The following is a 107604-nucleotide window of genomic DNA, read 5'->3' as shown; positions in this document are numbered from 1 at the left end:
GTGCGCTGGTTCGCCGAGAACCAGCCCGTCACGTCCATCGTCAACACGATCCGCGACCTGCTCGCCCAGCAGCCGGTCGGCACCGACATCTGGGTCGCGCTGGGCTGGTGCGTCGGCATCCTCGCCGTCGCTTTTGTCCTCGCCACCGCCGCCTACCGCCGCAAGATCTCCTGACGGCGTAGACACGGGCTCGACCACGGTCCCCGACCGCACGCCGGATGGTGTGCGGTCGGGGACTGTTCTCGTTGCGGCACGTGGGGGCGCCTATCCAGGAGATCGGTCGATGGCCCTTGGCCCAGAGGGCTCGCGGAACTGCTGTCGGGCATAGCGGTGGCAGCGTGAAGAGTTATCCACAGATTTGAAATCCGCCCAGCAGGCCGCACGAATGTTCGAGATAATAGACGCACCGAGGAAGTGAGAACTAGAGGCGAGCAGCGAGACGGGCGGGGGTGGGCATGGTGGAGCAGACGACGGACAGTGGCACCGCCGCCGACCTGCCCGCTGCGGCCTCGATCGAGGACGTGCTGGCCCTGATCGAGGCCGCGACCGCGCAACTGACTACCCTGACCGACCCCGAGACCCTGACCGGCTGGGACGCACCGAACGTCAGCCGCCTGGCCGACGCGCACACCCGGATCCGTCGGCTGACCGGCCGGTTGGACGGGGTGCGCTACACCTTGCTGCCTCGGATCGAGGACGAGGGTTCGTGGCGCTCGGGTGGCACGGCCCGGACGTTCACGACCTGGCTGCGTCTGCGTGAAGGGATCTCCGCGTCCACGGCGGGTAAGGACATGACGATCGCGCGCCGCCTCACCACCGCCCTCCCGGTCACCCGGGAACGTCTCGTCGCGGGAACCCTGGGTGTGGACCACGCCCGCGTGATGACCGAGGTCGCACCCACGAGCGAGACCCGTACCGATGCGCTGGCGTGGTTGATCGATACTCGCACGGGTCACACCACCACACCGGAACAGTTCGTCCAGACGGTGCCGGTCGACTTCCCCGACCCGTCCGAGGACCCGGACGGCACCGCCACCCGTGACCTGGTCACGCAGGTGCTGGAAGGTGCGGTCGCGGACGGCACTCTGGTCACGGGTGAGGGCCTGGTTCTCCGCGAAGCGAATGTGTTGAACGCGGACCAGTTCCGCAAGGTGGCGCGCCGGTTCGCGACCCTCACCGACCCGGACACCGACGACCTCGATGACGACAAGGCCGCCCAGGGCGAGTTCCTGGACCTGTCCAAGACGTTCGGCGGGTATCACGTGGCCGGGTTCCTCACCGACGAGCACGGCCTGCAGCTCACCACCGCGATCAACGCCGTCATGGGGTCCCCGTCCGCCGAAGACACTCGCACGACGACGCAGCGTCGCGCGCAGGGTCTCGCGGATGTGGCGCGGGTGGTGCTGGACACCAACCAGGCCTCCCCAGGGGCAGCGATCGCACCCCACCTGAACGTGACCGTGTCCTGGAACGAGCTGGTCGCTCAGGTCACCCGCACCCGCGACGGGCTGTGCCTGTCCTGCGGACAGGCCACACCCACCCGCGGCAACCGGCCGGGTGCTGGTGCGAAGGCCCCAGGCACAGGCACCGGTGCAGGTGCAGGCACAGGTGCAGGTGCGGGCGCAGGCATCGGCACCAGCCCTGGCGCTGGTGCTGGCACCAGCTCGGCTGCGGATGCCGATGCAGGCGCGGTGAACACAGGCCCTGCGGCCGGTAGCCCGACCGGCAGCCCGACCGGCAGCCCGACCGGCAGTTCGACCGGTAGTTCGACCGGTAGTCCGAGTCCGGGTGGAGGTCCGGGTGGAGGTCCGGGTCGCTGGAATACAATTGATCCGACACTATCCACGCTGCTGTCGCCCGGCGGTCCGGTGTTCACCGAGACCGGCGGCCGCGCCCCACGCGCCCTGGTCCGCCGCCTGGCGTGTCACAGTGCGATCACCCGGATCGTGTTCGGACCCGACGGAGCCGTCCTGGACGTGGGTCGTGCACAGCGGACGGTGTCGGGGCAGATGCGACGCGCCGTCATCGCCCGAGACCAGCACTGCGTCTACCCCGGATGCGACCAACCGCCGTCACGGTGCGAGGTCCATCACGCCATCACCCACTGGGCCCACGGCGGAAACACCTCCATCACCAACAGTGCGTTGCTGTGCTGGTACCACCACCAGCTCGTCGACACCAAAGGCATCACCATGCACTGGACCGGCAAGGCCCCGGCCGACACCACTGCCGGTGCCCTGCTGGAGACCGGGTGGGCGTTCACCGACGCCCGTGGGCACCGCATCCACCTACCCGAACCCATCGAAGCGCCACACTCGTCCAGCACGGGCCCGACCCCAGATCCGCCGACCGCTGAGGTCGCCTGACCGGCAACTCCGTAGGCCCAGGAGCCCAGACTCGGGCAAGCCGGCAAGCCGGCAAGGCGGCAAGCCGGCAAGGCGGCAAGGCGACAGGCCGGACAGCCACGCAACCCACCGAAGACGTGCGCACCGACCTCACGGGCTGTCACCCATGCCGCACAACCGCACGGATCCTGGCAGACGCGGCAGCTCCCCTCGCCGAACCCGAGCGGACGCCAACTACTCCCAGACGGCGATGCTGCGGCGCACCGGGACGGACCCGTCGTCCGCGGCGAAGAGCTCCGGTGAGCGCTGCCTGGTCTTCTCGATGTCGTCGAACACAGCGCGGAGGTGGCCCCGGAGGCTGTCGCGGGCGCTGGAGATGTCGCCGGCGACCACCGCGTCGAGGATGGAGTGGTGCTCGTCGACGAAGCGGCCCATGCCGTTCGTCTCCTGCAGGCCGAGGCGGCGCGCGCGGTCCAGGTGGCCCTTGGCGGCGACGACCGTCGACCATGCCCTGCCGTGCCCGCTGAGGCGCAGGAGCCCGTGGTGGAACGCCTCGTCCAGCTCGAAGAACTTCTCGAGGTCGTGCCGCGCCTCCCGCTGCTGCTCGAGGTTGGCGCGCAGCTCGGCGACCAGGTCCGGGTCGAGGGTCTCCGGGATGTCGTCGAACGCGGCCAGCTCGACCGCCTCGCGGAGGAACTGCGCGTCGGCCACGCGTTCGGCGTCCACCCGGGACACGAAGGACCCGACCTTGGGGAACACCCTGACCAGGCCCTCCTCGCCGAGGAGGATCAGGCTCTCACGCACGGGCGTCCGGCTGACGCCGAGGGACGCCGCGAGCTCGTTCTCCGACAGCGAGGCGCCAGGCGGCAGCTCGAGGGTGAGCACCTTGCGGCGCAGCGTCTCGTAGACGACGCGCCTGTTGGACCGGTTCGAGGCTTCCCCCATGCCCGCGAGTCTAGGCGAGAGGCGGCGCGCTTCCACACCGCGGACAGTTGACACCTCCTTGTCGGCGCTGCTTACATACAAGAACTGCCACACATCAGTGAACCGGTATTCCAGACAGCGACGTCAGCCACGAAGGCAAGTCAAAGAAGGCAAGGAGCACACTTTCCAATGGCGGAAACAGCTATGACCCCACCAGGTACCCCGTCGGGCACTCCCTCGGACAAGAAGGTCACCCGGTCGACCAAGGACCTCACCAAGGCCGCCGTCTCCGGCTGGCTCGGCACGGCCATGGAGTTCATGGACTTCCAGCTGTACTCGCTGGCGGCGGCGATCGTGTTCAACCAGATCTTCTTCCCCGACGTCAGCCCCGCGATCGGCCTGATCGCCGCGATGGCCACCTACGGCGTCGGCTACGTGGCGCGGCTCGCGGGCGCCATCTACTTCGGCCGGATGGGTGACCGGCTCGGCCGCCGCAAGGTCCTGTTCATCACGGTCGCGCTCATGGGTGTGTCCACGACCCTGATCGGCGTCCTGCCCACGTACCAGATGGTCGGCATCCTGGCGCCGATCCTGCTCGTCGTGCTGCGCCTGGTCCAGGGCTTCGGCGCGGGCGCGGAGATCGCCGGCGCCACGGTGCTGCTCGCCGAGTACGCGCCCGTCCGACGCCGCGGCCTCGTCGCCTCGCTGGTCTCGCTCGGCACCAACTCCGGCACCCTGGCGGCGTCGGCCCTGTGGGCGCTGCTGCTCGCGGTGCTCAGCGAGCAGCAGCTGCTCAGCTGGGGCTGGCGGCTCCCCTTCTTGCTCAGCTTCGTGCTCATGATCTTCGCCGTCTGGATCCGCACCAACGTCAAGGAGAGCCCGGTCTTCGAGGCCCGCGCCGACGTCGTGGACGGCGTCGCACTCTCCCGCGACGAGCTCTCCCGCAATGACGAGCGCTCCGCCGACGCCGCCAGGACCGCCACCGCGGAGCCGGTGCTCCAGGCAGCCCTCAAGCAGCGCAAGGGCAAGGCGTTCTTCCTGGCGCTGGCCCTGCGGTTCGGCCAGGCGGGCAACTCCGGGCTCGTGCAGACGTTCCTGGTCGGCTACGTCGCCACCACGCTCGCGATGGACCGCGCCCTGGCCACCGAGGCCATCATGTGGGGCTCCATCATCGGCTTCGCGACGGTGCCCCTGATCGGCATGCTCGGCGACCGGTTCGGCCGGCGCTCGATGTACACCGCGCTGTCCCTGATCACCATCGTGCTCGCCTTCCCGATGATGCTGCTGATCACCAGCGGCACCACCACGGGGCTGATGCTCGGCATGATCGCCGGCCTGAACCTCGGCGTCCTCGGCCTGTTCGCACTGGAGAGCGTGACCATGGCCGAGCTGTTCGGCGCCCGGACCCGGTTCACGCAGCTGGCCCTCTCCAAGGAGATCGGCGGCATCCTCGCCACCGCCATCGGCCCGGTCATCGCAGCCTCGCTGACCGCGGCGACCGGCAGCTGGTGGCCGATCGCCGCGATGCTCATCGTCTACTCCACCATCACGCTCGTCGCCGCCCGGCTCGCCCCTGAGACCCGTGGCCGCGACCTGGTCCGGCTGGAGGACGCCGTATGAGGGCGGTCGTCGTGCACGGCGCCGGCGACCTGCGGGTCGAGGAGCGCCCCGACCCCGTCGCCGGGCCCGGCGAGGTGGTCGTCGCCATGGAGTGGGGCGGGGTCTGCGGGTCGGACGTGTCCTACTGGAAGAACGGCGCCTCCGGCACCGCCGTCCTGCGCGACCCGCTCGTCCTCGGCCACGAGGTGGCCGGCCGCGTGGTCACGAGCGGGCCCGACGTCGTCGGCTGGGAGCCCGGCACGCCGGTCACCGTGCACCCGGCGCAGGCCGCCGACGGTTCGGTCCTGCCGCAGCGGCTGGCAGGGCGGACCAACCTGCACTCGCAGGTGCGGTACTTCGGTTCGGCGGCCTTCCACCCCCACACCGACGGCGGGTTCAGCGAGCTGCGGGCGGTCCGGGCCCAGCAGCTCCGGCGGCTGCCCGACGGCGTGAGCACCGAGCAGGGCGCCCTCGCCGAGCCGCTGGCCGTGGCGATGCACGCGGTGAACCGCGCGGGCCAGATCGGCGCGGGTGTCCGCGGGCGCGACGTGCTGGTCAACGGCGCGGGCCCCATCGGCTGCCTCGTCGTCGCCGCCGCGAAGCACGCGGGCGCCGCGTCGGTCACCGCGGCCGACCTCTCCGCGTCGTCGCTGGCCGTGGCCAAGGAGCTCGGCGCCGACCGGGTCCTCGACATCGGCTCGGGCGACCGGCTGCCCGAGGACTGCGAGCTCGTGTTCGAGGCCTCCGGTGCGCCGGCAGCCCTGGGCGGGGTGCTGCGGGCCACCGCGCGCGGCGGCACCCTCGTCCAGGTCGGCAACCTGCCCGGAACGGCTGCGCCAGCTGCCCTCGGCGACCTCGTCACCCGCGAGATCACGTGGGTCGGTGCCTACCGGTTCGTCGAGGAGATCGGCGACGCCCTCGACGCGCTGGGCGACGGGCTCGACGTGTCCGCGGTGGTCACGCACCGCTTCGGCATCGGGCAGGCGGGCGAGGCGCTGGCCGCTGCCGCCGGCCCGGGCAGCAGCAAGGTGCTGATCCGGCTGTCCGGCGGCTGAGCCCCCCGACGTATCGTCGAGGCATGACCTCTCCCCTGCTGAGCTACGTGCGGGCGGACGTGCCGCAGCAGCTTCGCGGCTACGTCACCGCCGTGGTGGCGTACGACGTGGAGGTCGGGGCGCCCGGCTCCCACGTCGGCATGCCGTCGACGGCGCTGACCCTGCAGCTCGCGAGCGGGCGTCCGCTCCGTGCGGGCTGGGCAGCCGACGAGGACGCAGACCCCGTCGGTGTGCCCGCACTCTGGGGGATGCTCTCCGGGCTGCACGACAGACCCGCGCGGATAGTACACGACGGGCGGATGACCGGCGTCGAGGTGTCCCTCACGCCGCTGGGCGTCCGGGCGGTGCTCGGCACGTGCGCGTCCGACCTCGCCGGACACATCGTCGCCCTCGGCGAGGTCGACCGCTCCCTCGAGGCACTGGTCGAGCAGGTGGCGCTCTCGACGACGCCGCGGCAGCGGATCGAGCACACGGTGCGCGGCCTGCTCGCCGTCGCACGGCCCGACGCCACCGAGCCGACCCGGCCAGAGGTCGGGTTCGCGCTGGCGCGGCTCACCCGCGGCGCGCGGGTCGACGACGTCGCCGCCGAGACCGGCCTCAGCAGGCGACACCTGACCACGCTGGTCAAGGCCGAGACCGGGCTCGCCCCGAAGACCTATCACCGCGTGGCGCGGCTGCAGCGCAGCTGCTCCGACCTCAAGCGCAGCGCACGCCACGGCCGCCCGTCGCTGGCCGCCGTGGCGGTGCGGGCCGGCTACACCGACCAGGCGCACATGACCCGCGACTGGACCGAGCTGGCCGGCGTCACGCCCTCGAGGTGGCTGCGGCACGAGTTCCCATTCGTACAAGACGGCGCCGGTGCCTGATCCCAGACTGGATCTCGTCCTCGCAGGAGAACACCGGAGGGCACGCAGGAGAGACCCACGAGAGGGAGTACGAGATGAGCGACACCATGACCCGGCTCTGGCCGGCCCTGTCCTTCGAGAACGCCGACCGGATGACCGACTGGCTCCTCGCGATCGGCTTCACCACGCACCAGATCTACCGGACCGACGACGACAAGCCCGGCCAGGTCGGCTCGGTCACCCACGCCGAGCTGGTCTGGCCCGGTGGCGGGGGCATCATGTTCGGCACGCACGACCCCGGCAACGAGCTGGCGGGCCGCCCGGGACAGGCCTCGATCTACCTGGTGACCGACGACGTGCCCGCCGCGCTCCGGCGTGCGGTGGACGCCGGAGCGACCGTCGTGCGTGACGTCGTCGAGGAACCCTACGGAGGTCAGGCCGCGACGGTCCGCGACCCCGAGGGCAACACCTGGACGTTCGGGCAGTACCAGCCGGCCTGACCTGCGCTCGGGCCGTCTTTCGCCGTCGTTCACATGGGTGTGAGGACCTGGCCATCTCGGCTACCTACCGTGGCACGCGTCCCGGCCGCTCAGCGGTCCGCGCCCCCAAGGTTGGAGCCCTTCGTGAACGCCGACATGTCCCGTCCGCCGTCGATCTCCGAGCTCGCCGAGCTCCGCCTGTCCCGCCGGACCGCGATGGCCGGCGGCCTGGCCGCCGCTGCCGCCGCGTTCTTCGGGGCGCCAGCGCCGGACGCTGCGGCCGGCGTCCCGGCGAGCACGGGCCACGGCGCCGGGCGGCCGCTGCTCGGCTTCCCCGCCATCGCGCCCAGCACCGCCGACGCCGTCGTGCTGCCGCCCGGCTACCGCTACCAGGTGCTCTACCCGTGGGGCCACCCGATCGTCCCGTCCGGACCGGCCTTCGCCGAGGACGCGAGCAACACTGCCGCCGACCAGGCCCGGCAGGCGGGCGACCACCACGACGGCATGTGGTTCTTCCCGCTCCGGGACCGCCGCTCCGGCCTGCTCTGCGTGAACCACGAGGCCACCACCGAGAACCTGTTGCACACGGACGGGCGGGCGGCCTGGTCACCCGAGAAGACCGCCAAGTCGATGGCGGCGCACGGCGTCTCGGTCATCCAGGTCGAGGAGGACCGCGACGGCGGCTGGCAGGTCGCCGAGTCGAGGTTCGCCCGCCGGATCACCATGACCACGCCGATCGAGATCACCGGTCCCGCGGCCAAGCACTCCCTGATGCGCACGAGCGCGGACCCCGAAGGCGTGCGGGTGCTCGGCACCCTGAACAACTGCGCCAGCGGCCCCACCCCGTGGGACACGTACCTGACGTGCGAGGAGACGATCAACAAGTACTTCTACTACGGCGAGCAGCCGCCGCCCGCCGGGTCCGTCGAGGAGCGCTACGGCATCGGCTCGGAGAGCCCGTACCCCTGGCACACCACCGAGAGCCGGTTCGACATGCGGACCGAACCGAACGAGTTCAACCGGTTCGGCTGGGTGGTGGAGGTCGACCCGTTCGACCCGGAGTCGACGCCGAAGAAGCGCACGGCGCTGGGCCGCATGGAGCACGAGAACGCCGTCGTCGTGCGGGGGCGCCGCGGCGAGGCCGTCGTCTACATGGGCGACGACACGCAGTTCGACTACTTCTACAAGTTCGTCGGCGCGGAGCCCATCGCCAAGGCGCGCCGGGCCGGGCGCAGCCCGCTCGACGAGGGCACGCTGTACGTCGCCAGGTTCGACGAGGACGGCTCCGGCCGGTGGCTCCCCCTGGTGCACGGTGAGCCCGGCCTGACCGCGGCGGACGGCTTCGCGGACCAGGCCGAGGTGCTGATCCACACGCGCCTCGCGGCCGACGCCGTCGGCGCGACGCCGATGGACCGGCCGGAGTGGTGCACGGTGCAGCCTGGCACCGGCGCGGTGTACTTCACCTGCACCAACAACACCGCCCGCACCGAGACCGTGGACGCGGCGAACCCCCGGCTGAACAACCGGTTCGGGCACATCATGAAGATCGACGAGAACGGCAACCCGAGCGCCGTGCGGTTCGACTGGGACATCTTCCTGCTCGCCGGCGACGAGGCCAGCGGCGCCACGGTCCCGCCGGACCAGGCGTTCGGCTCCCCCGACGGCCTGTGGTTCGACGCCGTGGGCCGGCTCTGGATCCTGACCGACGGCACCCAGCCGCAGGTGGACGGCGCCAACCAGAACAACCAGATGCTGGTGGCCGACACCCGCCGGGGCGACATCCGCCGGTTCCTGGTCGGTCCCCCGCGCTGCGAGATCACGGGCATCACCGCCACCCCGGACGGCCGCTCCCTGTTCGTCAACATCCAGCACCCCGGCGACACGGGCACCCCGGAGAACCCGCGCGCCAGCTCGAGCTGGCCCGACTACAGCCCCACCGGCCGCCCCAGGTCCGCCACCATCGTCATCACCCGGGAGGACGGCGGGGTGGTGGGCGCATAGCCCTCTCTGCGCGAGCCCCGCGGCGCCGTGGCATCGTGGCTGGTGAGGCCACGGCACGAAAGGGGATGATCGGCATGCGGGGTACTGATCTGCTCGTGGACGCGTTCGGCAGGATCCGGCAGTCCGTGCACCACGCGGTCAAGGGGCTGTCAGCGGACGAGCTCGCGTTCCGCGTCGACGACGGCGCGAACTCGGTGGCGTGGCTCGTCTGGCACCTGACCAGGATCCAGGACGACCACGTCACCGACGCGGCGGGCACCAGCCAGGTCTGGTCGGACGACGGGTGGGACCGCCGGTTCGGGCTGCCGTTCCCGGCCGAGGACACGGGCTACGGGCACGACGCAGACGAGGTCTCGGTCGTCCGCGTCCCGTCCGGCGACCTGCTCACGAGCTACCACGACGCCGTCCACGACCGAACCGTCCGCTACCTGGGCACCCTGTCCGACGCCGACCTCGATCAGGTGATCGACGAGTCGTGGAACCCGCCGGTCACCCTCGGCGTCCGGCTCGTCAGCGTGATCAACGACGACATGCAGCACGCCGGCCAGGCAGGCTTCCTCCGGGGTGTCATGCTGCGTCGCCGCGCAGGATGACCGGAGGGCAGGAAACGGCGCGTACCGGCCAATCAGTGCGTTGACGCACATCATGTGATTCGTCGTGCGTCCTCCCGATCGCGGTGGAATTATCGCGGATCGGAAGGGGGCATCCGAGATGACGGCGGCGCGCGCACTGCAGATCGACGACTGGGTGGTGCATCGGCCCAACGTCGTACGCTCGGTCGCCGCGCGCGTGCCCGGCATCGACGCCGAAGAAGCCGCCAGCCGCGCCCTGGAAAAGATGGTCCGCCTCGTCTCCACCGGCACCACCATCGAGGACCCCGCACCGTACTGGCGACGCGCAGCGGTCAACGAAGCCATCAGCATGACCCGCGAAGCCGGACGCGCCCACCCCGTCGAGGACGACACCCTCGACCGCCTCACACCACCCATCGCGGGAGCGGAGCTCGACGCCGAACGCCACGCCGACGTCACCATGCTCCGCACCGCACTGTCCGACCTCGCCGACGACGACCGGCAGATCCTGCTGGAACGCCACGTCCACGACCGCGCGGTCGCCGACATCGCCACGAACCTCGGCGTACGGCCCCACGCCGTGACCATGCGGCTACGCCGCGCCGAAGAACGCCTCGCCGGCGCCTTCGCCGCAGCCCACGCCCAGGGCGTCAACGAACCCGAGTGCCGGACTACCCGCGCCGCCATGCACGACTACCTCAAGGACCGGCTGCTCCCCCGCCGGCGCAACCGGTTCGAGGCGCACATGGACGGGTGCGCCGAGTGCACGCGGGCGTTCGTCGATGTCCGCGAGGTGTCCTGGATGCTCCGCGACCTCGGACAGCACGTCATCGCTGGAGCAATCGCCACCGGAGCCCTCGGCGCTGCGGTCGGCGGAGCGGCGGCCGGGGCGGCCGGCGGAGCGGCGGGGGCGGCGGGGGCGGGTGCACCACGCCCGTTCGGCAAGAAGGAGGCGGCGATCGCCGCGGGTGTCCTCGCGGCGCTCGCCCTCGGAGGTGGCGCCGCCGCGCTCGTTGCCAACCAGGCCGCTGATCCGCCTGCGGCCGAGTCTGCTCCGATCCCGGGTGGGGGTGAGGGCGCCGGTGGTGCAGGTGGTGGTGCAGGCGCCGGTGGTGGTGATGGCGCTGGCGATGGCGCTGGTGCTGGTGGTGGCGCTGGTGCCGGTGGGGGTTCCAGCGAGAGCGATGCTTCCAATGGGGGCGGCGAACCCGGCAACGGTGAAGGCGAGAGCAGCGGCGGCGGCAACTCCGGCACCGGTGGCGGCACAGAGGGCAGCACCGGCGACGGTGGCGCGGTCGACGGCACAGGCGACGCAGGTTCAGGTGCGGGTCCAGGCGACGGTGGCGGCGGTGCAGGGGACGGAACAGGTGGTTCCGGCGGCACGGGCAGTGGCGGCAGCGGCTCAGCGAACGGTACGAACAGCCCGTCTGACGACGGAGCCGGGTCGGACTCCCCACCCGGGACCAACCGCTCCGAGGGCGACGGTGCAGGGGGCGACGGCGTAGGGGGCGACGGCGCTGAGGGCGGCACCGGTTCAGGCACCGCCGACGACACGCTCCCCGATATCGGCGCTACGGTGACCGACTGGCTCGCCGGGCTCGGCATCGGCGGAGAGCCGTCCGACGAGCAGAACGGCGGATCGGGCAACCACGGAACCGGATCCGCCTACGGAAGCGAGGCGGGCAGGATCGACACAGGCGGCAACGACGCGGGCAACGATGACGCGGACGGCCGGCCCCCTGCGGGCGACGATCCGAACACCGGCGGTCGAGACGGCTCTGGCGACAGCACCGGCGACGACACCGGCACTACTACCGCCGGCGGCGCGGAGATCGGCATCGGGGCCGAGGTGACGAACTGGCTCGGCAAGCTCGGTGCCATCGGGATACCCGGCTTTCTGCTGATCGTCCTGATCCTGTGGCTCTGGGAGCGGTGGACCCGCGCCGAGGAGGGCTAGGGACCCGGCCCACAACGGCGACGACCGGCGCGAAGGCAGCCTCGACAGCCGTCCGCTCCCGGCCTCTCTGGGCGAGGTGCACTGTTTCGAAAGGTGCCGGGTGGGCCGGAATATGTTCGGCTGGGGACCGGTTTTGCGGGCTGTGCTGAATCGTTCAGCCTGGGTGAACTGGAACGGGCGAGGCTGAACCAAATTCAACAGGTCCGGCACCTGCTCCACGGGTCCACCTCACCGACCGAGCCACGCGCAGGACAGCAACACGACAGCAAGGAGACAGCATGCGCATCGATCTGACCGGCAAGACCGCCCTCGTGACCGGCTCGACCCAGGGCATCGGACGCGCGATCGCCGCCACGCTCGCCGACGCGGGCGCCCGGGTGGCGATCAACGGGCGGCGTGCGGAGGGCGTGGCGGAGACGATCGACGAGCTCCGGACGGAGTCCGCGGACCGTGACCTGGTCGCCGCGGCCGGCGACGTCACCACTGCGCCGGGAGCCGAGGAGGTGCTCGCCGCCACCGGCGACGTCGACATCCTGGTCAACAACCTGGGCATCTTCGGCAGCATGCCGCCGCTCGAGATCGACGACGACGAGTGGCGCCGGTACTTCGACGTCAACGTGCTCGCCGCCGTCCGCCTGATCCGCTCCAGCCTGCCGGGCATGACGGCGCGCGGCTGGGGGCGCGTGCTCAACATCGCGAGCGACTCCGCAATAGTCATCCCCGCCGAGATGATCCACTACGGCGTCTCCAAGACGGCGCTGCTGGGTGTCTCCCGCGGCTTCGCGAAGGAGGCCGCGGGCACCGGCGTCACGGTCAACTCCGTCATCGCCGGTCCCACGCACACCGGCGGGGTCGAGAAGTTCGTCTACGAGCTGGTCGACCCGGCCCTGCCCTGGGACGAGGCGCAGCGTGAGTTCATGCGGCTGCACCGCCCCCAGTCGCTGCTCCAGCGGCTCATCGAGCCGGAGGAGATCGCGAACATGGTCGCCTACCTCAGCTCACCGCTCGCCTCGGCGACGACGGGCGCCGCCGTCCGGGTCGACGGCGGATACGTGGACTCGATCCTCCCCTGACGTCTTCCTCGTAGCCGGCCGTCGAAATATTTCGCTGACGCTACCCCGCCACTCGGCCCCTCCAATGACCGTGTTTTCTTCGTCGAAAACGTTGCCCATCGGCCCGCGTCTGGGCTAGATTCGAAGGCGTGCCAGCGAAATATTTCGAAAGAACTGCGGGCAAGCGTCCCACCCTCGCGGACGTCGCCGGGTCCGCCGCCGTCTCGATGCCGACGGTGTCCAAGGTGCTCAACGGACACTCCGACGTTGCCGTGGAGACCCGCGCACGGGTCAAGGCAGCGATCGAGGAGCTCGGCTACGTGCGCCGCGGCACGCGCGGACCGCTGGCGCAGCGCAGCATCGAGGTGATGGCGGACCAGCTCACCACCCCGTACGCGATGGAGGTGCTGCGCGGGGTGACCGACGCCGCCGAGACGGCCGACGCCGACATCGTGGTCAGCCGCTTCCACCGGGCGGCGCCCGACACCGGCTGGCTGGCGCCGGGCGACTGGGCACGCCGCCTGTCAGGTGCCGGCCGTACCGGGGCGATCATCCTCACGGCGGAGCTCAGCCCCGAGCACGTCTCCGGGCTGAGCAAGGCGCACCTGCCCGTCGTGGTCATCGACCCGCTCGACCTGACGAACCCGGACGTCCCGAGCGTCGGCTCGACGAACTTCACCGGCGGCATGTCGGCCACGGAGCACCTGCTCGGCCTCGGTCACCGGCGGATCGCCGCGCTCGGCGGTCGCCCGCAGTCGGTCGCGGCGACCGCCCGCGTCCACGGGTTCCGGGCCGCGCTCGCCTCGGCGAACGTACCCGTCGACGAGGAGCTCGTGGAGTTCACGGGCTTCGACTACGACTCCGGTTTCGCGGTCGCCGACCGCTGGTTCCGGTCCGGCCAGCGGCCGACCGCGATCTTCGCGGCCAGCGACACCCAGGCCATGGGGGTGCTGGCCGCGGCCCGCCAGCACGGGCTCGACGTGCCGCGCGACCTGAGCGTCGTCGGCTACGACGACACCTACCTCGCGGCGTGGTCCACACCACCGCTCACCGCCGTCCGGCAGCCGCTGTGGGAGATGGGGCGCGTCGCGCTGGACAGCGTCCTGGCCCTGGCGGCCGGACGGGAGCCGGTCTCGCGCCACATCGAGCTCGCGACCGAGCTGGTGGTCCGCGGGTCCACCAGCCCGCCCGCCGACATCCCGCCCGCCGAAAAGTAACCACTTCACCAACGAGGGCACGGCCCGGCTCAACGGAGACCGGCGTGCCCAGGACGGAGGTCAGAGTTGACCACGGAACAGACCACCACGCGTGACCGGACGGCGTCCGGCGGCACCGGGAAGCCAGGCGGCATCGAGGCGTCGGACGGGCGCCTCCTCGCGGCGGACTGGCCGATCGCGGCCAGCACCCTGCCGTTCCCCACCGTCACACCAGACGGCCGGTCCGCGCAGGACGACCCCACGGTGTGGCACGAGGTCCTGACCGACATCGCCGACGCCGGGTTCGACCACGTCGACCTCACGGACTCCTGGCTGCGGCCGGGCGACCTGGACGGACCGGCACTGGACCGGCTCGCCGGCACGGCACGGGAGCTCGGCCTCGGTCTGGCCTCGGTGTCGGCGATCCGCCGCAGCGTGATCGACGCGAAGGACGGCGAAGCCAACCTCGCCTACAGCCACCGCACGATCGACGCGGCGGCCGCGCTCGGTATCGGCGTGGTCTCGGTCGGCCTGCACCAGGCACTGACCGCGCAGCAGAAGGAACAGCTGTGGTTCTGGACCGCTCCCGGGCACCACGACGACCCGGACGACTGGCCCCTGGCCGTGTCCCGCTTCCAGGAGCTGGGCCGGCACGCCGCCGAGGTGGGTGTGCTGCTGTCCCTGGAGATGTACGAGGACACGTTCCTTGGCACCGCCGACTCCGCCGTCCGCCTGGTCGAGGACATCGGCCTGCCCGAGGTGGGCCTCAACCCGGACATCGCCAACCTGGTGCGCCTGCACCGGCCGGTCGAGCCGTGGCAGGAGCTGGTCGAGAAGACGCTGCCGTACACGAACTTCTGGCACGTCAAGAACTACTCGCGCGACGAGGACCTGGAGCGCGACGCCTACTTCTCCGTGCCCGCCCCGATGCAGTTCGGCCTGATCGACTACCGGGCCGCGTTCCGCACGGCGCTCGCCAACGGGTTCCAGGGCGTGATCTGCACCGAGAACTACGGCGGTGACGGGCTCAGCGTCTGCGCGGCCAACCGCGACTACCTCCGCCGGCACGTGCTGCCCAAGCGGCACGGCTACGCGCTCGGCACCAGCCGGGTGCGCCAGCCCGACCTGACCGGAGCTTCCCGATGACGCGGGTGCTCGACACGGCGGAGGGCTTTGTCCAGGACGCCCTGGCCGGGTTCGCCGCCGTGCACGGCGACCTGGTCCGCAGGGTCGACGGCGGTGTGGTGCGCGCCGACCCGCTGGCGGACGGCCACGTGGCGGTCGTGGTGGGCGGCGGGTCCGGGCACTACCCGGCGTTCGCCGGAGTGGTCGGCGCCGGGCTGGCCGCGGGCGCCGTCTGCGGCAACGTCTTCACGTCGCCCTCGGCGGGCCAGGCCTACCGGGTGGCCCGCGCGGCACACGCCGGAGGCGGCGTGCTGTTCAGCTACGGCAACTACGCGGGGGACGTCCTGCACTTCGGAGCGGCGCAGGAAAGGCTGCGCGCCGAGGGGATCGACACGCGCACGGTGCTCTGCACCGACGACATCGCGAGCGCCCCGGCCGACCGGATCGACGAGCGGCGCGGCATCGCGGGTGACTTCGTGGTGTTCAAGGTGGCCGGCGCGGCCGCCGAGCGGGGCGACTCGCTCGACGAGGTGGAGCGGCTCGCCATCGCGGCGAACGATCGGACACGGACCCTGGGGGTGGCGTTCGGCGGGTGCACCTTTCCCGGGGCCGACGGCCCGCTGTTCACGGTCCCCGACGGCATGATGTCGGTGGGTCTGGGTATCCATGGCGAGCCCGGGATCCGGGACGTGCCGATGGGCTCGGCCGACGAGATCGCCGAGATCCTGGTCTCCGAGCTGCTGGCGGACGTGCCGGAGGACCGTGGCGACCGTGTCGCCGTCCTGGTCAACGGGCTGGGTACCGTCAAGTACGAGGAGCTCTTCGTGCTCTACGGCCAGGTGGCCGCGCGGCTCGGCCACGCGAGCCTGACCGTCGTCGAACCGGAGTGCGGCGAGCTGGTGACGAGCCTGGACATGGCCGGGGTCTCGGTGACGCTGTTCTGGCTCACCGAGGAGCTCGAGGAGCTCTGGCGGGCTCCCGCGTACACGCCCGCGTACCGCAAGGGGCTGGTCGAGCGACACGCCTCCCCCGGCGGGTCCGACGACGCTCCTGCGGCCGCGCGCCCCGACCCGGCGTCTTCCGTCTCCGAACCGGTCGAGACCGCCTCGCCCGCGTCGGTCGCGCGGGCCGACCGCGCGCTCGTCCTGCTGGCGGCGATGCAGGCGACCCTCCACGAGCACGAGGACGAGCTGGGCCGGATCGACGCGATAGCGGGCGACGGCGACCACGGCGTCGGCATGCGCCGCGGGATCGACGCCGCGCTCGCCGCGGCGAGCGCCGCCAGGGACTCCGGCCTGAGCGCCGCGCTGCGGACGGCGGGCGAGGGCTGGAGCGAGATCGCCGGCGGCACGTCGGGCGCCCTGTGGGGTGCCGCGCTGACATCGCTCGCGCCCGCGCTCGACCGGGACGACGTGACGGCGACGCACGTGGCGGCCGCCGCGCGCGCCGCCCTGGACACGGTGGTGCGGCTGGGCCGGGCGAAGGTCGGCGACAAGACCATGGTCGACGCGCTGGTGCCGTACGTCGAACGCCTGGAGGCCGCTGCCGCCGTCGGCCGGCCGCTGGCCGAGTCGCTCGCGGCTGCCGCTGCGGACGCCACGGCGGCGGCCGAGGCGACGTCGGCCCTGCGGCCCGCGCTCGGCCGGGCCCGGCCGCTCGCAGAACGGAGCCTCGGCCATCCCGACGCCGGCGCCACCTCGTTGGCGCTCGTGCTGACCGCCATCACCCAGACCAGCATCGCCCGGACCAGCAATACCCAGACCAGCATCGCCCGGACAGAAGGACGAACCTCATGACCGACCGGTTGCGCCTCGTCGTCGGAAGCGACGACGCAGGCTTCGAGTACAAGGACGCGCTGAAGGCGCAGCTCCTTGCCGACCCGCGGGTCGAGTCGGTGACCGACGTCGGGGTGAGCGGCGAGGAGCACACGGACTACCCGCACGTCGCCGTCGACGCCGCCCGCCGGGTCGCCGCGGGCGAGGCCGACCGGGCCCTGCTGTTCTGCGGCACCGGCCTCGGCGTCGCCATCGCGGCGAACAAGGTGCCGGGCATCCGCGCGGTCACCGCGCACGACAGCTACTCGGTGGAACGAGCCGTCCTGAGCAACAACGCCCAGGTGCTGACCATGGGCCAGCGGGTCATCGGGCTGGAGCTCGCCAAGCGGCTCGTCGCCGAGTGGCTCGGCTACCACTTCGACGAGACCTCGCCGTCGGCCCGGAAGGTGGCGTCCATCGGAACGTACGAGGAGGAGAACGCATGAGCGAGCACATCGCGATCGTCGGGTCGGGGTACATGGGGGGCGGGATCGGGCAGGTGCTCGCGCTGGCGGGCAACGAGGTGCGGATCGCCGACGTGTCGGCGGAGGTAGCGGCCGGCAACCTGGAGCGGATCCTGCGGGAGACCGCGGAGTTCGAGGCGGAAGGGCTGTTCCCCGAGGGCGCCATGGAGACCGTCCGGGCCCGGCTGAGCGCCGCGGCGTCCGTCGAGGAGGCGGTCGAGGGCGCCCGGTTCGTCGAGGAGGCGGTGCCGGAGATCCTGGAGCTCAAGCACGCGACGCTCGCCCGGATCAGCGCGGCCAACCCCACGGCGATCATCGGCAGCAACACGTCGACCATCTCGATCACGCAGCTCGCCGAGCAGGTCAGCGCGCCCGAGCGGTTCCTGGGCGTGCACTTCAGCAACCCGGCGCCGTTCATCCCCGGCGTCGAGCTGATCCCGCACGCCGGGACCTCCCCTGCCGTGCTCGAACCCGTCGAGGCCCTGCTGGCGCAGGTCGGCAAGCGCAGCGCGCGGCTGACGGACGCCACCGGGTTCGTGCTCAACCGCCTGCAGTACGCCCTGTTCCACGAGGCGACCAAGCTCGTGGACGAGGGCGTCGCCTCGGTCGAGGACATCGACATGATCGCCCGGACCACCTTCGGGTTCCGGCTCCCGTTCTTCGGGCCGTTCGCGATCGCCGACATGGCAGGGCTCGACGTGTACGCGTTCTGCTACCGCTCGCTGCAGACGACGTTCCCCGAGCGGTTCGCGACGCCGCCGATCCTCCAGGAGCGGATCGACTCGGGGCACCTGGGCACCAAGAGCGGCGGCGGCTTCCGGAAGATCGACCCGGAGCGGACGGCGGAGCTCGTCGCCTACCGCAACAAGGCCTACGCGCGCATGCAGGGCTTGCTGGACGACCTGGGCCCGTCCCCCCTGGACGACTGACCCGGCGTTGAGTGCTGGATATCTGTTGGTCCGAGACGGTGAGGCCAACAGATATCCAGCACTCAAAGAATCAGGCCAGCGCAGACCTGAGGATCGCCGTCGCCTGAGCGATCGCGGCCTGGGCCGCATGCGTGCCGTGCAGCGCGTTCAGCATGACGAAGTCGTGGATGACGCCGCCGTACCGCGCGCTCGTCACCGCCACCCCGGCGCGCCGGAGCTTGGCCGCGTAGGCCTCGCCCTCGTCGCGCAGGACGTCGGCCTCTGCGGTGATCACCAGGGCCGGCGGCAGCCCGGCGAGCTGCTCCTCGGTGGCCCGCAGCGGGGACACCGTGATGAGCTCGCGCTCCCGCGGGTCGGTCGTGTACTGGTCCCAGAACCAGCGCATGCCCTCCAGCGTGAGGAAGTAGCCGGTGGCGAACTCGCGGTAGGACGCCGTGTCCATCGCCGCGTCGGTCACCGGGTAGAAGAGCACCTGCTGCCGGAAGGTGACGTCGCCGCGCTCCTTGGCGAGCAGGGTCAGCGCCGCGGACATGTTGCCGCCGACGGAGTCACCCGCCACCGCAAGGCGGCTGCCGTCCAGGCCCTGGTCTGAACCGTTCTTCGTCACCCACTGCGCCACCGCGTACGCCTGCTCGATCGCCACGGGGTACCGCACCTCGGGCGACCGGTCGTACTCGGGGAAGACGACGGCGGCGTCCGCGCCGATCGCCAGGTCGCGCACCAGCCGGTCGTGCGTGTGCGCGTCGCCGAAGACCCAGCCGGCGCCGTGCACGTAGAGCACAACGGGTAGCGGTCCCTGGGCCCCGGCCGGCTTGACGATCCGCACGGGTACGGATCCGGTGGGGCCGCCGTCGACGGTGATCCACACGTCGTCGACCTCGGGCTTGGCGATCTCGCTCGACTGCACGTCATCGACGGCCTTGCGGCCCTCCTCGGGCGTCAGCTCGTACAGGTACGGCGGGTTGTCGGTGGCCTCGGCGAACGCCTGGGCGGCGGGCTCCAGGGCGATGCCGTGCGGGTTGGCGGTCATGATGCGTCCTTCGATCTGGGGCTGGGGCTGAGGCTCGGGCTGGGGAGGGGGACGGCCCGGGTCACGCGGTCTGGCCCGCGGCCCGCGCGATGAGGTCGGCGACCTCGGCGGGGTGGGTCAGCATCACCAGGTGCGGCGCGTCGAGCTCGACGCTCTCGCGCACACCGGCGCGCTGATAGCCGAAGCGCTCCACGTCGGGGTTGATCGTGTGGTCGGCGGCGGAGACGATGCCCCAGGACGGCTTGGTCCGCCACGCGGCGACCGGCGCCTCCTCACCGAAGGCCACTGCCGACAGCGGTCGCTGCGAGACGGCGAGCACCGAGGCGACCTCGGCGGGCACGCCCGCCGCGAACACCGCGGGGAACGCGTCGACCTCGACGGACACGTCGGTACCCGGCTCCCCGCCGTCGACCGGGTACGGCGTGTAGACGAGGTGGGCGGCGAGGTCGGAGTCCGGGAAGCCGCCCTGCAGCGCACCCAGGCTCTCCCCCTCGGCGAGCGCGTAACCCGCGACGAAGACCAGGCCGACGACGTTCTCCGCCACGCCGGCGACCGTGATCACGGCACCGCCGTAGGAGTGCCCCGCGAGCAGCACCGGCCCGTCGATCGACTCGACGACGGACCGCACGTACGCGGCGTCGCCGGTCAGCGAACGGTTCAGCACCGGCGGGACGACGACGCGGAACCCCTGGTCGAGGAGCGCACGCGTGACGGGGGCCCAGCTCCCGGCGTCGGCGAAGGCGCCGTGCACCAGGACGATGGTGGGGGTGGATGGCATGTGGTTCCTTTCCGCGGGACGACCGCCGGTCGACGGCCGTCACGATGAGACACTTCGATCCAAGGCCGTCACCGGGGACTGCGTCCATGAAGGAAGCACGCAGGAATGGGGAGAGATGACCGAGTCGCTGGGCCCGCTGCTCCGTCGGCTCCGGCACGAGGCCGACCTCACGCTCGAGCGGCTGTCCGAGCTCTCCGGGGTGAGCGACCGCACGATCAGCGACATCGAGCGCGGGGCGAGCCTGGGGCCGCAGCGGCGGACCGTCGACCTTCTGGCGGACGCCCTCAGGCTCCGGCCCGATGCGCGCGAGGCGCTCCTCACCGCCGCCCGCGCGGGCCGGCACCGCCCGGCGGAGGGTCCCCGGTCACCGCTGCCGCTCCCCCGTGCCGTCGCCGACCTGGTCGGGCGCGACGCCGAGCTGTCGGCCGTCGCCGAGCACGTGATCTCCGGCGAAGACGTGTCGCCCTCGCCGCTGGTCGTGCTCTCCGGGCCGGCGGTGCTCGGCAAGACGGCGCTCGCCGTACGGGTGGCCGGCGACGTGCGCGACCGGTTCGACGCCGTGCGCTTCATCGACCTCGGCGGGTTCAGCGGGCGCCCGCTCGAACCGCTCCTGGTGCTCCGCCGCCTGATCCAGGCGTGCGATCCCGCCGTCCGGTCCATCCCGCACGACCTGGACGAGGCCGCCGCACTCTGGCGCGGCGTCCTGGACGAGCGCCGGGTCCTGGTGGTCCTCGACAACGCCGCGGGCGAGGAGCAGGTGCGGCCCGCCCTGCCCGCCACCGGCCCGTCCGCGATGATCGTCACGGCCCGCCGTCCGCTGGCCGGGCTGGACGCGTCGCTGCGGGTCTCGCTCCACCGGCTCACGCACGACGACGCCGTGACGCTGCTGCGCCGCATCATCCCCACAGACCAGGCAGCGGAACCTGACCTGCACCGGCTCGCGGACCTCTGCGACGGCTGCCCACTGGCCCTGCGTATCGCCGGCAACCGGGTGGCCAGCCGGAGCGCCTGGACCGCGGGGGCGCTCGCCGACCGGCTGGCCTCCGAGGAGCACCGCCTCGACGGGTTCCGGGCGGGCGACCTCGAGCTGCGCAAGGCCTTCGGAATGTCCTACGACGACCTTTCCGACGCCGCACGCACGCTCTTCCGCCGTCTGGGCACCGTGACCGGGCAGACCTTCACCGCCGAGTTCGGCGCCACGCTCGTCGAGAGCGACCGGTACACCGCAGAGGACCTGCTCGACGCGCTGGTCGACCTCGGCCTGCTCGAGGCCGCGACACACGACCGCTACCACCTGCACGACCTGCTGCGCATCTTCGCGAAGGAACGCCTCCTCACGGACGAGGGGGCCGACAGCGAGGCCGGGCACGCGGCACGGCTGCGACGCTGGGTGCTGCGCACCACCATCGACGCCGGGAACTGGTTCGAGCCCGGCCACGGGCACGGGCCCGCGCAGCCGGGCCTGGTCGACCTGTCGACCCGCGCGGCCGCGAGCGCCTGGCTGCGCGACGAGGCCGACCACTGGTTCAACGCCCTGCGCGCGGCCGCCGCCGACAAGGACGACACCACGGTGGTCCAGGTGGCCGAGTCCCTGCACTGGTTCTCCGACCTGTGGGTGCAGTGGGGCCAGTGGCACCAGGTGTTCGCCGTGGGGGTGGAGTCCGCGGAGCGCCTCGCCGACGACGACGCGCTCGCGACCCAGCTCGGCTACCTGAGCTGGGCCGAGCTCTACACCCGCGACGACCCGGCCCGCGGGCTGGAGCACGCGCGGCGCGCCCGGGACGTCGCGCGACGCGCCGGCAACCGCGACCAGGAAGGCTGGGCGCACTACTACATCGCCTGGTGCGAGCTGCTTCTCGGCTCCCCCGACGACGCCGTGCGCAACGCCCAGGAGGCACGCCGGTGCTTCGAGGAGGTAGACGACGCGGCAGGGCTCCTGCAGACGCATCGCATGCTCGCCGAGGCCCTCACCCTGCTCGACCGGCGCGACGACGCCATCGAGGCCGACCGGGACGCCGTCGACCTCATCGAGCAGCACCCCGACCGGTTCCCGCGCGACATGGCGCTCACGACACGGCTCGCGGCGGCGTCCGCCATCGTCAAGAACCTCGTGGTGCTCGGTGACGGCGAGGCGGCGCTCGCCACCGCCGACGACGCCGCGTCCACCGTCGACGAGCTGGACGTACCGGCCCACCGCGCCATGTACCTGCGGGCCCGCGCCCTGGCGCTCGCGGCGACGGGCCGGACCGCCGAGGCCGCAGCCGACCTGCAGCGCGTGGTGGACATCCGCGAGGCCATCGGCGACAGCAAGCGCGCCGACGTCGCCAGGCGGCAGCTCGAGGAACTCACAGGTACCGAGCGTGCAGCGGGCCGCACGCCGCGTCGACAGTGACACCGAGCCGGCGACGTCGTATCGCGTGAGTCCTGGGCCAGGTCCCGGCTCGGAGGGCTGTCCGTGGAGCGTGCCGCGCGCGATACTGGCCAGATCGCTGCAGAGAGGACCGCACGTCCGGAGACCGCGGGCGAGGTGCTGACCCTCGCGGTCGGGGACCTCGTGCGCGAGATCCAGGAGCGCGTCCCGGCGGCGCTCGCCGACGAGCCTGACGCCGCGCACCGGCTGCGCACCTCGGTGCGGAGCCTGCGCAACGTCCTCGCCGCGTTCCGCAGGTATCTGGACAAGGACGCGACGGCCGAGCTGCGGTCCCGGCTCAAGGAGTGGGGCGACGCGCTGGGGCGGGCGCGCGACCTCGAGGTCCGCGCCGCGCAGGCCGGCGCCGCGGCCGACACAGCCGGTCTCGACGCGACGACGCGCTCCGCCCTGCTCGAGCCGCTGCGGACGGACCACGAGCGCGCCCACGCCGAGGCTGTGCGCTGGACCAGGTCGGGCCGCGGCCGCGACCTCGCGCGGTCGCTGGAGGCGTGGGCCGTCGAGCCCCGGCTGGGCGTACGTGCGTCGCGACGAGCCAAGGAGGCCGTCCGCCGCACCGTCCGGCATCAGGCTGAACGCACCCTCGATGCGGCAAGCGAGCTCGCCGACCTCGAGAGCACCCACGAGCTGCGGAAGGCGGCGCGCCGGCTGCGGCACACCTGCGACGCGATCACCCGCGCGCCCGTCGGGCTGCTCGGCCGCCGCACCAAGCGCCTCGGCTCCGCCGGGCACCGGCTCCAGTCCGTGCTCGGTGATCACCGCGACGCCCTGCTCCTCGCCGAGCACGTCCGCACCCACGCGGCGGGTTCGGCGGAGTACGACGCCGTCGTCGGCGTGTGCCAGGAGCGGGCACTGACCGCCCTGGCGGACCTGCCGGCCGCGCTCGGCGAGCTGGAGGCCCGAGCGCGATGGCTGTGCTGACCCGCCGGGCTCGCCGACCGTGCGTTGGCCGGGCGTCCCCGCTGGTGCCGTTCCTGACCTCACGACACCCGAAAGAAAAGTGAAAGCGGCGGTGAACTTCTCGGCGCAAATCTGCGGATCGCGTGATGGACGCGGGTCGGAGGCCGCGGCACCCAGGTTCAGCGCTTACCGTCGTCTAGTCCTGCCAGCCGTTGCCCGCCCAGCCGCTGTCCGCCGCCCACGAAGGAGCCTCCGTGCAACTGTTCGACCTGGTGCTTCTCGTGGTGCTGTTCATGGCCCTCATGGCGGGTCTGAGCCGTGGCCTCCTGGCCACGCTCGGCGGCCTGATCGGGCTCGTCGTCGGCGGCGTCGCCGCCTTCTGGGCGGTCCCCGCCGTCAACGACCTGCTGCCCACCTCCGAGTGGCGCGGGCCGGTATCCGTCGCGGTGGCCATCCTGCTGCCGGTGTTCTGCGCGTCCGTCGGGGCGGGGATGGGCCGGAGCCTGCGCCAGGGCGTTGACCGCACCTCGCTCCGCCCGCTCGAACGGCTGCTGGGCGGGGTGGCGAACGTGGGCGTCGTCGCCCTCGCGCTCTCGTTCGTCGGCAACGCGGTGAGCGCCACGGGCGCGCCCGGCGTCGCCTCGGCGGTCTCGTCGTCCACCGTCCTGCGCACCATCGACGAGCTGACGCCGCCCGCCGTGGGCCGGCCGCTCGCCGAGATGCGTTCCATCGTGCTCGACGACGGCCTGCCGCGGCTGAACATCCTGATGGTGCCGCGCGACACGCCGGTGGTGCCCGCCGTCGACCTCGACAACGCCGAGCTGGAGGCCTCCGCACAGTCGGTGGCCCGGATCTCGGGCATCGCGTACGCGTGCGGGAAGAGCTCGACCGGGTCGGGCTTCGTCGTGGCGCCCGACCGCCTGGTGACCAACGCGCACGTCGTCGCGGGTGTGGATCTTCCGGTGGTCGAGCTGCCCGGCGGCGAGGTCCGGGAGGGTCGGGTCGTCTACTACGACCCCGTCGACGACCTCGCGGTGATCGCCGTCAACGGGCTGGCCGCCGACCCGCTCGACATCGCGCCGACCCTGTCGGTCGGCGACCGCGCCGTCGTCCAGGGCTATCCCTACGGTGGCCCGTTCACCTCGGGCAGCGCCGGGGTGCTCAGCGTCAGCACCACCCGCGTGCCGGACTCGTACGGGCGCGGCGCGAACGACCGCGAGGTCTACTCGCTGGCCGCCGAGGTACGTCCCGGCAACTCGGGAGGCCCGCTCCTGACCACCGGCGGCGACGTGGCCGGCGTCATCTTCGCCCGCGACGTCTCCGAGGAGAACGTCGGCTACGCGATGACGAGCGCCGAGCTGCTCCCGGTGGCCGACCGGGCCACGGAGCTGGACACCGCGGTGTCGACGGGGCAGTGCGCGAGCTGACCGCCTGCCGCCTGACCGCCCGACCGCATGGAGCGGCTGGGACGGCTGCCGGCGAGGAGAGTGTGACCGCGCCGGGTCAGGCCGTCGCCCGGTAGACGAAGCCGGCGAGCGGCGCGTGCACCTTCCAGCCCAGCGCCTCGTACAGGGCGCGGCCCTCGGCGCTCGCGCCGAGCACACCCGTCGAGGCGCCCCGTACGACGGCGTCGTTCGCGAGCGTGCGCATCACCAGGCTGCCCAGGCCGCGGCGCTGGTGAGCGGGATCCGTCTCCACCTGGTCGACGACGGCGCTCTCACCGGTCACCGCGATCTGTCCGCGGGCGGCGACCGCGCCGTCGGTGGAGAGCACACGGACGAAGGTCACGCCCGCCCTGGTCTCGGAGGTGACCGCATACCCGTCCGGGGCGCGCACCTCCGACGGACGCAGCTGGGTGGCCATGAGAAAGGTCGGCGGCCCGGACGTCCAGCCGGGCGGGAGCCAGGACGCGACGCGCTCCGGCGCGACGAACGCCTTGAGCCACGTGTTCGGCACCGTGACCGACCCGGCGACCCTGCGGACGGCGGGCTCGACGGCGGCCTCGTCGGCGTCGAGCAGCACGTACCGCGCCACGTGGTGCGGCAGGCCGACCTCGATCCGGAAACCCTCCGCCTGCTCGACGGGCGGTTCGGTCCCCCGCGAGACCGCCCAGCCGAGCACCCATTGGCGTGCGAGCCGCGTCACCATCGTTCCCCTTGCGTCCAGTTTCGTCCGGTGCCGATCTGTCTCGTGGCAGCCTGATGCTATCGAGCGGTCTCCAGGTCGGTCGCTGCCGACCGGCCGCTCAGCATCTCCTCGAGCCGCCCGGCATCGACGTTCGCCCCGAACACCGGCGTGCCGGGCTCCATGCGAATCCCCTCGGCGAGCTTTCCGACGACCACCGGGTCGAAGCCGAGCGCGTCCACGAGAGCGGCCACCGCCGCGACGTCGGCCGGGTCGTCGCCGGCGATCCCGATCGCCTTACGGCCGGTTGCGTCGCGGCCGGGCGTACCGGCCGTCCGGGATCCGTCCTCGAGGTCGTGATAGCCCATGTGGTTGAACGCCTTGACCACGCGCGCACCCGGAAGCGCGGCCTGGACGAGCTCGCTCGTCGACTCCCCCGGCGGCAGGATCCCGTCGCGCGGCCCGTCGATCTCCCACCAGTGATTCATCGAGTCGACGACGAGCTTGCCCTCCAGCGCACCGGCCGGGATCGAGCGGTACTTGCCGAGCGGCAGGGCGAGGACGACGGCGTCCGCCTCGCGGGCCGCCGTCTCCCCGTCGACCGTGCGGGCCCCCGGAGCGAGGACCTCCACGGTGAGCGCGATCCGGGCCGGGTCGCCGGAGCCCGCCACGAGCACGCGGTATCCGGCCGCGACGGCGAGGCGGGCCAGGACGGTGCCGACCTTGCCGGCACCGAGGATGCCGAGGGTGCGCACAGGAGCGACCGCCATCACGCGACCTCGACCTTCGCCGGCTGCTCGGCGAGCAGCTCGCGGACCATCGGGATGACCTGCGTGCCGTAGAGCTCCACGGCGCGCAGCCGGTCGCTCGCGCCCACGGCGCCCGCCGAGGAGTAGATGAGGTCGAACCGGCCGACGTCGAGGGCACCGATGGCGCGGGCCATCTTGCGGGCGACCGTCTCGGGCGAGCCCACGTAGAGGGAGCCCTCTGCGACGTCCGCCTCGAACTCCTCGCGGCGCACGGGCGGCCAGCCGCGCAGGGCGCCGATGCGGTCCCGGATCACCTTGTACCCCGGGTAGAACAGCTCCATCGCCTTCTCGTCCGTCTCGGCGACGAAGCCCGGCGAGTGCATGCCCACCGGGTACGCGGTGGTGCCGAGCTCCCTGGCCGCCCGGCGGTAGAGGTCGACGTACGGCACGAACCGCTCGGGCGCGCCGCCGATGATCGCGAGCATCAGCCGCAGCCCGTACTGGGCGGTGCGGATCACCGACTGCGGGGAACCGCCCACGCCGACCCAGGTGGTCAGGCGGCCCGAGTCCGTCTTGGGGAAGACGTCGGCGTTCTCCAGCGACGGCCGCAGCGTGCCCTCCCAGGTGACCGGCTTCTCGTCGAGGAGCTTTACGAACAGGTCGATCTTCTCCTCGAACAGCTGGTCGTAGTCGCGCAGGTCGTAGCCGAACAGCGGGAACGACTCGGTGAACGAGCCGCGCCCGAGGATGACCTCGGCCCGGCCGTTGGACAGCGCGTCGACGGTCGCGAACCGCTGGAAGACCCGCACCGGGTCGTCGGAGCTCAGGACGGTCACGCCCGAGGCGAGCTTGATGTTCGAGGTGGTGGTCGCGATGCCGGCCAGCACGGTCTCCGGCGTGGAGATCGCGAACTCGGGCCGGTGGTGCTCGCCGACGGCGATCACGTCGATCCCGATCTGGTCCGCGAGCACCGCCTCCTCGACGGTGCTGCGGATCGCCGCGCCGTGGGACATGACCTCGCCGCGGTCGTTCCGCGGCAGGTCGCCGAAAGTGTCGATGCCGAACTCGATGTCGCCCATGGGGACTCCTCCACGACTGCCCTGCACATTTGATTGACGTGTCAATCATGTACCCGATATGGTTGACACGTCAATCACTGGAGGTCACCGTGACGAACACCACGCAGCGCCGGTCCCGGCAGTCGCCGACGGCGGACGAGCTGCGCATCTGGCGCGGGTTCATCGAGACCGCACGCGAGCTCGACGCACGGCTCAGCAGCCGCCTGCACGACGAGTCGGCCCTCTCGTCGGGCGACTACACCGTGCTCCTGGCGCTGAGCGAGGCACCCGGGCGCCGGCTCCGTTCCTCAGCGCTCGCCAAGGCGGTGGACTGGGAGCGCAGCCGCCTCTCCCACCACATCCGGCGGATGGAGGGACGTGGCCTGATCCGCCGCGACGACTGCGCCGTCGACTACCGCGGCGCCGAGGTGGTCATGACCGACCAGGGGGCGCAGGCCTTCCGCAGCGCCTCGGTCCCGCACCTGCGAGCCGTGCGCGAGCTGTTCGTCGACGCCCTCACCCCGGAGCAGCTCGACCAGGTCGAGGACCTGACGGCCGCCCTTCGGACGAGCCTGGACGCGAGCGCCCCGGCGTGACGCGGCGGCGATGAGTCCGACACGCGTGCGTTCGCTCCGGGGCTATCGCCCGGCCGCCAGAGCGACCGCCAGCTCCTCCAGGAGGTCGTAGCCCTCCTGCATGCCGCCCTCCATGCCCGAGCCGATGATCAGGTCCCGCAGCTCCTTGCTCGAGGTGACCGTGCGGACCGTGAGCGTGGTGCGCCCTTCCCGCTCGGTGAGCGTGTAGTGGTTCAGGGTGGGCTCCGAGTCGCCGTCGGGCGCCCCCTCGTAGACCTCCGTCTGCACCATGCTCGCCGGCGCGTCGATCTCGCGGAACTCGCCGTGGAAGCCCACCTCGAACCCGCCGTCCGCCGTCATGACGTACCGCCACGCGCCGCCGACGCGGAGGTCGACGGACGCGCTCGTCACCGTCCCGCGCTGCCCGGCCCACCAGCGCTTGATCAGGTCGGGCTCGGTGAGCACCTTCCACACGAGGTGGCGCGGTGCGTTGAACTCCCGGGTGACCAGGATCTCGGTGTCGCTGGGCAGCGTCAGGACCGCGCTGCCCTTGGTGGTGGTAGCCATGTCAGTCTCCTCTTCCTGTTTCCTCTGTGGTTGCCGTTGACGACCCGGATGCCTCGGATGCCTCGGACGTCGTTCGGGTGAGCTCGTCGAGGACGTCGTCGATCAGGTCGAACCGCTCGTTCCAGAGCCGTTCGTACCGGACGACCCAGTCGTGGACCGCGCGCAGCGGCGCGCCGTTCACGCGGTACAGGCGGCGGCGCCCGTCGTCGCGCACGTCCACCAGGCCCACCTCCCTCAGGACCCGCAGGTGCTTGGACACCTGCGGCTGGGCGAGCCCGAGCAGCTCGGTCAGGTCGCCCACCGCGAGCTCGCCGCCGGCCAGGGCGTCGAGGATCTCGCGACGGCGCGGCTCGGCCACCGCGTTGAACGCGTCGGTCGTGGTCGCTGCTCGTGCCATGCCTCAAACATATACCCATATGGGTATGTGTCAAGAGGCGGAGTGTCCCTGACCCCGGGTAGCGTGAGGGGCATGACGACGACCTCGGAGAATTCGCAGTACCTGCGCCTGCTGGGCGAGCAGGTGGGCCACGAGCTGGCCGCGCACCTGCAGTACGTGGCGATCGCTGTCTGGTTCGACAGCCACGACCTGCCGCAGCTGGCCGCGCACTTCTACCGGCAGGCGCTCGAGGAGCGCAACCACGGGATGATGATCGTGCAGTACCACCTGGACCGGGGTCTGCCCGTGCAGATCCCCGGGACCCCCGCGGTGCGCAACGACTTCGGCGACGTGATCGAGCCGCTGCAGCTCGCGCTGGACCAGGAGCAGCAGGTCACGCGACAGATCGAGGCGATCTTCCGCGCGGCGCGCGAGGAGGGCGACGCCCTGGGCGAGCAGTTCCTCATGTGGTTCCTCGAGGAGCAGGTCGAGGAGGTCGCCGCGGCGACCACTCTCGTCACCGTCGCCAAGCGGGCCGGCGACAACCTGTTCGACCTGGAGAACTACGTGGCGCGCGAGACCATCGGCGACGCGGGCGAGTCCACCACCGCCCCGAGGGCCGCAGGCGGATCCCTCTGACCCACCTCACCCGTTGAGTACCGGGTATCTGCTCCTTTCCTGGCTCGGGAAGGGTAGATACCCAGCACTCAACGGTCTGGGGTCGAGCGGGCGTAGCGCGCGGTCAGACGGCGGAGGTGGGCGACGAGCTCCGGCGGGCCGGTGACGTCGAAGTCGGCGTCGAGCAGCCCCAGGTGCGCACCGAGCGTCTCCACGGTGTCGGCACCGGTGTCCAGCACGCACGTGTGCTCGTCGACGCGTTCGACGACGCCGACCGCCGGGCTGATCCGTTCGCCCACCACCTCGGCAGGGGCGTGCACGGTGACGCGCGCCCGGTAGCGCCAGGCCGCGGCGGAGACCCTGCTCGACACGTACGCCGCGACGTCGTCGGGCAGCTCGCGCGGAGCGAACCGCGGACCGTTAGGGATGCGCGGCCGCATCCGGTCGACGCGGAAGGTCCGCCAGTCGTCCCGGTCCAGGTCCCACGCGAAGAGGTACCAGCGGCGGCCCCAGCTGACCAGCCGGTACGGCTCGACGGCGCGCACGGTGGCCGCGCCGGAGTGGTCCGCGTAGTCGAACCGGAGCCGCTCACGGTCGCGGCAGACGGCGGCGAGCGCCGTCAGGATCTCTGTGTCGACGGACGGCCCCGCGTCGTCACGGGGCACCGGCACCGTATAGGTCTGCAGCGCGCTGACCCGGCGACGCAGCCGGGACGGCAGCACCTGCTCCAGCTTGGCCAGCGCCCGGAGCGACGCCTCCTCGATCCCCGCGATGGCGCCGCCCGTCGCCGTGCGGAGCCCGACGGTGACCGCTACCGCCTCGTCGTCGTCGAGCAGCAGCGGCGGCAGGTCCGCGCCGGCGCCGAGGCGGTAGCCGCCGACGTTCCCGCGGGTGGCCGTCACCGGATAGCCGAGGTCGCGCAGGCGCTGGACGTCGGTCCGTACGGTCCGCCCGCTCACCCCGAGCCGCTGGGCCAGCTCGGTACCGGTCCAGTCGCGCGGAAGCTGAAGGAGTGAGAGGAGGCGCAGGAGCCGCGCCGAGGTTTCCAACATGGCTCAAGAGTCCCATGCCATGAGGAAGCAAGTCTTCCTAATGGGCCGTCAGAGTTGAGACATGGACATCAACGAGTTCCACATCGACATCCCCCAGGCCGACCTCGACGACCTCGACCAGCGCCTCTCCCGCGTGCGCTGGACCAACGAGCTGCCCGACGCCGGCGGCGACTACGGCGTCCCGCTCGAGTACCTGCAGGGCCTCGTCCGGCGCTGGCGCGAGGAGTACGACTGGCGCGCCTGGGAGGCGCGGCTCAACCAGTACCCGCAGTTCACCACGACCATCGACGGGCAGAACGTGCACTTCATGCACGTCCGCTCCCCTGAGCCGGACGCGACTCCCCTGCTGCTCACGCACGGCTGGCCGACGACGGTCGTCGAGTACCTGGACGTGATCGACCGCCTGAGCGACCCGCGGGCACACGGCGGCGACCCGGCCGACGCGTTCCACCTGGTGATCCCGTCGGTGCCGGGCTTCGGCTTCTCGGGCCACACCACCGGCAAGGGCTGGAGCCGGTACCGGATCGCGAAGGCGTGGGCCGAGCTGATGCACCGCCTCGGGTACGAGAAGTACGGCGCGCACGGCAACGACGGCGGCTCCCTCATCTCGCCGGAGGTCGGGCGCTGCGACCCCGAGCACGTGCTCGGGGTGCACGTGACCCAGATCTTCTCGTTCCCGTCCGGCGATCCCGCCGAGCTGGAGGGCCTGTCGCCGGAGGACCAGAAGAACGTCGAGTTCCTGGCGTGGTGGCTGGAGAACGGCGGCGCGTACGACAAGCTGCAGTCGACCGCCCCGCAGACCCTCTCCCACGCGCTGGCGGACTCGCCGGTGGGACAGCTCGGCTGGAACGCGCAGCTGCTCGGCCCGAACCTCGACCCCGACTACGTGCTCACGAACACGATGATCTACTGGCTCACCAACACGGCGGCGTCGTCGGCGCGTCTCTACTACGAGGACTTCCACGCCACGGACAAGCCGACAGAGCCGACCACCGTGCCGATCGGGCTGGCCAACTTCGCCTGGGACTTCCACTCGATCCGCGCGTTCGCCGAGCGGGACCACAAGAATATCGTGTCGTGGAACGTCTACGACACGGGCTCCCACTTCGCTGCGCACGACGCACCGGACCTGCTGATCGACGACATCCGCGGGTTCTTCCGCCGGCTGCGCTGAGCGCGGGCAGTCACTTCCGAACCAAGAGCTTCCGCATGGCGGCCACCTCACCAGGGATCGGCCGGCGGCGGCGGAGCGCCGTCGGCGCTTCCCGCAGGGCTCGGACCACGCCGGACCGGTGGTCCGGGCCCTGCGCCGCGACGTGACGAATCTGGCCGACGGCGTCGCGCCACGGCAGCCGCATGAGCGCGGTGAGCGTTGCAGCACGGGCCATCCCGTGCTGCCGCTTGCCCGGCGGCTGCCGGCTCGGGGAGGGATGGTGGTGCACCACCACGTCCCCGAGGTAGGACATCGCCCAGCCCCCTGCCGCGAGGTCGAGCGCGAGCCGCTCCTCCTCACCGGGGAACCGGACGATCGTGTCGAACCCGCCCGAGGAGAGGAACGCGCTGCGGCGCACCATCGCGGCACAGGCGACGAAGCCGAGCAGCGGCCGGCCGGGCGTGTCACCGTCGGGCGGCAGGGGCGACGCCGCCATCAGCTCGCTCACCGGGTCGACGCGTTCCTCCGGGCCCACGAGGATCCTCGCGCAGACGAGGCCGAGCCGTGGATGCCCGGCGAGCACGTCCGCCGCCGCCCGGAGCGCGCCGGGCGCCCACCACGAGTCGTCGTCGGCGAACGCCACGAACTGCGTACCCGCGGCTCGCACCCCGACGGTCCGAGCCGCGGCCCCGAGGTTCTGGGGCAGCCGGATCACCGTGACGCCCGGGTGCGCGATGGTGACGGCGTCGGCGCTGCCGTCCGCGGAGCCGTTGTCCACCAGGATCACCGGCGCACGGTGGAGCGGTAGGGACGCGAGCAGGTCGCCGCGCCGGTTCCGGCTCGCGACCACGACGGTGACACGATCGTCCTCGGCTTCCACCGTGGTCCTCTCAGCGATTCGACTCGTCGGGCACTTCCAGCCTGGGCGCGGGTCCACCCAGCCGCATCTGGGGCGACGGCGGGGTGCCGGCCGGGTGGCGGGCGGGCATCGGCGGCGCATCGGCATGGCGTGCGCCGGGCGCGGGCCTGCAGAGATAGCGTCGGGCATCGCGCCCGAGTTGCGGGACACCCGACTCGTGGAACTCTGGCCCAGCGGGTCGGGATACCAGGCAGCCGGCACACCAGGTCGAATCACCAGGTCGGAACACCAGGCATCGAGAGGGACGGGTTCGCATGACGACCACGGGCGATCCTCGGGTCGACCGGCCGCGCCCGGAGCCGGGCGCCGCACCGGTCGATATGCCGCTAGATGTGCCGGTCACCAAGCCGGCCGCCGCCCAGCCGACCGCCGTCGCCCAGCTCCGCTCCGCGCTCGCCGACCTGGCCGACGCTGCCGACCGTGCCGAGGCTCCTGGACGGACCGCCGCCACCCGCACCCGTGACGTACGCCGGCCCGAGTGCCGCGTCGCCCGTGCCGCCCTGCACGACTACCTCCACGGACGCCTGGCACCCAGCAGGCGTCACCGTGTCGAGGTCCACCTGGACGGCTGCGCCGGGTGCACGCGCGCGTTCATCGACGTCCGCGAGGTGTCCTGGACGCTCCGCGGCCTCGGGCGACGGCTGGTTGCCGACGGCCACCGGGGCGGACGGCACCGCGCGCCGGAGCCCCGGCCGACCCGCTGAGTCAACGTGCCGGGTTGGTCCGTCACATCCGGCGGACGTGGGGCGTCAGGTCATCGTCATGGATCCACCGGACCGAAGGGACTGCTGACGATGACCACGGGAAGCGAAGTCGGGGACAACGTAGGTGGCACGACGATGGCGCGTGAGGCGCAGGTGCGGCAGCGGGTAGACGCGCTGGTCGAGCGGATCGAGGCCAAGGATCTCGACGGGCTGGGCCGGCTCTACGCGGGCGACGTCGTGTCCTTCGACGTCGAGCCGCCGCTGCAGCACCTCGGCCGGGACGCCAAGCTGCGGAACTGGACGAGCGTCTTCACGTTCTTCCGCGACGTGCGCTACGAGCTGCGCGACCTGGCCTTCACGGTCGACGAGAACATCGCCTTCGCGCACGGCTTCGGCAGGCTCGGCGGCACGCTGGCGAGCGGCACGAGGACAGGCACGGAGACAGGCACGGAGACGAGCGGCATGTGGGTCCGGGTCACACTCTGCTTCCGCAGAGTCGACGGCGACTGGCTGATCGCGCACGACCAGGTCTCCGTACCGTTCGACATCCGCAGCGGCAGAGGCGTGGCGGACCTGGAGCCCTGACCGGTCCCGCAGGGCTCACCCGGCGTTCTTGCCCTCTGCCGGGATGAGCCGCCACGCGACCAGGGCGGCGACCGCGGTCAGCACGGCCGCCACCACGCATGCGACCTGCAGGGAGGCGACGAACGCCTCCCTGGCCGCGTCCAGGACGTCCGCCCGTTCGCCGGCGACCGCCACCGCCGAGGCGAGCGAGTCGCCCGCCTGCGCCCGGTCGCCGGCGCTCAGGTCGGCGGGCAGCGCGACGCGCGCCTGGTAGCCGAGCGTGACGAGCGAGCCGAGCACCGCGACGCCGAGGGCGACCCCGAGCTCGTAGGCGGTCTCGGAGATCGCCGAGGCCCCGCCCGCCTTGGCGGGCGGCACCGCGGAGACGACGGCGTCGGTGGTCAGGGTCATCGCCAGCCCGACCCCCAGTCCGGCGGGCACGAGGGCGAGCGCGAGCCACGCGTAGTGGTCGGCACCCTCGGCCACCGCGATCGCGACCATGCCGAGCGCCGTGACCCCGAGGCCGAGGGCGATAGCGGGGCCGCGGCCGAACCGCGTGATGGACCAGCCCACCACCACGACCACGACGATGGACGCGATGGTGGCCGGCAGCTCGGCGATACCGGCGACCAGCGGCGAGTACCCCCGCACGAGCTGCAGGTACTGCGAGAAGAAGAACAGCATGCCGGTGAGCGCGAAGATCGCTATCAGGTTCGCCGCAACGGCTCCGCTGAACGCGGGGATCTTGAAGAGCCCGACGTCGAGCAGCGGACCGCGCCCGTCGGCGACCAGCCGGGCCTGACGCCGCACGAAGCCGAGGCCGGAGAGCACAGCGAGCGCCAGCACCCCGACCGCCAGTGCGTCCACGCCCTCGGAAGCCGCGTGCTTGATCGACCACACCAGAGGCATCACCGCCGCGAACGACAGCACCACCGACAGGCCGTCGAGGCGTCCGGGCTCAGGGTCCTTCGCCTCGGGCAGCAGCACCGCGCCTGCGATGACCAGCACGATGACCACGGGCACGTTCACGAGGAAGACCGAGCCCCACCAGAAGTGCTCGAGCAGTGCGCCGCCCACCAGCGGCCCGATCGCGGCGCCACCACCGGCCGCCGCCGACCATACGGCGATGGCCCGGCTGCGCTCGCGGGCCTCGGGGAACAGCGTGCGGATGAGCGAGAGCGTCGAGGGCATGATCGTCGCGCCCGCCACGCCGAGCAGGAGGCGGGCGAGGATGAGGATCTCTGCGCTGGGCGCGAAGGCCGCGAGCGCCGAGGCCGCGCCGAACGCCGTCGACCCGATGAGCAGGAGGCGCTTGCGGCCGACCCGGTCGGCCAGCGTGCCCATCGCGACGAGGAGCCCGGCGATGGCCAGCGAGTAGATGTCGCCGATCCAGAGCACCTGGGTCGCGGTCGGTGCGAGGTCGCGGGTCAGTGACGGGACCGCCAGGTAGAGGACGGTTCCGTCGATGGCGAGCAGACCGACCGCGAGCACGAGGACGGCGAGCGCGGCCCACCGGCGGCGCGTGGAGAGGGCAGGAGAAGAGGCGGTCACCTGACTACTGTACCGTCCAGCCGGTACAGTTCCTCTCGGCGGGGTCTGGTTGGAGAGCTCTGGTCGGCGGGGTCTGGCGGCGGGATCTGGTCGGAGGGCTCTGGTCGGTGGGCCCTATAGTCCATGCCGAGCAGTGCGTGTCGAGAGCAGAGGGTGAGGTGCTGGTCAGTGGGTCGGACGGCGGGCAGGGACCCGGAGCAGACGCGCGCCGCGTTGCTGGACGCGGCGAGCCGCCTGGTCCGCGAGCGCGGGATCTCGACGACCCTCGACGACGTCGCACGCCGCGCCGGGGTCTCCAAGGGCGGGCTGCTCTACCACTTCGCGAGCAAGCAGGAGCTTCTGCTGGCGATGGCCGCCGACTGGCTCGAGCGGTTCAGGGTCGCGGTGCTGGCCGCCGTCCCCCCGGACGACGAAGCTCCCGGACGCCTGGTGCGCGCCTACGTGCGGGTGTCGATCGAGGGTGCGCTCGACCCGGCGGCGTCGCGCGACGCGCTGGTGGTGATCGCGCACCTGTCGACGGTGGACGCGGTCACCGAGCTCGCGCGCGCCGACGCACAGCGCTGGCAGGAGGACCTGCGGGCCGACGGCCTCCCCGAGGATGTGCTCTCGCTCGTCCTGGCGGCCGCCGACGGTGTCAGCGCCCAGCCGGTCTGGGGCATGGAGCCCGCGCCGGAGGAGCTGACGCGGCTCCGCGAACACCTGCTCGCGCTGACGCTCGTCGACCGCTAGCGGACACCGCCGGCCGTGCCGGGTCTGCCGGTCCGCCGGGTCTGCCGGGTCTGCCGGTCCGCCGGCTGTGCCGGGTCTGCCGGTCCGCCGGCTGTGGCAGCCCCCGCCAACTGTGCCGGCTGTGCAGGCCCTGCCGTCACGGGCTCATTCAGGGATGCCGAACCGCAAGTTGCGCGTCAGCAGCGTGATGCCCAACCGCAAGTTGGCCGCCACGCGACCCGCCCAACCGCAAGTTAGTACCCACGTGAGGTGCCCAACCGCGAGTTGCGGGTCGATATGGGGCCTGGATGACGTGTCTGCTGCGGTTCGACGCACCAATCCCCGATCAGCTTGCGGTTCGACGCCGTCCGGGCACCCCATAGACCAGCACGTTGCGGTTCGGCACCGACCCGCCGGGCCTCGGACACACAACTTGCGGCTCGGCACCAACCTGCCGAACGCCGGACACACAACTTGCGGCTCGGCACCAACCTGCCGGACGTCGGACACGCAACTTGCGGCTCGGCACCGACCTGTCGGACCTCTGCCGCGCAGGTTGCGGCTCCGCACCGGCCGCTCTCCCGCGCCCTGCGGCCCGACCAGTCCTCATGGGCGCGGGAGCTGAGTCCCGAGATCGGCTGCCGGCCCCCCTCAGGTGAGCGCGTCGGAGCGACCGGCTTCGATACGGGACCACTGGGCGATGGGCCGTCCGTTCATCACCCAGTGGTGCCGGCCCGGTTCTTCGCTCCAGGGCTGAGGCCAGCCCTCGGGCGAGTCCTCCCAGGTCTCCTGGCGCCCGTAGACGGTCATGTCCAGCAGTCCGTGGGTGGGGGTCATGACCTCGACACCACGACCACCGGTGTAGTAGGTCTCGAACACCCGATCACCGTCGCGGACGTAGCAGACCAGGTGGTGGACCTGCCAGTCGCGACCCTCCAGGAGCTGTGCCGCAGTCTTCTCGGCCGAGTACCACGGCATGTCCAGACCCATGAAGTCGCGGTAGCGGACGCTCTCCTCGTACGGGCCCTTGCAGAGGGTGGCGTACGTGATGTCGCGGGAGTGGAGGTAGGACAGCTCGCGTACCTGACAGTTGAAGAACGTGCAGCCCTCGCACTGCTCCGCGGCGGGTCGGCCGGGCCACCAGGCGTGGAAGTACGCGATGAGCTGCTTGCGGCCCTCGAACACGTCGAGGATCGTGATCGGCCCCTCCGGACCGATCACCTCGATGCCGGCGTCGACCTCCACCATCGGCAGCCGACGCCGCGCCGCTGCGATCGCGTCCCCTTCGCGGGTGTGCGCCTTCTCCCGCGCGAACAGTGCGTCCCGCGCCTCCTGCCAGGTCCTTCTGTCGACCACGGGCGGAAGAGCAGGGTCGGGCGTCTGGTCGTTCATGATCGGCCTCCGAACAGGTCAGCCAGTGAGATCCACTGGTCACGGGTACCTACGGCGCGTTGCGTCAACATCGTCCCCCGTCGCCCCCAGGGCGCGTCTCCCGAACGTCGCACACCAGCGCACGGCCACACATCCGCCCGGTGACGTACCCCCGCCTACGCCCCTCGCCGTACACACCCGCCGTAGCGAGCAGGCCCAGCGGCCAGTGCCCGGCGATCACGTGAACCTCCCGGAATCACCAGGTGCGGCTACTCCCCCGCGTGCGCCTCGTCGTCGCTGCTGCTGATCCAGGTGTCCGCCAGGGCTTCCGAACCGCGAGCCAGCAGCGCGACGTCGGCCCCGACCAGCACGAAGGACGCCCCCGCCTCCAGGTACGACCGAGCCACCGCGGGGTCGAAAGCGTTGACGCCGACGGGCTTGCCCGCGGCGCGCACTGCCTCGAAGGTCGCCCGGACGGCTGCCGTGACGTCCAGGTGCGTCTGCTGTCCGAGCACGCCCATGGAGGCCGCCAGGTCGGAGGGGCCCACGAAGACGCCGTCGACACCGTCGACGGCCGCGATCGCCGCCGCGTTCTCGACGCCGGTGACGGACTCGACCTGCACGAACAGCGAGACGTGCTGGTCGGCGTCTGCCATGTAGCCCTCGACGCGGTTCCAGCGTGCGCCCCGGGACAGCGCGCTGCCCACGCCGCGGATGCCCCGCGGCGGGTAACGCACCGCTCGAACGACGGCGGCCGCCTGCTCGGCGGTGTCGACCATGGGCACCAGCAGGTTCTGGGCGCCGAGGTCGAGCAGCTGCTTGAGCACCACCGCGTCGTCGGACGGCGCCCGCACCACCGGCGTGACCCGGTACGGCGCCACCGCCTGGAGCAGCGCCGACGTGGTCTCCAGGCCGATCGGCGAGTGCTCGCCGTCGATCAGCAGCCAGTCCAGGCCGGCGCCCGCGCAGATCTCCGCGACGAGCGGGCTGCCGGTGCACACCCACATGCCGACCTGCGGCCGGGTCGAGCCGGCGATGCGGTCGCGGAACGTGGGCGGGAGGGTCAGACGAATCGGCACGAGACGGTCCCCAGCTCTCGGTAGTCGGCGAGCACGGTGTCGCCAGGCTCGATCCACACGGGCCGTGTGAAGGAGCCGGCCAGGACGATCTCCCCGGGTTCCAGCGCGTCGTCGTGCTGGGCGAGCTTGTTCGCCAGCCAGGCGACGCCGGTGGCCGGGTGGTTGAGGACCGCGGCGGCCACACCGGACTCCTCGATGGTCTCGTTGCGGTACAGGAGCGCCGATACCCAGCGCAGATCGGTATCGCCCACCCGTACCGGGTTGCCGCCGTAGACCATGCCGCCCATCGCCGCGTTGTCGCTGATCGTGTCGACGATGGTGCGTCCGGACATCTCGATCCGCGACGACAGGATCTCCAGGGCCGGCACCACGTACTCGGTCGCGCGCAGCACGTCGAACACCGTGACGTCCGGCCCCTTGAGCCCTTCGCGCAGCACGAAGGCCAGCTCGACCTCGATCCGCACGTTCGAGAACCGCGAGTGCTCGATGACCGAGCCGTTGTCGAAGACCATGTCGGCGAAGATCGCGCCGTAGTCCGGCTCGGTGATGCCGGTGGCGGCCTGCATGACCTTGGACGTCAGCCCGATCTTGCGGCCCACGGGGCGGCGTCCGGCCTCGATGCCGCGCCGGCGCCACGTGTTCTGCACCGCGTAGGAGTCCTCGACGGTCATGCCGGGGTACCGCGCCGTCAGGAGCGGCACGGTGGTGCGGTCGGCCTCGGCGCGGGCCAGCTCGTCGGCGATGGTGGTGATCGTCGCGTCGTCCAGCGTGCGCTCCCCCGCCCCCGTCACAGCTGGTGTCCCAGCTTGTACTCGCCCTGCTTCCACGAGGGCAGCACGTCCTCATCACCTGCGCGGGCGGAGTCCTCCGGCCGCGTGTAGGAGAACCCGTCGGCACCGATGGTCACGGCCATCTCGGAGGTGTCGGTCCGCGCGACGACCGGCTGGGGCTTGCCGTCCAGGTCGAGGACGAGCGATGCCTCGGTGTACCAGGACGGCACCACCGGGTTGCCCCACCAGTCGCGACGCTGGTTGTCGTGCACGTCCCAGGTCACCACCGGGTTGTCGGGGTCGCCGGTGTAGTAGTCCTGCGTGTAGATCTCCACGCGGTGTCCGTCCGGGTCGCGCAGGTACAGGTAGAAGGCGTTGGACACGCCGTGCCGGCCGGGGCCGCGCTCGATGCGGTCGGACAGCCGCAGCGCTCCGAGCTTGTCGCAGATCGCGATGATGTTGTGCTTCTCGTGCGTCGCGAACGCGACGTGGTGCATGCGCGGGCCGTCGCCGCCCGTCATCGCCGTGTCGTGGACCGTCGGCTTGCGACGCATCCATGCGGCGTACGTCGTGCCCTCGGCGTCCTGGATGTCCTCGGTGACGCGGAAGCCGAGGTCCTCCATGAACTTCACGGCGCGCGGCACGTCCGGCGTCACCTGGTTGAAGTGGTCCAGGCGCACCAGCGCGCCGGGGGTGTGCAGGTCGTACCGCCACGCGAGGCGTTCGACGTGGTCGACGTCGTAGAAGAACTCGTACGGGAAGCCGAGCGGGTCGATCACCCGCACCGAGTCCCCGATGCCCCTCGTGAAGCCCTCGGCGCGACGCTCGACGCGGCAGCCGAGCTCGGTGTAGAACGCGACCGCGCGATCCAGCTCCTCGGGGCTGCGCACCCGGTACGAGAAAGCGGCGACGGCGGCCACCGGCCCCTTGCGCAGGACCAGGTTGTGGTGGATGAACTCCTCGAGGCTGCGCAGGTAGACCGCGTCGTCGTCCTCCTCGGTGACGACCAGGCCGAGCACGTCGACGTAGAAGCTCCGCGAGGCGGCAAGGTCGGTGACCACGAGCTCCATGTAGGCGCAGCGCAGGATGTCCGGCGCCGGTGCCTGGGGTGTGGGGATCGTGTCGGTCATCTTCAGGCTCCCTTGCCGAAGGTTGGCTTGCCGAAAGTCGGGTTGTGCACCTTGCCGAGCGTGATGTGCACGGCCTGCTGGTCGGTGTAGAAGTCGATGGAGCGGTAGCCGCCCTCGTGCCCGAGACCGGAGGCCTTGACCCCGCCGAACGGCGTGCGCAGGTCGCGCACGTTGTTCGAGTTGAGCCACACCATGCCCGCCTCGATGGCCTGCGAGAAGTTGTGCGCGCGCTTCAGGTCGTTGGTCCACACATAGGCGGCCAGCCCGTACCTCACACCGTTGGCCAGCGCGAGCGCCTCCTCCTCGGTGTCGAACGGGGTGATCGCCACGACCGGGCCGAAGATCTCCTCCTGGAAGATCCGGGCCGACGGCGGCACGTCGGCGAAGACCGTCGGCGCCACGTAGTTGCCTCCTCCGAAGCCCTCCGGACGCCCGCCGCCCGCCACGAGCCGGCCCTCGGTCTTGCCGATCTCGATGTAGGAGACGACCTTGTCGTAGTGCTCGGGGTGCACCAGCGCGCCCACCTCGGTCCGCGGGTCCTGCGGGTCACCCACCACGACCCGCTTCGCCTGCTCGGCGTAGCGCTCGACGAACTCGTCGTAGACCGCCCGCTCCACGAGGATGCGGCTGCCGGCGGTGCAACGCTCGCCGTTGAGCGAGAAGACGCCGAAGATCGTCGCGTCGATCGCGGCGTCCAGGTCGGCGTCGGCGAACACGATGGCCGGCGACTTGCCGCCCAGCTCCATCGACAGGCCCTTCAGGTACGGGGCGGCGTTCGCGAAGATGAGCCGGCCGGTGCTGCTCTCCCCCGTGAACGAGATCAGCGGTACGTCCGGATGCTTGACCAGGGCGTCACCAGCCTCCTCACCGAGGCCGTTGACCAGGTTGAACACACCGGCCGGGAGCCCCGCCTCCTCGAAGATGCCCGCCCACAGCGACGCCGACAGCGGCGTGAACTCCGCGGGCTTGAGCACGACGGTGTTGCCCGTCGCGAGCGCCGGGCCGAGCTTCCAGGACTCGAGCATGAACGGCGTGTTCCAGGGCGTGATGAGACCTGCGACGCCGATCGGCTTGCGGTTGACGTAGTTGATCTGCCGGCCGGGGACCTTGAAGGTGTCGTCCGCCTGCGCCACGACGAGGTCGGCGAAGAACCGGAAGTTCTCGGCGGCGCGGCGGGCCTGGCCCAGCGCCTGGGTGATCGGCAGGCCCGAGTCGAAGCTCTCCAGCTCGGCGAGCCGGGCGTCGCGGGACTCGACGATGTCCGCGACCCGGTGCAGGATCCGCGAGCGCTCGCGCGGGAGCATCCTGGGCCAGGGACCGTTCAGGAAGGCGTCGCGTGCCGCGGCGACGGCCAGGTCGACGTCGGCCTGCTTGCCCGCCGCCGCCTGCAGGTAGACGTCGTTGGTCACCGGTTCGAGCACGTCGAACGTGCCACCGTCGACCGAGTCGACGAACTTTCCGCCGATGTAGTGCTGGATGCGGCCGGGCAGGTCGGCCGGCACGTGGCGGGTCGGCTGGTTGGTCGGCTCGTCGGTCACGGTGTCTCCCTGAGTGATGTCGGGCGGGGCACTGCTCTGTCGGCCTTGTCTGCCCTGTCGGCGCGGGCGTCCAGGAAGGCCTGCATGGTCGCCCAGCGGTGGTTGCGTGCGGCGATCTCGACCTCGAGCGGGTCGGCGCCGCCGGCAATCAGGTCGAGGATGTGGGCGTGCTCGGCCACGGAGTCCCTGGCCCGGCCGGGTACGAACGCGAACGTGGAGTCCCGCAGGCCGGACAGCTGGGCCCAGCCGCGATGGACCATGTCGAGCAGCAGCTTGTTGGGGCACGACTCGAACAGCACCGAGTGGAACTGCCGGTTCAGTGCGGTGAACGCGTGGGGGTCGAAGTGGTCGAGCACCGCACGCAGGTGGTCGTTCACCTCGGTCGCGCGCTGGAGGTCCGCGGCGGAGATGGCCCGTGCGGAGAGGCCGGTGGCGGCCCCCTCGACGACGCCGAGGGCCTGCATGGCGTCGACGTAACCGTGCTCGTCGACCATCGCGACCCGCGCGCCGACGTTGCGCTCGTAGGTGACCAGACCCTCGGCCTCCAACCGCCGGATCGCCTCGCGCACCGGCACGACGCTCATCGCCAGCTCGTCGGCGATGCTCTGCAGCACGAGGCGGTAGCCGGGGCTCAGCTCGTGCAGCGCTATGCGGTCACGCAGGTAGTCGTACGCGAGCTGGGACTTGCTGAGCGCGCCGGCGAGCGCAGTCTCGACGGCCGACGCCGTCCCGTCGCCGCCGGTCATCGCGACTCCCCCTGCCCGTCGGGGGTGGGCGCCTGGGCCCGCGACGCCTCGTACCGCGCCCGCCACTCGGCGTTCGGCGGGAAGAGCCCGTCCACCGCGTGGCCGGCGGCCACCTGCTGCGCGACCCACGTGTCCTGCTCCTCCTGGGCGATCGTCGCGTCGGCCACCTCCTCGGCCAGGTGCGGCGGAACGACGACGACGCCGTCCGCGTCGCCCACGACGATGTCACCGGGCAGCACCGTCGCTCCACCGCAGGCGACCGCGACGTCGGTGTCCCACGGGACGTGCCGGCGGCCGAGCACGGCCGGGTGCGGACCGCCCGAGAAGACGGGGAGGCCGGTCGCGGCCACGGCCTCGAAGTCGCGCACGCCGCCGTCGGTGACCACGCCCGCCGCGCCGCGCACGTGCGCGCGCAGGGCCAGGACGTCGCCGAGGGTCGCCGATCCCTTCTCGCCGCGAGCCTCGATCACGATGACCTCGCCGGCGCCGACGGTGTCGAACATCCGCTTCTGGGCGTTGTAACCGCCGCCGTGCGCGGCGAACAGGTCCTCCCGGTTCGGGACGAACCGCAGGGTCCGCGCGCGGCCGACGATCGTCGCGCCCGGCACGTTGGGCCGCACGCCCTCGATGATCACGTTGTCCAGGCCGCGCATGCGCAGCTGGGCGGAGAGCCCCGCGACGGGCGCGCGCCGCAGCTTGTCCGCGAGCTCGTCGGTGAGCGCGAACGGCTCCGCCTCGGCACCGGACTCCGGCTCTGGCTCCGGCGTCAGGCCCGCCGCCGCGCGGCTCCCCCACGCCTCCGCCCGCTGGGTGTCGTCGACCTTCGGTCCGGCGCCGACGTCGGAGAACGGCACGTCGCCCTGCACCACCGTCGTGACCAGACGGCCCGACGTCGGTGCGCCGGCCGCCGCCGGGGCGTCCACCTCGACCTCGACGACGTCGCCCGGCACCACCACGCTCGATCCGGCGGGCGTGCCCGTGAGCACGACGTCACCGGTCTCGAGCGTGAGGTGCTGGGACAGGTCGGCCACGAGCTGCGCGAACGGGAACAGCAGCGCGCCCTCGTCCGTGGTGTCCTCCTGCACGAGCTCCCCGTTCACCCAAGTGCGGATCCGCAGCCCGGCGGGATCGACCGCGCGGGCGTCGATGAGCGCCGGGCCGACGGGCGTGTAGCCGTCGCGGCCCTTGGAGCGCACGTTCGAGCCCTTGTCGGCCCAGCGCAGGTCGTAGACACCGAGGTCGTTGGCAGCGGTCACGGCGGCGACGTGGTCCCACGCCTCCTCGACGGGCACGTGCCGGGCGGGCCTGCCGATGACCAGCGCCACCTCCCCCTCGAACGCGAGCAGCTCCGTGCCGGCCGGCCGCTCGACGACGCCTCCGGTGGCGGCGAGCGAGCTCGTCGGCTTGAGGAAGTACGACGGCGCGACGGGCCGCCGTCCACGCTGCTCGGCGCGCGACAGGTAGGCGATGTGGACGGCGACGATCTTGCCCGGCCGCTCCGCGAGCGGACCGCTCGCCGCAGGCCTCCGCGTCGCAGAGGCCTGCGCTTCGGTACTTGCGTCGGTACCCATGAGCTCCCTTGCCCGTCGTTCCGCCGGTCTGTCCACTGCTTCCCATGACCTCTGGCGCTTTGTATCTCAAATCGTATATGGTTCGTGGGAACCCGGCAAGGCCGCCCCGGCCGAGCCGCCCACCACCGGCCCGCCAACGACGGCAGGCCCGGATGACGAGGGAGTCATGCGATGTCACGTCTAGTCCCGGACGGACCCTCCGCGGCCCACGCCCCCGAGTCCCGCGAGCGCCGCCGTGTCGTCCTCGCGACCATCGTCGGCACGACGGTCGAGTGGTACGACTTCTTCATCTACGCCTCGGCCGCCGGCCTGGTCTTCGGCCAGCTGTTCTTCGAACCTGCCGGTTCGAGCCTCGGCACCCTCCTGGCGTTCGGCTCGGTGGGCGTCAGCTTCCTGTTCCGCCCGCTCGGCGCGTTCGTCGCGGGGCACCTGGGCGACAAGTACGGGCGGCGCGTGGTGCTCGTCCTGACGCTGGTCCTGATGGGGGTGGCCACCGCCCTCATCGGCCTGCTGCCGACCTACGCCCAGATCGGGGTCGCGGCCCCGGTCCTGCTGGTGCTGCTACGGATCCTGCAGGGCATCTCGGCCGGCGGCGAGTGGGGCGGGGCCGTCCTCATGTCCTGCGAGCACGCACCGGTCGAGCGGCGCGGCCTGTTCGGGGCCTCGCCCCAGATCGGTGTCCCCCTCGGCCTGCTGCTGGCGTCCGGGGTGCTGGGCATCATGAACGCCGTGGCGCCCGGCGAAGCGTTCCTCGCCTGGGGCTGGCGCGTCCCGTTCCTCCTGAGCGTCGTGCTGATCGGCATCGGGTACTGGGTGCGCCGGAGCGTCGAGGAGAGCCCGGTGTTCGTCGAGATCGCCCAGCGGGCGGAGACGACCCGCCAGCCGCTGCTGCGGCTCTTCCGCAGGCACACACCGCTGGTGATCGTCGCGGCCCTCGTGTTCGCCGGCAACAACGCCGTCGGGTACATGACCACGGGCGGCTACATCCAGCGCTACGCGTCCGACCCGGCGGGTCCGGTCGGCCTCGACCGCGGCCTGGTGCTCTGGGCGGTGACCATCTCCGCCGTCGTCTGGCTCGTGTCCACGTGGTTCGCGGGCGCCGTGTCCGACCGTCTCGGCCGGCGCACCACGTACGCGATCGGCTTCGTCGTGCAGCTGGCCGGTGTGCTCGCCCTGTTCCCGCTGGTCAACGGCGGGACGTTCGGCTCGCTGCTGCTCGGCCTGAGCTTCCTGTCCGTGGGCCTCGGCCTGACCTACGGACCGCAGGCGGCGCTCTACGCCGAGCTGTTCCCGGCGTCGATCCGGTTCTCCGGCGTCTCCATCTCCTACGCGATCGGGTCGATCCTTGGCGGCGCCTTCGCGCCGACGATCGCCACGGCGCTGGTCCAGGCGACGGGCGGGACGACGGCGGTCACGATGTACCTGGCGGGCATGACGGTGATCGGGCTGGCGGCGGTCCTCATGCTGCGCGACCGCACCGGCATCCCGCTGGGGCCGGACCACGAGGAGCTGCAGGCCGCCAGCCCGGTCTACGGTCTGGCCAAGGCCTGAGGCCCCGGCGCCCGTAGGCAGAGCAGACAGCAGAGCAGGCAGGCAGGCAGAGCCGCACCACGAGCAGAACGGAAGAACGATGCAGTTCCACCATCACGGCTACGTGTCCGGTGACCCGCGCGTCCAGCCCGCCGCGGGCTACGGTCTCGAACGCCCCGCGGAGCTGCCGGACGAGGTCGACGTGCTCATCGTCGGCAGCGGCCCGGCGGGCATGATCGCCGCCGCGCAGCTGGCGCAGTTCCCCGGCATCCGCACCCATGTCGTCGAGCGGCGGGCCGGACGCCTCGAGATGGGCCAGGCGGACGGCATCCAGGCGCGCAGCGTCGAGACGTTCCAGGCGTTCGGGTTCGCGGAACGCATCACCGCCGAGGCGTACCGGATCACCGAGATGGCGTTCTGGAAGCCCGACCCCGCCAACCCGGCGAACATCGTCCGCGGCGCCGTCCCGCCGGACGACGCCCACGGCATCAGCGAGTTCCCGCACCTGATCGTCAACCAGGCACGGGTGCTCGACTACTTCGCCGAGGTCGCGGCGAGGGCTCCCGCCCGGGTGACCCCGGACTACGGGCTGGAGGTGGTGGGGCTCACCGTCGCGGACCAGGGCACGCAACCCGTCACCGTCACCCTGCGACACACGACAGGACCGCAGGAGGGCAGCACCCGCACGGTGCGCGCGGGCTACGTCATCGGCTCGGACGGCGCGCACAGCGCCGTCCGGCAGGCGATCGGCCGCAAGCCGGTGGGCGACCGGGCCAACCACGCCTGGGGCGTGATGGACGTGCTCGCGGTGACGGACTTCCCCGACGTGCGCACCAAGTGCGCCATCCAGTCGCACGACGGCGGGTCCATCCTGCTCATCCCCCGCGAGGGCGGGTACCTGGCCCGCTGGTACGTCGACCTCGGCGAGGTGCCGCCGGGCGAGGGCGCCCGCATCCGCGCGACGTCACTGGACGAGGTGATCGCACGGGCGAACCGGATCATCCACCCGTACACGCTGGACGTGAAGGACGTGCCCTGGCACAGCGTGTACGAGGTGGGCCACCGGGTCACCGACGGGTTCGACGACGTGCCCGACGAGCTCACCGGCACCCGGACGCCCCGGGTGTTCCTCACGGGTGACGCCTGCCACACGCACAGCGCCAAGGCCGGGCAGGGGATGAACGTGTCGATGCAGGACGGCTGGAACATCGCCTGGAAGCTCGCCCACGTGCTCACGGGCCGGGCTCCGGAGTCCCTGCTGGCCACCTACTCGGCCGAGCGGCAGGTCGTCGCGCAGGACCTCATCGACTTCGACCGGGAGTGGTCGCGCCTCATGGCCACGCCCCCCGAGGACCTGCCCGACCCGACCTATCTCGAGGACTTCTACGTCAAGACCGCCGAGTTCCCCTGCGGGTTCATGACGCAGTACCAGCCCTCCATGATCGTGTCCGAGCCGGTCCATCAGCATCTCGCCACCGGCTTCCCGGTGGGCAAGCGGTTCAAGTCGGCCCCGGTGGAGCGCGTCGCCGAGGGCAACCCTGCTCACCTCGGGCACCACGCCCGCGCCGACGGGCGGTGGCGCGTCTACGCGTTCGCCGACGCCGCCGCGCCCGGCGAACCCTCGGCGCTCCGGGAATGGGCGGAGTGGCTGGGTACGGCACCCGAGTCGCCGCTGCTGCGCCACACCCCGCCCGGCACGGACCCGGACTCGGTGCTCGACGTCAAGGTCGTCTACCAGCAGGACCACTTCGGCGTGGAGTTTTCCGACGTGCCGGAGGTCTTCAGGCCCCGGGTCGGCCCGTTCGAGCTGGTCGACCACGAGAAGGTGTACGCGACCGACCCCGCCCAGGACATCTTCGAGCTGCGCGGCATCGACCGGGGCGGCGTGGTGGTCGTCGTGCGGCCGGACCAGTACGTTGCCGCTGTGCTCCCCCTGAGCGCGACGGACGAGCTCAGCGCGTTCTTCGCCGGGGCACTGCTCCAGCCGGACAGTCCGCCCACGAACACGCCCACGAAGGAGAACACATGACCGACACCCGCGAGTCAGACCTGCTGGACTCCGTCCCCGACGGGCTGCTCATCGGCGGCGCGTGGCGGCCCGCCGCGGCCGGCGCCACGCTCACGGTCGAGGATCCGGCCACCGGCAAGACGATCAAGTCCATCGCGGACGCCGGCGCGGAGGACGGCATGGCCGCGCTCGACGCCGCTGTCGACGCAGCGGCCGCCTGGGCAGCCACGCCCGCCAGGACCCGTGGCGAGATCCTCCGCCGCGCGTTCGACCTCCTCCAGGAGCGCAGCGAGGACTTCGCGCTCCTGATGACCCTCGAGATGGGCAAGCCGCTCGCGGAGGCGCGCGGCGAGGTCACGTACGGCGGGGAGTTCCTACGCTGGTTCTCCGAGGAGGCCGTGCGCATCACGGGCCGCTACGGGCCCAACCCCGAGGGCACCGGCCGCATCATCGTCAGCCAGCACCCTGTGGGACCCTGCTTCCTCATCACGCCCTGGAACTTCCCGCTGGCCATGGCCACGCGCAAGATCGCGCCCGCCCTCGCCGCCGGCTGCACCGTGGTGGTCAAGCCCGCGGCCCTGACGCCGCTGACCACCCTCTACCTCGCGAGGCTGCTGCAGGACGCCGGTCTGCCCGACGGCGTGGTCAACGTGGTCACCACGTCCAGCTCCGGCGCCGTCTCCGAGCCCATCATCAGCGACCCGAGACTGCGCAAGCTGTCCTTCACGGGCTCGACGCCCGTGGGCCAGAAGCTCCTGGCGCAGGCCGCGCCGGGCGTGCTGCGCACCTCGATGGAGCTGGGCGGCAACGCCCCCTTCGTGATCTTCGAGGACGCCGACCTGGACCAGGCGGTCAAGGGTGCCCTCGCGGCGAAGTTCCGCAACATCGGGCAGGCGTGCACGGCCGCCAACCGCTTCATCGTGCACTCCTCGGTCGCCGACGAGTTCGCCCGCCGGGTGACCGCCGCGGTCAACGACTTCGTGATCGGCCGCGGCACCGAGTCCGGCGTGACCATCGGCCCGCTGGTGGACGACAAGGCAGTCGCGAAGGCGGAGGCGCTCGTCCAGGACGCGGTGGCCCGGGGCGCGGAGCTCGCCACCGGCGGCTCGCGCATCGACGGGGCGGGCAGCTTCTTCGAGCCGACGGTCCTGACGGGCGTCACGGCGGGCAGCGACATCCTGCGGGAGGAGATCTTCGGCCCGGTGCTCGCCATCGCCACGTTCGACACGGAGGACGAGGCAGTGGCGCTGGCCAATGACACCGAGTACGGGCTGGTGAGCTACGTCTACACCGAGAGCCTGTCGCGCGGCCAGCGCATGATCGAGCGCCTGGAGACCGGGATGATGGGCCTCAATGTCGGGGTCGTCTCCAACGCGGCGGCGCCGTTCGGCGGCTGGAAGATGTCGGGCCTGGGCCGCGAGGGCGGCGCCGAGGGCATCCACGAGTACCTCCAGACCAAGTACACGCTGACCCCGTCCTGAGACGGCAGCTCCCCTCGGCCGTGGGCGTAACCGTTGCGCCTGAAGCAGGCACGTGGTCGCAACAGTCACACTCACGGCCAAGGGGTGGCTGGTGCTACTGGACGTCCACCCAGTAGCTGTTGGTGTTCAGCTGGCCGTTACCGGTGAAGACCTCCGTACCAGCCTGGACGCTGGTGAGGTACTTGGTGTTGCTGATCCACCCTCGGTTCACCAGGTTGCCGGTGAAGTCCCGCAGGTTGAAGTTCACCGAGTTGGTGTTCGAGGTGCGGACGAACGAGAACACGTTCCACCCGGTGCCGTTGCCGGCGTCGATCCAGCCGCGGTACAGGTCCCAGGTCCCGCCGCCGATGTTGACCGTCGCCTGGCGGGTGCCGGCAGGCCCTGCGCCGCCCGACTTGTACGGCCAGATCATGATCTCGTCGCTGGGACCGGTCGACGCCCCGGGGTTCGACTGGGTGTGGAGCCAGAGGTCATAGGCGACGTTCATGGTGCCCGAGCCGGTCACGCCGTAGTCCCACGTGGTCGGGACGCTGCGGTTGGCGCTCAGCCGCACCGGGAGCTCCGTGCCCGAACGCTGCCAGCCCCAGTGCCAGCCGAGGACGACGCTGGAGTAGCTCTTGACCGAGTTGGACTGCCCGCTCCACTCCCAGTTGGTGCCCCAGCCGATCGTGTCACCCGACTGCCAGTTGTCCCACACGCACTGCCATCCGGAGCCGGACCCGCTGCCCCAGAGGTTGTTGACGACGTAGTACTTGCCCATCGCGATGTTGCCGCCGCTGGCGCAGGTGCTGGCGGCCTGAGCCGGCGCGGCCGTGGCCACGACGGGAACCACTGCGAGGCACAGCGCGGCGACGATGCCGGTGATCCGGTGTTTGATCGATGCGGTTCGACTCTGACGCATCTCGGTCCTTTCGGTCAGCTCTCGTCGGACCCCCATTGGCTCGACGAAATCCGCTGAAAAGCGGGTGAAACCAATGATGGGGTGAACTTTTAGGAATGTCCATCGCTTGGCATGAACTCATCGAAGCGCTTCCGCGTCCAGAGCACGTAGTTATACTTTGAAGCGTCAAGGCGGACGAACCGCCTGCGCTCGAAAAAGGGGCGCGCGGCAGCCCGCGAGCCGGGCCGCACGGGACACATACGGACCGCACCACTCATCCGTCACTGTTTCCTGGAGGCCCCCGTGCCCACCGTGTCCGCACACGTCGCCCGTACCGTCGCCCACCACGTCGACCACGTCTTCGGGGTCATGGGCAACGGCAACGCCTGGTTCCTCGACGACCTCACCCGCTCGACGCAGGCCCGGTTCACCGCCGTCCGCCACGAGGCGGGTGGCGTGGTCGCCGCCGACGCCCACTTCCGCGCGTCGGGCCGCATCGCCGCCGCCACCGCCACCTACGGCGCCGGGTTCACCAACGCCCTGACCGCGCTCGCCGAGGCCGCGGCGGCCCGCGTGCCGCTCGTGCTGCTGGCCGGCGACGAGCCGACGTCGGGCCCGCGGCCCTGGGACGTGGACCAGATAGCGCTCGCGGCCGCCGTCGGCGCCCGCACCTATACCGTCGGCCGCGCGGACGCCGCGGCCACGAGCGTCATCGCCATCGAGCACTCCCTGACCTACCGCGTGCCCGTGGTGCTGGCCATCCCCTACGACGTCGCCGCGCTGGAGGCCGGGCCCATCCCCGAGGCGCCGGAGCCCACGCTCCCCGCGCCGATGGCCCCGAGCGGACCGTTCGACGCCGCCGCCATCACCGACCTCGCCAAGCACCTCGCCACCGCCGAGCGGCCGCTGCTGCTCGCCGGGCGGGGCGCCTGGCTCGCGGGCGCGGGACCGGCACTCGGCGACCTCGCGGAGGCGACCGGGGCGCTGACCGCCACCACCGCACTGGGCCGGGGAATCTTCCCCGACGGCCGGTACGACCTCGGCGTCGCGGGCGGCTTCGGCGCCGAGCGGGCGATGGAGCTGGTGCGCGAGGCCGACGTCGCCGTCGTGGTCGGGGCGTCGCTCAACCAGTTCACCATGCGGTTCGGCGACCTGTTCGCGCCCGGCACCCGCGTGGTCCAGGTCGACACCGCGCCCGCCGCGACGCACCGGCACGTCGGGGGCTTCGTCCGGGGCGACGCCGCCCTCGTGACCCGCATCCTCCTGGACGAGCTGGACACCCTGGCCGCCAAGCCGTCCGGCTGGCGCGAGACGGTGGACGTCGCGGCGGCCCGGCGCTACGACACCGGCCCCACGGACGGGATCGCCCCCGACGGACGCCTCGACCCGCGCACCGTCGCGCACCGCCTCGCCGACCTGCTGCCCGCCGACCGGGTGGTCGTCTCGGACGGCGGGCACTTCATCGGCTGGGCCAACATGTACTGGCCGGTCGCCTCCCCCGACCGCATGGTGATGGTCGGCACCGCCTACCAGTCCATCGGTCTCGGCTTCCCCAGCGTCGCGGGCGCCGCGGCCGCCCGGCCCGACGACGCCGTCGTGCTCACCACCGGCGACGGCGGCGGGCTGATGGCGCTCGCCGACCTCGAGACGGCAGTACGCACCGCCGGCGGGCGCGGCATCACCGTCGTCTGGAACGACGCCGCCTACGGCGCCGAGGTGCATGTGTACGGGCGGCAGGGCATCACGAAGGAGCCGATGCTCATCCCCGAGACCGACTTCGCGGCGCTCGCGGAGGCGGTCGGCGCCGAGGGCGTGGTCGTGCGCTCCCTCGCCGACCTGGACCGCCTCGCGACGTGGGCCACCGAGCCCGTCGCCGACCGTCGGTTCCTGCTGCTCGACTGCCGGGTCTCGGGGGACGTCGTCGCCCCGTACCAGGAGGAGATCCTGCGGGCGAACCGCACGCGCTAGAGCACGCGCCCGAGGAAGTCGCGCGCCAGCCCGACGACCTCGTCGAGGTTCGTCTCCAGCAGCCAGTGGCCGCCGTCGAGGAGGTGCAGCTCGGCGTCCGGCAGGTCGCGCAGGTAGGCCCGGGCCGACCCCTCGGGCATGTAGCCGTCCTGCGGGCCCCACGCGATGAGAGTCGGGGGCCGGTGCTCGCGCAGGTACGCCTGGTAGCGGGGGAACCAGTCCAGGTTCTCGCGCAGCCCCTCCATCAGGCCCACCATGACGCCGCGGCGTTCGGGGGTGCGGAGCTGCGCCCACGCCACCGTCCACAGCTCGGGCGGGATGCGCTCGGCCAGCTCGTCCCGCACGTCGTTGAGGAACTCCTCGCGGAACCCCTCCTCGGTCACCGCGTTCTCCAGCACCGCGCGCCCCTCGGACGTCGGGTTCTTCCAGTAGTCCCGCAGCCCCTGGTACTTCGGCCCCAGCTCGTCCTCGTAGATGTCGCCGTTCTGGATGATCAGCGCGGCGACCCGCTGGGGCGCCCGGATGGCCAGGCGCAGCCCGATCTGGGAGCCGTAGTCGTGCAGGTACAGCGCGTACCGGTCCAGGCCCAGCCGGGTGCAGAACGCGTCGAGGAAGCCCGCGTACCCGTCGAAGGAGTAGTCGAAGGTCGCCGGGCCGGGCGTGCCGCTGTACCCGAAGCCCGGGAGGTCGGGCGCGACGGTGCGCCAGCGGTCGGCGAGCGCCGGCATCAGGTTGCGGAACTCGTACGACGAGCAGGGATAACCGTGCGGGAGGAGGAGCACGGGCCCGTCCGGAGGTCCGGCCTCGCGGTAGAACACCCGCACGCCGTCCAGGTCGAGCGTGCGGTGGCGGACGGCGCGGTCGGTGCCGGCGGGGTCGGTGGCCTGGTGCGGGGGTGATATCTCCATGATTCTCACCATCGCGAGCCTCCGTCCGGCTCGCAACGGGGTGGGCGCTACAACGGCCGCGGCTCAACCGAGACGAACCTGCCATGATGAACGGGTGACCGCCTACGACCTGCACGTCACCGAAGCCGACCCGGCGCGCGTCGTCACGGTCCTGCCCGGGAGCGGCTACACCGCCATGGGACCCCTGCTCTGGTACGCACGCAGCGCGCTGCGCGACCTGGGCTGGACGGTCCGCACCCTGGAGTGGGCGGCCAGGCCGTCCTTCGGCACGGCCCGCGAGGCGTACGCGGAGATCCTCGACGGCCGCCGCGCGCCCGGCGAGGACGCGCTGCACCTGGTCGTGGCCAAGTCCCTCGGCACGCTCGCCATGCCGATGGCGGTCCACCTTGGCCTTCCTGGCGTCTGGCTCACCCCGGTGCTCACCAGCGAGCAGGCGCCCGACGTCCGGGAGACGGCCGCCGAGCTGGACGAGGACCACCTGCTGGTCGGCGGCACCGCCGACCCCCTGTGGGACGGCGAGCTCGCGGACGGCTCGGAGGCCGACGTCCTGGAGGTGGAGGACGCCGACCACAGCCTCGAGGTGCCGGGCACCCGGGCCGAGAACCTGGCGATCCTCGACGAGGTCATCAGCGCGATCGAGGAGTTCGCAGGCTCGTTCGGCGAGGAATGACGTTCACCCGGCGGGGTCGGCGCACTACCCCGCCGGTTCCGCCACGGGCGGGACGTTCTGGTTCAGGTGGAAGACGTTGTCCGGGTCGTAGACGGCCTTGACCGCGGCGAGGCGCGCGAGCTTCGCAGGCGGGTAGGCCCGCTGGACGCCGGCCGCGCCGTCGTCGCCCAGCACGTTGACGTAGACGCCGCTGGCAAAGGCTTCGAGACGCGTTGCACTGGCCCGTGCCGCCGCGATCCTGTCGGCGTCCTCGGCGGGGTCGGTCCAGCCCGTGGCCGCCACGTACTCGAAGCGGGTGCCCCGCTGGCTGAACGCGGCGTCGTCGTCCGGCACGTCGGCGATGGCGCCGCCGTACGCCTGAAGACCCGCCCGGACGCCGGGTTCGGTGGCGAGCAGCGCCTCGATCGCGCCGAGGGACAGGTCAGTGACGTAGTGCCCCTTCCAGTAGCGCCGCACGGCGTGGCCCGCCGTGCTGTCCTCCCGGGTCTGGAGGTCCAGATAGGACAGCTCCTCCACCCGGCGAGCTATCGGCGTACCGAGCGCCGACTCGAGCTCCGCCGCGTGCGCCAGCCCCTCCTCCGGGTCGCCGACCCATACGAGACCGAGCGCCACCACGCCGTCGTGCACACCTGCGGTGCAGGTGGCCGCTCGCGGGGCCTGCGCGGCGAGGTCGCGCCACCGGGCGACGGTCGGCACCGCTCCCCCGACCGGGAAGTCGAGCTCGACGCTCAGTGCGCGGGTGCCGACGTCGTGCAGCCGGAACTCGAACTCGGTGACGACGCCGAAGTTGCCGCCCCCGCCGCGCAGCGCCCAGAACAGGTCGGGCCGCTCGTCGGCCGAAGCGCGGACCACCTCGCCGGCCGCCGTGACCACCTCGTAGGAGACGACGTTGTCGCAGGCCAGGCCGCACTGCCTGGCCAGCCAGCCCATCCCGCCGCCCAGGGTCAGCCCGCCGACGCCGGTGTGCGACACGTTGCCGGCCGTCGTCGCGAGCCCGTACGGCTGCGTCGCGGCGTCGAGCGCGCCCAGCAGGGCGCCGCCCTGCACCCACGCCCGCCGGCGCTCCGGGTCCACCCGGACCGCGCCCATCGGCGTGAGGTCGATCATCAGCCCGCCTTCGGGAACTCCGTGCCCGACGACGCTGTGGCCCCCGCAGCGGACGCCGACCTCGAGGCCCTCCCGCCGCGCCAGCGCGAGCGCCGCCACCACGTCGCCGGCGTTCCGGCAGCGGACGATCAGTGCCGGCCGGTGGTCGACCATCGCGTTCCACACCGTGCGCGCCTCGTCGAACCCGGCGTCGCCCGGGCGCCGGACGTCGAGCCCCGACACCGCGGAGCCGTCGATCGTGTCCATGCTTCGCTCCTCCTCGAGCGGGGCCCCTCGTACGGGCGCCCCGGTCCACGACAGACCCTCCGGGCGTGCAGGACTCATCGCAGTCGGCCGGACCCGAATGACGTTGCCCCAGCCGGTCCCGCTTGGGACCATGGGGCCGTGACCGCGCCGACGATCGACGAGAGTCCGGATCCGCCCCTGCGTCTGCGCCCGCCGCGGCATGCCGTGGACCCGCGCGCCGTCGGCTGGTGGTCGCTGCAGCTCGTGCTCTGGATGGCAGTGCCCGTCGTGACCCTCGGCGTGCTGGGCCTCCTGATTCCTCCCGCTCGCGTATGGCTGCTCGTCCCCGCCGGGATCCTCGCCGTCCTGGGAGTGCTCGCCGCCGTCGCCCTCCCCCGCCTGTGGTTCCGCCATCACCGCTGGGAGGTCACCGAGGAGGCGGTCTACACGCGCACCGGCTGGTTCTTCCAGGAGTGGCGGGTCGCGCCGCTGTCCCGGATCCAGACCGTCGACACGGTCCGCGGACCGCTGGAGCAGCGCTTCGGGCTGGCGACGCTCACGGTGACGACGGCGTCCGCGAAGGGTGCGGTGAAGGTCGAGGGGCTCGACGCCGAGACGGCCTCCGACCTCGCGGCCGAGCTCACCGTCGCCACGCAGGCCACACCCGAGGACGCGACCTGAGCGCCGACGACGTGGTGTGGGAGCGGCTGGACCGCCGGGCCTTCCTCGCCGGCGGGATGTACACCGCGCTTCCCACCGCGGGCGCTGCGCTCATCACGGGCTACTGGCTGGCCGTCGGCAGCACGGTCGGAACGGCCCTGGCCTGGGTGCTGCCGGCCTTCGTGGTCATCACTGCCGCCGGGGCCGCGTCCGGCGAGTGGATGTGGCGCGTCACCAGCTATCGCGTCGACGCGGAACGGTTCCACGTGCACACCGGCGTCGTGTTCCGCAAGCGTCTTGCCCTCCGGCGGGTGCGGATCCGCTCGGTCGACCTCACCGCGGACCCGGTGCTGCGCATGCTCGGCGCGGTGACCGTGCGCGTGGGCACCGGCGAGAAGGCAGGGGCCGAGGGCACCGTCACGCTCTGGCCGGTGCGCCGGGCGTCCGCCGAGGCGCTGCGCACCACCCTGCTGGCGCACGCCGCTCGGCCGGACGCCGACGGCGGCGCGGACCCGGCCGACGGGTCGCTGGCCCGGTTCGACCGCGGGTGGATCCGGTTCGCCCCGCTGTCCTTCCTCACCCCGGCGCTGGGCGCCGCGGCGGGCGGCGGCGCGCTCCAGGTCGCCGAGTGGTTCGGGATGCAGCAGCGGGTGTTCGACGTCGTCGGGTCGTGGTTCGGTCTCGCCCCGGTGCTGCTCGTCGCCCTCGCGCTGGCCGTCGCCCTGCTCGTCGTCGGCGGCGTGGCCACCCTGGCGCTCTGGGTCGAGACCTGGTGGAACCACACGCTGGACCGCCAGGCCGACGGCACGCTGCAGGTGCGGCGCGGCCTGCTCACCACCCGGTCGATCACGCTGGAGGAGTCTCGGCTCCGCGGCCTGGAGGTCGTCGAGCCGCTCGCCGCCCGCCTGGCCGGGGGCGCGCGCGTGGACGCCGTCGCCACCGGGCTCACGACGGATGACGAGGACAAGACGGAGAGTCGGACCCTGCTGCCCGTCGCGCCGAAGGAGCTGGCCGACGAGGTGGCCGCGAAGGTCCTCCGCGAGTCGGCCCCGCCGACGTCCGCGCCTCTCGCACCGCACCCCGAGGCAGCCCGGGGGCGCCGGCTGCGCTGGGCGCTCGGCACGGTGCTCGCGGTCGAGGCGGTGGTGCTCGTGCTCGGGGCGCTGCTCACGCCCGTGCTGCTCCATGTCGCCTGGATCAGCGCTCTCGTGCTCTTCCCCGTGGGGGTCGCGCTCGCGAACGACGCCTACCGCGCGCTGGGTCACACCCTCACCGGCGCGTACCAGACCGGCTACCTGGTGGCACGCAGCGGCACCGTGCGGCGCGCGACGGTGGCGCTGCAACGGCGCGGCATAGTGGGCTGGACCGTCCGGCAGTCGTGGTTCCAGCGCCGGGCCGGGCTCGTCACGATCGTCGCCACCACCGCGGCCGGCACCGGCGCGTACGCGGTCCGCGACGCGGCCGAGGCGGACGGTCTCGCCCTCGCGGACGCCGCCGTCCCCGGCCTGCTGCTGCCCTTCCTGGTCAGTGCCGACGCCGAGCAGGAGGTCGCGCCGCTGAGCTGACGGCTCCACGGAGCCGACGGCTCAGACGGCCCAGTCGGGTCAGACGCCGACCTTCTGCCGCACCACGGCGACGGCCTTGCCCATGTTCACGCTCCAGCCGACGCCGAACACGCGGGGCCCGACGACGTGCTCGGCGTCGGGGTTCCACAGCCGTTCGCGGGCGCGCTCCAGGGTCGGGACGCGCAGCTCGTAGGGGACGACCGACGCGATCTTGCCGTGCCAGGTCCGCTCCTCCTTCGGCCTGCGCAGCTCCTTCACGACCGCCGCGGCCGTCAGCGCGAGCGCGACGAGCGTGAGGAACTTCTTCAGCCCTCCGCCGCCGTGCGCCGCCTTCTCGACGTGGTCGGTGTGCTTCTTGCGACCCATCTTGGTGCCTCCCGTGCTCTTGGCGTCAGCTGCTCTCGGTATCAGCCTTCACGACCATCCTGGGGCATGGGCCCGCCACTGGCCTCTGCAACGCGCGCAGGTCCTCAGCGGACCCGTACGGCGCCCGGCTGGATGGTGATGCTGACGCGGCTGGTCTCCCCGAGATCCTCGCCGTCGATCTCGAAGACCCGTGGCTCCATGAGCTCGAGCCGCAGGCTCCGCACCCGGAGGTGCGTGGCGCTGTCGCTGCTCTCGGCGACCTTGCCGCCCGTCGCGAGGCGCTTGATCCCGTTGTCCCAGACCAGGTTCCGCATGGTGTCGAGCCAGCCGGCCGCGCCGTCCGCGCTCAGGAGGAGCAGGTCGAGCTCGCCGTCGGAGGGGTCTGCGTCGGGCAGCAGGTTGAAGCCGCCCTGGAGCATGCCGCAGTTGCCGACGAGCAGCGTGTGCACGCTGTCCCCGTCGTGCGCCTGGCCGTCCGCGGTGATCCGGACCTCGAGGGGGTCGCTGGCGGCCAGCGCGCGCCCCATCGACTCCACGTAGGCCAGCCAGCCGACCTTGTCCTTGAGGTCGTCGTCGGTCTCGGTGATCATGTGCGCGTCGAGGCCGAATCCGGCCATCACCGCGAAAGCGTGACGTTCGGGCCCGCCGGGGAGCTCGATCTCCAGCCAGCCCACGTCGATGGCCCGCGCCTCGCCGCCGAACGCCCGGGTCAGGGCACCGGGGATGTCGTTCAGCGGCACGCCGAGGTTCCGGGCCAGGAGGTTCCCCGTGCCGAGCGGGACGATGGCCAGCTCGACGCTGGTGTCTGCCTCCGCGAGCCGTTCGGCGACGGCCCGGACGGTCCCGTCGCCACCGGCGACCACCAGCAGGTCGGCGCCCGCCGCGAGCGCCTGCGCCGTGACGCCCTGGCCCGCGTCATCCTCGCTCGTCTCGAACCAGACTGCCTCGAAGTCCGACCCTGCCGCGGAGACGGCCCGGTCCAGCCCGGACTCGAGGTCCGCCCGGGTCGTCTTGGACGGGTTCCAGATGATGCAGACGCGTTGTGCGGTCATATCCGCATGTTTCCACAGCCACCGGGTGGGCTCGACCGGAGTGTGCCGGTCACGGGTCCGGCACCGCCTCGGCGAACCGACGTGCGAGCGCCCGGACCGCCTCGCGGAGCTCGGGCCCGCCCTCGACCCGGAACGGGTAGGGCACGCTCGCCAGCCATTCCTGCGCGTACATCGCCGGGTTCCGCGTGCTGCCGACGAGGACGCAGCCGTCGTCGGCCGCTTCGAGCTTTCCCATCTGTGCGCCGACCCAGGGGGCGACGTCGGCGAGCGGGGCGTCGAACACGACCCGGGTGGTGAACTGCCATCCGGTGCCCAGGTGCTCCTCGAGCGAGGCCACGGGATCGAGGCCGTCGGGCGGCGTGAACCCTCGGTCGGTGTGCTCGACCGCATGGACCCTGTCGACGCGGTAGGTGCGGGTGGCGCCTGCGCGGTGGGAGTGGCACAGGAGGTACCAGCGCCCGTAGCGCACGACGACCGCCCACGGGTCCACCTCGGCGACCCACTCGCTGCCGGACTCCCCGCGGTAGGTGACCAGCACGCGCCGTCGGGCGGCGATCGCGGCGACCAGCTCGCTGGTGATCGTGGTGTCGGGACGGGCGGCGAACCGGTCGGGCGCGGCGGACGCGTGCTCGCGCAGCGCGGCGGCCTGCCTGCCGACGTCCTCGGGCAGGGCCCTGATCACCTTGCCGAGCGCGGTGTCGACGAGGTCGTCGCCGTCCGCGTCGGGGTGTCCGTCGAGCACCGCCATGACCAGGCCGAGCGCCTCGGTCTGGGTGAACGTGACGGGCGGGAGCCGGGTCCCGCGGCCGAGGCGGTAGCCGCCGTGCGGCCCGCGGGCCGAGGAGACGGGGATGCCGGCCTCGCGCAGGATCTCGACGTAGCGCCGGGCGGCCCGCTCGGTGACGCCCAGCCGGTCGGCCAGCTCGTTCGCGGTCGTGCCGGGGCGGGTCTGCAGGACCTCGAGCGCGCGGAGCGCACGCGCGGTGGGGCTGATCTCGGAGGGCACACGTGCAGGCTACGGCCATGCCCACAGGGCGTGCCCGGAGCGCGTGCCCGGCGCACGTGCGAGTGAGTTCAGCCCGGGTCACGGTGAGGGGACCCGACGAAAGGAGAGCCTCGTGGCCAGCATCACGAAGTCGATCGACGTGAACGTCCCCGTACGCACCGTCTACAACCAGTGGACGCAGTTCGAGGAGTTCCCCCGCTTCATGGAGGGTGTCGAGGAGATCCGCCAGCTCGACCCGACCCATACCCACTGGAAGACGAAGGTGGGCGGGGTCGAGCGGGAGTTCGACGCCGAGATCACCGAGCAGCACCCGGACGAGCGGGTGGCGTGGACGAGCAGGACCGGACCCCAGCAGGCCGGTGTGGTCACCTTCCACCGGCTCCAGGACGATCAGACCCGGGTCACCGTGCAGTTGGACTGGGAGCCCGGGAACGTCACCGAGAAGGTGGGCAGCGCCCTGAACTTCGACGACCGCCGGGTCCAGGGTGACCTCGACCGGTTCAAGGAGTTCGTCGAGTCGCGCGGCGCCGAGACGGGCTCCTGGCGCGGCGACGTGAGCTGACCGTCCTGCGCTGACGGGTGCGATGACCGTCCCGGACCGATCGGTCCGGGACGGTCATCGCATGTGGCGGTCATCGCGCGGGACGGTCGGGGTACGGGACCGTCAGCGCACCACCTCGAAGATCTGCTTCTGGACGCCGTTCTTGTACGCCTCGTGCTCGACGAGGCGGAGCTGCTGGGCCGCCTTGTCGGCGTCGCTGAACAGCGGCTTGCCCTGGCCGAGGAGGACCGGGAACACGAGCAGGTGGTACGCGTCGATGAGGCCCGCGTCCGCGAGCGCCCGGGTGAGGGAGACGCTGCCGTGCACCTGGATCTCACCGACGTCGGAGTCCTTGAGCTTCGCGACGTCGTCCAGCGAGCGCAGGATGGTGGTCTCGCCCCAGTTGTCGGTCAGGTCGTCCTCGGTGAGCGTCGTCGAGACGACGTACTTGGGCAGGGTGTTGTAGCGCACGAACTCGTCCATGTCGGGCCACACGGGCGCGAACATCTGGTAGCTGGCACGGCCCAGCAGCAGCGCGCCCGCTTCCTCCTGCTCACGGCCCTTGAGCTCGTACGCCTCCGGTGCCGGGGCGACGGTCTTGAACGTCCACGCGGTGTCGTGCAGCTCGGGGTCCCCGCCGGTGGGGTCGACCTTGCCGTCGAGCGAGACGAAGTGGGTGGCGACTATGGTGCTCATGGGGGTTCTCCCTGGGTAGTGGTGGCCTGGCGGATGCATCAGCCCTCTGCCATCTCAGACGACCAGCGACGGAAAACTCATCGGCCTTCTGATCCGGAAGCAGAACGTCCGGAACTGGTTCTAGCGTGGTGCTCAACGGCATCCTGCCGCACTCACCACGGGAGAGAAATCATGGACATCCTGCTCATCGGCGGCCTCTGGCTCGACACGTCCGCCTGGGACGACGTAGTCCCGGAGCTCGAGGCGCTCGGCCACCGTGCCGTGCCGGTCGCGCTTCCCGGACAGGGCGACGGCTCGACGACGGCGACGCTGGAGGATCAGGTCGCCGCGGTGCTCGCGGCCGTGGACGCGACAGCCGGAAGGCCGCTGGTCGTGGGCCACTCGGCCGCCTGCACCCTGGCCTGGCTCGCCGCCGACGCACGCCCGGAGAAGATCGCCGGCGTGGTGCTGATCGGCGGGTTCCCGTGGGACGACGGCAAGCTCTACGCCGACCTGTTCGAGATGACCGACGGCGTCATGCCGTTCCCCGGCTGGGAGCCGTTCGAGGGGCCGGACTCCGCCGACCTCTCCGACGAGGTCAAGGCCGCCTTCGCCGCCAAGGCGGTCCCGGTCCCCGAGGGGGTCGCCCGAGGCGTGGTGCACCTGACCGACGAGCGCCGGTTCGACGTGCCGGTCGTCGTCGTGTGCCCGGAGTTCACCCCAGAGCAGGCGAGGCAGTGGATCGAGGCCGGCGACGTGCCGGAGCTCGCCCGGGCCAAGAACGTGGACCTGGTGGACCTGGACTCGGGTCACTGGCCGATGTTCACCCGCCCGGCAGCCCTGGCCGCCCTGCTGGCTTCTTCCGCGAGGTAGATCGCCTGTCCGAGTCTCCCTGTGTCGCCAGGGAGACCCGGACAGGCGCTCTGCCTCGCGGAAGAAGCGGCACTCAACGCTTCAGGCCGAGGGAGCGCAGCTCCAGGTCCGCCAGCTCGCGGACCGCGGCCGGGTCGCCGGCTCGCCACGCGGCCACCGGGTCGTCCGAGACACGGGTCAGGGACCGGAGCGGCTGGTTCGCCAGGGCGCGCAGCGCCAGCAGCTGCGGATCGGCGCCCGCGAACCGCCGGGCGGCGGTCGCGCGCCGGATGAACCGGACCCGGAACGGCACGTACAGCACGGCGATCAGCAGCACCGGGATCAGGAACACCGCGAGCCCGACCAGCAGCGCGACGTCGGCCACCGTCTCGGCCTGGGACCGGCCGGCGGCGGCCAGGCTCTCGGCGGCGTCGGCGGCGCCGCGGAAGGGCGCGGCCAGGTTGTCCCCCACGCCAGGGATGCCGCCGATCCGGCCCTCCACGTCGTGGAACCGGCCGGCCATCTCGTCGGCGGCCGACGCCGTCGCCAGACCGGGCCGCCCGAGGGTCAGCGTCGCGTCGTGGGTCGTGCGACCCGCCCAGGCCCAGCCCGCGATCCAGGCGAGCATCATCAGGTCACCGAGCACCTGACGGGCGCACCGCGCAGGCGCTACCGCGTACAACCTCATGGTCTGGCCCTCCGGACGTCAGCGAGTCCCCCGCACCGTAGCGGAACCGGGCCCGTTTCGGGGGCCACCGCGCGACCGATCTGTGGTTGCATACTCTCCGACTTTGTTTCCGACATTGCGGAGGTATTGCCCATGACTACCAACGACGAGCTCACCCGTACGTTTGCCGAGTTCGACGGCGACGGCGACGGCCGGATCACCGCCGACGAGTTCCGCCAGGCCATGGCCACCCGCGGCGAGGAGACCTCCGACAAGGACCTCGAGCAGATCTTCGGCAAGGCCGACAACGACGACGACGGCAAGATCGACCTCGCCGAGTTCACCGAGGCCTGGGACGCCTGAGCCACCCCTCGCTCCGCCGTTCGGTTGGGCCGGTGCCCGCCGGGCGCGAGAGGATGGGCCTCGTGACGAAGCGCGAGAATCCCCAGGTCCGCGACCTCAACCTCGTGCGCACCTTCCGCGAGGTCCGCGCAGGATCGGGTTCGACGACGACGGAGCTGGTCCGCGCGACCGGGCTGTCCCGCCCGAGCATCAACTCCCTGGTGTCCGAGCTGACGGACCTCGGCTGGGTGGTCGCGGTGGAGCCGGTGCCGAACGGTCAGGGCGGCCGCCCGCCGCAGCGTTTCCGCTTCCACGCCGAGATCGGCAGGCTCCTCGGGATCGACATCGGGGTGCACCGGATCAGCGCTGTGCTGACCGACCTCGCCGGCACGGTGCTGGCCGGGCACGAGCTGGCCGTCGAGCCGACGGCGGCGCCCGCACAGCGCCTCGACCGGCTCGACGAGGTGGTCGAGGCGGCGCTCGCCGGCGCGGGTGCGACGCCGGAAGCGGTCTGGTCGGTCGCCGCCGCCGTGACGGGTCCGGTCGACGCGCACGGCCGCACCTCGATGGTGAGCCCGCTGCCGGGCTGGGCAGAGGTCGACCTCGTCGGGCATCTCGGCCGCCGGTTCACCTGCCCCGTCCAGGTGGAGAACGACGTCAAGGTAGCCCTCCTCGCCGAGCACGAGTGGGGGGTGGTCAGCGGCGCCCGCGACGTCGTCTACATCCTCGCCGGGCTGCGCACCGGAGCGGCGGCGCTCGTCAACGGCCGGCTGGTGCGGGGCCACGGTGGTGCCGCCGGGGAGATCGGCGCGCTCCCCGCCGTCCGCTGGCTCACCGCCCTGGAGGATCTGCAGCAGGTGCCGGGCATGCCCGGGTCGCTCCGGGAGAGCGAACGGTCCGCGTGGACGTTCCGGCAGGCCCGGCAGGGCAATGCCGAGGCACGCGAGGCGGTGTGGCGGTACGCGCGCGACCTCGCGACCGGGGCCGCCGCCGTCGTGCTCACGCTCGATCCCGAGATAGTCGTGCTGGGCGGCGGCAACACGCCGTGGGCGGACCTCTGGGGCGCGGAGTTCGGCGCGATGCTCAGCAAGAGCGTCGTGCGGATGCCCCAGGTGAAGGTCTCCTCCCTGGGGCCCGACCACGTCGCGCGCGGGGCCGTCCGGCTGGCCATGGCCGACGTCGAGTCGACCTTCTACGCCGAACGGCTGCTGCCCGCCGAACGCCCCCGCGCGCACGCCTGACCGGCTACCCCCTAGAGCGGGTACTAGGGGGTACTAAAGGGGGTAGTGACCCGGTCCGCCGTCGATCGCCGGACCGAAGTCCACCAGTCGTGAGCCGATCCGGTAGCGGTACCGGTCGACGCGTTCGGTGGCCGGCGCACTCGTGAGGAACTCACGCAGCGCCGGAAGGTCGGCCGGCTCGATCCAGTCGGGCGGGTCCGAGACGGCGCGGAACGCCGAGAGCTGCGCGCAGTCCCGCAGCCACTGCATCTGCTCGTCGCTCAGCAGGTTGCGCCGGCGCCGGAAGTACACGACGTCGGGGTCGAGGCCGATCAGGCCGCGCATCCAGAGCCGGTTCACGCCGTTGAAGACGGCGTTGCGCGCCATGGCGTCGGACGGGTCGTCGCTGGCGTAGTTGTCCCACATGGGCGCGACGTCGGGCCCGGTGCGCACCGCGTTCAGCACCCCCAGCGACGGGAAGACCGGCGCGCCGGACCCCAGCAGGTAGACGTCCGGGCCGACGGCCTCCCGGATCAGCTCGATCGCCGAACGGTACGCGGCCTCCCGGTCGACGTCCTCGGCGCGCACCCCTGCCACGGCGCCCGCGTTGATGAAGTCGAGCTTGAGGTAGCTGAACCCCCAGTCGACGGCGCGCGTCACCGTGTCGACGAGGAAGTCCCGCGCGTCCTGCCGCGTGAAGTCGAAGGTGTGGTAGTCAGTGCCCCAGTTGGACCCGGCGCGGACCGGGACACCGTCGAGGTCGCGCAGCAGCATCTGCGGGTTCTGCCGGACCACCCGCGACTGCGGCAGCGCGATGAACGGTGCGATCCACAGCCCGGGGCGCATCCCGCGGTCGGTGATCGCGGCGGCGGCGTCCTTCATCCCCGCGGCGAACTTCTCGTTCGGCGTCCAGTCTCCGACGAGCTCCTCCCAGCCGTCGTCGATCTGGACCGTGTCGAAGCCCAGCTCCGGGAGCTGCGGCACGATCTTGTCGAGCTCCGCGCGCGAGACCGTCTCGTACAGCGAGTACCAGGACGACCACACGGTCCCCGGATCCTCGCCCCGCACGCCGTACCGGTCCACGAGCAGGTCGCGGTACCGCGAGAACACCTCGTCCTCGGTGCCGGCCAGCAGCACCCAGGAGGCGTCCCGCCCCGTCTCGGTCCAGGCGGCGAGCACGTCCCGGTCGGCGTGCAGCCTGGGAGTCTCGCCCTCCAGGCAGCCCAGCAGGTACGCGGTGGCGCCGTCGGTCACGGTCATCATCCACGACGCGTGGTGCCGCGCCGGGTCGTCCCAGCCGGTGTCGTCGGCGGTCTGCCTGCGCCGGGCGTCGGCGACGCGCAGCGGCTCCTGCGACAGCCGCCGCCAGCCCGTCGGGGACCAGGAGTTCTGCCCGTTCCGGTAGACGTCGCCGTCGGCGAGGCCGTGCAGCACGGACACGCGCGAGGCGTTCAGGAAGGTCTCCGCGACCCCGGTCGCCGGCCGTGCCCAGCTCGGCCGCTCCGCACACACCGTGCCGGCGAGGCGCATCGGGACGGTGGCCTGGGTTCCAACTGACATGCGTTCTCCTCGTGGACGGCGGGAGCGGCGCCACGCACCGCTCCCGCCGTGGGACGGACCGACACGAGGTCGGTCGGTGTGCCGACGGCGAAGACCGCCGGCCGGTCTGGACTGCTCGGGCCGGTCCGGACTACTCGAAGAGCGACTCGACGGCGTCGTTCGCCTCCCCCAGACGCTCGGCCGGGTCGGCGCCCTGGGCGATCGCCTGCATGGCGTCCTGGACGGCGGCGTTCACCTCCGCGGCGTTGTTGAACGCCGGTACGGCGAAGATCTCCCCCGCGTCGGCGACGCCGACGAACGCCGACGAGTCGAGGCCCTGCTCCTCGCGTGCCGCGAGCGCCGCCTCCGTACCCGAATTCAGCGCGGGGAACACGAGGCCCGCCTCCCCCACCGTGTCCTGGCAGGCCGGCGAGGCGAGGTACTCGACCCAGGCGAAGGCCTGGTCCGGGTGCTCGGTACCGGCCCAGACGGAGTCGGCGAGACCGTTGGTCGCGGCGGTACGGCCCTGCGGCCCCTCGGGCACCTGCGCGAAGGCGAAGTCCACGGGCACGTCCTCGGCGAGGTACGTGGACGCCGTCCACGAGCCCGTGATCGTCGAGGCCGCCTTGCCGCTCGTCATCACGGCCTCGGTGCCGAGCGTGGACTGCTCGTCGAACGGCGGCGCGTACCCGTCCTCGATCAGCGCCTGCAGCCAGCCTGCGGTCTCGACCAGCGGGGCGGAGTCGAAGTTGAACGAGGTGGGCGCGCCCTCGTCGTCGCTGTAGGTGAACCCGGCCGAGTGGGCGAAGTTGCCCCAGCCGTTCTGGCCGACGGCGCCGTCCGCCCACTCGGGGTAGTACCCGTAGCGGACGACGTCGTCCTTGTCGTACGCCGGGTCCAGGCCCGTGCGACCCGCTGAGTCGAGCGACATGGCACGGACCAGCTCCTCGAAGGTGCCGCCGTCGTCCGGGTTCCAGGTCAGCGCGCTCATCTCCTCGGCGCTGAAGCCCGCCTCCTTCGCGACCTCCGTGTCGTACAGGAGGGCCACCGTGTCCCAGTCCTTGGGCAGCCCGTAGCGCTTGCCCTCGAAGACCCAGCGGTCGGCGAGGCCCTCCTTGAAGGCGGCGAGGTCGACGTCGGAGGCCTCGACGCGGTCGGTCAGGTCGAGGAGCTGGCCGTTCTGCACGAACTGGAGGTAGTACGAGATCTGGTTGGTGAACACGTCCGGGGCGGTCCCGGCGGTGATCTGCGTGCTCAGGTTCTGCCAGTACTGCGCCCATCCGGTCTGGGTGAGCGTCACCGTGATCTCCGGGTTGAGCTCGTGGAAGTCGTCGGCACACTGCTGGTACAGCGGGAGCTGCGTGTCGTCCCAGAGCCAGTAGTCGATCGTCACGGCCTCGCCGGCGGCGTCGTCGCCACCGGTTCCGGAGGAGCACGCACTGAGCGCCAGCAACGACGCGGCGCCGAGCGCCGCGAGCGCCTTGGTCCTCTTCATGGTCTTCCTTTCGGTTCTTACGGGGGTCATTTCCCGCCGGAGAAGTTGAGGGACTGCACGAGCTGCCTGCCCAGGAGGACGAGCAGCAGGAGTACGGGGACGACCGACAAGGTGGCGCCGGCCATGAGCCCGGTCCAGTCAGGTGCCGTGTTGGGCGACTGCTGCTGGAACACCCCGAGCGCGACGGTCAGCACGCGGGTCTCGGGTGAGCTCCCCGCGACCAGCGGCCACAGGTAGTCCTTCCACATGCCCACGAGGGTGATGAGCATCATCGTGGCGAGCGGTCCGCGGCTCATCGGCAGGGCGATGCGCCAGAAGCGCCCGAGGCTGCCCACACCGTCGAGCATCGCCGCCTCCTCGACGTCGGTCGGCAGGGACAGGAAGAACTGGCGGAGGAAGAAGATGGTGAACGGGCTCATCAGCAGCGCGGGCGCGACGAGCCCCACCATGGTGTTGAGCAGGCCCAGCTCCCGCATGAGGGCGAAGTTCGGCAGCAGCGTGAAGATCCCCGGCACCATCAGCCCTGCGAGGACCAGGCCGAAAAGCGCGTCCCGGCCGCGGAAGTGCAGCCGCGCGAAGGCGTAGGCCGCCGCAGCGCACGACAGCGTCTGGATCACCGCAACGGACCCGGCGTAGAGCAGCGAGTTGGCGGTGTACCGGACGAAGTCGATGGCGGCTCCGGTGCCGCCCGCCGCGACCGCCTCCTCCACGCTCGTCAGCCCCAGCACGCGCCGGAAGTTGACCAGCGTCGGGTCGGTCGGCCACAGCCGGCCGGCCTCCTCGATGAGCCCCGCGGCGGGGGTGAACGCGGTGCGCACCATCCAGAAGAAGGGGAAGACCGTCGCGACGATCACCACCGCCACGGCCACCCAGGCCACCACCCTGCCCGGTCGGACGGCGGGGCGCGGGCGGCGTGCGGGACGCTGCCGGACGGCTGGGCGCCCGGCCCGGCTGGTCCGGGGACGTGTGGCGGTCGCGCTCATGACAGGTCCGATCGGTTGGCACGCATGAGACGCAGCTGCACGTAGGTGAGCGCCCCGAGGATGACGACGAGCAGGATCGCTATCGCGGAGGCATAGCCCATCTTGTAGAACGCGAATGCCTGTTGATAGATGTAGTAGTAGATGACGCGGACCTCGGGGATCGGGTTGTTGCCGTACCCCACCTGCACCAGGTCGAACACCTGGAACGACCCGATGAGCGACACCACGAGCACCAGGGCGAGGACGGGCCGGATCAGGGGAAGCGTCAGCCGGAAGAACATCCGCGTCTCGCTCGCGCCGTCGAGCGCGCCCGCCTCGTACAGCTCCGCGGGCACCTGGAGCATCCCCGCGTACAGCAGCAACGCCGTGTAGCCGAGACCGGACCAGACCGAGATGCCGACCACTATCCAGAGCGCGGCGTCGGGGTTGTAGAACGTGACCCCCTCGATCCCTGTCGAGTCGAGCAGGTTCTTCAGGAAGCCCACGTTGGCGTCCAGCAGCCAGCCCCAGATCAGCGCGATCGCCACGTTGGGGACCAGCCAGGGCAGCAGCAGGAGCGAGCGCACCCAGGTGCGCAGCCGCAGGCGCTGCATGAGCGCGGCGAGCCCGAGCGCGAGCACCAGCATGACCACGAGGTTCGCCAGCGCGAAGACGGCGGTGATGCGCAGCGACGTCCACACCTGCGGGTCGGCGACGAGCGTCCGAAAATTCTCGGCGCCCACAAAACCTGGCTCCTTGAGCAGGTTGAAGTCCGTCATCGAGTAGTAGACGCCCCGGACCGTCGGGTACAGGTAGAACAGGACGAAGCCGAGCAGCGCGGGGAACAGCAGGACGGCGGCGGCCCACTTGTCGGCCCTGCGCAGCCGCGGCACGGCCGGCGCACGACGCCGGCGCAGGTCGACAGTCATCGCTCTCGTCATCGAGACCCTCCTCATGGGCTGCGGCCCACTTCGGGCCAGGCGTTAGGCAAGCAGTTTGACAGAACCATGTCAAGCCTCTTGCATAACCTGCTCACTCCTGCTGTGATGGCCGCACGGCGCCGGGACGTGCCCGGCGTCGTTCGCTCGGTCAAGGAGGACTGTCGATGTCAGTTCCACGCACCACGTCAGGTCACCGAAGAAGAGCTTCCGCCGCCGGCCTGCTCGGGGTCGTCACGCTGGGCGCCGTGGCCCTGCTGGGCGGCACGGGCGCCTGGACCAGCGCCGCGGCCGCGCCGGGCGCGTCGTCCGGTGGCGACGCCGGCAACCGCGGCGGCACCCGCGCCGTGACCCACTCTGTGACCCACTCTGTGACGCTCGAGCAGACCGCCGCGCTGGCGGACAACCCGCTCAAGGGTTTCCTGCCGTTCGCCCCGGAACCCGGCCAGACGCTCGACGCCGCGGACCCGTCGTTCCCGCACACGCTCGAGTGGTTCTACCTGCCGGTCGACGCGGTGGTCACCGGCGAGGACACCTACGACTGGACCCGGGTGGAGGCCTACCTCTCCAGCATCGCGGCGCGCGGGCACCAGTCGGTCCTGCGCTTCTACCTCGACTACCCCGGCCGCGACTCCGGCGTGCCCGCGTACCTGCTCGGCGAGGGCGGGATCAGCCAGGAGCGCCGCTACGACTTCTGGGACAACAACGGCGTCAGCTTCTCCCCCGACTACGACGACCCGCGGGTCGTGGGCCTGATCACCGGCTTCATCGACGCCCTGGGCGAGCGGTACGACGGCGACCCGCGGATCGCGTACCTCACGGCCGGACTGGTCGGCTTCTGGGGCGAGGACCACACGTACCCGATGAACGGCCTCGTCGAACCGACCAACCCGGAGGGGATCGACTGGATGCCGTCCGCCGCGACACGCGCGACGATCTGGGACGCGTGGGACGCCGCCCTCGACGAGACGTGGCTCCAGGCGCGCTACCCCACGGCCGACGTGGCCGCCCACGCGTTCGGGCTGCACGACGACTCGTTCGCGTACGCGACCCTGCCCACCACGGACTGGCACTTCCTCGCCCAGGTCCAGGCCGCCGGGATGACCGAGGCCTGGCGCACGGCGCCGATCGGCGGTGAGCTGTACCCGCCGCTGCAGACGTGCATCTTCTCGGAGCCGCTCGACTGCCCGAACGCCGCCGAGGAGATCGCGGCCGGCCGCGACTACGACGTCGCCGGCTCGACCGCGGCGTCGCACGCCTCCTGGATCATCAACCACCAGGCATGGGCGACCGGGTACGACGGCGACGACCGCGAGCGGGCCGTCGCCGCTGCTGCCGCCCTCGGGTACGACCTCGCCGCCACGCAGGCCACACTGACGAACAACGGTGGCGGGGCGTCGGTCACGCTCACTCTGACCAACCGTGGCGTCGCGCCCTTCTACGGCGACTGGCCGGCTGAGCTGGTCGTCCTGGACGACGAGGGTGAGGTGGTCCGCCGGACCGCCGTCGACGCCGACCTGCCGAGCATCCAGCCCGGCGCCTCCGCCACCGTGGAGGCCTCGCTCGACGGCGGGGGCCGGAACCTTGCCGGTGCCACGGTGGCCTTCCACGTCCCCAACGTCATGACGGGCGGGGAGCCGCTGCGTTTCGCCAACACGACCCAGGACCAGGACGCGCCGGGGTACCTCACCCTGGGCGAGGTCCCCGGACTCTCCTGACCGATCTCCCCCACCACCGCTGGACGGGCCTGTCGAGGCCTGGCATCCCACAGCCGGTGCGGAAGGTGATGCCCCCTGGCCGGCGAACTCGCCGGCCAGGGGGCATCACCACATCAGCTTCGGGGCGACTTCCAGCCGAACGGGATCGGGATGGGCCCGCAGCAGCACACGCCTTGCACGTCGGCAAGGGCCAGCATCCTGGCGGCCTGGTAGCACGCGAGAAACCGCACGACCATGGGCACGGCACCCCGCACGAGGCCCCTGCGGGAGAACAGGTCCCGCGCTGCGCCGGAGCACCCCTCGCCGCCGTGCAGGACGCCGTAGGCGCAGCGCCAGCCCTTCCGCGGCGAGATCCGACGCTGGTACATCACGATCGCATGATCGACGGCTCTGGCTGCTGGGCCCATCTCGACACCGTACGGTCGTCCCGGATCACTCGCGCGCCCCAGCGACCGCCGTGGCGATCGCCTCAGGATCCCGGGCGAGAGCGACCGGTTGCCGGCCCCGTCGGCTGCTTCCGAGAGCGTCCTAGGCGCGCAGGATCTCGGTGCAGAGCTGGTCGACGACGTCCCGCACCGCGGCCCGTGCCGGGGCGAGGTACTTGCGCGGGTCGGTCACCGCGCCGTCGGCCGCGAGGTACTGCCGCACCTCGGCCGTGTAGCCCACGTTGAGCGCCGTACCGACGTTGACCTTGCGGATGCCCGCGGCGATCGCGGCCCGGAGCGCCGGGACCGGCACCCCCGAGGACCCGTGCAGCACGAGCGGCACGGAGAGGCGCTCCGCGAGGCGGGCGATCAGGTCGAGGTCGAGCTTTGCCGTCGCGCTCGTCATGGCGTGCGAGCTGCCCACGGCGACGGCGAGTCCGTCCACGCCGGTGCGCGCCACGAAGGACGCCGCCTCGTCCGGGTCGGTGCGCACGCCCGGCGCATGGGCACCGTCCTTGCCGCCGATCGCGCCGAGCTCGGCCTCGATCCACAGCGAGGTGCGGTGCCCGGCCGCGGCGAGCTCCGCCGTCGTCGCGACGTTCGCCTCGTACTCCAGGTGCGCGGCATCCACCATGAGCGAGGAGACGCCGAGCGGCCAGGCGTTCGCGACGACCGACCGGGCCAGCTCGAGGTCCTGCACGTGGTCGAGGTGCACCGAGACCGGCACGCCCGCCGACGCCGCGACCTCGCGGCACCCCGCCACCAGCGGCGCCATCCGCCCGCCGTGGAAGTTCACCGCGTTCTCGCTCACCTGCAGGATCCCGGGCAGGCCGGCCGCCTCGAGCCCGAGGACGATGCCCTCGGCGTGCTCGAGCGTGATGACGTTGAACGCGAGGACGGCACCTTGTGCCCGCACGGCGTCGGCGATCAGGGATCCCGTGGCTGCCAGGGTCACAGCACGCCCGCCGGGCCGCCCAGGACGACACTGCTGCGCAGCGCCTCGGGCAGCAGGTCGCCGTGCGCGGCGGTGAGCTCGTCGCAGACCGCCCAGATCTGCTCAGGGGTCAGCGTCGAGGCGGTGTTCGGATCCATCAGCGCGGCCTGGCGGACCAGGAGCGGGTCGCCGGTGCGGGCGGCCTCGACGGTCAGCCGTCCGACCGAGACGTACGCCTGGTTGACGGCGGCGCACTGGATCGGCAGCGCCCCCATCGCCACCGGCGCGACGCCCGAGCCGTCGACGATCGCGGGCACCTCGACGACGGCGTCCTGACCCAGGTTGTCGATCAGCCCGCGGTTGGGCACGTTGACGTGCACCTCGCGGCGCGTGCCGGTGACCATCGAGTGGATGATCTGCGGCGCGTACTCGCTCGCGCCCTCCTCGAGCTCCAGCTCGCCACCCGCGGCGAGGGTCCGCTTCGCCCGGTCGAGCTCCGCGAGGTTCTCACGGCTGATGCCGACGTACTCCAGCGGCTCCAGCCGGTAACGCTCGATCTGTGCATCCGAGCGCAGGAACCACGACAGGTACTCCGACGAGTGCTCGCTCGTCTCCGTGGGGTAGTAGCCGATGCGGCGGAAGATCTCGACGCGCACGCGGCGCTCGAGCTCGGGGTCGGCGCGGATGCGGTCGCGCAGCACCGGGTAGAGGTCCTGCCCCTTGTGCTCCCACTGAAGCAGCCAGGCCTGGTGGTTGACGCCGGCCGCGCGGAAGCGGGTCTCCTCCACCGGCACGCCCACCAGCTCGGCGAGGTCGTGGGCGGTCCAGTAGACACTGTGGCACAGCCCAGCGACCTTGAGCTCGGGGGCGACCACGGACAGCCACCAGACGTTCATCGCCATGGGGTTGGTGTAGTTGAGCAGCCACGCGTCCGGGCACAGCTCGCGCATGTCGGCGGCCAGCGCCGTGAGCACGGGGAACGTGCGCAGGGCGCGGAAGATCCCGCCCACGCCGGTCGTGTCGCCGATCGTCTGGCGCAGCCCGTGCCGTGCGGGGATCTCGAGGTCGGCGATCGTCGCGTCGACGCCGCCCACCTGAATCATGTTGATGACGAAGTCCGCGCCGTCGAGCGCCGTGCGGCGGTCGGCCGTCGCGACGACGGTGGCCCGGCCGCCGAGCTGGCGGTCGACCTGCCGCGCCGTCGCCTCGGCGACGTCGAGCCGCTCGGGGTCGATGTCGTGGAGCACGAGGCGGGCGTCCACGAGCTCGGGAAAACGCAGGATGTCGGCGACGAGCTGCCGGGTGAAGACGACGCTCCCGGCGCCGATGAACGCGATGCTGACCATGGCGTCGATCATCCGGGGGCCCGCGCGAGATGTGCAAGAATACGATCAGAATTCGCGATAAACGATCAGTTTGAGTGAGCGGTTCGAGAAGGGAACGGTATGGCGACCACGGCGGAGTCAGAACCACGCGCCATCTCGCACAAGCGCACCGAGCGCATGATGCGGACCCTGACCTACGTCAACGAACAGGGCACGGCCCGGCTCACCGACCTCGTCCGCGAGCTCGGCGTGTCCTCGGCGACGATGCGGCGCGACCTGGCCGCCATGGAGGAGCAGGGCCTGCTGGTCCGCACGCACGGGGGCGTCCGCGCGCTCGACCCCACCACCGAGGTCCCGGTGCAGCTGCGCGACAACCGGTTCCGGGACGCGAAGGTGCGTATCGCCGAGCACGCCGCGGGGCTGCTCCCGGCGGGGCGCTACTCGGTCGCCATCAGCGGCGGCACGACGGCGGCCGCCGTCGCGCGCGAGCTCGCCACCCGCCCCGACCTCGCCATCGTGACCAACGCGCTGACCACGGCCACCGAGCTCGCGTCGCGGAGCAACCTGAAGGTCATCATGACCGGCGGGTTCGTGCGGTCGAGCTCGTTCGAGGCCGTCGGGGCGCTGGCCGAGAACACGTTCAACGCCATCAACGTCGGCACGGCGTTCCTGGGCACCGACGGCATCAGCGTGCGCGGCGGCGCGACCACCCACGACGAGACCGAGGCCCGCACCAACCACGCGATGCTCGCGCACGCCGAGCACGTGGTGGTCGTCGCGGACGGCTCGAAGGTGGGCCGGGTGACGCTCGCGAAGGTCGCCGACCTCTCGGAGATCGACGTGCTGGTGACGGACTCCTCGGCCGACCCGGAGGCCCTGGCCGCGATCGAGGCGGAGGGCGTGGAGATCCAGATAGTCCCGGACTGACAACGACGGTCGGACGGCGGGCCCACCCTCGCCACCGAACCGCGACCTGCTCGTCCTCCCGGCCGGCCCGACGTCACCGAACCGCAAGTTGCTGGTCTACCTGGACTGCCCGACGTCGCCGAACCGCAAGTTGCTGGTCTATCTGGACTGCCCGACGTCGCCGAACCGCAAGTTGCTGGTCTATCTGATCGCCCATCCGAAGGTTACGCGCCCATCGGGGCCCTGATACACGTGCAGGTTGCGGTTCGGAACGGAACCGGACGTGCAGGTTGCGGTTCGGCGCAGAACCGGACGTGCAGGTTGCGGTTCGGCGCGCTCAGCCAGCCGCGGTCCGGTTCGGCACGGAACCGGACGTGGAAGTTGCGGTTCGGCGCGCTCAGCCGGCCGCGGTCACCTGTACCTCCTGGACGAGGCGGCGAGCCAGGTCCGGGTCCAGGATCGCCGCTCCCGGGACCTGTGCGTTGGCGGTCCCGGTAGCCGTCGCGAGCGCCATCGCCGCGGCGAGGTCGTCGCCGCCGTCGAGCGCGACGAGCAGCCCGCCCAGGAACGAGTCGCCACTCCCCACCGGGAAACCTCCCGTGTGCCCGGTGAGCCGTGCGCGCAGCACCTGGTCGCCGTCGGTGGCCCAGGCCCCGGCGGCGCCGTCCGTCACCACGACCAGCCCGCCGGTGCGCGCGTGCACCGCGGCGAGCAGCTCGAGCACCGACGGCTCGCCGCCGCCCTCACCGGCACCGCGGGCACCGCCGGCACCGACGCCACCAGCACCACCCACCAGCTCCAGCGCCTCCGCGCGGTTGATCTTCACGAGGTCCGGGCGGGCCCCGACAGCGTCGCGCAGCGCCGCCCCATGGCTGTCGACGGCGACCCGGACCCCTGCGTCGCGCAGGCGGCGCACGGCGTCCGCGAGCAGGCCCTCGGGAGCGGACTCCGGCAGGCCGCCCGAGATCAGCCACCACCCCGGCCGGTCAGCGGCCAGCCCGACGGCAATGTCCAGTGCGGTGGCAGCCTCGCCCGCGGAGACCGGGACGGCGCGCTCGTAGACCTCGGTGAGCCGTCCGGTACCTGCCGAGAAGATCGAGATGCACGCGCGCGTCGGTTCCTCGCCGGGCACCACGTGCACGTCGACGCCGTCGGCCCGCGCGCCTGCGGCGACGTCCTGCCCCACGCCCGCGCCGAGCACCGCCACCGCGGAGACCCGCGCGCCGAGCGCCGCGGCCGAACGCGCCGCGTTCAGCGCCTTGCCTCCCGCGACGCGGTGCACCGAACGCGGGCGCTGGATCCCCTCCAGCTCGTCTACCACGTACGTGACGTCGAGCGACGGGCTGAGCGCTATCGCGGAGATCACCGCGCGAGCTCCCGCTCCAGGTCGCTCGGGGTCGCCTGCCGTCCCGTCCCGCCGGAGCCGAGCGTCGACAGGGAGCCGGCGACGGTCGCCCACCGCACACGTGTGCCCTCGTCCGCGACGCCGTACGCCAGGGCGGCCAGGTAGCCCGCGTCGAAGCTGTCCCCCGCGCCGGTCGTGTCCACGACGTCCACGGCCACGCCCGGCGCTCGCACGACGGCGCCGTCGGCACCGACCGACCAGCCGCCGTCGGCCCCGTCCTTGACGACCACCCGCGGGCCGCGCTGCGCGATCCGGACCGCCAGCGCCACGTCGTCCAGGTCCGCCGACTCGCCGAGGGCACCCGCGATCGCGCGCAGCTCGTTGCGGTTGGGCAGCAGCAGGTCCAGGTGCGGCAGTACCTGGTCGAGACCGGCCCACACCTCGTCCGGGTCCCAGTTCGTGTCGAGGCTCGTCGACCAGCCCTGGGACCTCGCGCGCGCGAGCACGCCGGCCAGGTCCCGTGCCAGGCCCGGCTGCAGGAAGTACGAGGCGACGTGCAGCAGCCCTGGCGCGCTCCGTGCGTCGAGCACCCGGCTGACCTGCTCACCGGTGAGCGTGGGGATGGTCCCGGGCACCGTGAGGATCGCCCGGTCCTCGGGTGTGGAGAGGATGACAGACAGCCCGGTCGGCTCGTCGTCCGCCACTTCGACGGAGCCGACGTCGACCCCGCATCCGCGCAGGGCGTCGAGCGTGAACGTGCCGAACGTGTCGGCGCCCACGCGCGCCACGAGCGACGTCGGCACGCCCAGGCGTGCGATGCCCGACGCCGCGATGCTCGCCGAGCCGCCCAGCACCAGGTCGCCCGAGTCGGCGAGCTGTTCGGCCTGCCCGAAGCGGGGCACGACGTCGCCGCGCAGGACGAGGTCGACGTTCGCGTCCCCCACCACGACGACGGGCAGCGGGACGTGCGGCGTGTGCGGTCCGGCGGCGCCCGTACCGGCGGCCGTCTCGAGCTCGGTCATCCCTTGACTCCCGTGAACGTCATGGTGGCGATGAACTGCTTCTGCGCGAAGACGAAGAAGAGGATCAGGGGCAGCGTCGCCACGACGTTGCTCGCCATGAGCAGCGACCAGTCGGTGCGCCGTGCGCCCTGGAAGTTGGTGATACCCAGCTGCAGCGTGAAGGCACTGGGGTCGTTGATCGCGATCAGCGGCCAGACCAGGTCGTTCCAGGAGCTCAGCAGCGTGAAGATCGCCAGCGTCGCGAGCGCCGGCCGGGCGAGCGGCAGGATGATCCGCCAGAACGTGCCCCAGCGGGAGCAGCCGTCGAGCACCGCTGCCTCCTCGAGCTCGGCGGGGAGCGACAGGAAGAACTGGCGCATCAGGAAGATCCCGAACACCGAGGCGAGCCACGGCACCATCGCCGCCGCGAGGGTGTCGATGATGCCGACGCGGGCGAACATCACGTAGGTGGGCACCATGAGGAGCTGGGTCGGGATCATGATCGTCGCGATGATCATGAGGAACCCGACGTTGCGTCCCGGGAACTTCAGCCGCGCGAAGCCGTAGCCCGCGAGCGAGCACAGGGCGAGGTGGGAGACCACCGCGACCAGGGAGACCAGCACCGTGTTGCCGGTCCACAGGAGCACGTCGGTGTCGCGGAAGAGCTTCGCGTACCCGTCGAGCGTCAGCTCGGAGGGGAAGAAGCGCGGCGGGAACCGGTTGATCTCCGACTCGGGCGTCAGCGAGGTCAGGAACATCTGCACGAACGGCGTGGCGAACAGCAGCGCCACGGGTACGAGCACGAGGTGCGACCAGCCCGTGCGGCGCTTGCGCCGCGGCAGGGGTTCGGCCTCCGTGGCCGACGGCGGCGCGGGGAGCGGGCCGGCGGGCACGCGGATCATGGTCATCAGAATCCACCTACCGTGCTGCGGCGCGAGTAGATCGTCACGCCGATGGTGATCGCGAGGGTGACGGCGAACAGCCCGTAGGCCACCGCCGACGCGTAGCCGAACTCGAGGTCCTTGAAGGCAGAGGTCCACAAGTAGTACACGATCGTCTCCGTCACCTTGAGCGGCCCGCCGCGAGTGGTCGTGTAGACCAGGTCGAAGAGCTGGATCGCCTGGATCGTCTGCCAGATCGCCACGAACACCGTCACGGGCGCGAGCTGGGGGAACGTCACGTGCCAGAACGACTGCCAGCGGTTGGCGCCGTCGACGCGGGCGGCCTCCTCGAGCTCGGCGGGGATGTCCTGGAGCGCGGCGAGGTAGATGACCGTGGTGAACGCGGCCTGCCCCCACAGCGACATGATCGCGAGGACCACCATCGCCTGGTGCGGGTCCTCCAGCCAGCCCTGCTGCGGCAGCCCGACGACCCGCAGCACGTTGTTGACGAGCCCGAACTGGGGGTTGAACAGGTATGTCGTGAGGATGCCGGTCGCGGCGGCCGACACGACGAACGGCAGGAAGATCAGTGTGCGGTACAGGCCGACCAGCACGATGCGCCGGTTCAGCGCCACGGCGAGGCCAAGGCCCAGCAGTACCGAGGCGGGCACGAACAGCGCGGTGTACAGCAGGGTGTGGCCGGCGGCGGCCGCGAGGTCCGCGTCGGTGGCCATCTCGCGGTAGTTGTCGAACCCGACCGGCTCGGGCGTGGAGAAGCCGTTCCAGTCCTGCAGGGAGAGCAGGAACGCCCAGACCGCGGGGAAGATCGACAGGCCCAGCACGATGAGGGTCGCTGGCGCGACGAACCCCCACCCGGTGAGGCCGTCCCGGACCCTGCGGGCCGAGGCGGGCCGCCGGTGAGGGACGGCCCGCCTGGTCCGGACGGCGGTCGCCGTCACTTGTCCGCCAGCGCGTCGGTCGCCTCGTCCGCGGCTCGTGTCAGCGCCTCGGCCGGCTCGCCCTCGCCCTGCAGCACCTGGGAGATCGCGGTGCCGATCGCCTCGGAGAGATTGACGTAGCCCGGGACGGTGGGGCGCGGGATGGTCGCGTTCACGCTGTTCTCGGCCATCACGTCGAGGCCGGGCATCTCCTTGACCTGCGCCTGGAACTCGGGCGACTCGATCTCGCTCTCGCGCAGCGGGAGGTTGCCGTAGACGACGTTCCAGCGCACGTCCTGCTCGGGGTCGGTGAGCCACTTCGTGAACTCGTACGACCAGTACTCACGGTTGGCGTCCTGGTGGTCGAACAGCACCCACAGGTCCGCGCCCGAGATCGTCGTGTGCTTGCCGTCGGTCCCGGGCAGGGGTACGACGCCGTAGTCCGTCCCGGCGACCTGGAGGTCGTACAGCGACCACGGGCCAGAGGTGATCATGCCGATCTGGTCGCTCGCGAAGATCTGCCCGAACTTGGTGTCGGTCTGGTCGAGGTACACCGACTTGTCCTCGACGGCCATGTCCCGCAGCAGGGTGAGCGCCTCGACCCCGGCCTCCGAGTCGAAGGTCGCCTCCGTGCCGGACTCGTCGAGGATCTCGCCGCCGTTCTGCCACAGGTGCGGCCAGAACTGCCAGGTGGTCTCCTCCGACCCGGAGACCGAGTACGCGTACCCGTAGGTGCTGGTGGCGGGGTCGGTGAGCTCCTTCGCCGCGGCGCGGAAGTCGTCCCACGTCCAGTCGGCGGTCGGGTACTCGACGCCCGCCTCGTCGAAGACCGTCTTGTTGTAGATCAGGGAGAGGTTGTCCACGACGGCGGGGAACCCGATGGTGGCGTCGCCCGTCGGCCGGGCCGTGGCTTGCGCCGCGCCCGAGAACTCGTCCCAGCCGACGGCGGGGTCGGTCACCTGCTCGGTGATGTCGAGCGTCCGCTCGGACTCCGCGAGCTCGCTCGCCCACGAACCGAACGCATACGAGATGTCGGGGTAGGTGCCCCCGGCGAACGACGACGAGAGCTTCTGGAGCAGGTCCTCCGTCGACGGCGCCCCCGACGAGACCTCGATGGTCACGTTGGGGTGCTCCTCCTCGAACTCCTCGGCGAGCCCGGTGAGGATGGTCTGGGCCTGGTCGGCCTGGCCCGTCCACCAGGTGAGCGTGACGTCGGCATCCTTGTCGAGCGTCGTCGCACCCTGCGCACCCGAGGAGCACGAGGCGAGCAGGGCCGTCGTCGTGAGCAGGGCGGCGACGCCGGCGGCGGCCCGTCCTCGGGAGGTACCTCTGTGTTGACGCAGCATGATCGTCCTCGTTCCTTCTGCGTACTTCGCTGTCTTCTTGGGTTGTCTTGTTGAGCTGTCTACTGGGCTGTCCTCTTGGGACAGCCGTCACGCCTGCGGGCTCGGGGTGTACCTGTGGCTCATCCGAGCACCACTGACCGGGTCAGGTGCCGCGGGTTGTCCGCGTCCAGCCCGCGCGCCCCCGCGAGCTCGACGGCGAGGCGCTGCGCCTGCACCAGCTGGACCAGCGGATCGAGGTCCCAGTGCTGGACGGTGGCGCCCGTGCGCTCGATGTCGGCGGCGAGCGCCGGGTCGGCGTCGCCGAACAGCGTCACCAGGCTGGTCTCCCCCGCCACGGCAACGGGTCCGTGCCGGTAGTCGAGGGCCGGGTACGACTCCGACCAGGCCTGTGCGGCCTCGCGGATCTTGAGCGCTGCCTCCTGCGCCAGCCCGTAGCTCCAGGACCTGCCGAGAAAGACGAAGTGGCCGAACCGCGCCGGGTCCACGGGGAGCGGCGCGGTGAGCGCCTCTGCCGCCTGGTCGAGCACCGGCGACAGGTCCTCGCCGAACCCGGTGCGCGCCAGCGCGAGGACCGACGTCGGGAACCGCGTCTGGACCACCGACTCCTCGTCCGCGAAGTCCAGCACGAGCGTCTCGTCGGCCGCCTCCGCCACCGGCGAGCCGGCCACACCGACGACCGCCGCCTTCACCGTGCCCGCGGGCACCCGGGCCAGTGCCTCGAGCACCTCGCTCGTGGTTCCCGACCGGCTGATCACGACCACCCGGTCGTAGGTGCGGCCCGGCGTCCACTCCGACGCGTAGGCGGCGTCGGTCTCGCCGTGCCCGGCCCGCTCGCGCAGGACGGCGACCGACTCGGCGACGAACGCACTGGTACCGCAGCCGAGCAGCAGAACCCGCTCGCCCGGCCGGCCCAGCACCCGCGCACCCTCCCCCGCCGCGGCGACGGCGCGTGCCCAGACCTCGGGCTGGCTGCGGATCTCACGCTCGGTAGTGGTGCTGATGCTCACGTGCAGCTTCCTGTCGTCGTCCGGGGCACCCGCTGCCGGGCACCTGTGCTTGGCGCCGACTGCTCGGCCCCGTCGACGCCCATCGTGCTCGACAGTTGCGCGGCAGTCACCAAGACTGCCGAACTCGATCACTCTGAGTGATTGATTCGCGTAACAAGTCGGCAATCTGCTCAGGCATGCCCGATCCTCGGTGACGTGCCGCTCACGTCGAGCACTTTCCAGCACCGTCGCCGAGGAGCCAGTAATGAGCCACGACCACAGCCCCCTGGGAGCCACGGGCCCCGCTACCGTCTCGGTGCCGGACCTCCGGCTCGTCGACTGGGCCCCGCGACCCCAGGTCAGCGTGCCCGTCACGCGGGTCCAGCGCGCGTCGGTGCCCGCGATCGACGTGCACAACCACCTCGGGCGCTGGCTCACCACCGACTGGTGCGCACCCGACGTCGCGGCACTGCTCCGGATGATGGACGACGCCGGTCTGGAGACCGTCGTCAACCTCGACGGCCTGTGGGGTGACGAGCTCGAAGCCAACCTCGACCGGTACGACCGGGCCCATCCGGGACGCTTCCTGACGTTCTGCCAGGTGGACTGGACCCTCCTGCGCCGCCCCGGCGGGGAGCGCGAGATCCAGGACCAGCTGCGCGACAGCGCCGCACGCGGCGCCCGCGGGGTCAAGGTGTGGAAGAACGTAGGTCTCACGGTCGTGGGGCCCGACGGCGAGCTCGTGGCGCCGGACGACCAGCGCGTGGTCGACGTGCTCGCCCTGGCGGGTGAGCTCGGCCTGCCCGTCCTGATCCACGTCGCGGACCCGAAGGCGTTCTTCGAGCCGCTGGACGCGCACAACGAGCGGTTCGACGAGCTCGTCGGCCAGCCCGACTGGTCGTTCGCCGACCGTGACCGCTACCCGTCGTTCGACCAGCTCCTGGACGCGTTCGAGCGGCTGCTCGTGGCGACGCCCGGCACGCGGTACATCGGCGCGCACGTCGGCTGCGTCGCCGAGGACCTCGACCGCGTCGAGCGGCTGCTGAACGCGGCGCCGAACCTCGTCGTCGACATCGCGGGCCGGCTCGGCGAGCTGGGGCGACAGCCGCGACGGTTCCGCCGGCTCGTCGAGGCCTTCCCCGACCGCGTGCTCTTCGGCACGGACGCCTTCCCGCTGTCCCCCGAGCAGCTCGAGGTCTACCTCCGCTTCCTCGAGACCGACGACGAATGCTTCGACTACGCACCGGGCGACGACGTGCCGCCGCAGGGCCGCTGGCAGATCTCCGGCGCCGACCTGCCCGCACACCTGCTGCCCGCCCTGTACGCGGGCAACGCCCGCCGGGTCCTCGGGCTCGACCGCAGCTGATCGCCCCGTTCCGCTCTACGCTTGCCTGTCAGGCGTTTCCCGCGGAAAGGAGCCCCACGTGGCGTGGACGTCGCTCGTCCTGGACCTCCTGGGCGTCTTCTTCTTCGCCGTGTCAGGCTCGCTGCTCGCCGTCCGGCGCCAGTTCGACATCGTCGGCTCGCTCCTGCTGGGCACCTGCGTCGGCCTCGGCGGAGGCATCCTGCGGGACGTGATCATCGACGCCGGCGTGCCGCGCGCGTTCGACTCGCCGATCTACCTGGTCCCGCCGGTCGTCGCGGCGGTGGTCGTGTACTTCTTCGCCCACGCCGTGCAGCGCTACCACGACCTCCTGCTCACCTTCGACGCCGCGGGCATGGCGCTCTTCTCCGTCACCGGCACGCTGGTGGCGCTCGCGGCGGAGATGAACCCGACGGCGTCCGCGATCCTCGGCGTGGTCACCGCCGTGGGCGGGGGCGTCATCCGTGACGTGGTCGCCAACGACGTGCCGCAGATCTTCCGCGCCCGCGGCCTGTACGCAATCCCCGCGCTGATCGGGGCCGGGCTGACCAGTCTGGCCTCCTGGGCGGGCTGGTTCGGTGTCGGCACCGGGACGGCGATCGCCGCGGTGGTGTTCGCCCTGCGGATGGTCTCCCTGCGGTACCGCTGGGGAGCGCCGCCCGCCGGCGGCCACCACGGCCCGGCACTCCCGCCGCCGGCGATCTGAGCCGCTTCCCGGGATGCCAAATATGACCGAGATGCGAGTAACTGGGAACGGGAGCAGTGTTGAACACAGCACGGCGCGACAGTGCGCTGTGAGGAGGAAGGAGATCAACATGCCCTCGTGGCTCATTCTCGTCTTGGTCGGTGTGGCTCTCGTGATTCTCGGTGTCGCCACTGAGATCGGCCAGTTCCTCATCTGGATCGGTGTGATCGTGCTCGTGGCCAGCCTGGTCATCGGCCTGGTCAACCGCAGCCGGACATAGCGCCGGAACGTACCGGACCTCTCCAGGCCGCGATCTGCTGAAGCCCCCGGCAGGTCGCGGCCTGGGCCGTCCCCACAGCATGTCTCAGATGAGTCCTTCCTCGCCCAGCACCTCCTGGGCGATCCGGAACGCGCGGTTGGCGCTCGGCACCGAGCAGTAGACCGCGGTCTGGAGCAGCACCTCCTTGATCTCGTCGACGCTCAGTCCGTTGCGCACGGCAGCGCGGACATGCATGGCCAGCTCCTCCCAGTGGTCCCCGGCGACCAGGGCGGTCAGCGTGATCATCGACCGGCTCCGCCGGTCGAGCCCCGGCCGGGTCCAGATCTCGCCCCACGCATACCGGGTGATGAAGTCCTGGAAGTCGGCGGTGAACGCCGTGGTGCCCGCGACGGCGCGGTCCACGTGCGCGTCGCCGAGCACCTCGCGCCGCACGGTGGTGCCGACGTCGCGGCGCTGGTCGTCGCGGTCGGTCATGCCGCCACCCGCCCCTCCACCAGATCCCTGACCAGCGCGGCAACAGCCTGCGGCCGCTCGGCCGGCACCAGGTGCGCTGCCCCGTCCAGCACCCTCAGCCGCGCCCCGGGGACGATCTGCGCGATCTCCGCCAGCTGCGCGGGCGTCGTCGCCAGGTCCGCCGCACCCGCTATCGCCACGACGGGGACGTCGACGACGCCGAGCCGCCCCCGCAGGTCGTGGCCGCCCAGGGCCCGGCACACCGCCGCGTACCCGAACCGGTCGGCGGTCTGCAGGTCGGCCAGCAGCCGCAGGGCGACCTCCGGTGCGCGGTCGAGAAATCCCGGGGCGAACCACCGTCCGGCCGCCGCCTCCACCTGCGTAGGGGTGCCCGCCCGCTGCACCAGGTCGGCGCGCTCGGCCCACGCAGTCGGTTCGCCGAACCGTGTGGTGGTGCAGACGAGCGCGGCGCCGAGCACCCGGCCGGGCGCGTCCAGCAGCAGCCGCTGGCCGACCGCGCCACCGACCGACACCCCCGCGTACCAGAACGGCGCCCCGGGGTCGCCGCGCCGGGCCTGTGCCCGCTCGACCACGCCGAGGACGGCGGTCGCGAGGTCGCCGACGGTGAGCCCGTCGAGCTCCCCGGGCGTGGGCGACGGGGCGGTGCCGTGGCCGGGCAGGTCCCAGCCGACCACGTCGAGGTCATCACCCAGCCGCCCCGCCACGTCCGACCAGAGCGCCGCCACCGACGTGCCCAGCGAGGGCCCGAGCACCAGCAGCGGACGCGTCGCGTCACGCAGCGTGAGCTCGACGGCGCCCAGCCGGGGCCGCACGCTCACGGCTCCTCCCTCGCCGGGCGCCTGCCGGCAGGGTCGTCGGCGAGGTCGCCGAACCGGCCGAGCACCCGGTCCACCACCGCGGCCGCCGCCCCGACGTCGGGCGCCCGTCCGACGTCGGGCAGGCCTTCGCGCAGGTTCCGGTCCACGGCGGCGGCGTCCACCTCGAGACCCTCCATTAGCTCCGCGGCGGCATGCGCCGACGCCACGGTGTGCCGGGCGAGCTGCTGCAGGGCGGGCCACTCGGCGTGCCACCCGCCGTCGGACCGCTCGTCGACGGCGAGTCCGGCGGCCGCCAGCACCTGCGCCGCGAGGTGCGGTGCGGCGATCGCCGAGCGCCGCACCAGCACCGACAGCACGGGGTTGCGCTTGTGCGCCATGGCCGACGACGCGCCGCGGCCCGGCGCGGCCGGCTCGCGCAGCTCGCCCACTCCGGGCCGGACACCCTGCAGGACGTCGTTCGCCACCTTGCCGAGGGCCGCGCACACCTCCGCGAGCGCCGAGGCCAGCCGGACGAAGGGCGTACGCGTGACGTGCCACGGGCCGGGCCCGACGGGCAGCCTGAGCTCGTCGCCCCAGGCCTCCACCAGCGCGAACGGGTCGCAGTCGGCGACGGGGTCGCCGTCGGCCAGGTCGCTCACGCCCGACAGCTCGCCGGCCGCTCCGCCGTAAGCCAGGGGCAGGGCCTCGGCGGTCTCCGCAAGGAACTCCCCGGCCGCCGCGAGGCCCTGGAGCCAGCCCGCGAACCGGGCGCCCAGCGTGGTCGGGACGGCCGCCTGGGCGAGGGTGCGGCCGAGCGCCGGCCGGCCGCGGTGGTCCTCCGCGAGGCGGGCCGCCGCGGTGACGGCTCGCTGGAGGTCGGCTCCGGCGTGGCGCGCCGCGTCGCGGAGCACCAGGACGAGGGCCGTGTCGAGCACGTCCTGCGACGTCAGCCCGGCGTGCACGAGCGGGGCGAGGTCCGGTCCCACTGCGTCGCGCAGTTCGGCGACGAGCGGGATCACCGGGTTGCCCCCGCCCGCGCTCGCCCGGGCCACCCGGGTGGCGAGGTCCAGCGCGGCGGCGTCGGGACCGGCCAGGCGTTCGACGACGGCGTCCAGCCCGCCCCCGCCCCGGTGCCGCGCGAGGACGCGCACCCACGCCGCCTCGGTGCGCAGCATCGCCCGCAGCACCGCGACGTCGTCGGTCACCGCGGCCGGGGATTCGGGGGCGAGGTCCGCACCGGGGGTGAGCAGGCCGACGTCAGGCACCGCTACCGTCCCGGTGAGCCGCCGCGTCCGCGTCGTCGGCGAGGGCATTCGTGCGGTCGTACGTGAGGAACACGGTCTCCTCCTCCCCTGGTGGCCCGCCCTGGAGGCGGATGTCGAAGCGCAGCGAGCAACTGACGCCGTAGCGCAGCGAGCCGTCCGGCTCGTCGTGGGCGAACAACGTCGCCCGTCGCTCGGGCTGGAGCGAGCCGAGCAGCGCGTCTGGCCCCGATGCCGCGGCGTCCGGCAGGTAGGCGCGCGTGAACAGGCGGTCCTGCAGGCCGCGCGCGAAGACGGTCACGGCGAAGAACGGCGCCCGGCCCGGCTCGGTGGCGCCCGGGCGCAGCGTGCGGAACCAGTAGCCGCCCTCGCGGTCGGTCTCGGCGCGGCCCCAGCCGGTGAAGGTGCCGTCGCGCAGGATCGAGCCGCTCCGGCGTACCACGGCGCCCGCCGGGTCGGCCTGCCAGATCTCGATCAGCGCGTCGGGGACCGGTGCGCCCGCGCCGTCGTACACGGTCCCGTGCAGGCGGACGGCGTCCGGGGTGCCCGCCTCGACCAGCTCGTTGCCGCGCACGTAGGGCAGGGCGTAGCCGAAGAAGGGGCCGACGGTCTGGCCGGGCGTCGGTGGCAGCAGGGACCTCGGCATCAAGGGCTTCGCGGCAGGCTCATCCATCGCCGTCCTCCGGTTCGGTCCAGGTGCGGTGCGACCCGGTCAGTACGATGTCCCAGCGGTAACCGGTGGCCCACTCGTGCTCCGAGACGTCGTGGTCGTAGGCCGCCACGAGCCGGTCGCGGGCTCGGGAGTCCTGGATCGACTGGTAGATCGGGTCCAGGGCGAAGAGCGGGTCCCCGGGGAAGTACATCTGGGTAACGATCCGCTGGGTGAGCTCCCGCCCGAACAGCGAGAAGTGGATGTGCGCGGGGCGCCACGCGTTGAAGTGGTTCCTCCACGGGTACGGGCCGGGCTTGATCGTCTGGAACCGGTACCAGCCGTCGTCGTCGGTGAGCGTGCGCCCGACACCCGTGAAATGAGGGTCGACGGGCGCCGGATGCTGGTCCCGCTTGTGGACGTACCGGCCCGCGGCGTTGGCCTGCCAGACCTCCACGAGCTGGCGGCGCACCGGCCGACCCTCCCCGTCGACCACCCGGCCGCGCACCACAATCCGCTCGCCGATCGGCTCGCCCTGATGCTGGACCGTCAGGTCGGCCTCGAGCGCGCCGATGTCCCGCTCGCCGAAGACCGGGGCGAACAGCTCGATCGTCTCCGGGTCGGCATGGTGCAGGTCCTTGGTCGGGTGCCGCAGCAGCGAGCTGCGGTAGGGCGGCCAGTCGAGGCGCGGGCCGGACTCCGCCGGGGCGCCGCGGTCCAGGCCCTGTTCGTAGGCACGGTGCGCGGCCTCGATCTCGGCGCTGAGCTGCGCCTGCGAGTCGAGCGCCGGGACCGGACCGGAGGCGTCCGTCGTCATCGTGTCCCCCTGTCCAGCCGGTCCTGGGCGGCGAGCAGGACCGGGGTGTTGTCGCCCGCGTACACGTCGTACCCGCCCACCCGCTGCACCACCTCGAAGCAGACGCGGCCGATGCGCGGCGTGTAGAAGTGCCAGAACTCGCCGGTCTCCGAGCGGTCGAACATCAGCTGGTGCTCGCGCAGGAGGGTCAGCGTCGCCTCGTCGAGCCCGAACCGGGCCCGCAGGTCGTCGTAGTAGTTGTCCGGCACGGGCACCGGCCGGAGCCCCCGCTCCCGGGCCCTCCGGGCGACCGCGACGACGTCGGTGCAGGCCAGCGCCACGTGCTCGGGGTGCGACACCCCCACGGGCGCGACGTTCAGTGAGATGCGGACCGCGCCGCTCGGGGTGCGCATCACCTGGCTGCGGACCAGGCCCTGCGGTCCGGCGGCCTCGGTCGCCGTCGGCTTCTCCAGCCCCAGCACGCTGGTGTAGAACAGCACCGCCTCGTCGTGGGCGTCCCAGCCGTGCGAGACATTGACGTGGTCGATGCCGGTGATCTCCCCCGCGCCGCCCGCCCGGCCGCGGTCGAACTCGGCGGCCCAGGCGGGCTCCTCGCCCGCCTCCGTCCGGTCGCGGCGGTCGTTGAGGAACACCTCCAGCCCGCTGGGTGCCACGAACCCGGCGAGGTCCTGCTCGCCGTCCTGGGTCCTGCGGGGTGCGGCGCGGACCGCCAGGGCGCGGGCGCGGTCGCCGGCGACCGCGGCGTCGGCCACGCCGAAGCCGATGCCCGCCAGGTGCGGGTCCAGGTCCCGCGCGTGCTGCTCGTTGAGCACTATCCGGGCGTCGCCGGACGACCACAGCCGGACCGGCTTGGTGCGGTGCTGGCCGCGGAAGGTGAGGCCGAGCTGGTCGAGCAGCACCTCGACGCCGCTGGTGTCCTCGGCCTTGATCTCCACGTAGTCGTACCCGGTGGGCACGTCGACGTCGGCGATCCGGTGGAGGCTCGCCCGGCCGTCGTCGTCGGCCGCTCCCCCGTGGGCGTCCGGACCGCCGTCGTCGGCCAGGAGCCGGGCCGCCCGGTCCTCGAGCCAGACCAGGGAGCGCAGCGCGTGCTCCGCCGTACGCACGGTGTCGGTCTGCCGGAAGACGTCGTTGAAGACCTCCAGCGAGAGCGGACCGGTGTACCCGGTGCGGACCAGGTGGGTCACGAACCGGCCGAGGTCCCACACACCCTCCCCCGGGAACAGGCGGTGGTGCCGGCTCCACGAGAGCACGTCCATGGTGAGCGCCGGCGCGTCGGCGAGCTGGACGAAGAAGATCTTCTCGCCGGGGATGTCCTCGATGCCTGCCGGGTCGTGCCCGCGGGAGAGGATGTGGAAGCTGTCGAGGCAGACGCCGACGGCCTCGTGGTCGGCCAGCTGCGCGATCCGCCAGGAGCGGCGGTAGTCGTCGACGTACCGGCCCCAGGCCAGCGCCTCGTACGCGACCCGGATCCCGAAGGACGCGGCGAGGTCGCCCAGACGGCGCAGCTGTTCGGCGGCGACCTGGTCCGAGCCGACCGTCGCGGTGGCGACGTTGCTGCAGACCAGCACGGTGCCGATACCGAGGCGGCGCATGGTCGTGAACCGTTCCCGTGCCCGGCGCAGGTTCTCCTCCAGCAGGGCCGGGGTGACGCCCTCGAAGTCCCGGAAGGGCTGGTAGAGGTCGAGGCTCAGGCCGAGCCGGTCAGCGAGCGCCCGGATCTCCTCGGGGCTGCGGTCGTTGACGACGAGGTCGGGCTCGAAGATCTCGACGCCGTCGAACCCGGCGTCGGCGCACGCGTAGAGCTTGTCCTCCAGGCTGCCGCTGAGGCAGACGGTGGCGATCGACCTGTGCATGTCAGCCCTCCGTCACGAGCTGGTTGAAGTGGGCGTGCATCCGGTCGACGTCGGGTTCGAGGCCGGTGATCAGGCGCAGGCTCTCCACCGCCTGACCGACGGCCATCCCGCCACCGTCGAGCGTCGGCAGGCCGCGGGCCCGGGCGCGCCGGAGCAGCTCGGTCTCCAGCGGCCGGTAGACGACCTCTGCGACCCACGTGCCGGGACCGAGCCGGTCGACGTCGAACGCGACACCCGGGTGCTCCGCCATGCCCACCGGCGTGACGTGGACGACGCCGTCCGCCCGGGGCAGCCAGGCGTCGAGCGAGCCGCCGCTGCCGCGCAGCGTACCCGGGAAGCGGTCGACCATCGCCTCGACCGCCGCCGGGACGACGTCGTGCACGACGACCGGGTCGAACCCCAGGTCGAGCAGCGCCGACGCGGTGGCGAGCCCGGCACCCCCCGCGCCGACCTGGAGCACGGTGCCGCCGAACCGGTCGCCGGACCGGCGGCCACCGAGAAAGCCCTCCAGGGCGGCGCGGAAGCCGGTGACGTCGGTGTTGTGCGCGGTGCGCCGGCCACCCCCGAGCAGCACCAGGTTGGCGGAGCCGAGACGGCGCACGACCGGGCTGAGGTCGGCCACGTGGTCCAGCACCGCCTGTTTGAACGGGTGGGTCACGTTGGCCGCGTCGAAGCCTGCGTCCTCCAGCCGCTGCAGCTCGGCGCCCAGGTCCACCTCACGGCGTCCGCTGAGGTCGACGGTCCGGTACTCGTAGTCCAGGCCGAGCCGCCGCGCCTCCGCCATGTGCAGCGCGGGCGACAGCGACGGCTTGATGCCGTTGCCGAGCAGGGCGACCCGGTAGCCGCGGCTCATGGCGCGCCCGTCCTCTGCGCTCGTGGTACCGGCGCTGGTGGTACCGGCGTCACTGTGCGGAGCCTCGGATGGCCTCGTAGACGGCCAGTGAGTCGCCCTCGAGGTTGGCGCGGAACCACTCGTCGGTCTGCTGCGCGAACGCCTCCTGGTCGACGTCGTCGACGATCTCGACGGAGCCCTCCTGCTCCCACTTCTCGAGGATCTCCCGCTCGGCCTCCTCGACGCAGCCGGGCATCTGCTCGACGGCGGCCGCCACTGCCTCCTCGAGCGCGGCCCGCTGGTCGTCGTCCAGCTCCGAGTCGAACGTCGGCGCGGCCACGATCAGGTTCGAGTTCTGCCCGTGGTCCGACATGCTCACGTAGTCCTGCACCTCGACCAGGTTGCTGGCGTCGATGTTGGTCAGCGGGTTCTCCTGACCGTCCACCACACCCTGCTGCAGGGCCAGGTACAGCTCCTCGTAGGCGACCTCGGTGGCCTGGGCGCCGAGCGCCTGCGCGTTGAGCAGGTACTGCGCGGACCCCGGGAAACGCATCCGCAGCCCGTCGAGGTCTTCGGGCTCGCGGATCGGCTCGTTCGCGGTGAACTGCCGGGCGCCGGCCGACCACGCCCCGAGGATCGACACACCCCCGGAGGCGTCCTTGAAGTCCTGCGCCAGCTGGTCGGCCGAGCCGTCGGTGAAGAACCGGACCAGGTGGGCGTCGTCGTCGAACACGTAGGTCGCGTCCACCACCCCGGCCGGCTCGTAGACGGCGGCCAGGGCCGAGGCACCCTGGATGTCGATGTCGACGTCGCCCGACTGGACCGAGGCGATCCGGTCGGCGTCCCCGCCGAGCTGGCTGTTGGGATACACCTCGACCGTGATGCCGACGTCGGCGGCCTCGGCCTCCTCCTTGATGACCTGCGCGCCACAGGTGTGCTGCGGCTGGTCCTCGGTGTAGCTGTGGGCGAGCGTCAGCTCGACCTGGCCGCCACCGGCGTCGCCGGGGTCGTCACCGGAGCCGCCGCACGCGGTCAGCAGCACCAGGGGCAGGGCCACGGCCGCGCTCGCGGCGGTGGTGCGGTGGACGAGGTTCATGATGGGTCCTTTCGGTTCACGCCGACGTCGTCGTCGGACGATGGTGAGAGGAGCAGTGGTGAGAGGAGCGGTCACAGGCCGAGCTGGGCCGGCAGCCAGGTGGCGAGGCCGGGGAAGAAGATGATCAGCAGGCAGACCAGGATCAGCGGCACGATGAAGGGCAGGACGCCCCAGAACACCTCGCCGACTGCTACCCGCTGGGTCGAGCTGAGGACGAAGAGCACCGTGCCGACCGGCGGCGACAGCAGCCCGATCATCAGCGAGATGATCATCACGACGCCCAGCACGAGGGGGTCCACCCCGAGGGCCAGGGCGATCGGCATCAAGATCGGCACGACCAGGACGAGGATGGGCGTCGCGTCGCCCACGGTCCCGAGCACGAGCATCAGGAGCAGGACGAGCAGCAGGAAGACCGTGCCGTCGTCGGTGATCCCGAGCACGAGCTGTGACAGCGCCTGGGGTACCCGTTCCAGGGCAAGCACGTACCCGAGCAGCGCGGCCGACGAGACGATGAGCATGATCGACGCCGTGCTCAGCGCCGTCTCGACGAAGATCTTCGGCAGGTCCCTGACCTTGAGCTTCCCGTAGCCGAAGCCGAGCGCCATCATGTACGCGGCGCCGACCGCCGCGGCCTCGGTCGGCGTGAAGAGCCCGCCCAGGATGCCGCCGAGGATGACCACCGGCGCCCCGAGGGGCAGCACCACGCGCTTGCCGGTCTCCGCGACCCGGGCCCAGGAGAACCCGATGTGCCGGATGTTGGGCTGGCGGCGCACCAGCAGGAACACCACCACGCACAGCCCGAGCACCATGAGCAGCGCCGGCACCACCGACGCGGCGAACAGCGCGCCCGTCGAGACCGCGGCTATCCCGGCGAAGATCACCGCCGGGATGCTGGGCGGCATGACCGGCGCGATGAGCGCGGACGCCCCCACGACGCCGAGGCCGAACCGCCGGGAGTACCCGGCGCGCAGCATCGGCGGGATCTCGACCTTGCTCAGAGCCGCGGCATCGGCCACCGCGGACCCGCTCATCCAGGAGAAACCGAGGCTGACGCCGACGCTCACGTAGCCGAGCCCGCCGCGCACCCTGCCGAACAGCGCGAGAGCGAAGTCGAAGAGGCGGTCCGCGATGCCCGCATGGTTGGCGACCACGCCGAGCAGGATGAACAGCGGAACCGCCAGCAGCACGAAGTTGCCGGTCGCGTCGGCGACCAGCCGCATGGGCAGGCCGAGCGACTGGCCCTCGAGGAGCAGATAGCCCAGGCCGGGACCGAGGAAGGCGAACGCGACCGGCACGCGCAGGGTCAGCAGCACCATGATCGTCACGACGAGCAGGAGCGAGGTCATCACGGCACCTCGACTTCCGCCGCGTCGCCCGTGGCGGGCATGCCGGACCGGGCGACCTGCACCGTGCCGACGGCGGCCCTGATCGTCGCGCTCACCAGGCCGATCAACGCTATCGCGTACACCCAGGACATCGGCAGGCCGAGCGCGGGCGAGGTGAGGAAGCCGGCCGAGTACACCAGCTCCCAGCACGCCCAGGCGAACGCGCCGGCGATCAGCGCCACCAGGGCCATCGCGAGGGTCTGCACCACCCGCACCACGACGGGGCTGGGCAGGGTGTCGATCAGCTCGATGGCGATGTGGCCGTTGCGGGTCACGAGCACCCCGGCCGCGACGAAGGTCAGCCAGATGAGCGCGAACTGCGACAGCTCGCCCGCCCAGACGATCTGCGGCACGGGCAGGTAGCGCTGCACCGCCTGGAACAGGATGAGCCCGAAGATCATGGCCGCGGCGAGGCACGCGATGCCGAGCTCGACAGCGGTGAGCAGGCGGACGAGACGACCGATGCCCCCTCCCGAGCCGTGCTCCCCCGCCGGGTTCTCAGCCGGGCTCATGCGTGGTTCACGTACATCGTGACGGTCCCCTTCCGTCCGGCAGCACACAGCGGCGTGTGGTGCGGTCACCACCACACGTCGGCGTGTGGCGTCGTCACTGCGGCGACAGTAGAAACCGCCCGACAACTTGTGCAAGCAGTTGCCAAAATTGCCGCGCGTATGGCTAGATGCCCAGGTGCAGCCCACGATCTACGACGTCGCGAAGGCGGCAGGCGTGGCCGCGTCGACGGTCTCGCGCACCTTCAACAAGCCCGGCCGGGTCAACGAGGCGACCCGGCAGCGGGTGCTCGCCGCCGCGTCCGAGCTCGGGTACCAGCACAGCCCGCAGAACCGCGCACTGCCGGGCGGGCGGCACCGCACGATCGCGATGGTCCTGTCCGACATCACCAACCCGCACTTCTTCGAGCTCATCCGCGGCGCGGAGCAGCGTGCCAGGGCGTCCGACGTCACGCTCGTCATCGTCAACGCCGAGGAGTCACAGCGGGTCGAGGAGGGCCAGATCCGCGACCTGGCCCCCACCGTCGACGGGTTCGTCCTCGCGGCGAGCCGGCTCGCCGACGACGACCTCGTCGCCCTCGCCGGCAGGCACCGCGTGGTCCTGCTCAACCGTGAGCTCACGGGCCTGACCAGCGTGGCGCTGGCCGTCGGCGCGGGCTGCCAGCAGATCCTGGAGCACCTGGCCTCGCTCGGGCACCGAAGCCTCACCTACTGCGCCGGGCCACCCGGTTCCTGGATGGGCGCCGTGCGGTGGGCGGCGCTGAGCGCCGGGGCCGAGGAGCACGGCATGACCGCGCACCGGGTCGGCCCGTACACGCCGAACGTCGCGAACGGCGGCGTCGCGGCCGACGGCGCGCTGCGCACCGGCGCGACGGCGATCGTCGCGCACAACGACCTGCTGGCGTTCGGCGTCATCCGCAGGCTCACCCAGCGCGGCGTCCGCGTGCCCGACGACGTGAGCGTGGTCGGGTTCGACGACATCTTCGCCGCCGACTTCGTCCACCCGTCGCTGACGACGCTCGGCGGGCCGGGCGCGCAGGCCGGCCGGCTGGCCGTGGAGCTCCTGATCGACCAGTTCGCCGGGCGTTCGGTGCAGGACGCCGAGCAGATCAGGCTGCCTACCGAGCTGGTGCTGCGCGAGTCGTCAGGTCCGGCGCCGCGGGTGTCCTGACCGGCACCCACCTGCTGAAGATCCCGGGCCTTCCGTCCTTCACCTGCCTCGGTGCGGCCCTGGACAGGTCGGCGCTCGCCTGCAACCCGGCCGGCGCGCCGTTCTACAGCGATGTACTACCGCTCAGGATCTCGCCTCTCTACAGTTCGCGCGGGAGCGCGCCGCCGTGAGAGCCGGAACAGTCCTGGGGGGACCTGTGCTTCGCATTCACTTCTCTGCCACCGATCTGGTGCGCACCCGTGTGGGGACCCGGCTCGATCCGATGTGGGAGCTGGTCCTCAGCGTCCACCAGGTGGCCCGGCCCGAGTCGTACTTCGGCTCGTGGAGCAGGCTCGCCCGGCGCAGGCTCGTCCAGGCCGGGACGATGCGCGACGCGGAGCTGCTCGCGACGCTGACCCCCGCGCGCGGCTACTTCCCCGACTTCCTGACGCCCGCGGCCCTGCCCACCGAGTTCGAGGCAGGCATCGAGACAGTGCTGTCCACCAGCAAGCAGCGCCTGCGGGCAGAGGTCGGCAGGCTCGACGGCGGCAGAGGCGCCGGGCCGTGGCTCGACGACGTGGCGGCGGGCCGCCCCGCCGCGCTGCACCGGCTCGGCGTCGCCATGCGGCGCTACCACCGGACGGTGATGACACCGCACGTCGACCAGGCGGCGGAGATCACCGGCCGCTGGGTGGCCGGCCTGGCGCACCGGACGCTCGCGCACGGCGTCGACGCGGTGCTGAGCACGCTCGGCCCGAGGACCCGCTGGCGGGCGCCGGTCCTGGAGATCGACTACCCCGTGACCCGGGACCTGCATCTCGGCGGCCGCGGGCTCTCCCTCGTCCCGACCTTCTTCGGCATCAACCATCCGATCACCCTTGCCGACCCCGAGCTGCAGCCCGTACTGGTCTACCCGGTCAGCCGCGAGCCGTTCTGGCGACCCGACCGCGGACCCGCGGACCGGCCGCAGGCCGACGCCCTGAGCGAGCTGCTCGGCCCGACCCGGGCGGCGGTGCTCCGGGTGCTGGACACCGAGCTGTCGACCACCGCCCTCGCGGCGCGTACCTCCACCTCACCCTCCAGCGTCAGCCGGCACACCGCGGTGCTCCGGCGGGCCGGGCTGATCACCACCTGGCGCAGCGGCACCAGCGTGCTGCACATGCGCACCACCATGGGGAACGACCTGGTCCACGGTCGCTGACCAGCGACAGGAGCCGAGGTGCGGCCTCGTGGCAAGGCTTTGCGGCAGGGTGCATTTGGTTGCCGCGGACGGGCACATTTTCTACCTTGCGTCTGCCCGGACGACCGGCCCGGCGCCGGCGCGACCCTGATCCTCCTGCGCTCCGGCTCCACGCGAGACAGCGATAGCGCCGCCCGTCCTTCCCGCCGGCCCCTCGTCGGCGGGAAGGGCGGCATCTGGTGCGAGGGCGCACGTTTGTGGGAGGTCCTGTCGGGATACGCCCGATCGGTCTTGCCTGGCCGTAGCCTCGGGGAAAGCACGGCGAGCGCCAGGGGCCATCGCCTGCCGGCCGGTTCCCCAGACCTCGGAGTCGCATCATCACCGTGAGACCAAGAACCTGGACCGCCGCGCTCGCGGCCGCGCTGCTGCTGCTGACCGGCTGCGGCGCGGGCGGGATGACGTGGCCGCCGGATCTCGCCTACGCGCCCGCGCCGCCCCAGCAGCTTCCCGAGGCGGCCGGCCGAGGCGACGTCGACGAGGTGCCCCTCGCGGAGCTGGCGCACGCGGGCTGGCTGGCGGACGCCGCGGAGCGCACCGAGATCCCGCCACGAGCCCTGGCGGCCTATGCCGGCGCGGCCCTGCGGCTGGCACGGACGCAGCCGGAGTGCGGCATCGGGTGGAACACGCTCGCGGGTATCGGCATGGTCGAGTCGGTGCACGGTACCTACCTCGGGGCGCGTACCGACGACGACGGCACGGTGCGCCCTGCGATCATCGGGATCCCGCTGGACGGCAGCGAGGGCGTCATGGCGATCACCGACACGGACGACGGCGCGCTCGACGAGGACGCGGAGTGGGACCGCGCCGTCGGCCCCATGCAGTTCATCCCGGCCACCTGGGCGGACCATGCGGAGGACGGCAACCTCGACGGGGAGGCCGATCCGCACCAGATCGACGACGCGGCACTCACCGCCGCCCGCTACCTGTGCGAGAGCGGCGGCGACGTCACCACCGACGACGGGTGGTCCACCGCGCTGGCGGCCTACAACCGCTCGGTGTCGTACGCCAACGACGTGGCAGACCTCGCCGGGTCGTACGCGGAGCAGCCTCAGGCCTCGTGACGCGCGGTCAGCGTGCGGAGGACCGTGACGACGCCGTGCTCCGCCAGGGTCCCGGTGACCTCGTCCGCTGCATCGACGACGACCGCGGGCGCGTGACCCATCGCGACGCCGCGAGCCGCCCACGCGATCATCTCCAGGTCGTTGACCCCGTCCCCCACGGCAAGGGTCCACCCGGGGTCCACGCCGATCCGCTCCCGGATCCGCTCGAGCGCGGTCGCCTTGCTCACGTCGCGCGGCGTGACGTCCAGCCAGTCGGGGCCGGCCGGGGTCGCGGTGACACGCAGCGCGCGCAGCGGCTCGATCAGGTCCATGACGCCCGCGCCCCGGAGGATGACGCGCGACGCGGGCGCGTCCCACAGCTCGGGGTCGGGGACCTTGCGCTGCTCCCCGTTCACCAGCCTCGGGTCGAAGAACCGGTTGACCCGGTAGCCCCAGCCGATCTCCTCGACGCCCACCTGGACGGCGGAGAGAGCAGCGCGAGCGAGGCGGATCACCGGCTCGACGTCGAAGGCGTGCACCGTCTCGAGCCGGAACCCGCCGGACAGGGCAGCACCGACCCGCGCGACCACCGCCCCGTTGGACGCGACGACCCAGCCCGGGTCGATACCCAGCTGGTCGGCGACGGGCAGAACGCCGACCAGGGACCGACCCGAGGCGAGCACCACGTGGTGTCCGGCCCGCCGCACGTCCTCCACTGCTTCGACGGTCACGGCGGGGACGGTCATGCCGCCGGACAACAGGGTGCCGTCGATGTCGAGCGCGATCAGGGCGGCGGCTGCGGCGCCGCCTCCGGGAACGGGCATGGTTACCCGCTGCGGGTCGGTGGTGGACGGCGTCACGGTACCTGTCGTCGGCGTCATACCTCTCAGACGCGCTGCCCGCCCGGATGTCACAGCACTTCCCGGATCACTCGTCCCGCGGCCGTCAGAGGAAGGTCCAGTTCGGCATCCTGGAACCCTTCGGCAGCTGGGGTGCACCCGGGCCGTACAGCCAGTTGACGTCGGCGGGCCCGGTGAGCTCGCGCATCCGCCACGGCATGTCGTCCCCCTCCCGGAGAACAGGTTCCAGCCTGGTGATCAGCGCCCTCATGAGGTCGGTCCCGCCGCGCACGACGGCCTCGACCGGCATGCCGTCCGGCGCGACGCTCTCGCCGCCGGCGAACAGCCCCGGCGGCGGGGAGACCGGCACGAACCACCCGTTCTCCAGACGGAGCACCAGCACCCGGTAGCCGTGCCGGGTCGCCGCTCTCGTCGCGGAGCCGCCGGAGGTGCGGGTGCCGAACCAGGCGTCGGTGACGTCGTGGAGGTCGACGGCCAGCTTGTCCCTCCGGCCGAGGTACAGGTGGTCCTCGGTCAGGCGAAAGTGCGCCCGGTCGATAAAGCGCACGATCTTCGGATGCGCCCAGCGGACCGCCAGGACCACGGCAGCCAGCCAGAGGACGGTACCGACCACAGCGATCACGGGTTGCGCGGGGGAATCCCCGAGTGCGACGAGCGGCAGCACGAGCACGACCGTGGCCGCCATGGCGCCGAGATTGCCGGCGGCGGCGTACAGCAACCAGAACGTCGGCCAGCCGAAGAAGCCTGGCCTCACCTCGGCGACCGTCATGCGGATGATTATGGCCCCATTTGCGCCTTATTTGCACTCTATTGGCTCGTGATTTGCTCCCGTAGCCACGCATCCATGCCGCCCTCGACCGACCGGGCGTCGAGCCCCGTCTCGCGCAGCTGCCGGGCCACGCGGTCCGACCGGGCGCCGGACTTGCACAGCACGTGCACCGGGCGGCCGGCGGCCCAGGCCGTGACGTCGTCGACCACGGCGCCCGCCCGGTCCCCGGCGAAGGCTCCCGAGGGGACCGGCCGCGCGCCGGGCAGGGCGGCGAGCTCGATCTCCCAGGGCTCGCGCACGTCGAGCACGGCGGGCTCCGGACCGTCCGCGCGCAGCGCCGCCAGCTCCCCCACACCGGTCCGCACAGCGGTCCGCACCGTGGCCGCCGCACCGCCCGAGGGCTCCGACCCGTCCGGCAGCACCAGCCCGCAGAACACCGCGTACGGGTCGACGTCGCCGGTACCCGTGCCGGTGCCGGCCAGCAGCGCCGTGACGGGTTCCCGGGCCGGATCGCGCCGGACGGTGAGGTGCCGCCAGGTCAGGGCCAGGGCGTCGTACGTCGCGAGCCGGCCGAGCAGGGTCTCGCCCAGCCCGGTGACGAGCTTGATCGCCTCGGTCGCCATGACCGAGCCCAGGGTGCCGCACATCGCGCCGAGCACACCGCCCGTCGCGCAGTCGGGTGTGGCGCCGGCCGGTGGCGGTTCCGGGAACACGTCCCGGTAGGTCACGCCCTCCACGCCTGCCGGCGGAGCGCCCCAGAACGTGGCGACCTGACCCGTGAACCGGTAGATCGCGCCCCAGACGCACGGGAGGCCCAGCACCTCCGCGGCGTCGGAGACGAGGTAGCGGGTGGCGAAGGCGTCGGTCCCGTCGAGCACCAGGTCGTAGCCCGAGAGCACGTCGAGCGCGTTGGTGGCGGTCAGCCTTTCCCGGTGCTCGACCACGCGGACGTGCGGGTTGACCTCCGCGACCGTCGCGCGTGCCGACGTGGTCTTCGGCGAGCCCAGGTCCGAGACGCCGTGGATCACCTGACGCTGCAGGTTCGACGTCTCGACGAGGTCGTCGTCCACGATGCCGAGCGTGCCGATACCCGCCGCGGCGAGGTAGAGCAGCGCGGGGCTGCCGAGGCCGCCCGCGCCCACCACCAGCACGCGCGCGCTCGCCAGCCGGCGCTGGCCCTCGGTACCCATCCCGGGCAGCACCAGGTGGCGCGCGTACCGGGCCAGCTCGTCACGGTCCAGCTCCCTGCCGGGCTCGACGAGCGGCGGCAGCGCGCTCACAGCGCCAGGTCCAGGTTGTCGCCGACGGCGACCAGGCCGCCGACCGGGGACGACGCCAGCGCGCGCTCCCGCCGCGGCGACCGGCCCGCACCGGCCGCTGCGTAGCCCGCCTCGACCGCGAGCCGCATCGCGTGCGCCATCCGCACCGGGTCGGCCGCGCGGGTCACGGCGGTCGCGAGCAGGACGCCGTCGCACCCGAGCTCCATCGCGAGTGCCGCGTCCGACGCCGTGCCGATCCCCGCGTCCAGGATCACCGGGACCGACGCGGCACCGGCGATCGCCTCGATGTTGCGCGGGTTGGCGATGCCGAGCCCGGAGCCGATCGGCGAGCCCAGCGGCATGACCGCCGCACAGCCGACGTCCTCCAGGCGGCGCGCGGTGATCGGGTCGTCGTTGGTGTACGGCAGCACGGTGAATCCGTCGTCGACCAGGATCTTGGCTGCCTCGACGAGGCCGATCACGTCGGGCAGGAGCGTCACGTCGTCGGCGATGACCTCCAGCTTCACCCAGTTCGTCGCGCACGCCTCGCGGGCGAGCTGCGCGGTGAGCACCGCCTCCCGCACGGAGAAGCAGCCGGCGGTGTTGGGCAGGGCGCGGATGCCCAGGCGTTCGAGCAGCCCCCAGATGGACGGGTCGCCGGCGGCTGCCGGGTCGGCCGACGGCCGGGGCCGGGACACGCGGCGCATCGCGACGGTCGTCAGCTCCGTGCCCGAGGCCACGAGCGCGTCCTCCAGGGCGAGCAGGCTCGCCGCTCCCCCTGTACCCATGACCAGGCGTGATCCGAGCGTCGTGCCCGCGATGGTGAACGGTGTGTCGTCGTTGCTCAGCATGTTCAGCCTCCCTGCACGGCGGTGACTACCTCGACGCGGTCGCCCGGCCGGACGTTCGTGGTGCCCCAGGCGCTGCGCGGCACGACGGCGTCGTCCAGCGCGACCGCGACGCCGCGCGGTGCGCCGTCGACCACGAGGCCGGGCAGCAGGCGGGCGACCAGGTCGGCGATCGGCAGCGGGCCGTCGAGCGGGTACGGCTCGCCGTTGACGACGGCAGCGCCGGGCGCCCCGGTCGCCTGCGCTCCGGCGGTGCCGGACGCGCTGGACGGTGCGGTGGACGGTGCTGTGGTCATGCTGTGCCTCCTCGTTCGGTCGTGGGTGTGGTGCTGTATGCGTCGGCGAACCGGCGCGGGTTCGCGTACCGGGCGGCTGCCTCGACGGCGGCCCTCTCCCCCGGCCCACCCGGCGCCACGCCCAGCGCGTCGTCGACGGCGGCCGCCGTCAGCGGGGTGAGCAGGATGCCGTTGCGGTAGTGCCCTGTGGCCAGGTACAGGCCGTCGGCCGCCCGGCCCAGGAGCGGCGCGTTGTCCGGGCTGCCGGGCCGCGACCGGGTGACGGCCTCCAGGAGGACCGCGTCGTCGAGCTCGGGCAGCAGGGCGCGGGCGTCGCGCAGCAGGGCGAAGACGTCGCCCGCGCGGGCCAGCTGATCGTCGTCGCGCTCGTCCGACGTCGCTCCGACGACCAGCTCGCGCCGCCCGTCGGGCCGCACCCGGCGGGGCACCGCGTAGACGGGTCGCCCCTGCACGGTGCCGCGCACCACGACCGCGGGCGACCGGTCGGCGGCGGCGTCCAGGCGCAGGGTCGTGCCGGGCACCGGCCGGGTGGGCGCACCAGCGAACAGGGCCGCGCTCGCGTGGCCGGCGGCCAGGACGACGGTCCCCGCGGAGTAGGTGGTGCCCGCGTCGTCGAGCGCGCCGACGACCGTGCCGTGCGCCCACGTCAGCGAGACCGCGGCGCGGGGCACGTGGGTCGCGCGCGCGGTGGTCACGGCGAGCGCCGCGTGCACCGCACGCGGGTCCACCTGGTGGTCGCCCGGGACCCACGCGGCGCCCGCCACCCGGGGCCCGACGCCGGGCTCGCGCCGCCGCGCCTCGGCGGGCGTGATCTCCACCGAGCCGAGACCCAGCTCCCGGTGCAGGGCGAGGGACCGGCGCAGCGCGACCAGGTCGTCGCCGTCGTAGGCGAGGGCGAGCGTCCCTGCGGTCTCCAGGCCGACGGCGCCCGGCGGCAGCCCTGCCGCGCGTTCGAGCGCGTCGGCGAGGTCCGGCCAGAGGGCGAGCGAGGCCGTGCCCAGCCGCGCCTGCGCCTCCTCGCCGAAGCCCGCCTCCATGACCGGCGCGAGCATGCCCGCGGCGGCATGGGTGGCCCCGTCACCGGGCGCAGGATCCAGGACGACGACGCTCGCACCGGCCTCCAGCGCACGCCAGGCAGCGGTCAGGCCGATGATGCCCCCGCCGACGACGAGGACGTCGCACGCGTGACTGCTCACGTGGCTGCTCGCACGGCTGCTCAAGTGTTCTCCCTTCGCTGGCATGACCCAGATCAGGTTCGACGGTCGGCGCCCTGCGCCCTCTCAGCCCCGTCCGGGGCTCCCGTGCACGCGACAACCATAACCCTGTCCGGAGACCCGTCCGGCAGGCGCCAGGACGCCGGTGCAGCGCGGGACCGGCTCCGGCGCCGACCTAGACTCCCGCCCATGGACCCCCGCACCCGGCTCGCCGACGCCCGCCTGTACCTGTGCACGGACGCCCGTCAGGACACCGGCGACCTGGAACCGTTCCTGCACGCGGCGCTGGAGGGCGGCGTCGACGTCGTCCAGCTCCGGGACAAGTCCCTTGAGGCCGCCCGCGAGGTGGAGCTGCACGCCCTCGTCGCCCGGGTGGCGGCCGAGCACGGCGCGCTGTGGGCGGTCAACGACCGGGCCGACATCGCGCGGCTCACCGGTGCGCCGGTGGTGCACATGGGCCAGGGCGACCTGTCGTCCGGCGCGGTGCAGACCCTGCTGGGCGACGGCCCCGTGCTGGGCCGCTCCACCCACAGCCTCGACCAGGCGCTGGCCGCCGAGGCCGACCCGCGCGTCGACTACTTCTGCGTGGGGCCCGTCTGGGCCACACCGACCAAGCCGGGCCGCCCGGCCGTCGGCGTCGACCTGGTCCGCGACGTCGCCGCCAAGGAGCCGGCCACCCCCTGGTTCGCCATCGGCGGGGTCGACGACGCCCGCCTCGATCAGGTGCTCGACGCCGGGGCGCGCCGCGTCGTCGTCGTCCGTGCCATCACGCAGGCGGACGACCCACGGGCCGCGGCCGCCGGTCTGCGTCGCAGGATCACGAACGCGGACCGGTAGCGCGCGGCCCACGGGCCGTAGGCCGTCAGGCCGTCAGCCTGTCACGACGTGACGCGCTGCCAGGCCTGGTTGGTCCCGCCGGTGCACGTCCACTGCTGCGCCTTCGCGCCGTTCGCCGTGGAGAACGCGGCGATGTCGAGGCACTTGCCGCTGTTGCGGTTGACGAGCTGGACGTTCCCACCGGTCACCGCCTGGACCCGCCACTGCTGGTTGGTACCGCCCGTGCACGTCCACTGCTGGACCGTCCCGCCGTCGGCGGTCGAGCTCGCGTTCACGTCCAGGCACCGGTCGCTGGCGCCGTTCGTGATCTGGACGTAGCCGCCGGCGACCGCCTGGACCTGCCACTGCTGGTTGGCGCCGCCGGTGCACGTCCACTGCTGGACGACGCCGCCGTCGGCGACCGAGCTCGCGTTCACGTCGAGGCACTTGCCGCTGTTGCGGTTCACCAGACGTTCGGGCCGCTGCTCGACCAGCGTCCAGTCCTGCGAGCCGTCCGAGGCCGAGGCCTGGAGCGTGAGCTGGCTGCCCGCGGTCGCCCCGGTCAGGTACAGGCCGGTGCTGGCGGCCGCCTGCAGCCGGGTGTACCCGTCGCTGGTGGTGACGAGCCTCCAGATCCCGGACTCCGTGTCGTCCACCCACTGGCCGATCTTCTGACCGGCCGACGGCGTCCCGGTCCAGATGCCCGCTGCCCGGCCGCCGGACTTGTTGAGCAGGGCCACCGCCCGGTTGGGCTTCGTGACGACGTGCCAGAACTGCGTGTCGCCGTCGGACGCCGACCCGGCCGCCTCCAGGACCACGTCGGGGACGTCGGCGTTGCCGATGTTCGCGTCGTTGCTGTGGTTGCCCGTGCCGACCACCTGGCCGGTCTTCCGGTTGACGAGCTGGTAGTACTTGCCTTCCGAGCGGCCGAGGTCCACCTCGCCGTACCGGATGATCGCGTTGCTGGCCGGACCGCCCCACGTGCCCTGGAGGATGGACACCCGCCCGGTCCGCGTGACGTACTGCAGGGACCTGCTGTAGCCGGCGCCGACCGTGGTCTGGTACTCGGTCCACTGGCCGGTGCTCGAACCGGTGCGGTTGACCCAGACGTTGCCGCTGCCGCTCGCGTTGTAGACGATCCGGCCGTCCGGCAGCGGGATCATGACCGGGCTGCCGCCCGTGGCGAGCCGCCGCGAACCGCTGCTGACGGGCAGGGTGTCCACTCCCGTCCCGTCGACGTCGCCGTCGGCGAAGAACCGCAGCGGGTCGGTAGCGGTCTTGAACCGGGTGTTCGTCCCGCCACCCCAGTACTCGAAGGTGAGCAGCCACTTGCCGTCCGACGTCGGCGCGATGGTGGTCATGCCGGGGCGGCCTCCGCCGATCACCGACTTCCCGCCGACGTTCTCCGTCGTGCCAGCGACGTCCACGACCGGGGCGCTCCACGCCGCGCTCGTGCCGTCCCACGTGCGGTGGGCGAGGATCTGGCCGTGCGAGTCGGTCGCCGTGTCGTTCGCCGGGTCCAGCCGCGCGACGCCGGTCGCGGGGTCGTAGCCGAGGTAGTCGTTCTCGTCCGAGTAGTAGGTGACCAGCTTGCCGTCGCGCACGATGAGGAACGGCTCCCAGACGGGGTCGACCTGCCGGTACGTGTTGGCCGCGGCGACGTTCGTGCCGATCGCTCCGGCGCTGCCGCCCTGCCAGCCGCCCTTCGCGACGATGTTGACGACCTTCCACGTCACGCCCTGGTCGGCGGACGAGAACAGGGCGATCGCGAGGTCCTTGCGGTCGCCGTCGTTCGTCGGGGTCCACCCGGGGTCGGCCGCCTTGTGCTCGGTGTAGTAGTGGTCCTCGCCGGTGACGAGGCTCGCCACCAGAAGCGTGCCCGCTGCGACGTTGCCGACGGTCTGCGGCATGACGTAGAGGTACGGGCTCCCCCAGTTGCTCGTGTACTTCGCGTAGGCGGGGTCGCTCGAGAGCTCCGCCGGCGGACGGACGACCGAGAGCGACTGCCACGTGGTGCCGTCGTCGTCGCTCTTGTAGATCGGCAGGGTCCCGCCGGTCGCGGCACCGCTGGTGGGGTTGACCGTCGCCTTCTCGAACGCGGCGACAAGGCGCCCGCCGGGCAGCTCGGCGGACTTCGGGTAGACGGCGCAGTTGCCGCGCCCCTTGAGGCACTGGTCCGCGTCGGTGAGCTGGTACACGATGCCGCCGGTCGGGCGGTAGGCCTGCGCGATGGCGGTCGGTACCAGCACCGTCACGAGAACGGTGAGAAATGCGGTCAGGACGAGCTTGGACCTGGACGTCATGCCCCCTCCTTGGGGATGTCATCGACCCGTGCGCGGCACGGGATCTCCGTACGCGACGCCGTCCTCGGCGCCGCGCCTACTCCGGCCGCGGGGGCCCGACGTCGGCGTCGGGCTCCCGCGGCGCTCAGCGTCACTTGTTGACGCTGAAGCCTTGCGAGCTGCCGTAGGTGACGAGCTGCTCCTGCCAGGCCTGCAGGCCCGCGTTCAGGTCGCTCTTGTCGGTGTAGGCCGCGCCGACGGTGTCGGGGAAGACGCTGTTGGCGTACACCTGGTACGGCAGGTACTCCCAGCCCGGCGCGACGTTCTCCGAGGCCTCGACCAGCACCTCGTTGATCTTCTGGCCGCCGAAGTACTCGGGTTCCTCGGCGAGGAACTCGGGCGAGCTCAGGTGGGCAGTGGTCGAGGGGAAGCCGCCCTGCTCCAGGAAGACGTCGACGCTCTCCTCGGAGCTGTTGAGCCAGCGGGTGAACGCCGCGGCGAGCGCCGGGTCGTCGCTCTGCTTGATGACCGACTGGGCGCTGCCGCCGTTCTCGGCGGTGATCGGCGAGCCGTCGTAGCTGGGCAGCGGTGCGACGCGCCACTTGCCCGCGCCGTCGGGCACGGAGCCCTCCAGGATGCCGGGCATCCACGCGCCCGTGACGATGGTGGAGATGGTGCCGTCGCCCAGGGCCTTCCACCAGTCGTCGCTCCAGGTGGGGATGTCCGCGAGCAGGCCGGGCTCCACGAGCTGGTTCCACGTGTCGGCCCAGAGCTTGGTGCCGTCGTCCTGCAGGTCGACGGTCACGTTCGTGCCGTCGGTCTGGTACGGGCGGCCGCCGGCCTGCCAGATCAGCGGCTGCGCGAAGCCCGGGTCGCCGGCGTCGTTGGTGATGTACTTCGACGGGTCTGCGGAGTGCAGCTTCTCGGCGGCGGCGATGTAGTCGTCCCACGTGGTGGGGACGTCGAGGTCGTGCTCGTCGAAGATCTCCTTGTTGTACAGCAGCACCATGGGGCCGGAGTCCTGCGGCAGGCCGTAGACCGCGTCGTCGGCGGTCACGGCCGACCAGGTCGAGGCCGTGTACTGGTCCTCCAGGTCGCCCAGGCCGTAGGCCGACAGGTCGAGCAGGCTGTCCGAGAGCACGAACTGCTGCAGCGCGTAGTACTCGATCTGCGCGACGTCGGGAGCGCCGGAGCCGGCCTTGATCGCGTTCTGCAGCTTGGTGTACTCGTCGGTGGCGGTCCCTGCGTTGACGACCTCGACCGTGACGTTCGGGTACTCCTTCATGAAGGCCTCGGCCTGGGCCTCGCCCGACGGGGTCCACGTCCAGTAGGTGAGCTCGCCGCCTTCTTCGAGGGCGGCGTCGAGGTCGGCGGGCGAGCCGGCGGGCGCCTCGGCGCCCGGGGCGTCGGCCGCGCCGCAGCCGGCGAGGGTCACGGCGGTCAGTGCGGCGGCGGCGACTGCTGCCGCCGCCTTGGTGCGGGTGGTGCGGGTGGTGCGTCCTGCTCTGGTCATGGTCTTTCCTTCACGTCTTTGTGGTGGGTGAGGGTGATGTGAGTGAGGTCGGTTACTGCTTGACGCTCCCGGCGCTGAGGCCGGACTGCCAGAAGCGCTGGAGGAGCAGGAAGATCACGACGATCGGCACGATCGTGATGAGGGAGCCGGTGACCACGAGGTTGAAGATCGGCTCGGCAGCGACGCCCGCCGCCTGCGCGCTCCACTGGTTGAGCCCGACGGTCAGCGGGTACCAGTCCGGGTCGGTGAGCATGATCAGCGGCAGGAAGTAGTTGTTCCAGGTCGCGACGACGGAGAACAGGGCGACCGTGACGATGCCGGGGGCCAGCAGACGGATCGAGATGGTGAAGAAGGTCCGCATCTCCCCCGCGCCGTCGAGCCGGGCGGCCTCCAGGAGCTCCGTGGGTACCGAGTCGATCGTGTAGACCCAGATGAGGTAGAGCCCGAACGGGCTGATCAGCGACGGGACGATGATCGACCAGGGGGTGTTGGTCAGTCCGATCTGGCTGAACAGCAGGAAGGTGGGCACGGCAAGGGCGGTGCCCGGTACGGCCACGGCGCCCAGCACGACGGCGAAGTACGCCCCGCGCCCCGGGAACCGGAACTTGGCCAGGCCGTAGCCGGCCAGCGTCGCGAGGAAGGTCGCGCCGCCGGCGCCGACCACCACGTAGAGCAGGGTGTTGGCGAGCCAGCGCAGGAAGATGCCGTCGTCGTGCGTGACGGTGGCGACGATGTTGTCCCACAGGGCGAAGGAGTGCCCGAACGAGAGGCCGAACGTCGAGAACAGGTCGCCCTGGGTCTTGGTCGCGTTGACCACGAGCCAGACGATGGGCACGAGCGCGTACACGAGGAACAGGACCATGAGCAGCGTCATGGCGACCGACTTGCGCGGGTGGGTGACCGAGTACGGCCGGCGGGCCCCGCCCGGGCGGACCGTGCCCGTGCGGGCCTTGACGTTGATGGTGCGCAGACCGGTGGACATCAGCGGTCCTCCTTTCGAGAACCGCGCATCTGCACCACGTAGGCGATCACCGCGGTGATGACGCCCATGATGATCGCGACGGTGGCCGAGTAGTTGTACTGCTGCCCGGCGAACGACAGGTTGTACGCGTACATGTTGGGCGTGAAGCTGCTGGTGATGACGTTGTTCGCCAGCGGCTGGAGCACGTTCGGCTCGTTGAAGAGCTGGAAGCTGCCGATGATCGAGAAGATCGTGGCGATCACTATCGCGCCGCGGACCGCGGGCAGCTTGATGGCCTTGACGACCTGCCAGCCCCGGGCGCCGTCGATCTCGGCGGCCTCGTACAGCTCGGTGGGGATCGTCTTGAGGGCCGAGTAGAAGATCACCATGTTGTAGCCGACGAACTCCCACGTGACGATGTTGCCGATCGACGCGGTGATCCACCGGCGCGCGAACGGCTGGAGCACGTTCGC

Annotated in this window: 102 protein-coding genes, 1 pseudogene and 1 riboswitch (1 of these 104 cut by a window edge); of the genes and pseudogenes, 44 read left to right on the top strand and 59 right to left on the bottom strand. The window is 72.1% G+C overall.

The genetic code is table 11. From position 1 onward, the window contains the following. A pseudogene (locus AB0I32_RS13995) lies at nucleotides 1-174 on the top strand (ABC transporter permease); the annotation flags it as partial. A gap of 281 nt (nucleotides 175-455) precedes the next feature. Further along, entirely contained in the window at nucleotides 456-2366 is a 1911-nt protein-coding gene (locus AB0I32_RS13990; protein ID WP_357506881.1) for a DUF222 domain-containing protein, read from the top strand. A 213-nt stretch (nucleotides 2367-2579) separates the two neighbouring features. Here AB0I32_RS13990 and AB0I32_RS13985 read toward each other — a convergent pair whose 3' ends face one another. Continuing rightward, the gene (locus AB0I32_RS13985; RefSeq protein WP_357506879.1) at nucleotides 2580-3290 is read right to left on the bottom strand and encodes a GntR family transcriptional regulator; all 711 of its coding nucleotides are present in this window, start codon (nucleotides 3288-3290) and stop codon (nucleotides 2580-2582) included. A 183-nt stretch (nucleotides 3291-3473) separates the two neighbouring features. Here AB0I32_RS13985 and AB0I32_RS13980 point away from each other — a divergent pair, with 183 nt between their 5' ends. The 13 genes from AB0I32_RS13980 to AB0I32_RS13920 all read left to right on the top strand — a co-directional run bounded on the left by AB0I32_RS13980 (nucleotide 3474) and on the right by AB0I32_RS13920 (nucleotide 18357). After that, nucleotides 3474-4889 carry an MFS transporter gene (locus AB0I32_RS13980; protein WP_357506877.1) on the top strand — a complete coding sequence of 472 codons (1416 nt, stop codon included), beginning with the start codon at nucleotides 3474-3476 and terminating at the stop codon, nucleotides 4887-4889. Beyond that, entirely contained in the window at nucleotides 4886-5923 is a 1038-nt protein-coding gene (locus AB0I32_RS13975) for an L-idonate 5-dehydrogenase (RefSeq protein WP_357506875.1), read from the top strand. Before AB0I32_RS13980 ends, AB0I32_RS13975 begins: the two co-directional genes overlap by 4 nt. Before the next feature lie 23 nt (nucleotides 5924-5946). Next, the gene (locus AB0I32_RS13970; protein WP_357506873.1) at nucleotides 5947-6789 is read left to right on the top strand and encodes a helix-turn-helix transcriptional regulator; all 843 of its coding nucleotides are present in this window, start codon (nucleotides 5947-5949) and stop codon (nucleotides 6787-6789) included. Nucleotides 6790-6863: 74 nt separating this feature from the next. Further along, nucleotides 6864-7268 (top strand): VOC family protein, encoded by a 405-nt coding sequence (locus tag AB0I32_RS13965; RefSeq protein WP_357506871.1) that lies wholly within the window; start codon nucleotides 6864-6866, stop codon nucleotides 7266-7268. Nucleotides 7269-7391: 123 nt separating this feature from the next. After that, the gene (locus AB0I32_RS13960; RefSeq protein WP_357506869.1) at nucleotides 7392-9248 is read left to right on the top strand and encodes a PhoX family phosphatase; all 1857 of its coding nucleotides are present in this window, start codon (nucleotides 7392-7394) and stop codon (nucleotides 9246-9248) included. A gap of 74 nt (nucleotides 9249-9322) precedes the next feature. Further along, a complete protein-coding gene (locus tag AB0I32_RS13955) occupies nucleotides 9323-9841 on the top strand; it encodes a DinB family protein (RefSeq protein ID WP_357506867.1) in 519 nt (172 codons plus the stop codon). A 118-nt stretch (nucleotides 9842-9959) separates the two neighbouring features. Further along, nucleotides 9960-11777, top strand: coding sequence for a sigma-70 family RNA polymerase sigma factor (locus AB0I32_RS13950; protein ID WP_357506865.1), 1818 nt, complete (start codon nucleotides 9960-9962; stop codon nucleotides 11775-11777). A 278-nt stretch (nucleotides 11778-12055) separates the two neighbouring features. Further along, complete coding sequence (locus AB0I32_RS13945) at nucleotides 12056-12850, top strand: SDR family oxidoreductase (RefSeq protein WP_357506863.1); 795 nt, start codon at nucleotides 12056-12058, stop codon at nucleotides 12848-12850. A 128-nt stretch (nucleotides 12851-12978) separates the two neighbouring features. Beyond that, a complete protein-coding gene (locus tag AB0I32_RS13940) occupies nucleotides 12979-14046 on the top strand; it encodes a substrate-binding domain-containing protein (protein ID WP_357506861.1) in 1068 nt (355 codons plus the stop codon). Between the two features lie 132 nt (nucleotides 14047-14178). Next, complete coding sequence (locus tag AB0I32_RS13935; protein WP_357506886.1) at nucleotides 14179-15171, top strand: sugar phosphate isomerase/epimerase family protein; 993 nt, start codon at nucleotides 14179-14181, stop codon at nucleotides 15169-15171. After that, the gene (locus tag AB0I32_RS13930) at nucleotides 15168-16946 is read left to right on the top strand and encodes a dihydroxyacetone kinase family protein (protein ID WP_357506859.1); all 1779 of its coding nucleotides are present in this window, start codon (nucleotides 15168-15170) and stop codon (nucleotides 16944-16946) included. The genes AB0I32_RS13935 and AB0I32_RS13930 overlap by 4 nt, the downstream gene beginning before the upstream one ends. Continuing rightward, nucleotides 16943-17410, top strand: a complete 468-nt coding sequence (locus AB0I32_RS13925) for a ribose-5-phosphate isomerase (RefSeq protein ID WP_357506857.1) — start codon at nucleotides 16943-16945, stop codon at nucleotides 17408-17410. The genes AB0I32_RS13930 and AB0I32_RS13925 overlap by 4 nt, the downstream gene beginning before the upstream one ends. Continuing rightward, nucleotides 17407-18357, top strand: coding sequence for a 3-hydroxyacyl-CoA dehydrogenase family protein (locus tag AB0I32_RS13920; RefSeq protein WP_357506855.1), 951 nt, complete (start codon nucleotides 17407-17409; stop codon nucleotides 18355-18357). Before AB0I32_RS13925 ends, AB0I32_RS13920 begins: the two co-directional genes overlap by 4 nt. Before the next feature lie 70 nt (nucleotides 18358-18427). Here the strand turns inward: AB0I32_RS13920 and AB0I32_RS13915 are convergent, their stop codons facing one another. Both AB0I32_RS13915 and AB0I32_RS13910 read right to left on the bottom strand, forming a co-directional pair. After that, nucleotides 18428-19387: an alpha/beta hydrolase gene (locus AB0I32_RS13915; protein WP_357506853.1), complete on the bottom strand. Its 960-nt coding sequence runs from the start codon at nucleotides 19385-19387 to the stop codon at nucleotides 18428-18430. Nucleotides 19388-19448: 61 nt separating this feature from the next. Beyond that, nucleotides 19449-20165, bottom strand: coding sequence for an alpha/beta hydrolase (locus tag AB0I32_RS13910; RefSeq protein WP_357506851.1), 717 nt, complete (start codon nucleotides 20163-20165; stop codon nucleotides 19449-19451). 115 nt (nucleotides 20166-20280) lie between these two features. Here AB0I32_RS13910 and AB0I32_RS13905 point away from each other — a divergent pair, with 115 nt between their 5' ends. The 3 genes from AB0I32_RS13905 (at nucleotide 20281) to AB0I32_RS13895 (ending at nucleotide 24920) form a co-directional block, all read left to right on the top strand. Then, complete coding sequence (locus AB0I32_RS13905; protein ID WP_357506849.1) at nucleotides 20281-22557, top strand: helix-turn-helix domain-containing protein; 2277 nt, start codon at nucleotides 20281-20283, stop codon at nucleotides 22555-22557. Nucleotides 22558-22620: 63 nt separating this feature from the next. Beyond that, nucleotides 22621-23514: a CHAD domain-containing protein gene (locus tag AB0I32_RS13900; RefSeq protein WP_357506847.1), complete on the top strand. Its 894-nt coding sequence runs from the start codon at nucleotides 22621-22623 to the stop codon at nucleotides 23512-23514. Between the two features lie 233 nt (nucleotides 23515-23747). Then, on the top strand, nucleotides 23748-24920 hold the full coding sequence (locus AB0I32_RS13895; RefSeq protein WP_357506845.1) for a MarP family serine protease: 1173 nt from the start codon (nucleotides 23748-23750) through the stop codon (nucleotides 24918-24920). 76 nt (nucleotides 24921-24996) lie between these two features. Here AB0I32_RS13895 and AB0I32_RS13890 read toward each other — a convergent pair whose 3' ends face one another. Genes AB0I32_RS13890 through AB0I32_RS13880 form a run of 3 tightly spaced genes read right to left on the bottom strand, consistent with a single transcriptional unit; the run spans nucleotide 24997 to nucleotide 27445 of the window. Continuing rightward, on the bottom strand, nucleotides 24997-25638 hold the full coding sequence (locus AB0I32_RS13890; RefSeq protein WP_357506843.1) for a GNAT family N-acetyltransferase: 642 nt from the start codon (nucleotides 25636-25638) through the stop codon (nucleotides 24997-24999). 59 nt (nucleotides 25639-25697) lie between these two features. After that, nucleotides 25698-26387, bottom strand: a complete 690-nt coding sequence (locus AB0I32_RS13885) for an NAD(P)-binding domain-containing protein (protein WP_357506841.1) — start codon at nucleotides 26385-26387, stop codon at nucleotides 25698-25700. Beyond that, entirely contained in the window at nucleotides 26387-27445 is a 1059-nt protein-coding gene (locus AB0I32_RS13880; RefSeq protein WP_357506839.1) for an LLM class flavin-dependent oxidoreductase, read from the bottom strand. Before AB0I32_RS13880 ends, AB0I32_RS13885 begins: the two co-directional genes overlap by 1 nt. 89 nt (nucleotides 27446-27534) lie before the next feature. On the opposite strand from AB0I32_RS13880, the gene AB0I32_RS13875 reads away from it, so the two are divergent. After that, nucleotides 27535-28020: a MarR family transcriptional regulator gene (locus tag AB0I32_RS13875; protein WP_357506837.1), complete on the top strand. Its 486-nt coding sequence runs from the start codon at nucleotides 27535-27537 to the stop codon at nucleotides 28018-28020. A 42-nt stretch (nucleotides 28021-28062) separates the two neighbouring features. Here the strand turns inward: AB0I32_RS13875 and AB0I32_RS13870 are convergent, their stop codons facing one another. Together AB0I32_RS13870 and AB0I32_RS13865 are read right to left on the bottom strand one after the other, a co-directional pair. Then, the gene (locus AB0I32_RS13870; RefSeq protein WP_357506835.1) at nucleotides 28063-28566 is read right to left on the bottom strand and encodes an SRPBCC family protein; all 504 of its coding nucleotides are present in this window, start codon (nucleotides 28564-28566) and stop codon (nucleotides 28063-28065) included. 1 nt (nucleotide 28567) lies between these two features. Continuing rightward, a complete protein-coding gene (locus AB0I32_RS13865) occupies nucleotides 28568-28963 on the bottom strand; it encodes a metalloregulator ArsR/SmtB family transcription factor (protein WP_357506833.1) in 396 nt (131 codons plus the stop codon). Between the two features lie 72 nt (nucleotides 28964-29035). Between AB0I32_RS13865 and AB0I32_RS13860 the strand changes: the two genes are divergently transcribed. Further along, complete coding sequence (locus AB0I32_RS13860) at nucleotides 29036-29581, top strand: ferritin (protein WP_357506831.1); 546 nt, start codon at nucleotides 29036-29038, stop codon at nucleotides 29579-29581. Nucleotides 29582-29649: 68 nt separating this feature from the next. Here AB0I32_RS13860 and AB0I32_RS13855 read toward each other — a convergent pair whose 3' ends face one another. Continuing rightward, nucleotides 29650-30612: a WYL domain-containing protein gene (locus AB0I32_RS13855; protein WP_357506829.1), complete on the bottom strand. Its 963-nt coding sequence runs from the start codon at nucleotides 30610-30612 to the stop codon at nucleotides 29650-29652. 61 nt (nucleotides 30613-30673) lie between these two features. Here AB0I32_RS13855 and AB0I32_RS13850 point away from each other — a divergent pair, with 61 nt between their 5' ends. Then, nucleotides 30674-31786, top strand: coding sequence for an epoxide hydrolase family protein (locus tag AB0I32_RS13850; RefSeq protein WP_357506827.1), 1113 nt, complete (start codon nucleotides 30674-30676; stop codon nucleotides 31784-31786). Nucleotides 31787-31796: 10 nt separating this feature from the next. Here AB0I32_RS13850 and AB0I32_RS13845 read toward each other — a convergent pair whose 3' ends face one another. Next, entirely contained in the window at nucleotides 31797-32645 is an 849-nt protein-coding gene (locus AB0I32_RS13845) for a glycosyltransferase (RefSeq protein ID WP_357506825.1), read from the bottom strand. A gap of 293 nt (nucleotides 32646-32938) precedes the next feature. Here AB0I32_RS13845 and AB0I32_RS13840 point away from each other — a divergent pair, with 293 nt between their 5' ends. Together AB0I32_RS13840 and AB0I32_RS13835 are read left to right on the top strand one after the other, a co-directional pair. Beyond that, the gene (locus AB0I32_RS13840; protein ID WP_357506823.1) at nucleotides 32939-33388 is read left to right on the top strand and encodes a zf-HC2 domain-containing protein; all 450 of its coding nucleotides are present in this window, start codon (nucleotides 32939-32941) and stop codon (nucleotides 33386-33388) included. 90 nt (nucleotides 33389-33478) lie between these two features. Then, a complete protein-coding gene (locus tag AB0I32_RS13835; RefSeq protein WP_357506821.1) occupies nucleotides 33479-33973 on the top strand; it encodes a nuclear transport factor 2 family protein in 495 nt (164 codons plus the stop codon). Between the two features lie 15 nt (nucleotides 33974-33988). Here the strand turns inward: AB0I32_RS13835 and AB0I32_RS13830 are convergent, their stop codons facing one another. Next, nucleotides 33989-35503, bottom strand: a complete 1515-nt coding sequence (locus AB0I32_RS13830) for an MFS transporter (RefSeq protein WP_357506820.1) — start codon at nucleotides 35501-35503, stop codon at nucleotides 33989-33991. A gap of 168 nt (nucleotides 35504-35671) precedes the next feature. Between AB0I32_RS13830 and AB0I32_RS13825 the strand changes: the two genes are divergently transcribed. Further along, complete coding sequence (locus AB0I32_RS13825) at nucleotides 35672-36232, top strand: TetR/AcrR family transcriptional regulator (RefSeq protein WP_357506818.1); 561 nt, start codon at nucleotides 35672-35674, stop codon at nucleotides 36230-36232. A gap of 630 nt (nucleotides 36233-36862) precedes the next feature. Here AB0I32_RS13825 and AB0I32_RS13820 read toward each other — a convergent pair. The 7 genes from AB0I32_RS13820 to AB0I32_RS13790 form a co-directional block, all read right to left on the bottom strand. Next, nucleotides 36863-37603 carry a DUF899 family protein gene (locus AB0I32_RS13820; RefSeq protein WP_357506816.1) on the bottom strand — a complete coding sequence of 247 codons (741 nt, stop codon included), beginning with the start codon at nucleotides 37601-37603 and terminating at the stop codon, nucleotides 36863-36865. Between the two features lie 248 nt (nucleotides 37604-37851). Continuing rightward, nucleotides 37852-38661: an HpcH/HpaI aldolase/citrate lyase family protein gene (locus tag AB0I32_RS13815; RefSeq protein ID WP_357506814.1), complete on the bottom strand. Its 810-nt coding sequence runs from the start codon at nucleotides 38659-38661 to the stop codon at nucleotides 37852-37854. Next, the gene (gene hpaH / locus AB0I32_RS13810) at nucleotides 38646-39452 is read right to left on the bottom strand and encodes a 2-oxo-hept-4-ene-1,7-dioate hydratase (RefSeq protein ID WP_357506811.1); all 807 of its coding nucleotides are present in this window, start codon (nucleotides 39450-39452) and stop codon (nucleotides 38646-38648) included. Before hpaH ends, AB0I32_RS13815 begins: the two co-directional genes overlap by 16 nt. Continuing rightward, the gene (gene hpaD, locus AB0I32_RS13805; RefSeq protein ID WP_357506809.1) at nucleotides 39449-40561 is read right to left on the bottom strand and encodes a 3,4-dihydroxyphenylacetate 2,3-dioxygenase; all 1113 of its coding nucleotides are present in this window, start codon (nucleotides 40559-40561) and stop codon (nucleotides 39449-39451) included. Before hpaD ends, hpaH begins: the two co-directional genes overlap by 4 nt. Nucleotides 40562-40563: 2 nt before the next feature. Continuing rightward, nucleotides 40564-42099 carry a 5-carboxymethyl-2-hydroxymuconate semialdehyde dehydrogenase gene (gene hpaE, locus AB0I32_RS13800; protein WP_357506807.1) on the bottom strand — a complete coding sequence of 512 codons (1536 nt, stop codon included), beginning with the start codon at nucleotides 42097-42099 and terminating at the stop codon, nucleotides 40564-40566. Then, nucleotides 42096-42845, bottom strand: a complete 750-nt coding sequence (locus tag AB0I32_RS13795) for a GntR family transcriptional regulator (RefSeq protein WP_357506805.1) — start codon at nucleotides 42843-42845, stop codon at nucleotides 42096-42098. The genes hpaE and AB0I32_RS13795 overlap by 4 nt, the downstream gene beginning before the upstream one ends. Continuing rightward, on the bottom strand, nucleotides 42842-44416 hold the full coding sequence (locus tag AB0I32_RS13790; protein ID WP_357506803.1) for a fumarylacetoacetate hydrolase family protein: 1575 nt from the start codon (nucleotides 44414-44416) through the stop codon (nucleotides 42842-42844). Before AB0I32_RS13790 ends, AB0I32_RS13795 begins: the two co-directional genes overlap by 4 nt. Nucleotides 44417-44587: 171 nt before the next feature. Between AB0I32_RS13790 and AB0I32_RS13785 the strand changes: the two genes are divergently transcribed. The 3 genes from AB0I32_RS13785 (at nucleotide 44588) to AB0I32_RS13775 (ending at nucleotide 49435) form a co-directional block, all read left to right on the top strand. After that, nucleotides 44588-45967, top strand: coding sequence for an MFS transporter (locus AB0I32_RS13785; protein ID WP_357506801.1), 1380 nt, complete (start codon nucleotides 44588-44590; stop codon nucleotides 45965-45967). Between the two features lie 79 nt (nucleotides 45968-46046). After that, entirely contained in the window at nucleotides 46047-47975 is a 1929-nt protein-coding gene (locus tag AB0I32_RS13780) for an FAD-binding monooxygenase (protein ID WP_357506799.1), read from the top strand. After that, nucleotides 47972-49435, top strand: a complete 1464-nt coding sequence (locus AB0I32_RS13775) for an NAD-dependent succinate-semialdehyde dehydrogenase (RefSeq protein ID WP_357506797.1) — start codon at nucleotides 47972-47974, stop codon at nucleotides 49433-49435. The genes AB0I32_RS13780 and AB0I32_RS13775 overlap by 4 nt, the downstream gene beginning before the upstream one ends. 94 nt (nucleotides 49436-49529) lie before the next feature. Here the strand turns inward: AB0I32_RS13775 and AB0I32_RS13770 are convergent, their stop codons facing one another. Further along, nucleotides 49530-50336, bottom strand: a complete 807-nt coding sequence (locus AB0I32_RS13770) for a hypothetical protein (RefSeq protein WP_357506795.1) — start codon at nucleotides 50334-50336, stop codon at nucleotides 49530-49532. A gap of 282 nt (nucleotides 50337-50618) precedes the next feature. On the opposite strand from AB0I32_RS13770, the gene AB0I32_RS13765 reads away from it, so the two are divergent. Then, nucleotides 50619-52283 (top strand): thiamine pyrophosphate-binding protein, encoded by a 1665-nt coding sequence (locus AB0I32_RS13765; protein ID WP_357506793.1) that lies wholly within the window; start codon nucleotides 50619-50621, stop codon nucleotides 52281-52283. On the opposite strand, the gene AB0I32_RS13760 is transcribed toward AB0I32_RS13765, so the two are convergent. Further along, the gene (locus AB0I32_RS13760) at nucleotides 52280-53191 is read right to left on the bottom strand and encodes an alpha/beta hydrolase (protein ID WP_357506791.1); all 912 of its coding nucleotides are present in this window, start codon (nucleotides 53189-53191) and stop codon (nucleotides 52280-52282) included. The genes AB0I32_RS13765 and AB0I32_RS13760 overlap by 4 nt on opposite strands. 94 nt (nucleotides 53192-53285) lie before the next feature. Here AB0I32_RS13760 and AB0I32_RS13755 point away from each other — a divergent pair, with 94 nt between their 5' ends. Continuing rightward, nucleotides 53286-53861 (top strand): hypothetical protein, encoded by a 576-nt coding sequence (locus AB0I32_RS13755; protein WP_357506789.1) that lies wholly within the window; start codon nucleotides 53286-53288, stop codon nucleotides 53859-53861. Between the two features lie 24 nt (nucleotides 53862-53885). Here AB0I32_RS13755 and AB0I32_RS13750 read toward each other — a convergent pair whose 3' ends face one another. Continuing rightward, on the bottom strand, nucleotides 53886-55214 hold the full coding sequence (locus AB0I32_RS13750; RefSeq protein WP_357506787.1) for an FAD-binding oxidoreductase: 1329 nt from the start codon (nucleotides 55212-55214) through the stop codon (nucleotides 53886-53888). Between the two features lie 138 nt (nucleotides 55215-55352). Between AB0I32_RS13750 and AB0I32_RS13745 the strand changes: the two genes are divergently transcribed. After that, nucleotides 55353-55874 (top strand): PH domain-containing protein, encoded by a 522-nt coding sequence (locus AB0I32_RS13745; RefSeq protein ID WP_357506785.1) that lies wholly within the window; start codon nucleotides 55353-55355, stop codon nucleotides 55872-55874. A gap of 11 nt (nucleotides 55875-55885) precedes the next feature. Further along, the gene (locus tag AB0I32_RS13740) at nucleotides 55886-57418 is read left to right on the top strand and encodes a PH domain-containing protein (protein WP_357506783.1); all 1533 of its coding nucleotides are present in this window, start codon (nucleotides 55886-55888) and stop codon (nucleotides 57416-57418) included. A 39-nt stretch (nucleotides 57419-57457) separates the two neighbouring features. Here AB0I32_RS13740 and AB0I32_RS13735 read toward each other — a convergent pair whose 3' ends face one another. The 3 genes from AB0I32_RS13735 to AB0I32_RS13725 all read right to left on the bottom strand — a co-directional run bounded on the left by AB0I32_RS13735 (nucleotide 57458) and on the right by AB0I32_RS13725 (nucleotide 59842). Further along, nucleotides 57458-57784: a DUF5808 domain-containing protein gene (locus tag AB0I32_RS13735; RefSeq protein WP_357506782.1), complete on the bottom strand. Its 327-nt coding sequence runs from the start codon at nucleotides 57782-57784 to the stop codon at nucleotides 57458-57460. Between the two features lie 104 nt (nucleotides 57785-57888). Continuing rightward, complete coding sequence (locus tag AB0I32_RS13730) at nucleotides 57889-58836, bottom strand: diacylglycerol kinase family protein (RefSeq protein WP_357506780.1); 948 nt, start codon at nucleotides 58834-58836, stop codon at nucleotides 57889-57891. A 49-nt stretch (nucleotides 58837-58885) separates the two neighbouring features. Next, nucleotides 58886-59842, bottom strand: coding sequence for a WYL domain-containing protein (locus AB0I32_RS13725; protein ID WP_357506778.1), 957 nt, complete (start codon nucleotides 59840-59842; stop codon nucleotides 58886-58888). 112 nt (nucleotides 59843-59954) lie between these two features. Between AB0I32_RS13725 and AB0I32_RS13720 the strand changes: the two genes are divergently transcribed. After that, entirely contained in the window at nucleotides 59955-60404 is a 450-nt protein-coding gene (locus AB0I32_RS13720; RefSeq protein ID WP_357506776.1) for an SRPBCC family protein, read from the top strand. A 102-nt stretch (nucleotides 60405-60506) separates the two neighbouring features. Here the strand turns inward: AB0I32_RS13720 and AB0I32_RS13715 are convergent, their stop codons facing one another. Next, nucleotides 60507-61079 (bottom strand): dihydrofolate reductase family protein, encoded by a 573-nt coding sequence (locus AB0I32_RS13715; protein ID WP_357506774.1) that lies wholly within the window; start codon nucleotides 61077-61079, stop codon nucleotides 60507-60509. A gap of 171 nt (nucleotides 61080-61250) precedes the next feature. Between AB0I32_RS13715 and AB0I32_RS13710 the strand changes: the two genes are divergently transcribed. Further along, nucleotides 61251-61931, top strand: a complete 681-nt coding sequence (locus tag AB0I32_RS13710) for an alpha/beta hydrolase (RefSeq protein WP_357506772.1) — start codon at nucleotides 61251-61253, stop codon at nucleotides 61929-61931. Nucleotides 61932-62004: 73 nt separating this feature from the next. On the opposite strand, the gene AB0I32_RS13705 is transcribed toward AB0I32_RS13710, so the two are convergent. Continuing rightward, on the bottom strand, nucleotides 62005-62598 hold the full coding sequence (locus AB0I32_RS13705; RefSeq protein ID WP_357506770.1) for a hypothetical protein: 594 nt from the start codon (nucleotides 62596-62598) through the stop codon (nucleotides 62005-62007). Between the two features lie 132 nt (nucleotides 62599-62730). On the opposite strand from AB0I32_RS13705, the gene AB0I32_RS13700 reads away from it, so the two are divergent. Continuing rightward, complete coding sequence (locus tag AB0I32_RS13700; protein ID WP_357506768.1) at nucleotides 62731-62940, top strand: EF-hand domain-containing protein; 210 nt, start codon at nucleotides 62731-62733, stop codon at nucleotides 62938-62940. A gap of 62 nt (nucleotides 62941-63002) precedes the next feature. Next, on the top strand, nucleotides 63003-64160 hold the full coding sequence (locus tag AB0I32_RS13695; protein ID WP_357506766.1) for an ROK family transcriptional regulator: 1158 nt from the start codon (nucleotides 63003-63005) through the stop codon (nucleotides 64158-64160). Nucleotides 64161-64193: 33 nt separating this feature from the next. Here AB0I32_RS13695 and AB0I32_RS13690 read toward each other — a convergent pair whose 3' ends face one another. From AB0I32_RS13690 to AB0I32_RS13675, 4 genes are all read right to left on the bottom strand, one after another. After that, complete coding sequence (locus tag AB0I32_RS13690) at nucleotides 64194-65699, bottom strand: glycoside hydrolase family 36 protein (protein WP_357506764.1); 1506 nt, start codon at nucleotides 65697-65699, stop codon at nucleotides 64194-64196. 130 nt (nucleotides 65700-65829) lie between these two features. Then, entirely contained in the window at nucleotides 65830-67173 is a 1344-nt protein-coding gene (locus tag AB0I32_RS13685; RefSeq protein ID WP_357506762.1) for a sugar ABC transporter substrate-binding protein, read from the bottom strand. A 26-nt stretch (nucleotides 67174-67199) separates the two neighbouring features. Further along, nucleotides 67200-68156: a carbohydrate ABC transporter permease gene (locus AB0I32_RS13680; protein ID WP_357506760.1), complete on the bottom strand. Its 957-nt coding sequence runs from the start codon at nucleotides 68154-68156 to the stop codon at nucleotides 67200-67202. Then, on the bottom strand, nucleotides 68153-69076 hold the full coding sequence (locus tag AB0I32_RS13675) for a sugar ABC transporter permease (RefSeq protein ID WP_357506758.1): 924 nt from the start codon (nucleotides 69074-69076) through the stop codon (nucleotides 68153-68155). The genes AB0I32_RS13680 and AB0I32_RS13675 overlap by 4 nt, the downstream gene beginning before the upstream one ends. Nucleotides 69077-69240: 164 nt before the next feature. Between AB0I32_RS13675 and AB0I32_RS13670 the strand changes: the two genes are divergently transcribed. Next, complete coding sequence (locus AB0I32_RS13670; protein WP_357506756.1) at nucleotides 69241-70791, top strand: DUF4832 domain-containing protein; 1551 nt, start codon at nucleotides 69241-69243, stop codon at nucleotides 70789-70791. Between the two features lie 113 nt (nucleotides 70792-70904). On the opposite strand, the gene yidD is transcribed toward AB0I32_RS13670, so the two are convergent. From yidD to AB0I32_RS13655, 3 genes are all read right to left on the bottom strand, one after another. Next, nucleotides 70905-71198, bottom strand: a complete 294-nt coding sequence (gene yidD / locus AB0I32_RS13665; RefSeq protein WP_357506754.1) for a membrane protein insertion efficiency factor YidD — start codon at nucleotides 71196-71198, stop codon at nucleotides 70905-70907. Nucleotides 71199-71319: 121 nt separating this feature from the next. Next, nucleotides 71320-72171 carry a class II fructose-bisphosphate aldolase gene (locus AB0I32_RS13660; protein ID WP_357506752.1) on the bottom strand — a complete coding sequence of 284 codons (852 nt, stop codon included), beginning with the start codon at nucleotides 72169-72171 and terminating at the stop codon, nucleotides 71320-71322. Further along, a complete protein-coding gene (locus AB0I32_RS13655) occupies nucleotides 72168-73496 on the bottom strand; it encodes an alpha-glucosidase/alpha-galactosidase (RefSeq protein ID WP_357506750.1) in 1329 nt (442 codons plus the stop codon). The genes AB0I32_RS13660 and AB0I32_RS13655 overlap by 4 nt, the downstream gene beginning before the upstream one ends. Before the next feature lie 99 nt (nucleotides 73497-73595). On the opposite strand from AB0I32_RS13655, the gene AB0I32_RS13650 reads away from it, so the two are divergent. Next, nucleotides 73596-74402 (top strand): DeoR/GlpR family DNA-binding transcription regulator, encoded by an 807-nt coding sequence (locus AB0I32_RS13650; RefSeq protein WP_357506748.1) that lies wholly within the window; start codon nucleotides 73596-73598, stop codon nucleotides 74400-74402. Nucleotides 74403-74778: 376 nt separating this feature from the next. Here AB0I32_RS13650 and AB0I32_RS13645 read toward each other — a convergent pair whose 3' ends face one another. The 6 genes from AB0I32_RS13645 to AB0I32_RS13620 form a co-directional block, all read right to left on the bottom strand. Further along, a complete protein-coding gene (locus AB0I32_RS13645; RefSeq protein ID WP_357506746.1) occupies nucleotides 74779-75747 on the bottom strand; it encodes a PfkB family carbohydrate kinase in 969 nt (322 codons plus the stop codon). Beyond that, on the bottom strand, nucleotides 75744-76748 hold the full coding sequence (locus tag AB0I32_RS13640) for a carbohydrate kinase family protein (RefSeq protein WP_357506744.1): 1005 nt from the start codon (nucleotides 76746-76748) through the stop codon (nucleotides 75744-75746). Before AB0I32_RS13640 ends, AB0I32_RS13645 begins: the two co-directional genes overlap by 4 nt. Then, entirely contained in the window at nucleotides 76745-77635 is an 891-nt protein-coding gene (locus AB0I32_RS13635; protein WP_357506742.1) for a carbohydrate ABC transporter permease, read from the bottom strand. The genes AB0I32_RS13640 and AB0I32_RS13635 overlap by 4 nt, the downstream gene beginning before the upstream one ends. Then, a complete protein-coding gene (locus AB0I32_RS13630) occupies nucleotides 77635-78567 on the bottom strand; it encodes a sugar ABC transporter permease (RefSeq protein WP_357506740.1) in 933 nt (310 codons plus the stop codon). Before AB0I32_RS13630 ends, AB0I32_RS13635 begins: the two co-directional genes overlap by 1 nt. After that, nucleotides 78564-79892, bottom strand: coding sequence for an ABC transporter substrate-binding protein (locus AB0I32_RS13625; RefSeq protein ID WP_357506738.1), 1329 nt, complete (start codon nucleotides 79890-79892; stop codon nucleotides 78564-78566). The genes AB0I32_RS13630 and AB0I32_RS13625 overlap by 4 nt, the downstream gene beginning before the upstream one ends. Nucleotides 79893-80011: 119 nt before the next feature. Beyond that, nucleotides 80012-80899, bottom strand: coding sequence for an SIS domain-containing protein (locus tag AB0I32_RS13620; protein ID WP_357506736.1), 888 nt, complete (start codon nucleotides 80897-80899; stop codon nucleotides 80012-80014). 244 nt (nucleotides 80900-81143) lie between these two features. On the opposite strand from AB0I32_RS13620, the gene AB0I32_RS13615 reads away from it, so the two are divergent. The 3 genes from AB0I32_RS13615 (at nucleotide 81144) to AB0I32_RS13605 (ending at nucleotide 83206) form a co-directional block, all read left to right on the top strand. Beyond that, nucleotides 81144-82244 carry an amidohydrolase family protein gene (locus AB0I32_RS13615; RefSeq protein ID WP_357506734.1) on the top strand — a complete coding sequence of 367 codons (1101 nt, stop codon included), beginning with the start codon at nucleotides 81144-81146 and terminating at the stop codon, nucleotides 82242-82244. Nucleotides 82245-82302: 58 nt separating this feature from the next. After that, nucleotides 82303-82947: a TRIC cation channel family protein gene (locus tag AB0I32_RS13610; RefSeq protein ID WP_357506732.1), complete on the top strand. Its 645-nt coding sequence runs from the start codon at nucleotides 82303-82305 to the stop codon at nucleotides 82945-82947. Nucleotides 82948-83056: 109 nt separating this feature from the next. Then, on the top strand, nucleotides 83057-83206 hold the full coding sequence (locus tag AB0I32_RS13605) for a hypothetical protein (RefSeq protein WP_357446799.1): 150 nt from the start codon (nucleotides 83057-83059) through the stop codon (nucleotides 83204-83206). 84 nt (nucleotides 83207-83290) lie between these two features. On the opposite strand, the gene pcaC is transcribed toward AB0I32_RS13605, so the two are convergent. From pcaC to AB0I32_RS13555, 10 genes are all read right to left on the bottom strand, one after another. Further along, nucleotides 83291-83680 (bottom strand): 4-carboxymuconolactone decarboxylase, encoded by a 390-nt coding sequence (gene pcaC, locus AB0I32_RS13600; RefSeq protein WP_357506730.1) that lies wholly within the window; start codon nucleotides 83678-83680, stop codon nucleotides 83291-83293. Continuing rightward, nucleotides 83677-84498 (bottom strand): alpha/beta hydrolase, encoded by an 822-nt coding sequence (locus tag AB0I32_RS13595; RefSeq protein WP_357506728.1) that lies wholly within the window; start codon nucleotides 84496-84498, stop codon nucleotides 83677-83679. Before AB0I32_RS13595 ends, pcaC begins: the two co-directional genes overlap by 4 nt. Then, nucleotides 84495-85790 (bottom strand): lyase family protein, encoded by a 1296-nt coding sequence (locus tag AB0I32_RS13590; protein WP_357506726.1) that lies wholly within the window; start codon nucleotides 85788-85790, stop codon nucleotides 84495-84497. Before AB0I32_RS13590 ends, AB0I32_RS13595 begins: the two co-directional genes overlap by 4 nt. Further along, a complete protein-coding gene (gene pcaG, locus AB0I32_RS13585; RefSeq protein ID WP_357506724.1) occupies nucleotides 85735-86412 on the bottom strand; it encodes a protocatechuate 3,4-dioxygenase subunit alpha in 678 nt (225 codons plus the stop codon). Before pcaG ends, AB0I32_RS13590 begins: the two co-directional genes overlap by 56 nt. Continuing rightward, the gene (pcaH, locus tag AB0I32_RS13580) at nucleotides 86405-87205 is read right to left on the bottom strand and encodes a protocatechuate 3,4-dioxygenase subunit beta (protein WP_357506722.1); all 801 of its coding nucleotides are present in this window, start codon (nucleotides 87203-87205) and stop codon (nucleotides 86405-86407) included. The genes pcaG and pcaH overlap by 8 nt, the downstream gene beginning before the upstream one ends. After that, nucleotides 87202-89061: a TIM barrel protein gene (locus tag AB0I32_RS13575; RefSeq protein ID WP_357506720.1), complete on the bottom strand. Its 1860-nt coding sequence runs from the start codon at nucleotides 89059-89061 to the stop codon at nucleotides 87202-87204. Before AB0I32_RS13575 ends, pcaH begins: the two co-directional genes overlap by 4 nt. Before the next feature lies 1 nt (nucleotide 89062). Next, nucleotides 89063-89914, bottom strand: coding sequence for a shikimate dehydrogenase (locus AB0I32_RS13570; protein WP_357506718.1), 852 nt, complete (start codon nucleotides 89912-89914; stop codon nucleotides 89063-89065). Nucleotides 89915-89963: 49 nt separating this feature from the next. After that, a complete protein-coding gene (locus AB0I32_RS13565) occupies nucleotides 89964-90989 on the bottom strand; it encodes a DctP family TRAP transporter solute-binding subunit (RefSeq protein ID WP_357506716.1) in 1026 nt (341 codons plus the stop codon). 71 nt (nucleotides 90990-91060) lie between these two features. Further along, on the bottom strand, nucleotides 91061-92335 hold the full coding sequence (locus tag AB0I32_RS13560) for a TRAP transporter large permease (RefSeq protein WP_357506714.1): 1275 nt from the start codon (nucleotides 92333-92335) through the stop codon (nucleotides 91061-91063). After that, nucleotides 92335-92886 carry a TRAP transporter small permease gene (locus AB0I32_RS13555; RefSeq protein WP_357506712.1) on the bottom strand — a complete coding sequence of 184 codons (552 nt, stop codon included), beginning with the start codon at nucleotides 92884-92886 and terminating at the stop codon, nucleotides 92335-92337. The genes AB0I32_RS13560 and AB0I32_RS13555 overlap by 1 nt, the downstream gene beginning before the upstream one ends. Before the next feature lie 175 nt (nucleotides 92887-93061). Between AB0I32_RS13555 and AB0I32_RS13550 the strand changes: the two genes are divergently transcribed. From AB0I32_RS13550 to AB0I32_RS13540, 3 genes are all read left to right on the top strand, one after another. Continuing rightward, on the top strand, nucleotides 93062-94054 hold the full coding sequence (locus AB0I32_RS13550) for a LacI family DNA-binding transcriptional regulator (RefSeq protein WP_357506710.1): 993 nt from the start codon (nucleotides 93062-93064) through the stop codon (nucleotides 94052-94054). 196 nt (nucleotides 94055-94250) lie between these two features. Continuing rightward, entirely contained in the window at nucleotides 94251-95234 is a 984-nt protein-coding gene (locus AB0I32_RS13545) for a helix-turn-helix domain-containing protein (protein ID WP_357506708.1), read from the top strand. 362 nt (nucleotides 95235-95596) lie between these two features. Further along, entirely contained in the window at nucleotides 95597-96334 is a 738-nt protein-coding gene (locus AB0I32_RS13540) for a lytic transglycosylase domain-containing protein (RefSeq protein ID WP_357506706.1), read from the top strand. Here the strand turns inward: AB0I32_RS13540 and AB0I32_RS13535 are convergent. The 6 genes from AB0I32_RS13535 to thiO all read right to left on the bottom strand — a co-directional run bounded on the left by AB0I32_RS13535 (nucleotide 96322) and on the right by thiO (nucleotide 101541). Continuing rightward, nucleotides 96322-97194: an HAD family hydrolase gene (locus AB0I32_RS13535; protein ID WP_357506704.1), complete on the bottom strand. Its 873-nt coding sequence runs from the start codon at nucleotides 97192-97194 to the stop codon at nucleotides 96322-96324. The genes AB0I32_RS13540 and AB0I32_RS13535 overlap by 13 nt on opposite strands. Before the next feature lie 64 nt (nucleotides 97195-97258). Continuing rightward, the gene (locus AB0I32_RS13530) at nucleotides 97259-97942 is read right to left on the bottom strand and encodes a hypothetical protein (protein ID WP_357506702.1); all 684 of its coding nucleotides are present in this window, start codon (nucleotides 97940-97942) and stop codon (nucleotides 97259-97261) included. A gap of 38 nt (nucleotides 97943-97980) precedes the next feature. Continuing rightward, nucleotides 97981-99222, bottom strand: coding sequence for a ThiF family adenylyltransferase (locus AB0I32_RS13525; RefSeq protein WP_357506700.1), 1242 nt, complete (start codon nucleotides 99220-99222; stop codon nucleotides 97981-97983). Continuing rightward, the gene (locus AB0I32_RS13520) at nucleotides 99219-100052 is read right to left on the bottom strand and encodes a thiazole synthase (RefSeq protein ID WP_357506698.1); all 834 of its coding nucleotides are present in this window, start codon (nucleotides 100050-100052) and stop codon (nucleotides 99219-99221) included. Before AB0I32_RS13520 ends, AB0I32_RS13525 begins: the two co-directional genes overlap by 4 nt. 2 nt (nucleotides 100053-100054) lie before the next feature. Beyond that, on the bottom strand, nucleotides 100055-100345 hold the full coding sequence (gene thiS / locus AB0I32_RS13515) for a sulfur carrier protein ThiS (RefSeq protein WP_357506696.1): 291 nt from the start codon (nucleotides 100343-100345) through the stop codon (nucleotides 100055-100057). Then, nucleotides 100342-101541 (bottom strand): glycine oxidase ThiO, encoded by a 1200-nt coding sequence (gene thiO / locus AB0I32_RS13510; RefSeq protein ID WP_357506694.1) that lies wholly within the window; start codon nucleotides 101539-101541, stop codon nucleotides 100342-100344. The genes thiS and thiO overlap by 4 nt, the downstream gene beginning before the upstream one ends. Nucleotides 101542-101554: 13 nt before the next feature. Continuing rightward, a riboswitch (TPP riboswitch) is annotated at nucleotides 101555-101658 on the bottom strand. 90 nt (nucleotides 101659-101748) lie between these two features. On the opposite strand from thiO, the gene thiE reads away from it, so the two are divergent. After that, nucleotides 101749-102396, top strand: coding sequence for a thiamine phosphate synthase (thiE, locus tag AB0I32_RS13505; protein ID WP_357506692.1), 648 nt, complete (start codon nucleotides 101749-101751; stop codon nucleotides 102394-102396). A gap of 41 nt (nucleotides 102397-102437) precedes the next feature. Here thiE and AB0I32_RS13500 read toward each other — a convergent pair whose 3' ends face one another. The 4 genes from AB0I32_RS13500 to AB0I32_RS13485 all read right to left on the bottom strand — a co-directional run. After that, complete coding sequence (locus AB0I32_RS13500) at nucleotides 102438-104678, bottom strand: RICIN domain-containing protein (protein WP_357506690.1); 2241 nt, start codon at nucleotides 104676-104678, stop codon at nucleotides 102438-102440. 130 nt (nucleotides 104679-104808) lie between these two features. Beyond that, nucleotides 104809-106170: a sugar ABC transporter substrate-binding protein gene (locus AB0I32_RS13495; protein WP_357506688.1), complete on the bottom strand. Its 1362-nt coding sequence runs from the start codon at nucleotides 106168-106170 to the stop codon at nucleotides 104809-104811. A gap of 52 nt (nucleotides 106171-106222) precedes the next feature. Next, entirely contained in the window at nucleotides 106223-107044 is an 822-nt protein-coding gene (locus tag AB0I32_RS13490) for a carbohydrate ABC transporter permease (RefSeq protein WP_357506884.1), read from the bottom strand. Between the two features lie 107 nt (nucleotides 107045-107151). After that, nucleotides 107152-107604, bottom strand: partial view of a sugar ABC transporter permease gene (locus AB0I32_RS13485; protein WP_357506686.1) — the 3' portion only. The gene runs 432 nt beyond the window's last position; only the last 453 of its 885 coding nucleotides appear in the window; its start codon lies beyond the right edge, outside the window — the gene reads right to left on this strand; it ends in the stop codon at nucleotides 107152-107154.

The organism is Promicromonospora sp. NPDC050249 (genome assembly GCF_040656015.1).
Lineage (GTDB): Bacteria > Actinomycetota > Actinomycetes > Actinomycetales > Cellulomonadaceae > Promicromonospora.
This window is presented reverse-complemented; position numbering and strand designations above follow the sequence as displayed.

Excerpts from the sequence above, each read along its gene's own strand:
- AB0I32_RS13990 (WP_357506881.1), top strand. The coding sequence starts at position 456 with ATGGTGGAGCAGACGACGGACAGTGGCACCGCCGCCGACCTGCCCGCT.
- AB0I32_RS13985 (WP_357506879.1), bottom strand. The coding sequence starts at position 3,290 with ATGGGGGAAGCCTCGAACCGGTCCAACAGGCGCGTCGTCTACGAGACG.
- AB0I32_RS13980 (WP_357506877.1), top strand. The coding sequence starts at position 3,474 with ATGACCCCACCAGGTACCCCGTCGGGCACTCCCTCGGACAAGAAGGTC.
- AB0I32_RS13975 (WP_357506875.1), top strand. The coding sequence starts at position 4,886 with ATGAGGGCGGTCGTCGTGCACGGCGCCGGCGACCTGCGGGTCGAGGAG.
- AB0I32_RS13970 (WP_357506873.1), top strand. The coding sequence starts at position 5,947 with ATGACCTCTCCCCTGCTGAGCTACGTGCGGGCGGACGTGCCGCAGCAG.
- AB0I32_RS13965 (WP_357506871.1), top strand. The coding sequence starts at position 6,864 with ATGAGCGACACCATGACCCGGCTCTGGCCGGCCCTGTCCTTCGAGAAC.
- AB0I32_RS13955 (WP_357506867.1), top strand. The coding sequence starts at position 9,323 with ATGCGGGGTACTGATCTGCTCGTGGACGCGTTCGGCAGGATCCGGCAG.
- AB0I32_RS13950 (WP_357506865.1), top strand. The coding sequence starts at position 9,960 with ATGACGGCGGCGCGCGCACTGCAGATCGACGACTGGGTGGTGCATCGG.
- AB0I32_RS13945 (WP_357506863.1), top strand. The coding sequence starts at position 12,056 with ATGCGCATCGATCTGACCGGCAAGACCGCCCTCGTGACCGGCTCGACC.
- AB0I32_RS13930 (WP_357506859.1), top strand. The coding sequence starts at position 15,168 with ATGACGCGGGTGCTCGACACGGCGGAGGGCTTTGTCCAGGACGCCCTG.
- AB0I32_RS13925 (WP_357506857.1), top strand. The coding sequence starts at position 16,943 with ATGACCGACCGGTTGCGCCTCGTCGTCGGAAGCGACGACGCAGGCTTC.
- AB0I32_RS13920 (WP_357506855.1), top strand. The coding sequence starts at position 17,407 with ATGAGCGAGCACATCGCGATCGTCGGGTCGGGGTACATGGGGGGCGGG.
- AB0I32_RS13915 (WP_357506853.1), bottom strand. The coding sequence starts at position 19,387 with ATGACCGCCAACCCGCACGGCATCGCCCTGGAGCCCGCCGCCCAGGCG.
- AB0I32_RS13910 (WP_357506851.1), bottom strand. The coding sequence starts at position 20,165 with ATGCCATCCACCCCCACCATCGTCCTGGTGCACGGCGCCTTCGCCGAC.
- AB0I32_RS13905 (WP_357506849.1), top strand. The coding sequence starts at position 20,281 with ATGACCGAGTCGCTGGGCCCGCTGCTCCGTCGGCTCCGGCACGAGGCC.
- AB0I32_RS13885 (WP_357506841.1), bottom strand. The coding sequence starts at position 26,387 with ATGGCGGTCGCTCCTGTGCGCACCCTCGGCATCCTCGGTGCCGGCAAG.
- AB0I32_RS13880 (WP_357506839.1), bottom strand. The coding sequence starts at position 27,445 with ATGGGCGACATCGAGTTCGGCATCGACACTTTCGGCGACCTGCCGCGG.
- AB0I32_RS13870 (WP_357506835.1), bottom strand. The coding sequence starts at position 28,566 with ATGGCTACCACCACCAAGGGCAGCGCGGTCCTGACGCTGCCCAGCGAC.
- AB0I32_RS13865 (WP_357506833.1), bottom strand. The coding sequence starts at position 28,963 with ATGGCACGAGCAGCGACCACGACCGACGCGTTCAACGCGGTGGCCGAG.
- AB0I32_RS13860 (WP_357506831.1), top strand. The coding sequence starts at position 29,036 with ATGACGACGACCTCGGAGAATTCGCAGTACCTGCGCCTGCTGGGCGAG.
- AB0I32_RS13855 (WP_357506829.1), bottom strand. The coding sequence starts at position 30,612 with ATGTTGGAAACCTCGGCGCGGCTCCTGCGCCTCCTCTCACTCCTTCAG.
- AB0I32_RS13850 (WP_357506827.1), top strand. The coding sequence starts at position 30,674 with ATGGACATCAACGAGTTCCACATCGACATCCCCCAGGCCGACCTCGAC.
- AB0I32_RS13840 (WP_357506823.1), top strand. The coding sequence starts at position 32,939 with ATGACGACCACGGGCGATCCTCGGGTCGACCGGCCGCGCCCGGAGCCG.
- AB0I32_RS13835 (WP_357506821.1), top strand. The coding sequence starts at position 33,479 with ATGACCACGGGAAGCGAAGTCGGGGACAACGTAGGTGGCACGACGATG.
- AB0I32_RS13820 (WP_357506816.1), bottom strand. The coding sequence starts at position 37,603 with ATGAACGACCAGACGCCCGACCCTGCTCTTCCGCCCGTGGTCGACAGA.
- hpaD (WP_357506809.1), bottom strand. The coding sequence starts at position 40,561 with ATGACCGACACGATCCCCACACCCCAGGCACCGGCGCCGGACATCCTG.
- AB0I32_RS13795 (WP_357506805.1), bottom strand. The coding sequence starts at position 42,845 with ATGACCGGCGGCGACGGGACGGCGTCGGCCGTCGAGACTGCGCTCGCC.
- AB0I32_RS13790 (WP_357506803.1), bottom strand. The coding sequence starts at position 44,416 with ATGGGTACCGACGCAAGTACCGAAGCGCAGGCCTCTGCGACGCGGAGG.
- AB0I32_RS13785 (WP_357506801.1), top strand. The coding sequence starts at position 44,588 with ATGTCACGTCTAGTCCCGGACGGACCCTCCGCGGCCCACGCCCCCGAG.
- AB0I32_RS13780 (WP_357506799.1), top strand. The coding sequence starts at position 46,047 with ATGCAGTTCCACCATCACGGCTACGTGTCCGGTGACCCGCGCGTCCAG.
- AB0I32_RS13775 (WP_357506797.1), top strand. The coding sequence starts at position 47,972 with ATGACCGACACCCGCGAGTCAGACCTGCTGGACTCCGTCCCCGACGGG.
- AB0I32_RS13770 (WP_357506795.1), bottom strand. The coding sequence starts at position 50,336 with ATGCGTCAGAGTCGAACCGCATCGATCAAACACCGGATCACCGGCATC.
- AB0I32_RS13760 (WP_357506791.1), bottom strand. The coding sequence starts at position 53,191 with ATGGAGATATCACCCCCGCACCAGGCCACCGACCCCGCCGGCACCGAC.
- AB0I32_RS13750 (WP_357506787.1), bottom strand. The coding sequence starts at position 55,214 with ATGGACACGATCGACGGCTCCGCGGTGTCGGGGCTCGACGTCCGGCGC.
- AB0I32_RS13735 (WP_357506782.1), bottom strand. The coding sequence starts at position 57,784 with ATGGGTCGCAAGAAGCACACCGACCACGTCGAGAAGGCGGCGCACGGC.
- AB0I32_RS13730 (WP_357506780.1), bottom strand. The coding sequence starts at position 58,836 with ATGACCGCACAACGCGTCTGCATCATCTGGAACCCGTCCAAGACGACC.
- AB0I32_RS13715 (WP_357506774.1), bottom strand. The coding sequence starts at position 61,079 with ATGAGCACCATAGTCGCCACCCACTTCGTCTCGCTCGACGGCAAGGTC.
- AB0I32_RS13710 (WP_357506772.1), top strand. The coding sequence starts at position 61,251 with ATGGACATCCTGCTCATCGGCGGCCTCTGGCTCGACACGTCCGCCTGG.
- AB0I32_RS13705 (WP_357506770.1), bottom strand. The coding sequence starts at position 62,598 with ATGAGGTTGTACGCGGTAGCGCCTGCGCGGTGCGCCCGTCAGGTGCTC.
- AB0I32_RS13700 (WP_357506768.1), top strand. The coding sequence starts at position 62,731 with ATGACTACCAACGACGAGCTCACCCGTACGTTTGCCGAGTTCGACGGC.
- AB0I32_RS13690 (WP_357506764.1), bottom strand. The coding sequence starts at position 65,699 with ATGTCAGTTGGAACCCAGGCCACCGTCCCGATGCGCCTCGCCGGCACG.
- AB0I32_RS13685 (WP_357506762.1), bottom strand. The coding sequence starts at position 67,173 with ATGAAGAGGACCAAGGCGCTCGCGGCGCTCGGCGCCGCGTCGTTGCTG.
- AB0I32_RS13680 (WP_357506760.1), bottom strand. The coding sequence starts at position 68,156 with ATGAGCGCGACCGCCACACGTCCCCGGACCAGCCGGGCCGGGCGCCCA.
- AB0I32_RS13675 (WP_357506758.1), bottom strand. The coding sequence starts at position 69,076 with ATGACGAGAGCGATGACTGTCGACCTGCGCCGGCGTCGTGCGCCGGCC.
- AB0I32_RS13670 (WP_357506756.1), top strand. The coding sequence starts at position 69,241 with ATGTCAGTTCCACGCACCACGTCAGGTCACCGAAGAAGAGCTTCCGCC.
- yidD (WP_357506754.1), bottom strand. The coding sequence starts at position 71,198 with ATGGGCCCAGCAGCCAGAGCCGTCGATCATGCGATCGTGATGTACCAG.
- AB0I32_RS13655 (WP_357506750.1), bottom strand. The coding sequence starts at position 73,496 with ATGGTCAGCATCGCGTTCATCGGCGCCGGGAGCGTCGTCTTCACCCGG.
- AB0I32_RS13650 (WP_357506748.1), top strand. The coding sequence starts at position 73,596 with ATGGCGACCACGGCGGAGTCAGAACCACGCGCCATCTCGCACAAGCGC.
- AB0I32_RS13640 (WP_357506744.1), bottom strand. The coding sequence starts at position 76,748 with ATGACCGAGCTCGAGACGGCCGCCGGTACGGGCGCCGCCGGACCGCAC.
- AB0I32_RS13635 (WP_357506742.1), bottom strand. The coding sequence starts at position 77,635 with ATGACCATGATCCGCGTGCCCGCCGGCCCGCTCCCCGCGCCGCCGTCG.
- AB0I32_RS13625 (WP_357506738.1), bottom strand. The coding sequence starts at position 79,892 with ATGCTGCGTCAACACAGAGGTACCTCCCGAGGACGGGCCGCCGCCGGC.
- AB0I32_RS13615 (WP_357506734.1), top strand. The coding sequence starts at position 81,144 with ATGAGCCACGACCACAGCCCCCTGGGAGCCACGGGCCCCGCTACCGTC.
- AB0I32_RS13605 (WP_357446799.1), top strand. The coding sequence starts at position 83,057 with ATGCCCTCGTGGCTCATTCTCGTCTTGGTCGGTGTGGCTCTCGTGATT.
- pcaC (WP_357506730.1), bottom strand. The coding sequence starts at position 83,680 with ATGACCGACCGCGACGACCAGCGCCGCGACGTCGGCACCACCGTGCGG.
- AB0I32_RS13590 (WP_357506726.1), bottom strand. The coding sequence starts at position 85,790 with ATGCCCTCGCCGACGACGCGGACGCGGCGGCTCACCGGGACGGTAGCG.
- pcaG (WP_357506724.1), bottom strand. The coding sequence starts at position 86,412 with ATGGATGAGCCTGCCGCGAAGCCCTTGATGCCGAGGTCCCTGCTGCCA.
- pcaH (WP_357506722.1), bottom strand. The coding sequence starts at position 87,205 with ATGACGACGGACGCCTCCGGTCCGGTCCCGGCGCTCGACTCGCAGGCG.
- AB0I32_RS13575 (WP_357506720.1), bottom strand. The coding sequence starts at position 89,061 with ATGCACAGGTCGATCGCCACCGTCTGCCTCAGCGGCAGCCTGGAGGAC.
- AB0I32_RS13570 (WP_357506718.1), bottom strand. The coding sequence starts at position 89,914 with ATGAGCCGCGGCTACCGGGTCGCCCTGCTCGGCAACGGCATCAAGCCG.
- AB0I32_RS13565 (WP_357506716.1), bottom strand. The coding sequence starts at position 90,989 with ATGAACCTCGTCCACCGCACCACCGCCGCGAGCGCGGCCGTGGCCCTG.
- AB0I32_RS13560 (WP_357506714.1), bottom strand. The coding sequence starts at position 92,335 with ATGACCTCGCTCCTGCTCGTCGTGACGATCATGGTGCTGCTGACCCTG.
- AB0I32_RS13555 (WP_357506712.1), bottom strand. The coding sequence starts at position 92,886 with ATGAGCCCGGCTGAGAACCCGGCGGGGGAGCACGGCTCGGGAGGGGGC.
- AB0I32_RS13535 (WP_357506704.1), bottom strand. The coding sequence starts at position 97,194 with ATGACGCCGACGACAGGTACCGTGACGCCGTCCACCACCGACCCGCAG.
- AB0I32_RS13530 (WP_357506702.1), bottom strand. The coding sequence starts at position 97,942 with ATGACGGTCGCCGAGGTGAGGCCAGGCTTCTTCGGCTGGCCGACGTTC.
- AB0I32_RS13520 (WP_357506698.1), bottom strand. The coding sequence starts at position 100,052 with ATGCTGAGCAACGACGACACACCGTTCACCATCGCGGGCACGACGCTC.
- thiS (WP_357506696.1), bottom strand. The coding sequence starts at position 100,345 with ATGACCACAGCACCGTCCACCGCACCGTCCAGCGCGTCCGGCACCGCC.
- thiE (WP_357506692.1), top strand. The coding sequence starts at position 101,749 with ATGGACCCCCGCACCCGGCTCGCCGACGCCCGCCTGTACCTGTGCACG.
- AB0I32_RS13500 (WP_357506690.1), bottom strand. The coding sequence starts at position 104,678 with ATGACGTCCAGGTCCAAGCTCGTCCTGACCGCATTTCTCACCGTTCTC.
- AB0I32_RS13495 (WP_357506688.1), bottom strand. The coding sequence starts at position 106,170 with ATGACCAGAGCAGGACGCACCACCCGCACCACCCGCACCAAGGCGGCG.
- AB0I32_RS13490 (WP_357506884.1), bottom strand. The coding sequence starts at position 107,044 with ATGACGCTGCTCATGGTCCTGTTCCTCGTGTACGCGCTCGTGCCCATC.